We start from the raw sequence: 115,343 nt of genomic DNA, 5'->3' as shown, positions 1-115,343 counted from the left end.
CAATCGTTAATACAGCTCCGATAACCATTAGCGCAATCAAAAAGGTTTTTAGTTTTTGCGTAAATTCAAATGACTTATACATGATTATCGTTTATGATTTAACTTCGTGTAATTGAACTCCTAATGCTCCAACCGACTGTAAAGATTCCTGCAAAGAATCTACTTGTCCGTCTTTGGCTTCCAGTAATATCTGAAAACGATCGTTGGTTACCTCCTCATCAAAAATATGATTATCAGCTCCCGGCCCCAGATGACTTCTTAATAAGAACCCAAATACCAAGGCAAAAGCGGCAAACAGAACCGTTAGCTCAAAGGTTACGGGAACAAAAGAAGGTACCGACAAATAGGGCTTACCACCAAAATTGAGTGGCCATGCCTCTGTAAAAACCCAAGCCTGAAAACCAAAGCCGATAACAGCACCTATTGTACCTGCAATAAAGCCGGCACGTGGCAGCCTCGATCTACGCATCTTTAATACTTTATCTAATCCATGCACAGGAAATGGGGTGCGCACATCAGTGATATCCACATTTTTTTCCTGTAGCTCTTTAATGGCAATAATCAGATCCTTATCATCCGGAAAATATCCTGAAACGTATGTCTTATTCTTCATAGCTCTTTATTTTCCTTTTTTAATAAATTTCTCTGCAGAAGTCTTCAATACACTCTTAACCTCAGCAATAGCAATTACCGGGAAGAAACGAATGAACAAGAAGAAGAGAGTAAAGAACAAACCAAATGTTCCTAAATAGATTCCTACTTCAACCCAGGTTGGTGAGTACATACTCCAACTCGATGGAAGAAAGTCGCGATGCAGAGAGGTAACAATAATTACGAAGCGCTCGAACCACATACCAATATTCACAAAAATGGAAATGATAAAAGTGGCTGTAAAACTTCGACGTATACTTTTTATCCAGAATAGCTGAGGAGTTATCACATTACAAGTCATCATAATCCAATAGGCCCACCAATATGGACCAAAGGCGCGGTTGATAAAAGCATATTGCTCATAAATAACTCCTGAATACCAGGCGATAAACAACTCAGTTATATAGGCTATTCCCACAATCGACCCGGTTGCAATGATGATTTTATTCATCGACTCCAAGTGCGATTTGGTGATATAATCTTCGAGATTAATGGCTTTACGGGTAATTATCATTAGCGTTAATACCATTGCAAAACCCGAGAATACAGCACCTGAAACAAAGTAAGGTGGAAAGATTGTAGTGTGCCAACCAGGTATTACCGAAGTTGCAAAGTCGAAACTTACAATAGTGTGCACTGATAAAACTAATGGAGCAGCCAAACCAGCCAATATTAAACTCATTGACTCATGACGCATCCAGTGACGAGCCGAACCTGTCCATCCAAAACTTAAGAAGGCATAGATCTTTTTCTTGATACCATTTTTCAGTCTGTCACGAATAGTACCGATATCAGGAATCAATCCCATATACCAGAAAAGCAGTGAAACTGTCAAATATGTTGAGATAGCGAAAACGTCCCATAGAAGAGGGGAGTTAAAGTTTACCCAAACATCTCTGGTATTAGGATATGGGAAGATGAAAAATCCTAATGGTAAACGCCCCATGTGAATCAACGGAAATAACCCGGCACACATTACGGCAAATATGGTCATTGCTTCAGCACTTCGGTTGATAGAAGTACGCCATTTCTGACGAAACAACAATAAGATGGCTGAGATAAAGGTTCCTGCGTGACCAATACCTACCCACCACACAAAGTTGGTAATTCCCCAACCCCATCCAATGGTTCTGTTAAGACCCCAGGTTCCAATACCATCCCAAACGGTAACAAAAATGGAAAACAAGCCAAACATTAAGGCTATGAGTGCCAACGTTAAACCGGCATACCAGGTTTTTCCCGGTCGCCCGGTCATTGGCGCATATATCTCCTCAGTGACTTTACTATAGCTTTTTTCTCCGCTAATGAGCGGTTCTCTTACTGGCGATACGTACATTAGCTTAGCGTTTTATTTTGATCTTTATTTCTAACTTTAGACAGATAAACAACAGATGGCAAAGTATGCAGCTCTTCCAATAATCCATATTGACGTGCATCCTTCAACAATTTTGAAATATTGCTGTTCTCATCATTCATATCTCCGAATGTGATGGCATTAGCCGGACATGTTTGCTGACAAGCCGTTTTAATTTCACCATCTTCCAACATTCGGCCTTCACGCTTAGCTGTCAGCTTTTTCTCCTGAATACGCTGAATACACATCGAGCATTTTTCAATTACTCCTTTAGCCCGAACGGTTACATCAGGATTCAAAACCATTCGTTTTAAATCCAGTGTCATACCGGCAGGATCCACTCTGTTATTTGGAATCGTATCAGCTCCTGTGTAATCATACCAGTTGAAACGACGCACCTTGTAAGGACAGTTATTATTACAATATCTTGTTCCGATACAACGATTATAAGCCATTTGGTTGATACCTTCAGAGCTATGGTTGGTGGCAGCTACCGGACACACATTTTCACATGGTGCATTATCGCAATGCTGACACATCACAGGCTGACGAACCACCTCTGGATTATCTGAATCACCCGCATAATATCTATCCAAACGAATCCAATGCATCTCATGTGATCGACGCACCTCATTTCGTCCAACCACCGGCACATTATTTTCAGCTGAACAAGCTACCACACAAGCATTACAACCAATACAAGAATGTAAGTCAATCGCCATTCCCCAGTGATGCCCCTTATAATCATGTTCATGATAAAGGGAAGTATGTAGCTTCTCAACTTTTTCATGCATCTCATTTCCGGAAGCCGGATTCTTCAAATATTCTGCAATGGTTGTTTCTCTTACCAAAGCTCTACCTTCCATGGAATGATGCGATTGCGTTGCGGCTAACTCATAAGTAGAACCTGTTGCTACCGCTTCTACCTTAGGTACCAAATACTGGCGATATCCATCCTTCATTTCAACCAGAGGATAAACATCTTTTCCTAAATCAGTTGCAACACGCCCAGCATTCTTTCGCCCATAGCCAAGTGCTACAGCCAATGTATTTCGTGCCTGACCAGGTTGAATCAACACCGGCAAATCAATGCCACTAACTGTTACCACATCTCCCTGAGACCATCCTCGTAATGCAGCAAAAGCAGGAGAAACAGCCACATAATTGTCCCAACACACACGACTCACCGGATCAGGTAACTCCTGTAACCAAGGATTATTTGCCAGAGTTCCGTCTCCAATGGGAACATTCTGATATAATACTAATTCTAAATCATTACCTGATTTTGTACTGTTGTATTGAGAAGCAATATTGGTATCAACACCTGAAAAAGCAGGTGCTGTCTGCATTCTTTCTTCATCAAATACTAAACCGTCACGCAAGGAAGTCTTCCAGAATGTTTCAAACTGTTTTCCTTTTGCCAAGTTGATATTATAAATATTTTCTTTCCAGTTAAGCTTTATGTAATCATAGAACTTTCCTTCCATTCCGGCCCAGGCCATTATACTTTCCTGCGCATGCCGCGTTTTAAATATTGGTCTGATGGCAGGTTGGGTTAAAGTAAATAAACCGGGTGTCAGTTCTGCATCATCCCAACTTTCAAGGAAATGTGGAGTTGGTAACACATACTTACAATCTACAGTTGATTCGGTTTGTTGCGACTGAGCAGCTATTTTTAATTCTACTTTATCAAAAGCCGCTTGCATTCTTCCTGATAATGGAGCATGATATAATGGATTAGCACCCCACATCATTAAAGCCCTAACTTTACCAAGTTCTATTCTATTAAGCAGGGCATCTAACTTTGTATCATCACCCTGAAATAAATTTATTGGAGTATCTAATCGAAGTGTTTGACCTTCATTTTCTAATATATGATTTATACCACAAATTAGGGACTGAACATCTACATTGTTACTTCCTGAAAGCACTAGTGATTTTCCTTTTGCCTGCCAGAGTTCTTCTGCAATTTTTTCTATCTGAACCGGAGCCTTTATTGAAGGTACGTTCACTCCCGCCTTCTTGGCTAAAACAGAAAATAATGCCGCTACATAATGAGCCTCATCCAAAGCAGGCATTGGAACCCGCTCATCGGCGTTAGATCCGGTAAGAGTCATGGTTGACTCAAACTGAACATGGCGCATCATCTCACGCTTTCCGCCAGTTAACTTTCGAGCCTCAGCATATTGACGTCCGAAAACTACTGGTTGTAACCATGTGCCTAAAAAATCAGCATTAAACCCAACTACCAGCTTTGCTTCATCCAATCGATATGATGGTATAATAGCCTTACCATAATTAAGTTCAAAAGCCTTACGTAATGCCGAATACGAATAAGCATCAAATGTTTCGTGAACAACAAAAGGAAATTTATCCTTGAAATCGTTTATAAGTTTTTGTGTCGATGGACTTATCAAGGTTGGAGTAAGAATAACAAATTCGTTATTTGCATCCCATTCTTCCAGAATCTTTATCATATCAGCATCTACCTGTTCCCATGAGGCAGGTTTACCGTCAATCATTGGTTGAGCGGGTCTTGACTCATCATATAAATTCAGTAAAGATGCCTGAATACGTGCAGAAGCTGCACCACCTGTTAATTTGCACAGGTCATTTCCTTCAATTTTTATGGGTCTTCCATCACGTACCTTAACTAGTATAGGCACCATTTCCGAACCATCGTAGAAGGTAGAAGCGTAATAATTGGCTGTGCCAGGTTTAACTTCTTCGGGTTGTATTAATAATGGGATTGCTTTTTTCACAGGACGTTCACATCCGGCCAAAACAGCAGCCGAAGCGATTCCAAATCCAAAATATTTCAGAAAATCGCGACGTGAATTTTTTGAAGAGTCATTCCCGTCAGAAAGAAGAAACGAAGATTTCTTCTCCTGCACCACCTCCTCTTCGGGTACTAATTCCTCAATGCTTTTCCAGTATTGCTTCATAGTAATAACTGATTATATTTTAAAGGGATATACCTCTGTTGATTAATAATTAATGGTGACAATTCATACAGTCGTTAGCTCCTACATCAGCAGCCTTAATTGAATCAAGAGCACCCTCCTGAATATCTTTATGCAAGGCTTCAAAGGTCTTGTAGTAATCATTATCACGGAAATTCACATTGGTTTTTTTATGACAGTCGAGACACCATCCCATTGATAGATCATTCTCTTGTTTCAGTATATGCATTTCTTCAACAGTACCATGACATTCGGCACAATCTAACTGACCGGCATTTACATGTTGAGAGTGATTAAAATACACATGATCAGGAAGATTATGAATTCGTATCCATTCAATGTCATTATTGTTTTCGTAGGCATCAACTATCTTTGCTATTTCAAATTGCCCGGAGTTCGTACCGTTTCGAACAACCATATGACAATTCATACATAAACCCGCACTTGGAATACCTGCTGACTTTCCATGCTGTGCATTATAATGACAATAGTTACAGTCAATTTGATTATCCTGAGCATGAACTTTATGCGAGAACTTGATGGGTTGATCCGGCATATAATCCGGACTTCTTCCGAAATCGATTAATGTATGTGCAATAACTTTACCCTGATAAGCCAAGCCAGCCATGATGATAAGAATATGTATAAGCTTAAATTTAATCTTTTTAGTAAAGAAAATATCCACCAAAGCAACAGCCATTAAAACTCCCAACAATAGAAAAATCAAAATGGTATTAATAGACATTTTCTTTTGAGGAACACCAGAATCGGCAAGTTCCGTTAGGTATCCATGCAGATTGAATAACTGCTCATCCGTTAGTTCGTAATTTATATGCACCTTTTCGCGCATTGCACCCGACGGGGTTAATAAATGACTCTTGAAAGTTGCCAAATCCATATCTGCAGCTACTTGTGCCATTTCTAAAGCAGATGGATTCCAATTGATTGTATCAGAAGTGTAATAGGTGTGGCAAGAGGCACATGCCTTAGCATCTTCACCCGTTGAAATCAGTCCGTAATACAGCCTTTCACCAACTTTTAAGTCAGGTTCCGGAGCTCCCTTTTGACTATGTTTTTCTTGTGCCCCAACATTTGTAGTTGAGGAAACTATTAAAAAAATTAAGAAAAACTTTAAGAAAATCTTCCCGGAAGAACGGGACTTAGATAAAGTTTTAACCATATTGACTTATTATTTTTCATCAAATTAGACCAACCTATTTTCATAAGTATCATCTAATCAACAGATTTTGAATTATTAGCTATTAATCTTTTTTAACATTTCAACTTTTAACCATTCATAACGATTTAAGTTGAAGATTGTTTACACAAACAAATATAGTTTTTAAGATTTTTTACTCCTTTATTCTTTTAGATTTTCTGTAAGCTTTTTCACCAATTTATAATTAAAGAAGAACTCCTTGGCTACAACTCTAATAATAGTATAAACAGGAATAGCTAAAAACATACCTGGTATTCCAGCCATATAGCCAGACATTAGAATTATTAGAAAAATCTCTAACGGATGAGCTCTTACACTGGATGAAAAAATAAATGGCTGAAAGATGAGATTATCCATCAACTGTACAATCAAGTAAACGAAAAAGATACCTAATACAAAATTGAAAAAATCAGGTGGCACTGCTAACTGTACATATACTATTAAGCCAACCAAGTATCCGAAAAAGGCACCAATTAATGGTCCTAAATAAGGTATCACATTAATCAATCCTGAGAAAAGGCCAATAATAACAGCATGTTGAAATTCAATACCAACAATTAAAAATCCAATGGTCACAAAAAGAGAAATTAATGTGACCTGTATGATAACTCCAATAAAATATCTGCGAAGTAGGGTTTTAATGGACGCCAGCATGTGCTTTAAAGCACTCTCGTAATGGGAAGGAACAAATAGTAACAACCCTTCAATTATTAACCACTCTTCTTTTAGAAAAAAGAAAGTGATAAAAGATACACTGAAAATAAATATGAACAAGCCTCCTAAAAAACCAAGAACTCCGGTAAATAAACTCCTTAACTGCGTAAAATCAAAAAAGGTAATAGCAGTTTCCTTAATTTGATCTTCAAGAACCTCTAAGCCGGCTTTTCCGAACTCGGAATGATTAAGTGGCTCTAACAAATTATCAACTAATCTTTCGGCCTTTAGAAAAACAACGTCAATATCAACACTACTTAGAAAATGAATTTCTTTAATTACAAAAGGTACTGTCAGTCTAAAAAAACTGAAAACGAATACCCACAAGATTAGCACTGTTAGTAATGCAGATAATGAGTTTGAGATTTGCCAATCTCTGATTTTGATCTTCTTTATTAAATCAAAAATTGGGCGAATAACCAATGATATAACAACAGAAACCAAAACAAAGGAAACAACCGCTCTGAAATACCACAAAAGAACAACGGTACAACATGCTAAAACAAACCATAGAATATACTTTAGCCTTTCTGTCATTAAACAAAATATTTGAAGAATTTGATCCTTTTAACAAGTTATCTTAAAATATTGAGAAAAACATATTTTCTTTTTAAATATATAAGTCTAAAAGTCGACAAAACACACTATTTAAGCCATCTAAATACTAAAATTATAACATTATTAAACGTCTATCTATATTTTTTCACTACTTTCATACCGAAGAAAAAAATGCACCAGAGAGTTAACAAAATCACCTTAATGTAAATGCCCATTACCCATACACATCATGAGAGGATCAATAATCGGAGACATTATCGGGTCGGCTTTTATTGAGTCGCCCCAAAGCACTACTGAATTTCAATTATTAAAGCCCTTTTCGGCTTATACTACAGACACTGTCCTAACCATCGCCATTGCTGATGCAATCATAAAAAAAGTTCCGTTTGACGTTAGCTTACGTCAATGGGCACGAAAATTCCCCAAAGCAGGCTATCGACAAAAATTCCTTGACTGGGCCCTGACTGACAAACCTAATCAACAATACAATAGTTCAGGTGATGGAGCTGCACGTAGAGTAGCACCTATTGGTTTTGCATCACAGTCATTAGATGAAGCATTGGAACTTGCTGAAAAAGCAACTGTGATAACTCATGCACTCGAACCAAAAGTGAAAGCCGCTCAAGCAATGACCGGTGCTATATTTATCTCAAAAAAAGGAGGTAGTAAAGAAGAAATAAGAGAATTTTTAAAAACAAAAATCGGTTATGATCTTCCAGCTACCATTGATAAGGATGAAGTAAATGAATTAATGAAGAAATATAATTCACCTGCTCCTGCAGCTTTACTTGCTTTTATTGACTCATCTAATTTTGAAGACGCTATTAGAAAAGCCATATGGCTTGATGGACCTTCGAATACTATTGCCTCAATAACAGGAGGATTATCTCAGGCCTACTATAAGCATATTCCCAAAGCTCTATTAAGAAAAACTCTTTCCAGAATTGATCCAGAGATGGAAAGTGTAATGGAGAATTTTGAAGACCTATTCTGCGCAGAAGTATTACACAGCAACCAGGATATAAAATTTAATTTTCACTAAATAAAAAAAGGTCAGCTTTCGCTGACCTTTTTTATTATATATCAATTGGTTTACTTACTTTTTCATCGAGAAGCGCAAATTCGAGTACTTCCGATATTTCCTTCACAAAATGGAAAGTTAATCCATCCAGGTACATATCCTTAATGTCATCAATATCTTTCTTGTTTTCCTGCGAAAGAATAATGTCTGAAATACCAGCCCGTTTGGCAGCTAATATTTTTTCTTTAATTCCACCAACAGGTAAAACCTTTCCTCTCAGTGTTATCTCACCGGTCATAGCCAATCGGGCTCTCACTTTACGTTGAGTAAAGATGGATGCCAATGAAGTGACCATAGTAACACCAGCTGAAGGACCATCTTTAGGAATAGCCCCCTCAGGAACATGAACATGTACATTCCAATCGTCAAAGGTTTCAGTTTTCAGCCCCAGCATTTCAGCATTAGCCCTAAGATACTCCAACGCTAACACAGCAGATTCTTTCATCACATCACCTAAGTTACCGGTAAGCGTCAACTTGCCTTTACCTTTACTTATACTGCTTTCTACAAAAAGAATCTCCCCACCAACAGCTGTCCATGCCAAACCAGTTACTACACCGGCTGTTGAATTATCCTGCCATTTGTCTTTAGAGAAACGAGGTGTTCCTAGATATTCGGCAACATCTTTAATGACAAGATTTTTCTTGACTTCCTCTTCTTTGGCAATTTTCAAGGCTACTTTACGACAAAGCTTTGCCAAAACCTTATTTAGTTCACGAACACCCGACTCTCGCGTGTACGACTCTACAATGTAACCTAGTACGTTTTTATTGATAGATAACTTACCTTTTTCGATGCCATGGTTCTCCATTTGATGAGGAAGTAAATGACGACGAGCGATTTCCACTTTCTCTTCTAAAATATATCCACTTACATCGATTAATTCCATGCGATCAAGCAATGGCTGAGCAATATTACCGATAGTGTTGGCAGTAGCGATAAACATCACATTTGACAAATCGAAATCTACTTCCAGAAAGTTATCATGAAAATGTTCGTTTTGCTCAGGATCCAGAACCTCTAATAAAGCTGAAGCCGGATCACCATGGAAACTACTGCTAATTTTATCTATCTCATCCAAAATAAATACAGGGTTTGCAGAACCTGCTTTCTTAATATTCTGAATGATACGACCTGGCATAGCGCCAATATATGTTTTTCGATGTCCTCTAATCTCAGCCTCATCATGTACGCCACCCAACGACATTCGAACATACTTCCGTCCAACTGCATCAGCAACCGATTTACCTAATGAAGTTTTTCCAACTCCCGGAGGTCCATATAAACAGATAATAGGCGATTTTAATTCACCTTTTAATTTAAGAACGGCCAGATGTTCAAGAATACGTTCCTTTACCTTATCCAAACCATAATGATCTCTATTCAGAAATCTCTCAGCCCTCTTTAAGTCGTAGTTATCCTTGGTATATTCATTCCATGGGATATCAAGCAATGTTTGAAGATAATTATATTGAACAGAGTATTCTCCAGCTGCAGGATTTAAACGCTGCAACTTGTCCAATTCTTTCTCAAACAATTCCTTAACTTCTTTACCCCATTTTTTCTTTTCAGCTCTTTCTTTTAGAACTCTTACCTCTTGCTCAATTGGGCTAGAGCCTAACTCATCCTGAATGGTTTTAATTTGTTGCTGAAGCAGATATTCGCGCTGTTGTTGATCTATATCTTGCTTAACTTTGCTTTGAATATCGTTTTTCAACTCTTGCATCTGTACTTCGCGTGCCAAATGTTCCAAAAGAGCCATTCCTCGGTCTAGTAACCCTTCCAGTTCAAGCACTTTTTGCTTTTCCTCAACAGACATTTCTGAGTTAGAACCAACAAAGTTGATAAGGAAACCATCATTCTCAATATTCTTTATGGCAAATGATGCCTCTGGTGGAATATGCGAAGATGCTTTAATTACTCTCAACGACAAATCTTTGATTGAGCTAACAACAGCTTCAAATTCACCTTTCGTTTTATCTGTGGGTTCAATATCTTCTAACCCTGTCACTTTGGCCATATGATATGGCTCATCGGTAACTATTTCATCTAAACGAAAGCGTTTTTTTCCTTGAATGATAACTGAAGTAGAATCATCGGGCATTTCAAGGATTTTAATCACCTTGGCCATAGTTCCCACTTCATATAGATCTTCTTTCTGAGGATCATCTACTTTAACATCTCGCTGAGCAACAGCACCAAAGTAACCTTTATTGCGCTGCACATCTTTAATCAACTGAAGTGATTTTGCTCTTCCTAAAGAAATAGGAATAATTACCCCCGGAAATAACACTGTATTTCTTAAAGGTAATATTGGCAATGTGTCAGGCACTTCCAGTTCATTCACACTTTTTTCATCACCCTCTGCAACAATCGGAATAAACTCAGCATCAGACTCAAATACATCTGAAAAGTAGAGATTATTTTGCTTTGTTTTATTTTTATTCATATTAACTATCTCAAATAGGCAGACAAACTGTCAATATGTCTGCAAAGCTCATTAAAATTCAACGAATTCTATAGTGTCAATAGACGTGCCAAAAACTTTTGAAGGGCACTTCTGCAATTTAAAGTATCGTTGAATACCTTCTCCAATATCCTACGGTCGGTATTAGTAAAAGATACATCTTCCCCGAAATTACCCCTAAGACAAAAATATACTTGATCAAATCTACATCTTTCAAGTATTTGTAGACTTAAAAATACAAAAAAAGCTCCGGATGTTCCGAAGCTTTCTCTATATCTTAATAAGTAGTTATTACTTACGTTTGTCGAAATGTTTTTGATAACGGCTCATAAACTTATCAACACGTCCTGCAGTATCTACTAATTTCATTTTACCAGTGTAAAATGGGTGTGATGTGTTAGAAATTTCCAACTTCACTTGAGGATATTCAGTCCCGTCGATTTCAACAGTATCTTTTGTTGCAACAGTAGAACGAGTAATGAATGTTTCCCCGTTTGACATATCGGTAAAAGCTACCAATCTGTAATTATCCGGATGAATTCCTTGTTTCATTGTTATATGCTTTAAATCCTTACTATTCTAATTCTTATTCGGGCTGCAAAGATAATTCATAAATTATTAATGACAAAAGATTTAAACACAGAATTTACAAAACTTTTTTATCATCTTCAGAATACTTTGTATCTACCGGTATCTGCGAAGCCCTTTCTTTGCTTATTTTCTGGCCATTAAAGAGGTATCGGTAAGTAATATGTTTCTTGCCAAAAGAAGCTCCCATTGACTCCTGCAATACCCTCATCTTAGGATTAAAATCACCTACCCATGAAAGCTCGAGTTCTTTCAAATAAGGCTTCTTCTCCACCGCACCTTTTAAATTCCAGAATAATCCGGATTCAATACCCGATCGTTGAAACTTTGGTACAACCCCCAAAATAACCACTCTGGCACGCGTCATTTTATTTGAATATTTCCCCCATAAGAATTTTAACTTGTTTAAAGCATTCATCTTTCCTTTAAACCCCTTAACAATTTGATTCACATCAGGAAATAGAACAATAAATCCAATTGGGTCATCATGGTGATAAGCAAACCAAATTAAATCTTCCATCATAAATGGCTTTGCCTTATTCATAGTTGTTTCCAACACTTTTCGATCGATAGGCTTAAAGTTTTCGTGATAACGCCAGGCATCGTTGTAAACAGTCTCAAAGTCATCTAAAAACTTACTTCCTTGATTCCAAGAGAAATGTTTGAAGTTAAATCCTTCTTTTTTAACAACCCATCCGGCAATTTTCCAAAAACGTTCAGGAAAGGGCACCGTTAAATCCAGGTGATTGGTTATTTGCTCGAAATAATTCGAGAAACCATATTCCTCAAAAAACTTTTTATAATACGGCGGATTGTATTGCATCCCAAATCCAGGTTGGGTAAAACCATCAACTAATAATCCCCAGAAATTGTCATTCTCGCCAAAGTTTATCGGACCATCCATGGCCTCCATACCTCTTTCCTTAAGCCATTCTTTTGCTGTATCAAATAATTTAAAAGCAGCTTCTTTATTATCTATACATTCAAAGAACCCCAAACCTCCGGTAGGCTGTTCAAAACCAAAAGCTTTCTTTTCGTTTATAAAGGCGGCAACCCTACCAACAACACGATTCTCAATTTTTAATATAAACCTTGTAGCTGAGCCATGTGTAAAAAAGATATTCTGCGAAGGATCAAAAATTTCTTCTATCATGCCATCCAAAGGGCGCACATAAGCATCATCATTTTGGTAGATATCCTCAACAACCTCTAAGAACTGCTTTCTCGAAACTTTATCTTTTACTTCTAATATCTTCATAAATCACAAAAAAAATGGTGAAACCACTGGTCTCACCACAAAAATATACGAATATTTTAATTTTCCTAGAACCAAAACCAGTTCTCGTAATCTTCCGGTTGTTTTGCAGGAAAATCTTTATGATAGAATTCATTTCTGGCTGGATTGTACTCGTAATCGGACTCCCATATTTGCCAGTTTGTGGCAATTTCTTTTACCGCATCAATAACATAATCCAGCTCTTTATCAGTCATTGTTGGATGGATTGACATTCGAATCCAACCCGGTTTTTCCGATAAATCTCCATGATTGATTTTACTGGTAATCTTATTGGATGTATAATAATCTACGTGTAATAAATAATGACCATAAGTACCAGCACACGAACATCCTCCACGCACCTGAATTCCATATCGGTCATTCAAGAGCCGAACCGCCAGATTAAAATGCAGATTATCAATATAAAATGAAATAGCACCTAATCGTTGTTCTACATTATCAGCCAAAATATTCATACCTGGTATAGAACGAAATTCCCGAAATATCTTTTCAATCATCTCATTTTCCCGGGCATGGATTTTATCCGTCCCCATCTCTTCTTTTAGCTTAACTACTAAAGCGGCCTTAATGGATTGTAAAAATCCAGGCGTGCCTCCATCTTCGCGTGCCTCAATATCGTCGATATACCTGTATTTGCCCCAACGATTTGTCCAGTCAACGGTACCTCCTCCTGAATTGTCAGGCGCCATGTTGTGATACAAGGCTCGATTAAATACCATCACCCCTGAACTTCCAGGGCCACCTAAAAACTTATGAGGCGAAAAAAAGATAGCGTCTAAACTTTCCTGCGGATCTTCAGGATGCATATTTATAGTATCGTAGGGTGCTGAGGCTGCAAAATCAACAAAACAGAATCCGCCGTTCTGATGCATAATCTTTGCTAGTTCATAATACGGAGTTCTCACTCCCGTTACATTAGAACATGCTGAAAAAGATCCTATCTTTAGAGTTCTGTTTTCATACTTCTTTATTTCACGTCGTAACGATTCCGGATCAACCAATAACTGATCATCAGGCTCCAAAACAACCACATCGGCATTGGTTTCTAACCATGAAGTATGATTGGAGTGATGTTCCATATGAGTTACAAATACTACAGGACGCTGTTCGGCTGGCATACTGCAAAAACGCTTAGCCTGTTCAGGCACGCGCATTCCCAATATACGCTGTAACTTATTTATAACATTAGTCATACCAAACCCGGCGGTAATAATAATATCATCATTGCCAGCATTGACATGTTTTTTTATAATTCGATGAGATAACTTGTAAATATTGGTCATAATCATTCCTGTATCACTCGATTCGGAATGTGTGTTAGCCACCATCGGACCAATTTTTTCCTTCATAATATTTTCGATAGGCTCATATAGCCTTCCACTGGCTATCCAGTCAGCATAAATCAATGGTTTTTCACCATAGGGGGTTTGAATCATAGCCTTGTTTCCAATAGTATTATTGCGAAACTTTTCGAAATGAGATTCCAGATTACTCATCTTTTGAACGATTTAATTAGTCTGTACATTGAAGATATCAGCATATCTAAATTTGTGCAAAAATAACCCTTATTAAACTAATGAAATATGATTTTTTCCACATTGCAAAATGCAGAAACTCTTTTATTATTTATCTTCTACAAACTCAATTTCACCAATTACATCCTGAACAATAAGCTGAAGCCCCTTATTCTCAATACAATTTACTTCTTCAATCCATCCCTTTAGCTTTACCGTACTTTTACCCAATACACGTAACATTTTTTTGATTGCAAAAGCTACAGACTTAAGATAACCATAATCGGCTTCAGTCAAATCTTCCGAAATTAGCTCATCAATCATTAGCTCGGTACACTTGTTTGTATATTGAACAGACCACCCTTTTGTATAATTTGCCAAAAGTTTTAGCCATTGATTCTCGCTACACTTCCACTCATTCACTAATTCTTCAGCTATAGGCAAATGCCCCCACAACACCATGGATGTTCTTTCAACCAAGTCAATATTTGTAATTAATTGACTCCATTCTCTACATCTTTCTATGGTCATTTCGCTTTGAGGAACCAACATTGCCCCTAGAAGCATTGTCTCTCTGATTTCTTTCAACCATAGTCTTTCGGCCAAATTATAATCAGAATTATGAGAAGAAGCTATCTCTTTTAGATGCGGAAATCCAACACCGTAATTAACCCGGTATTTTATTCCGCGACCTTCCATTTGACCAACAGTCGTCCCATTCATCCGAAGCTTAATCTGATTCAAAATCATCTCAAGTTCTTTATCCAGCTCCTTATTTTCGATAAAAAATTTCATCTCTAAAGTAATTTACATTCATTAACGATTTTATATCACAGATTTTACTTTGTTGAATTCCAAATAATTGAATTGCACTAATTGCAATAAAACCGTATTGAATAATCGATGACAAAGAAAAAGATTTAATTTTTTTCGCCCAACTATTGCAAGATTCAATTCGATAATATTATCTTTGCATCGCTTTAGAAAAAATGGTGATTGTAGCTCAGTTGGTTAGAGCGCTGGATTGTGGTTCCAGAGGTCGCCGGTTCGAGACCGGTCTTTCACCCATAAAAAAAGGACAGCAAATTGCTGTCCTTTTTTTGTTTCTATACTTTTCTTCTATACTAACTCATTCTGGTATAAATACAATATCAGAACCAAATTCCGGATCTGCACATAAATCTTTGCAAACAAAAACTATATTCAAACAATTAGTCCTTCGAATAGTTAGTAATTAATGTAAAATTTTCAGCTGTTTAATTTGATTTATTGTACATATGACAAAACTTAAAGAACTTACATCTTTGAATTATTATTTTTGAGATAATTTAAATGAAATTAATGAGGCAAACTCTACCCATACTATTCATATTAGCTCTTTTAACTTTCAGTTTTAATGCTAAAACACAAAGCCTGGTACAGATAATTGAAAAAAGTGAAAAGACAGTATTTGAAGCAATAAGTTTCGACAAACAAGGCAGGCAAATTGGTTCTTCGGCCGGATTCTTTATTTCACCCAATGGTTTAGCTATTACAACGAGTTCAATTTTTGAGAAAGCAGACTCTGCCATTGTAGAGCTGCGAAGTGGCCGTGACTACAATATTGAACGAGTAATATCTGTACATCCTTATACCAACCTGGCATTAATTAAGGTTGAGTCCTCCAACAGAACCAGGCTTTTTAATTATTTATTGCCATCGAAAGTATCCTTTAAAGAAAATGAAGAAGTACTTACAATGATATTGCCTCAAAACGACGAGGACGAAGAAGAGGATGGCACCTATCTGGCTCCGGTATCACAAATTGCTTATTTCCCATTTGTGAGTCGATCTGGTGTTATCAGCGAATCTATATCATCTTCTACCAATGGGGCACCGGCAATTAACTACAAAGGCGAATTGGTGGGCATAATCAAAAGCCTACCACAAAAACAAAAAAAGATAGTATATAATTCTTACCTGCTTAATGATTCAAACTGGGTAGATATCAACCTGCAAATTGAGAATATTAAGATGAATCCAGAACTGAGCATGCTATTTAGTCCTGAGATAAGCTTAGGAATATTCAATATTCTGATTGAAGATTATATTAATGCAGCCCGCCAACTGAGTAAACACATTAATCAAACCATTGATGATGTGGAGGCACGAAGCCTAAGAGCCTATGCCCGATACAAATACAACAACAAAGTAGGAAGTCGTGAAGATTTTAAGGATTGTAACCGGATAAATCCCAATTTCTATCTTCAGTATTACCTACAAGGATTGATTGATTTGGAAGAGAAAAAGAAAAATGAAGCTCAGATTAACTTTACCTTATGCCTAGATCATCAACCAAACTTTGCGGCAGCCATCGTTCAGCAAGCAATGATAGATCTCGAACGAAGAGAAAATATTCAGGAAGCGTATAACCGATGCACGGAAGCTATTTTACACGATTCATTAGAAGCTACAGCCTATTACGAACGTAGTCGTTTACGTTTTAAATATTCCGACAACAAAGAAGGCACCCTTGAAGATATAAGTAAAACTATCTATCTCAATCCTAACTTATCAGGCATTTACACCCTGAGAGGAATAATGCGTGCTGATAACAAAGATTTATTAGGTGCCATTGAAGACTATGACAAGGCTATTGAAAAAAATGCCGAAGACGTACATGCGTTTATTAACAGGGGAATTGCTAAATATAATATTGGCTTAAAAGAAGAAGCTTGTGGTGATTGGAATAAAGCCGGAAACCTGGGAAACTACGAGGCTTATAAATACCTTTCGAGATATTGCAAAGAAGTTGATAAAAGCATTTATCCAGATTAACTAAATACATCAACAAAAAGTCCTACCTCAAATATCCTTTCAAAACATCTTTTGAACCAAAATATCCTGTTGGTTTGTTACCTTTGTATCAAATAAAAAAATCAATGATTACACAAGAAACACTAAAAGACTTAAGTGGACGCGAATTGGCGTTAAGGAGGTATCTTTGACATCGATCGCAAGGTTATTGAAATAGATGAAGAAGAGATGCGATCGCAGGCTCCTGACTTCTGGGACGATGCCAAGAAGGCAGAAGTACAGATGAAGAAACTTCGCGAATTGAAAAGTTGGGTTAATGAATATAACGAAGTAAAAGCATCCATTGAAGATTTGCAGGTATTATTTGATTTTCATAAAGCAGGTGAAGCTGAAGCTGCGGATGTTGATGAACAATACCAGGCCACACTTGAATTGATTGAAAAGCTGGAGCTGAAAAATATGCTTCGCCGCGATGAAGACAAAATGGGTGCGGTTCTTAAAATTAATGCCGGCGCCGGTGGTACAGAAAGTCAGGACTGGGCACAAATGTTGATGCGCATGTACATACGCTGGGGCGAGGCTCATAACTACAAAGTAAAAGAAGTAAACTATCAAGAAGGCGACGAAGCAGGTATTAAAACTGTTACTTTGCAGTTTGAAGGTGATTTTGCTTATGGCTATTTAAAAAGCGAAAATGGTGTACATCGCTTGGTACGCCTTTCACCATTTAACTCAGCCAATAAACGAATGACCTCATTTACTTCGGTTTTTGTAATTCCACTAATTGATGATAGCATTGAGATTGATGTTAATCCAAGTGATATTGAGTGGGACACCTTCCGATCAGGAGGTGCCGGCGGGCAAAATGTGAATAAGGTAGAAACCGGTGTTAGATTGCGACATATACCATCGGGTATCATCATTGAAAATACCGAATCACGATCGCAGCTTGCCAACAAAGAAAACGCCATGCGCTTGTTAAAGTCGCAGCTTTATGAGATTGAATTACGCAAACAATTAGAAGAGCAAAATAAGATTGAATCGCAGAAAAAGAAGATTGAATGGGGTTCACAAATTCGCTCATACGTGCTTCAACCTTATAAAATGGTTAAAGATGTCAGAACCAATCACGAAACATCCAATGTGCAAGGTGTTTTAGATGGAGAAATTGATGACTTTATAAAAGCCTATTTAATGGAATACGGTGCACAGGAAGTTTATGACAACTAATTAAAATCCAATAGCATGATACAAATATTTCATAATCCCCGATGTGGCAAAAGTCGGGCCGGAGTTAAATATCTAGAAGACAAAGGCGTTGAATTTGAAATATTCAAATACCTTGATGAACCCATAACACCAGATGAGCTGCAAGAAGTATTGCGAAAATTAGGAAAACGTCCTTTAGAGATCATTCGCACTAAAGAAGATATCTTTAAAGAAGAGTTTGAAGATAAGGAGTTATCTGATGAAGAATGGATACTGGCCATGGTAGAATATCCAAAATTAATTGAAAGACCAATCATTATTAATGGCGACAAGGCCGTTTTAGGACGACCCGCAGAAAACATTGATTCTATCTTATAATACGAAAGATAAAGAGGGTGTCCAAAAAGTAATTCCGCAAATACGCAATCTTTCAATTTGTAACTCTACTTTCATTTTACCCCACCAAACCCTGCCTGCAGCAGGCAGGCTCCCCTAAAAGGGAGGCTTAAGTCCCCTTCAGGGGATTTAGGTGTAACATAAAGTGATATTTATTACAAATTGAAACTAACGTTGTTACGATGTTTAGTTTTTGGACACCCTCTTTCTTAATTTACAGTTTAATAAATTTAAGGTATACATCTCCCACATTCAAAACATACATACCAACAGGCAAGTCTCCTATATTAATTTCCTCTGTTTCATAAACCATTGACTTGACCAATTCTCCATTAATATTATAAACATTAATAAGACTTCCTTTGTCAACATTACTTATACGAATCGATTCACTTGCTGGATTAGGATAAACAATAATCTTTTCAACTTTAACATTATTTGTTGATGAAGGCACACCTTGCCAATCAACCTCAACAAAAAGCCTATCGTACTGGTAATATGTAGTTACATCTCCGGAAGATGAAGTACTTACATTATCTGATGAAAAGCCCATAGCATTCACACCATCATTTAGCATGGCATAATTAGGTATGGGAACAAATGATTTTCCAATAAACAGATCGGATGCCTGAGTATTATCAAAAGTTAACGGATCTAATTCTGTCAATGTCAAACCATCATATTCAAATATCTTTGGAAGTTTATCCTTAAGAAAAACAAGCACACGTGCCGATCCATCATCTAATGGAAATAGATTTGCTTTTATTGTAACATCACCCGTTTCAAATGGCACGAAAGAAGTATTCAGGTTTATTCCATTTTTACTTAGCCAAATGGTTGGCCCTTCAGGTTCATTGTTTTCTATATACATAAAGTAATAGTTACCATCATTAGCCATATCTAAATCATAATAATGATAATTCCCTTTGGTAGTAGTTCTTAATCTTGTAGGTTGCTGCCAAACCCCGCCGGATTTTAATGCATAATCGATATAATAAGTGCCTGATGCTGGTGCCTGCTTATAATAAACCAAATGTTGCTCATCATTCTTAATTACCTGCCGACCTACCCAGGATGTACCTCTGTCAATTGTCCCTTCAGAGTACACATGAATCTGCGTCATTTCACCCCAATTTGCCTGATTGTTACTATAATCCACAATAACCTCATACAACGCGCCTCCATAATTATACCATCCTCTTCTGTGCAAAATTAAATGTACTGTCCCATCAACATCTGAATTAATGGCAAAGGGTATCAATCCATAATTATATGACCACGAGTCTTGAGGTTGAGTAAAGTATACTTTTTCCACCCAACCCTCACTTGTTTCTATTAAAATAACGGTTGTGCACCAAAACTCATATCCATAAGGAGTAGCCGCCCCATAATTAAAGTACGGATTATAACTATAAGCTATTACCCTTTGGTTATTTCCCGTTAAGCCTATAAATGCGATATAAATATCTCCATCATGACCAGTTGGGATTAATTCTTTCTGCCATTCCTCAGAGTCGTTTTGCTTTGTAAAGCAATGTAATTCATAGTTATCCACAACTAGGGAATACAAGGTTCCATTAGCATCAATAATAGTGGAATACTGAAAATAATTGGCTGGAGAGGTATAGTACTGCCTCTGAAATTGAAGCGATTGAGCATAGGTGTAATACGAGAGATGACCAGACTCGTTTTGAGCCAAAGAGGATATAGATACTGTTATTGAAATAACAAAAAACGCAAGGAGTAAACTTTTTGCTTTCATGATTCTTAATTTTAGATGAGTAATAAAGAACACAATAAAAGTTACTCAAATTCACATTAATAATCAAGCGACAAAACCACCATATACACTTATTATCAATATATTAATACTTCCCAAAGAATTCATTAGCAAAAAAATTCTTTAATTGTAAAACAACTTTTTTAATGAATGTAAATAATTTGATACGCAACCCTTTTCACATATCTTCATCATAAGGGTAAATGAATCTAAACCCTTTACCGATGAAAAAGAACCTACTTCTAATAGTTCTTCTTTGCAGTACATTAAGTGTATTTGCTCAAAAGCACAAAAGCACCGTTTACCTTAAGAATGGCACTGTTATTAAGTGCGAAATACTGGAAATTATACCTGATGAGGGTTTAAAAATACAAACAGGCTCACATGAACTTATGCTGAGCAACCAAGAAATTGAAAAGATTGAAGTAAATGGGAAGGCAGAAAGAATAAACAACAGCCAACCTATTACTAACAAAGGATTCTTTAACAAAACAACCGTTGGAATACTGGCCGGTAGTTCTTCAAACAACGAGCAAGCACCTTTTGTGCTCACCTCATCTATGGGATACTACATTCTTCCCAAAATATCTGCTGGCCTTGGTACCGGAATAGAACTATACCAGGAAGCCATTTTACCGGTTTATGCAGAACTCCAATATTTCTTCAATAATAATCCGAAAGCTCCATACCTTTTCACTCATGGCGGATGGGCTTTCTCTATTGATGACAGAAAAAACACTTCATCTTACGAATACAATTCAATGGGAGGCATAAGGTACGGCGGTGGCGCAGGACTACGAATATGGACCCATTCAGGCTTTGGATTGGTAGCTGAAGTTGGTTATCAATATCAGGAAATAAAAACTGAGAAAACTGAGGTTTATATGAATTATAAATCAACTTTGTATGATCAATACAACCGACTGGCAATCAAACTTGGCTTTTACTTTAACTAATAAAAACAGATGAAAATCAAACTAATTCTATTTGTAACTACTCTATTCATTTTGAGTTCCTGCAAAGAGGAATGCGATCCATGCATGACACCTCCTTCGCCTTTTTATTTTGAAATCAGAGATGCCGAAACTGATGTAAATATTTTCACATCCGGTCTGGCCAATCCTGATAACCTTCGACTGATCAATGAATCTACCAACGAGGATGTTGAGTTTGACTTTCTTGATGAAAACGATTACAATGTTATAATGATTGGTAGTATTGGATGGCAAACAGAAATTATTGCAGCCAAATTGTTTCTTGCGGATGAAGAAGTGTTTACCCTAACTGTTGACGCAAGCCGTAAATCAGATGATTGCTGCAGCTGGACGGAATACAACGACATTGAAATTGAAGGTGCTGATTTTACGCAGGACAATAATTCCAATTCATATGTCGTTTATTATTAATAGTTAACCGTCTACTTTATTTAGAACCTCATTTTACCCCTATAAAAATGAAGTCCCTGCTGGAAGCAATTCCAACAGGGACTTTCTATTTATCACTTATCACCAAAACTTACCTGTAATTCTGACTTCCAGAACTTGTATTACCCACAACCTTAATAGGACCGCGATCAATAACCAATTTCTTTCTGCCAGTGTTACCTTTTGCGTTTAAGCCACCTGATGAAGCAGACAAGGCAAAACTCAATTCTTCCATATCATTCAATAAATCCATACTTACACTACCCGACGACGCTTTAAAATAAGATGCACCGGTTAATTTAATATTAGTACCACGCTGGCTGCCACTTGAACTTGAAAGATTAACAGCTCCTGTGACTCTATCTAACTTTATACTTCCGGATGAAGTGCTGGCTTTTACATCACCTGTTACATCATCAATATTTAAGCTTCCTGATGTAGCCGAAGTCCAAAGATTACCATCAACCATGCGAATAGACTGACCTCCGGATGAAGTATTCAAATCAACATCACCGCCCACATTCTCAACTTTTAAGCTACCTGAAGATGCTTTTGTTTTCAGATTTCCTTTAACGCCATTAATACGTTGTGAACCAGATGATGTTCCTGCTCGCACATCACCACCTATTCCTTCAATAGATAAGCTTCCGGATGATGCTGTTGCACTTAAATCGGAATTGATATCTCGTGCTCGAATGCTTCCACTAGAGGCTTTTAGTCTTACATTGCTCTGACCAATACCTTCAACGCTTACGCTTCCACTTGAATTATCCACCATAATATTGGTGTTCTCAGGAACCCTAAACTCCAGTTTACCTTTAATATTTCCACTGATTGACCTTGGACGATCTATCCAAACACGCAAAGTTCCTCCACTCATATTATGGCGAATCTTCATTTCATAATCGCGCGATGACAGAATCTCTCCGGAAAAGTCTACATCATTAGAAGATCCTCCAACGATTTTAACAGAACAAAAAGAACCTTCAACTTCCACCGAAGTGACATTACTATAAGTTTCATCAACTTTGTCGATTAAATTTTGTGCCTCTACGCACGAAACAGAAAGGACTAAAACGATTGTTGATAACAAAAACAAACCGCTTCTGAATACATTTCTCATATCAAGGGGTATTTTAATTAATATTCAATTTTACAGCAACTTAATGCTACGATAAATAGGACGCCTTGATATTACAATAAGTTACAAGCTTTTTTTATTTTTTTATTGAATTCCAGATTCGTTTCACAACCATATAGGTATCAAGCGAACCATCAAACACCTCAACAGTCTTAGATCAGTTCAGCAGCCAGCTTTTTCAAATCAACACCCGAGAAGTTACCTGATGTCATAATTAGTAAATTTGAATTCGTTAAATCTTGCTCTTTTAACCAACTTACTAACTCATCTGATTGCGTCATCACCAACAAGCCATCCTGATCGAAGGCTTCACTAACTTCCTGTTTCGAAAGATCGGGCAATTGCTTATGTTTTAACACTTCCGGATTATAAAAAACAACAGCTTGATCAGCCATTTCCATTGTATGTTTATACTGAGGTAAGAATTTTTTGTTCAAACTACTAAATGTATGCAACTCCATCACAGCAATTAATTTGCGATCAGAAAATTGTTGCTTCATAGCGTTGGTAGTTGCTTTTAATTTAGATGGTGAATGAGCAAAATCAAGATAAATATGAGTTGTTTCATTCTTCTCTAGCAACTGAAGACGCTTAGCTGCTCCTTCAAAATTACTTATGGCTGATAGGAATTCTTCATCCGAAATGCCAATTTGATTACAAACCAACCGTGCACCATTCATATTTTGCAGATTATGATCGCCAAAGATTGCCATAGGGTATTCGTTACCTTCCCATAAAACTACTACTTTTCCGTTTTTCTTTTTGTAAGGCAAGGTCGAGTATTCCTGAACATTCAACCTACTTTTTTGATGCTCTCCCAACTTAACCAACTCTTCATCCTCGTTAAAAAAAACCAAAGTGGCATCATCAGGCATGCTGTCGGCAAAAATGGTAAACTGACTGATATAATTCTCCCAGGTTGGAAATACGTTCATATGGTCCCAGGCAATACCTGTTAACATAGCTACCTGAGGCTTGTACCAATGGAATTTTGGGGTTAAATCAATGGGCGATGATAAATATTCGTCTCCTTCAAAAACAGCTATCGGTGCATCTTTGGTTAAGCGAACCATGGTATCAAAACCTTCGAGTTGAGCTCCAACCATATAATCGAAGTCCTTACCCAAAGCTTTTAACACATGCATAACCATTGCGGTTGTGGTTGTTTTACCATGACTTCCGCCAATAACCACACGCGTTTTATCTTTGGTTTGTTCGTATAAATATTCGGGATACGAATAGATTTTCAATCCCAATTGTTGCGCTTTTACCAACTCAGGATTGTCTTTTCGGGCATGCATACCCAAAATAATTGCATCCAGTTCATCGCTGATATTCATCTCATCCCAGCCTTCTTTTTTGGGCAATAAACCATGAGCTGCCAAACGGGACTTTGAAGGTTCAAACACCTCATCGTCGGAACCGGTTACGGTAAATCCTTTCAGATGTAAGGCAATAGCCAGATTATGCATAGCACTTCCCCCGATTGCAATAAAATGAACCCTCATAGTTGAATTGTATTTTAGTTTTTGAAGACTTAAAAGTAGTAATAGTTGGTTAGTAATTAGTCTGTGGTCAGTAGTATTTTGAAGTATTAAGACCTTTTTTAATGAAGACAGAAGACCGGAGATAGAAGACATAGGAGGCTAATTGTACTTATTGGAATAAAGGCTAAGCTGTCACACCCAGTGGCGGACTTCGGACTGACGGCTTCGGTTAATCACAAAAAATAAGAATAACACCTATTGATCTATTATAGAATCCTTACTTTTGCAAAAAACTCAATAACGATGATTGACAAGCACGAGTGTAAACAAGTTGGATTAATTGTGAAAACACATGGTATTAAAGGTGAATTAGTGGTTCGTTTGTTTGACGAATTTACGATTGACCACATAGATACCGAGTTCTTGTTTATTGAGTTAGACGGCGGATTAGTTCCTTTTTTCATGGAAGAAGCGCGCGAAAAAAATAAAACTGACGTGCTGGTTAAACTGGAACTGGCCAAAGAAGAAACAGAAATGGAGCGACTGATGGATGCCCGCGTTTTTGTTAAAAAAGAAAATATTGATGAGGACTCAGAAGGCGATGCTTTTTCGGCCTATCAGTTGGTTGGGTATTCAGTTCAAGTAGTAGGATTTGGCCCCTTAGGTAAAATTGTTGCCATTAAAGACATCTCGAATAATCCGCTTTTTGAAATCGAATTTGAAGGCCGTGAAATATTAATCCCCATCGTTGAAGATTTTATTGTGAATATCGACGACGAAAACGAAGTTATAATTTTTGAATTACCAGAAGGATTGATTGACCTTGAATAGTTTAGTTGTTGAACTGTTTATTTGTTTAATTGCCAGTTCAACAAATTCACAAATCAACAATTAAACATCTAAAACCATTTCTCCATCTCAGCAATCTTCTCGCGCCATTCTTGCAACATCTCAATGGACTGATGCATTTTAGTGTCGAAAGCCACCATTACCGATTTACATATCACCTTTGTACTGTTATCTTTCGTATCAATAATATGCTGTTCCATTTCAAGGCTTTTGTTACCCAACTTTACAATGGCTGTTTTTACCTCAATCCGATCCTTTAGGAACACGGGTAAAACAAAATCGGTATGAATAGAAGCTATGATTAAGGCCTGAGTTCTTTTAAAAAAGTTATCACCAAACACATCATGAATATAATGCATGCGCCCCAGGTCGAAATACTCCTGAAGGGTTGCATTATTCACATGTCCGAATGAATCAATATCGTTAAAACGTATCTGCACCGAAGTGCTGTGGTGGAATATAATTTCTTGCATAATTTTTAAGCTAATAGCTAGTAGCTGATGGCTAACGGCTTATTCCCGTATAATCTTTATCTCTCCTCCCTTACCAATTTTAATAATACTTGATGGAGCAGGGTTTTTTGTTTCTTCCTGACGAAATTCAACAATATAATCAACACCCTCTTTAATAACCTCACTAATCTGATCAAATTGCTGTGGAGAATCTTCACCGCTTACATTAGCTGAAGTACTTACTAAAGGCTTTTTAAAACGGGCACATAATTGATTTGAAAACTCCTCTTCAGTAATCCTAATACCAATACTACCATCCTGGGCAATCAGATTTTTAGCCAGATTTTTAGCATCATCATAAATAATAGTCAGCGGTTTATTGGTTAGCTCAGCCATATCATAAGCCACCTCCGGAATATCATTTACATACGAAGCCAGCTTAGCCGTATTATCGAGCAATACCAACATACTTTTTGAATCGGTACGTTGTTTAAGTTCATATATTCGCTTTACGGCCTCTTCGTTGGTGGCATCACAGCCAATTCCCCAAATAGTATCCGTTGGATATAAAATAATGCCCCCGTTACGTAATACCTCCAGGGCTTTCTTCAAATCGTCGTGCATAATGGATGACTTACAATTGAGCCTGCAAGATATGATTAGTTAGTTAGATTTTCAGGCAATAGGCAGCTGTTTATTTACAATTAACTAAATCATACAATAAGCCAACAGCTATTATCTAACAGCCATTGGCTTTATTTTTTCAACTATAGATGCACTTCGGTTTCACTTTCTGTTTTTACAATTTGTACATAGTCGGGAGTAAGTTCATCCGATAAAGTACCATCGGAATAAACTAATGTTTGATTGTAATACACCTCATGGATAGTAACACAATATTGGGCACCTATACACTCGGCAGAATAGCTGGTAACGGTTGTAATGCTATCAGTATCAAAATTATTAAACCCTATAAATGATTTTGCTTCAGTTTTAGGAACCATTCCATAAATAACAGTGCTCCACATGTTTTTATCCAGGTCTGCATTATACCAAACCTCATTGGCATTTCCGTTATAATAAAACTTGTTTTGATACTCTAAAACCTCTTGCCTGTCAATTTCTGATGGATCAATCGAAAAGATAGCAGGAAAAGTTTCGGATTGATCCAAATCAATCAGACTATTACCGTTCTCCGTAATAAATACATAATCAACAGGACACGCGGTAGCAAACGGAGTTTCTTCAATAACGGGTTTTTCGTTTTCTTTACTGCAAGCCATCAGGCTTAATAAGGCAAATAACGTAATGGTTAGATTTTTCATCATGTGCAATTTGTGGTTTGTTTTGATGAAAGATGCATTTATAAACAATGGGTTGCGTTGACTTAGTAAAAAAGCCTGCACTTTTTTATTCATCACCAGCCAATAACAGAGAGCTGAGCCAATACTTAGGGCTATTAAATCGGGGATATCTATGTTATGAGGGGGTACTAACACATCAGCTAATTCAAAAATGTAACCAGCCCAAATGGTGGCCCACAAAAGTTTTTTTACCGTAATCTTTTTATACCAAATTTGATATCCGAAAAAAAAGACCCCTGTCGGATATAAAACACTGGGAAATGAACCTGCCATATAATAATCGTTGATGCCATTTGAAAAAATATAGGGTCGGTAGACTTTAATCATCAAAAATACTACCAACCATATGCATGCACTTATTGTTAATGCTCTGTACTTCATTTATAATCTATTTATTTAACAATCTAAAGCTAACTTAGCAACCAGTACTTAATAAGTAACGATGACGTGTTTGCCACAAAATGCAAAACAATTGTCAATCCTATACTTTTGGTTTTATAAAAAGCAAAGCCAAACAATGCACTAAATATAATAGCCGATGGCAACTGAGCCAATGTAGGATGCATCAATGCAAAAAGTAAGGTAGAAAGGGCAATGGCCCACATAGGACTATACTTTCACAAAACCCTTTATTTTACTATCCCCCGGAAGTTTTTACCAGCTCACGGGGACTTTTTATAGTTCTCGTTTAATATTTTCATTCTCTCTGATAATTTTGACCACTTCTCGTTTAATGGTAAGGTATTCTCGCAATCTTTTTCTGATCTCTCGTAAGAATTAAACCACTTCTCTTGTAATTTCTCAATCTCAATCGGTAAAATATTAATCTCCACAAGTAGAAATCACCAATCAATTACCTGTTAGCACCACCTTTTTGGTCGTTTTTTTTGAAATAATGAGCGATTTTATGCGTCCCATTAGTAATTTCTCAATCTCCCTGAGTAAAATATTAAATTTACCGAGCAATATCTCACGCTCAACAAGCAATATGGCCACTCCCCTGAGCAATATTATTTGAAATAATGAGCATGGTTCACTCTCCCTTTAGTAATTTTTTGCATATCCTGAGCAGAATGAGGGTGTATTCAATAATCTGTGTCATTCGTTATTTTTCTTTTTTTAAAAAGTAAGCAATACCTGTAAACCTAAATTAGATGTATTATTTACAGGTTTTGAATAGGGACTTAAATGAATAGTTAGTTCGTCACTCACCGAGAATTGTGAAAAATGGGCATCAACACTTGCCTCTACAATCTGTAGAACGTACCAGGTCGCCATTCCTATATAACTAAAATCGCGATAGCGTTTATAATGATCAACCTTATTTTTTAAAGCACTCTCGAACTCTTTTTCGTGGCTGCCATAAATATCAACATTCTGCCAACCATTCTTTACGTATTTTAGGTAGGATGTATTATTAGGATCACGTATTTCAAAGTCGCGATACGCATTGCGGTATTCGTGATAAAACTTGTTATTAAACCAAATAAAATATCCAAACATACCGATACCGGCATACACAACAGGCACTTTCCAATAGGCTTTGTTGTAAACCTGACCGGCACCGGGAATGATAGCTGAATAAAGAGCAGCTTTGGAAGGAGATTGATAGGATTCTTCTTTTACATTCTTTTTTTCTTGAGAATAAGACGTTAAACATGACAAGACAAAAGCACAAAGCACTAAAAATGCCTTTTTTAGTTTCATAGTAGTTAGGTTTAATGCGTGTTAGGTACTATTCTATTTAAAACAGTATACCTATGACATCTCAGGCTAGGGCCTGCACGTACTGCCTGCTGAAAAGAAACGAAAGACTGAAGTAGTAATAAAGTACACCGCTTTTAAATTTAAACAGTCCGAAGGTCAGAGTCCGAAGTCCGAAACAAGTGCATAGTGATTAAAAACCATTAGCGATTTACAAATACATAATCATTTTAATATTTATGTCTTGATACTCTTTACTGACTACTGACCATATAATTTCAAGAAATAAAAAGTGCAATGCTTTTGAAATTTGACTTTTAACTTTTGAAATAAAAAAAGTGCGAAGAGCAAAGTCCACAGTCCGATACAATATGTTACAGTGCATAGTAAGAAGTGCATAGTGCCTTTATCATTCACTTAAATATTCTTCTGCCTATATAATATGTAAGAAGACCGGAGACGGAAGACCGAAGCAATTAGAAAGTGCGTAGCGATAAGTGTTTAACTTTTACTTTTGACTTGATACACCCCATAGTGTTCTATTTTGTTTCTAGTCCAAAAGAGTTTTCCCGGCAGAACAAATCTTATTTTCCATCAATTTTACTGGCTGCTACATATACCAGTAAAGCACCCGCTATACCATATATATTAGCATCTAACCCTAATGGCAATGTAACTCCGGAAAGTATTAAAGTTAAAGTTGTAAAACCACCGGTTACCATAGAAGCAAGAGCTGCAACCGAGCTGGTTTGTTTGGTAAACAAGGCTGCCAACACAGGTACAATCATTCCTGAAACCATAAACGAATAGGAATGTAGCATCATATCGAGTACACTAGTCTTTATTAAAGCCAGCGAAAGAGCGACCACTCCTATTAATAAGGTAAGTAATTGCGAATATCGCAGACTTTTCTTTGCCTTATGTTTCTTCAACACATCGGTTAAGATATTACCAGAAGCTGCCATCAAACAGCTATCTGCTGTTGACATAATTGCCGAGAAATAGGCTGATAAAACAATCCCCAAAAAACCCACTGGTAAGATGGTTTTTAGCAATACTGGTAATCCCATCTCCGCATCGAGATTGGTAAAAGTATATCCGGGTAATTGATTATTTTCAAGAGCTACACGAGCAAACATACCCAGTAGTACACCAATAAAAGCCATAATTGGATATTCGAACAAACCGGCAATAAACCAGCCTCGTTGAGCTGTTTTGGTATCTTTGGCAGCATAAATGCGCTGATATAATGTCATTCCGATAAACCAAATAGGAATAATAGTAAACATCCAGTTTACTATCTTTTGCCAGCTAACGGCTTTCAGACTTAAAAAAGAAGGGGCTAAAGTATTTTGTATGGCTTCCATCCCTCCTATTTCAGTATAAGCAAAAGGAAGTCCAACCAATATCAAACCACCCATTAGTACAATCCACTGAATAGTATCGGTATAGATAACAGCTTTTAGTCCACCCAAAACGGTATAAACTACCGCTACGGTACCCATCACTAATAATGCCTGATCGATGCTGAGAGCTGGAAAAGTAGACGATGCCAGTTTAGCTCCAGCCAATATCTGAGAACTGGTAAAACCAATATATCCAATAGCTGAAATTAATCCTGCCAGCAAAGCCACCCGCTTATCAAATACGTGCTCAAGATATTGAGGAAAGGAAAGAAATCCTTTCTCACGTGCCAGGTCCGATACTTTTGGAATAAGCAGAACTCCACTTAACCAAGCACCTAACAAGCCCGTAAAAAGCAACCAGCTTCCGGATAATCCCATAGTAAAACCAAGGCCACCCAAACCAATGGAAAAGCCACCTCCAACATCAGTTGCCACCACCGACAAGCCAATATGAAGACTACTTAGTTTTCTTCCTCCAACATAATAGTCATCGGTAGAATTATTCTTCTTCATGAAATAAAAACCTACCCCAAGCATAGCAATGAGGTAGGTACAAAAAATCAGTATATCTACAATATGCATTTATCCAATAATTTTAAGCCAATGATCGAGTCCATCCATAATCAATTCAATGGATACAGTACCGATCAAAAGAGCAATAACACGTCCGGCAATATCGATGTATTGCTCTATCAGCTCTTCTTTTTGTTGATGTATTTTATCGTGCAGGTATTTAAGAAAAAGGATGATGGTGCTACACAAAGCCACTGCCAACACAATAGCAATAACTGCGTGTAATTTATTTAATCGTTCTCCTATAAAAACGCTATAACTAATAGTTCCGGGACCAATAAATATGGGCATTGCAATGGCACCGGCCACATATTTCGATTCTCCTCGTAATGATTCGATGGAAGCACTTCCTTTAAATACAAATTGTATACCTGTAAGCAGAAAAATAACGCCACCAAAAATCTGAAACGAAGCAAAGCTGGCATTAAATACCGACTTAAAAATGGTATCGCCCAATAAGGCGAATAAACAAAATACCACAGAGCTAATTAAAGAAGCTCTGAACATGATTTGTCGAAAAATATCCTTTGGCTTTTTCTTTACAATATCAATAAGATAAACAATGATCAGAAAAGGATTGAGTAACACCAAAAGCATGGTTACAGATCTAAGTATTTGTTCCATCCCTTAAATTTTTATTTTCTCAATTCTGCAACTCTACATCCAATTGATAATGTGAAGTTTTACCCACATTTTTAATATACCCTTTGTAAGTCAATGACAAAATGATTTCGGAACCTTTAGTTGGAGGGATCTTTAATTCCTTAAAAATATTTCCATACATACAGCTTCCGTTTTCATGTAAAAACTTTAAAACTCTTTTCTCTCTCTCTGGAATCGTCGATAATTTTAGAAGTTTTTTTTCTGCCATTAATTAATCTGTTTTTGAGTTATTATTATAAGTACTACAGTTAGTCCATCCACCCATGCCTCTGTAACAAAACACATTTCGATAAATGTTTAACGGTACTTTTCCCGTATCCTCTTTTCCCTTGAATACAGGACAATCTTTTGCGTAAGGGCATAGTGTTTTAGACATGATTTTATATGTGTTTAAAATATACGTTCATACTTTCAATAGTACCTGCAATATTGGTATTCTTCACCAGCGTACCAGAATAGGTATAACCGGCTCTGATAAAGGTTTTGTTCATCGGAACTGAGTTAAGTCTGGCGATGGTATACAAGGTGAATATTCCCTGCTTCTTCATTTCCTTTTCCATTGCCGATAACAGCATTGTTGATAAACCATTACCTCTATGAATACCTCCTGTGGCAAAGTCTGTCATTTCAGCATTCTTACCTTTAAAATCAATTTCTGATGACGCCAAGGCCCCTATTACCCCATCTTTAACAGCTCCATAATACTGTACATTCTCTGTCATGGTTTGACGAATGTATTCCGGATCATGAATAGGAAAAGGATAAGTCTTAAATACCTCCTTGTAAATACCTACAATCTCATCAACATCATCTTCGGTCAGTCTTCTAACTTCATATTCCGAAGCTCTGGAATCGAAGTTTAGTTTCGAACCCGGATTTTCCTGAAGCAAAGAACTTAATTCACTCAATTGATCTTTTTCGATATGAAGGATACGATCTGAACTAAGAAACTTAGCCATAAAGCAAACATCGTTTTCACCTTCATAAAAATGTGGTATTTGTCCCTCCATCAGGTAACCATCTGCTATAAACAAAGGAGCAACCTGCTTAGGTACTTTGCAAAATATTTTGGTATATCCATATTGACGAGCAAGATCGGAGAGCTGATCAATTACCTGCTCTGCCTCCTGCAAGTCTAATTTCATTAAATATATTCTATTATTGTGTTTTCCATGTTGAATTAAGGACTTTTGTCCCATTACTTCAATGGTATCACTCATTATCATCCCTCCTTTGAAAACGTTCATTATTCTCCGGAACTAACGAAATTGTATCATCGTTATCAGCCAGTAGCTTTTCAATACCAACAGCTTCCAATTCTTCATCCTTCTCAGATATTTTTAGTTCCAAATCGCATTCCTCGCAATTTCTATCACACATCTTTGGCTCGTAGCTATCCGGCTCTTTATAGGTTGTAATCACCCCTTCATAATTTCTAAGCACCACCTTATTAGTCGACCACGAAATAATATAATTAGGCATAACCGGAATTTTACCTCCTCCACCAGGAGCATCAATCACATAGGTTGGACGAGCAAATCCACTGGTATGCCCCACAAGACTTTCCATAATTTCAATTCCTTTTCCGATTGGAGTACGGAAATGAGATAGTCCTTCTGATAAATCACATTGGTATAGATAGTACGGACGTACACGGTTTTTAACCAACTTATGCAATAAGGTTTTCATAATACGCGGACAATCATTAACATCAGCCAACAATACCGACTGATTACCTAATGGGAAACCTCCGTCAGCTAATTTTCTTATAGCCTCTTTTGCAGAGGCAGTGATTTCATTTGGATGGTTAAAATGCGTGTTAATCCAAACAGGCTGGTATTTTTTCAATATCGAAATCAACTCATCCGTGATTCTATAAGGTAATACAACAGGCATTCTAGTTCCTATACGAACTAATTCTACATGTGGTATTTTTGTTATTTCAGATAGCAACCAATCAATCTTATCGTCGGGTAACATAAAAGGGTCGCCACCCGATAATAATACGTCGCGCACCTGAGGTGTTCTTTTAATGTACTCAATTCCCTCCTTCAATTCATCGTATGATGGAACAAAGTCCACATCACCCACTTTACGCTTACGAGTACAGTGACGGCAATACATTGAACAAACATTACTTACATGAAATAAAACACGATCGGGATAGCGATGAGTAATGCCTCTTACCGGACTGTCTTTATCTTCCGACAATGGATCTTCCAATTCTGATTGCAAAGTAGTTAGCTCATCAACACTCCCAAAAGACTGCTTAAAAACGGGGTCGTGTCGAAAGTTACTTTTATCAATTAACGACAAATAATAAGGAGTGATGGATAAGGGGAATTTCTCAAATGTTTTCTCTAACTCCTTTCTTTCAGTATCATCAAACTTAATTCCGGTTAAGAATTCAAATTTCTCCAGTGATCTTATTGAATGTTTCAATTGCCATCTCCAATCCTTCCAATTAGAAAGCTTTGATGATGTAGCAATCTTATTTGCAATCTCTTTTTGTGCGCTGTTGTAAATCATAGAATATTCTTCTTGTCTTTTTGTATACAACACTTTTCAGGCAAAAATATACAAAAGGTTAATAAAATGATTTTTTGAAAAGTCGGATTTTCTGGGTTTTACCGACTGTAATTATTAATGAATAATACTAAATTTGATAGCCTGAAGTGTATTTAGTTTCTATGCGAACAAAATTAGGAAAAGAAAATAACAATTCTAAAACAAAATGAAGATATTCAGATTATTTTAAAAGATTCTTAATTAAAATTTATGATTATTCAAGCACTTCATCCTCGTTATTCTCGAGGCTGATATCCATTGTGAATAAAGGAGATGCTTCAATTTTTTCAATATCAAGAAGTGTTACTAAGGTATCTAAACTATCCTCCACTTTTTTAAATTCGGATGGTTCCAAATTTTGAAGCTTTTCGGATAATTGCTCGTGCAGTAGTGCCGGAATCCTATCCAACAAAGTATCACCTGCCGAAGTTAAAGCAATATTTACAACCCTTTTATCACCAGTTTTGGGCAAACGAGCCAAATAGCCTTTCTTTTCCAGTCTGTTTATGATACCGCTAACTGTTGAGGAGTTTAAATTTAAGAACTTACGAATCTCACCTTGTGTAGCCTGGTAATTAGGAGAATCGTGCAGAAAGTTAAGACAAAGTACCTGTGGAATACTTACACCATATTCTTTTTGAATCTTTTTTGATTCAATGTCAACAGACCGAACGATCTTTCTAATCTTAATTAAAATATCATTAGTATCCATAATCAGGTATTTGATGCAAAAATAATGTTTTTCCTTTAAAAATATCACACAAAAAAACCGCCAAGCGTAAGCCCAACGGTTTTATATTTCTTGATTAAGCCAGTTATTGGCCCAATATAAATCTATTAATCGAAAATTAAACAGCTACATTATTTTCGCGTAATGCATCGTTTAACGAAGTTTTCTTATCCGTTGATTCTTTACGCTTACCAATAATTAAGGCAGCCGGAACCTGAAAATCTCCGGCAGGGAATTTCTTAGTATATGAACCTGGGATAACTACAGAACGAGGAGGAACATATCCTTTATATTCAATCGGCTCATCACCTGTAACATCAATTATCTTAGTTGATCCTGTCAATACAACATTGGCACCCAACACAGCTTCTTTACCCACACGACAACCTTCTACCACAATACAACGCGATCCGATAAAAGCATCATCTTCAATAATTACCGGTGCAGCCTGAACAGGCTCCAAAACACCTCCAATACCAACACCACCACTTAAGTGAACATTCTTACCAATCTGAGCACAACTACCAACCGTTGCCCAGGTATCCACCATTGTTCCAGTTTCTACATGCGCACCAATATTTACATATGAAGGCATCATAACAACTCCACTTTCAATAAATGCTCCATAACGTGCTACGGCATGAGGAACTACGCGTACACCTAATTTCTGATAATCCTTCTTCAAGGCAATTTTATCATGAAATTCAAAGGGTCCCACTTCAATAGTTTCCATTTTTTGAGTTGGGAAATATAAGATTACAGCTTTTTTCACCCACTCATTTACAATCCACTCGTCGCCATTTGGCTCAGCGGTGCGCAACTCACCTTTATCTAGTTTTTCAACTACTGTTTTAATTGCTTCAACAGTTTCAGCATTATTTAATAAGCTTCGGTCTTCCCAAGCTTGTTCAATCATATTTTTCAAATCGCTCATATTTGATGACTTTAAAATTTTGCTGCAAAAATAAAGCTTATAAATAAGTAATCAACCCTAAAAGGACTACTTCGTCTGATTTTAACCAATTCATCCATTGATGTTAATATTTTAAAACTTATTGCTTAGCGTTCAAAAACAATTAATTCAATTATCAGGCAACCCTACAAAAACAATTTGCATTATCTTGTATAGGTAATTACCCCAACCAATGAGAATAAATTTACTATTTACGCTTATCTATATTCTATTATTTTTAAGCATACAAATAAATGCTCAGCATAAATACGAGAATTGGATTCACGGGAGGGTAGTTGACGCCAAAAGCAACGAACCTATTCCCAATACACAAGTTGGAAGTTACAAACGCAGCTTAATGTTTGCGTGCGATTCACTGGGCACATTTAAAGTTAACTTTCCTGCCGGAGATAGCATTAAGGTATTAGCACTTGGTTATATCTCTAAAATAATTTATTTAGACTCATTGCTAAATCAGGATTCAGAAATTAAAATAATCAAACTTCAGCCTATTCACTATGAATTAGATGAAGTGAATGTCTCCGCATTTAAAGAATACCATCAATTTACAGATAAATTAGTTGAGATACGTGAAAAACAAAAGGAGTTGGATCCGTCATTTCGCAACACTAAGCCCTTCGACTCTTTAGCTCACGCCAGACCAATATATAATGAAAAGCCTCCCATTATTGCAGCCATATTTCAACCAGTCAACTTTATCTATTACTATGCGAGCCCAAAAGAACGACAAAGAGTAAAATCGCTAAAGCAAGTGCAGGAAGATAAGATAAGAAGTCGTCTAACCAGAGAACTGGTTCAGAAAATAACCTCTTTTGAAGGTCAGGAGCTGGACAATTTTTTAATATATTGCAACCTAAATATCTCTCTTAATGAAGGAGATAACGAAACATCCATTACCAATAAAGTAATGTATTTATATAAGCAATATCAGAACGAATCGAACCAATAATGAAGGGAAAAAGAATCTATATTATACTGGCGGTTTGCTTAGTAGTTATTAGCAATGGCATTGCTCAAACCCAAACCAACAAAAGCATATTGGCTAAAGTTCTGGAGGAAAACAGTAATACACCAGTTCCTTTTGCCTTTATTGCTAACAGTAAAACTGGCCTGGGTAAAGAAACCAATAATGATGGAGTTTTTAGAATGGATGTATCCACTACAGACACTCTTTTGTTTCGATGTATGGGGTACGATTTGAACAGTTGGTCATTAACTGATTACAATCTGAATACGGATACACTTATTCTGAGAGTAAGCCCAAGAACTTACGCACTGGATGAAGTAAATGTTGTGCACTTTAGATCATATGCTGCCTTTAGAAGTAGAGTTGCAAATATGCCTTTATTAGAAACAGGCGAATACAAACTTCCATTTACAATAGATGTTAGAGGAGCCCTTGCTGAGCAAAAAGCAGAAAGCGGAACTTTTGGCACTTCACTTGGTTCAATTGTGAGCCTGGTAAGTAAAATTAAAAACAATGATCAAAAGCAGTATGCCAATACTTTAGCCAAAGAAAAGCAATGCGCTCTTTACAATAAAATTACGTCAAGAGATAACTTACAGTACTTCACAAAACTTGAAGGACCAAAACTGGATTCATTCATTGTATTCTTAAGAACTAAGCATAAAATTGATCCCAAGCTATCGGAATATGATATGTTAGTTGAGGTTGGGGCAGCTTTTGATGATTTTTTAGCTTTGAGTACGGATACAATTTCGATCAAACATTAAAAAATATTGTTGAACATTCTGAACTTACAGTTTTTTACTAAAATCAACCACTATCAAAAAACCGACCAAGCATTCTAAATATCTGTCTGTCTGCTATTATAAATAACACCTCAAAGTCCTTTTATATACATAGCTTTTTCGAACCACACAATATCACAAATAAATACATAAAATTAATAAGCTAATATTACTCCTAGCTTTCAGATGGTAATTTTTTTTCTATTTTTTTTGATTATTTCTTTGGAGTTACCAAAATCAATTCTACATTTGCTAACGTAAAAAGCACAAGCAAAGATGAAATTCAACTTGACACTCGTTCTCGATATTATTATTATTCTCTTAGTCATTATTAGCTGAGGGTCGTGAGAATGGTGTATAGTTAATTGAATATAAAATATCATTAAGCCTTTCTCACAGCATAGAGAAAGGCTTTTTTTTTAGCAAAACAACCATAAAAATCAAATGAAACGAATATTAAGAAGCGCAACAACAACCCAAGGAAGACGAATGGCCGGAGCCCGCAGTCTTTGGCGAGCCAATGGCATGAAGGAAGATCATTTTGGTAAGCCGGTTATTGCCGTTGTAAATTCATTTACCCAGTTTGTTCCGGGGCATGTGCATTTGCACGACATAGGTCAAATGGTAAAGAAAAGAATTGAAGCTAATGGCTGTTTTGCTGCCGAATTCAACACCATTGCAATTGATGATGGAATAGCTATGGGACATGACGGAATGTTATATTCTTTGCCATCGCGAGACATTATCGCCGACAGTGTTGAATACATGGCCAATGCTCATAAAGTAGATGCCATGGTTTGTATCAGCAACTGCGATAAAATTACTCCGGGAATGTTAATGGCTTCTATGCGATTAAATATTCCAACCATTTTCGTATCAGGCGGACCAATGGAAGCAGGTAAAGTGGGTGATAAAGCCTTAGATTTAGTGGATGCTATGGTTATGGCGGCCGACGATACCGTTTCGGATGAGGAAGTAAGTGCCGTAGAGCGTAACGCATGTCCTACATGTGGCTCTTGTTCCGGAATGTTTACAGCTAACTCTATGAACTGCTTAAATGAAGCATTAGGTTTAGCATTACCGGGTAACGGAACTATTGTTGCAACACACCAGAACAGAAAACGCTTGTTTGAAAAAGCTGCTGACTTAATTGTTGATATTACATATAAACATTACCGCGATGGTGATGATTCAGTTTTACCACGCTCCATTGCCACTTATAAAGCTTTTGAGAATGCAATGACCCTGGATATTGCTATGGGCGGATCAACCAATACAGTACTGCATATATTAGCTATAGCGCACGAAGCAGGTGTTGATTTCACCATGGATGATATCGATCGCTTATCGCGTAAATCACCCGTATTGTCAAAGGTGGCTCCAAACTCACATTATCATATTGAAGATGTAAACCGTGCTGGTGGTATTTTAGGAATCTTGGCTGAGTTGAATCGAGGCGGTTTATTGCATACCGATGTTAGTCGTGTTGATTATCCTACTTTAGGTGATGCCTTAAAAGATTACGACGTTGCTGCAGGCACTGCCATTGAAGAAGCTTATGAAGTGTATTCAAGTGCACCAGCCGGCATGTTTAACCTTACCATGGGATCGCAAAAAACCAAATATGCTGAATTGGATTTAGACCGTGCCAAGGGGTGTATTCGCGATATAGAAAACGCCTATTTTCAGGATGGTGGATTAGCCGTGTTGTTTGGTAATATTGCCGAGAAAGGATGTATTGTTAAAACAGCAGGTGTGGATGAATCCATCTTTACTTTTAATGGAACGGCACGTGTATATGAATCACAGGATGATGCCATTGATGGTATCTTATCTGATGAAGTAAAATCAGGGGACGTAGTTATAATCCGTTACGAAGGACCTAAAGGAGGACCGGGTATGCAGGAGATGCTTTATCCAACATCATACCTTAAATCAAAACACTTAGGTAAAGAGTGTGCTTTATTAACCGATGGTCGTTTCTCTGGAGGTACTTCCGGTTTATCTATCGGACATGCATCTCCCGAAGCAGCAGCAGGCGGAGCTATTGCTCTTGTTAAAGACGGTGACCCAATTACCATTGACATTCCAAATCGCAAAATAGAACTCAATATCTCAGACGAAGAACTGACTCAACGCCGCAAGGAAGAAGAAGCAAAAGGAAGTAAGGCATTTCAGCCTGGTGACCGAGTCAGGAACATATCAAAAGCATTAAAAGCTTATTCCAGCCTGGTAAGCTCGGCTGATAAAGGCGCAGTGAGATTAATTGATTAAAAAAACACAGGTGCACATATTAAAATGCACTTGAAACACCCATAAAACTTCAAGTGATATGGAAACAAAAACGCAACCAAAAACACAGGAAGCAAATCCAATGAAAAAGCAAAGAATGAATGGTTCAGAGGCCGTAATTCAATCATTATTGCATGAAGGCGTTGACCTACTGTTTGGATATCCAGGAGGAGCCATCATGCCCGTTTATGATGCTCTATATCATTACAACGACAAATTACATCATGTCTTAGTTCGTCATGAACAAGGAGCAATTCATGCAGCTCAGGGATATGCGAGAGTAACTGGTAAAGTAGGAGTAAGCTTTGTTACAAGTGGACCAGGGGCAACCAATGCCGTAACAGGTATTGCTGATGCAATGGTTGATTCTACCCCATTAGTGGTGATAAGCGGACAGGTTGCTGCGCCATTGTTAGGCACCGATGCTTTTCAGGAGACTGATGTGGTAGGTATTACACAACCTATTACCAAATGGAACTATCAAGTTAAAAGAGCTGAAGAAATTCCGGAAGCAATTGCCAAGGCTTTTTATATTGCCCGCACTGGTCGTCCAGGGCCTGTTGTACTGGACATAACAAAAGATGCGCAATTTGGCATGCTTGATTTTACATACAGTAAAGATGTAAAAATCAGAAGTTACAAACCATCCAAACCAGTTAAAAAAGATTCTGTTGCCGAAGCTGTTCGCTTGATTAACTTATCTAAAAAACCTTTAGCCTTAATTGGGCAAGGAGTTATATTAGGAGGTGCTGAAAACGAATTAAAAACATTTCTTGAAAAAACAGGTATTCCGGCTGCCTGGACATTATTAGGTTTGTCTGCTCTACCATCCGATCATCCTTTAAATGTAGGTATGTTAGGTATGCATGGTAATTATGGCCCTAATGTTAAAACCAACGAAAGCGATTTAATTATTGCCATTGGTATGCGTTTCGACGACCGTGTTACAGGTAATGTTCAAAAATATGCCACCAATGCAAAGGTTATTCACCTTGAAATTGATCCGGCAGAAATCAATAAAATAATTTTTGCAGATGTACCGGTTGTTGGTAATGTAAAAGAATCGTTACCGATGATAACCGAAATGGCTGCCGAAAAAAATCACGATGAATGGGTGAAGGAATTCAGAGCCTGTGATAAAATTGAAGATCAGAAAATTATTCAACCTGAATTGTATCCTGCAAAAGAAGGATTAACAATGGGAGAGGTCGTTCGTCGTGTGACCGAAGTATATAATGATGATGCCATTTTAGTTACCGATGTTGGTCAACAACAAATGATGGCTTCAAGATATTTCAAATTCAAAAACACCAGAAGTGTGGTTACATCAGGTGGATTAGGAACCATGGGATTTGGTTTACCTGCGGCTTTGGGCGCTCAACTAGGCCAGCCTGAAAGACCCGTTTGCTGCTTTGTAGGTGACGGTGGTATTCAAATGACCATACAGGAGTTAGGTACTATTTGGCAAACTAAAGCCCCTGTAAAAATAATTCTATTGAATAATAACTATCTTGGGATGGTTCGTCAATGGCAAGAATTGTTCTTCGACAGAAGATATGCTTCCACGCTTTTAGAGAACCCTGATTTTCAGACTATATCTAAAGGATACCACATAGAAAGTTCAATCGTTGATGATCGCAGTGAGTTGGATGCAGCTATTAAGAAAATGGTTGAACATGATGGTCCTTACTTACTTGAAGTAAAAGTTGAAAAAGAAGGTAACGTATTCCCAATGGTACCAACCGGTGCTTCTGTTTCGGATATTCGCCTTGAGTAAATTATAAACAAGGGTTTAATATTAGAATAAAGCATACTTGATACTTAAATCTTGATACTTTAATAAAATGAAACAAGAATTCACTATATCAATATACTCAGAGAATCACGTTGGTCTGTTAAACCAGGTTACAACCATCTTTACTCGTCGACACATTAACATCGAAAGTTTAACTACTTCTGAATCTGCAATACCAGGTGTTCATAAATTTACCATTGTGGTATTTACATCTCGCGATACAATTAATAAATTGCTAGGTCAAATCGAGCGCAGAATTGATGTATTAAAAGCCTTTGTATTTACTGCAGAAGAAATTATTCATCAGGAAGTAGCATTATACAAGGTTAAGACTGAAGCTTTGCTTAACAGCAACGAGATTGAAAAGTTGGTTCGCCAGTATGGCGCTCGTATTTTGGAGGTTACCAACGAATATACGGTAATTGAAAAAACAGGTCATAAAGAAGAAACACAAGAACTATTTGATAAACTCGATCGTTTTGGAGTAACACAATTTGTACGCTCCGGACGAATAGCAGTTACCAAACTTAACCAAGAGTTACTATCTAACTATTTGGTTAAATTAGATAACGACAAATCAATACTAGATTAAAAAAGCTATCAGCCATCTGCTAATAGCTAACAGCTTTAAAACATAAACATTAATCAATATTTTATCATGGCAAAAATTAATTTCGGAGGAACTGAAGAAAACGTTGTAATGAGGGAAGAGTTCCCATTGGAAAAAGCACGTGAAGTATTAAAAGACGAAACCATTGCGGTTATCGGTTATGGTGTGCAAGGTCCTGGACAATCTCTTAACCTCAAAGACAACGGTTTCAACGTAATCGTCGGTCAGCGCAAAGAATCAAAAACTTGGGATAAAGCAATTGCTGACGGTTGGGTTCCCGGAGAAACACTTTTTGAAATTGAAGAAGCATTAGATCGCGCAACAATTATTCAATATTTACTTTCTGACGCTGGTCAGATTCAAATGTGGGATACAGTAAAAAAACACCTGACTCCAGGTAAAGCTCTTTACTTCTCTCACGGTTTCGGTATCACTTATAAAGAGCGTACTGGTATTGTACCTCCTGCTGATGTTGATGTAATTTTGGTAGCCCCTAAAGGATCAGGTACCAGCTTACGTCGCATGTTCCTTGAGGGACGTGGTTTGAACTCAAGCTTCGCTATCTTTCAGGATGCTACAGGAAGAGCTTACGAGCGTGTTATTTCTTTAGGTATTGGTGTTGGATCAGGTTACCTTTTCGAAACTGATTTCAAACGTGAGGTTTACTCTGACTTAACAGGTGAGCGCGGAACATTAATGGGATGTATTCAGGGTATTTTTGCTGCTCAGTACGAAGTATTGCGTGCTAATGGCCACTCTCCATCTGAAGCATTCAACGAAACAGTTGAGGAATTAACACAAAGTTTGATGCCATTGGTTGCTGAAAACGGAATGGACTGGATGTATGCTAACACATCTACTACTGCACAACGTGGTGCTCTTGATTGGTGGAAACCATTCCGCGATGCTACTAAGCCTGTATTTGAAAAACTATACAGTGAAGTGGCTGCCGGTAACGAAGCACAGCGTTCAATCGACTCAAACAGTCAAGAAGATTACAGGGTTAAACTGGAAGAGGAACTCAAAGAACTCCGCGAATCGGAGATGTGGCAAGCAGGTGCTGCTGTCCGTAAATTGAGACCAGAAAACCAGTAATAACATTCAATCATACTCACATCGGGCAAAACCAAAATGCTTTGCCCGGTGTTTACAGGTTGAAGCTCCCGATAATCCCAGGGGGAAAGGGACGGGAGTAATCATTTAAACCCGATTATCATGAGTAATAAAGTACATATATTCGATACAACTTTAAGAGACGGCGAGCAAGTGCCGGGATGTCAGTTAAACACTATTGAGAAGATAGAGGTAGCCCGTCAGCTCGAAAAGCTGGGTGTGGATGTGATCGAAGCAGGATTCCCCGTTTCAAGCCCGGGTGATTTTAACTCAGTGGTTGAAATATCCAAAGCTGTTGAAAATCCAACAATTTGCGCGTTAACACGCGCCGTAAAAAATGACATTGAAGTAGCGGCCGACGCACTTAAATATGCAAAAAAAGGCCGTATTCATACAGGTATCGGAACATCACCTTATCATATTAAGTACAAATTGAATTCTAACGAAGATGAGATTATTGAAAGAGCCATTGATGCTGTTAAATATGCTCGTCGCTTTGTTGAAGATGTAGAATTCTATGCTGAAGATGCTGGGCGTTCGGATAACGAATATCTGGCACGTGTGGTAGAAGCGGTGATTAAAGCCGGAGCTACGGTAATTAATATACCGGACACCACCGGTTATTGCCTGCCATCTGAATACGGTGCTAAAATTGCCTATTTGATGAACAATGTACCTAACGTTGATAAGGCTATTTTGTCAACACACTGTCACAACGACTTGGGTATGGCAACTGCCAATACGTTATCAGGCGTTATAAATGGTGCTCGTCAGGTAGAGGTAACCATTAACGGATTAGGTGAACGTGCCGGTAATACTTCGCTAGAAGAAGTGGTAATGGCAATGAAAAGCCATCACGATTTGAACTACGAAACCGGTATTGACAGCAAACAGATTATGAAAACCAGTAAGTTGGTTTCTACTCTTATGCGTATGCCTGTTCAAGCAAACAAAGCAATTGTTGGTAGAAATGCATTTGCACACTCTTCCGGTATTCACCAGGATGGAGTATTGAAAAATCGTGAGAACTACGAAATTATCGATCCTGCTGAGGTAGGCGTTAAAGAATCGAGCATTGTACTAACAGCTCGTAGTGGACGCGCTGCTTTAAAACACCGCTTAAGTGTTTTAGGTTATAATTTTGATGGTGAGGATTTGAACGATATCTACCAACGCTTTTTAGATTTGGCTGATAGGAAAAAGGATGTTGCCGATGAAGATCTGGAAGCATTAGCCGGGACTGAGCGAGTTAAAGAAGATCGCTCCATCAAGCTGGAAACACTTCAGGTTGTATCAGGAAGTTCTACTATTCCAACGGCAACAGTATCGGTCAATTTCAACGGCGATGTCTTTACCGAAACAGCATCGGGCAATGGTCCAATTGACGCGGCTTTTACAGCTGTTAAAAAACTTGTGAAACGCAAGGTTCATTTGGAAGAGTTTCTTATTCAAGCAATTACTCGCGGGAGCGATGACATTGGTAAAGTTCATGTACAAGTTGATCATAAAGGGCAATCATATTACGGATTTGCTGCCAATGTTGACATTGTAACCGCCTCAGTAGAAGCATTCTTAGATGCTATTTCAAAAATAGGATAATTTATTTAGACATAAGATTAAAGTATCAAAACGTGAGACATTAATTATTTACAGTTTGTAAATAATCTTGATACTTGATACTTAAATCTTGATACTTTAAAAAAATGAGTAAAACATTATTTGATAAAATATGGGACAGCCACGTCGTCAAAACTATTGATGACGGGCCAAATGTCTTGTATATAGATCGTCACTTTATACATGAGGTGACAAGTCCACAGGCTTTTGCAGGGATAAAAGAACGTGGAATTAGCGTTGCACGCCCCAATCAGGTTGTAGCGACTCCGGATCATAATATTCCAACAATAGACCAACACCTTACCATTCAGGATGAACTATCTCGCGTACAGGTGGAGAAATTAAAAACCAACTGCGAAGAGAATGGTATCACCATGTTTGGATTAAATCATCCATATAATGGCATCGTGCACGTTGTGGGTCCTGAATTAGGTATCACTCAACCAGGTATGACCATCGTTTGTGGTGATAGTCACACTTCAACACACGGTGCTTTTGGTAGTATTGCCTTCGGTATCGGAACCAGTGAAGTAGAAATGACTTTGGCTACGCAGTGTATTATGCAGCCTAAGCCTAAAAAGATGCGTATTAACATTGAAGGCACTTTGGCCAACGGAGTAACTTCAAAAGATATTATTCTTTACATTATCTCTAAAATTTCTACAGGTGGTGGTACCGGATATTTTGTTGAATTTGCCGGATCAGCTATCCGCAACCTTTCAATGGAAGCTCGTATGACTATCTGTAATATGAGTATTGAAATGGGTGCTCGTGGAGGTATGATTGCTCCTGATGAAACTACATTTGAGTATATCAAAGGTCGTGAGCAGGCTCCTAAAGGAGAACAATGGGATAAAGCCGTTGCTTACTGGAAAACATTGGTGACTGACGAAGATGCAGTATTTGACAAAGAGTTGAATTACAAAGCTGCCGACATTGAGCCAATGATTACTTATGGTACTAATCCTGGTATGGGTGCTAAAATTGTTGCAAATATTCCAACACTCGACAGCATTGATGACAGCTCAAAAGTGACATTCCAGAAATCAATGGAATATATGGGTTTCTCAGCCGGTGATAAACTGGAAGGCAAGCCAATAGATTATGTATTCTTAGGAAGTTGTACGAACGGTAGAATCGAAGATTTACGTGCATTTACGGCAGCCGTTAAAGGCCACAAAAAAGCCGACAATGTTACAGCATGGATTGTTCCAGGAAGTAAGCAAGTTGAAAAACAAGCCATTGAAGAAGGTATTAAAGATGCCTTGGAAGCTGCAGGTTTTGAATTACGTCAGCCAGGTTGTTCAGCTTGTTTGGCAATGAACGATGATAAAATTCCGGAAGGCAAATACGCTGTTTCTACATCCAACAGAAACTTTGAAGGTCGTCAGGGACCAGGTTCACGCACTTTGCTGGCCAGTCCGTTATCAGCAGCAGCAGCAGCTGTAACAGGTACCATTGCCGATCCACGAACCACTTTTAATTTGTAAAACGGAGGAATACATTATGCCAATAGATAAATTTGTAACAGTACAAACTACGGTAGTTCCATTACCCATTGAAAATGTGGACACCGACCAGATTATTCCGGCCCGTTTCTTAAAAGCAACTACTAAAGAAGGATTCGGAGATAATTTATTTTTCGACTGGCGCTACGACAAGCAAGGTCAGCCAAAACCAGATTTCGTTTTGAATAATTCTACTTATTCAGGAACAGTATTGGTAGCGGGTAAAAACTTTGGTAGCGGATCAAGTCGCGAGCATGCTGCATGGGCCATTGCAGGATATGGTTTCAAAGCAGTTGTATCAAGCTTCTTTGCTGACATTTTCCGTAATAACTCATTAAACAACGGTGTTTTACCCGTTCAGGTTACGGATGAGTTTTTAGCAGGATTATTCAAGTCTATCGATGCAGATCCAAAGGCTGAAGTGAAGATTGATCTGGAAAACCAAACAATCACTAATGTAAGCACCGGAGCAACAGAATCATTCGAAATCAATTCGTACAAGAAGAACTGTCTTCTTAACGGCTATGATGATATTGATTACTTGTTAAGCTTGAAAGATGAAGTGAAAGCTTTTGAACAACAAGCTGTAAAATTTTAATCTTTCAAACCTACCGATTCATTGCCATGATCGGTAGGTTTTTTATAACCACAAATAGTAAAACAATAGTAACCAAAAACCAACATAGGGGATGACTATAGAGCTAATGGATACAACCCTCAGGGATGGTGAGCAAACCACCGGCGTATCGTTTAACGATGCCGAAAAGCTGACCATGGCGCATATTCTGCTTCAGGAGCTCAAAGTTGACAGGATTGAGGTAGCATCTGCCAGAGTAAGTGAAGGGGAGTTTCGCGCTGTAAAGAAAATTAGTGAGTGGGCAACAAAAAATAATCTTTTAGATAAAATTGAGGTACTTGGTTTTGTTGATAATGGAGTATCACTTGAATGGATAAAAGATGCAGGAGCAAGAGTCTGTAATCTTTTAACCAAAGGATCATTGAAACATGTTACCAGTCAACTAAGTAAAACACCTGAGCAGCACGTTGAAGATATCAAAGGGATATTAAAAAAAGCAAGGGAAATGGATATTGATGTTAATATCTACCTTGAAGACTGGTCAAATGGCATGATCGGATCTCCTGAATATGTTTTTTTCCTTTTAGATAACTTACAAGACGAATCCATTAAACGATTCATGCTACCCGATACATTGGGAATCTTAAATCCAGATCAGGTTACAGAATTCTGTTCTGCTATCATAACCAGATACCCAAACCTTCATTTCGATTTCCATTCGCATAATGATTACGACTTAGCAGTTGCCAACGTTTTTGCTGCTGTTAAATCGGGGTTTAAAGGAATTCATACAACCATTAATGGTTTAGGCGAAAGAGCTGGGAATGCACCTTTGGCAAGTGTGGTTGGTGTATTAACAGATCAGTTAAAAGCCTCTACAAACATTGATGAATCAAAATTAACCAGAATTAGTCAGGTTGTGGAAGGTTTTAGCGGCATTCGCATTCCTACGAATAAGCCATTGACCGGTGAATACGTATTCACTCAATGTGCAGGTATTCATGCCGATGGTGATTCAAAAGACAATCTTTATTTCAATAACCTGATGCCGGAACGATTCGGCAGGGTGCGCAAATATGCCTTAGGGAAAACATCAGGAAAAGCCAACATCCTAAAAAATCTTGAGGAATTAGGTATCAGTCTTTCTCCTGAAGACATGAGCCGTGTAACAAAAGAAGTTATTGCACTGGGTGATAAAAAGGAGACTGTTACAACAGAAGATTTGCCATATATCATTTCTGATGTCTTAAAAAGTGCATCGATAAATGAATATATTAAAGTAAATAATTACAGCTTATCTTTGACTCGTGGTATGAAACCAACAGCATCGTTAAGTATTAAAATTAACGAAAAAGATTATCAGGCTTCTTCTGCTGGTGACGGTCAGTACGATGCTTTTATGAAGGCCTTATGGAAGATATATGATGAGTTGAAAAAACCTCATCCATTATTGGTTGATTATTGGGTAACCATTCCTCCCGGAGGTAAAACAGATGCATTAGTTGAAACAGTTATTTCATGGGAGTACAACGATAAATTGTTTAAAACACGGGGATTGGATGCCGACCAAACAGAAGCAGCCATCAAAGCAACCGTTAAAATGCTTAACCTGATTGAAAACGAAAACATTAATTTATAAAACTAGCAACTAGAGGCTAGCTTCTGGCAGCTAGCAACGTAAAATCATTAACATGAAACTAAATATTGCAGTATTAGCCGGAGACGGCATTGGACCCGAAATTGTTGCACAGGCGCAAAAAGTAATTGATGCTGTATCTGTTAAATTCGGTCATGAAGTTGAGTATACAAATGCATTGGTTGGAGCTACCGCTATCGACCAGGTAGGCGATCCTTATCCGGAAGAAACACATGACATATGTATGAAAGCCGATGCCGTATTATTTGGTGCTATTGGCGATCCTAAATTCGATAACGATCCTAAAGCCAAGGTTCGTCCTGAACAAGGCCTATTGGCTATGCGTAAAAAATTGGGCTTGTACGCTAACATTCGCCCGGTTACCACTTTCCCTTCTTTGCTAGATAAAAGTCCATTGAGACTGGATATTGTTGAAGGATCAGATTTTGTGGTTGTTCGTGAGCTAACAGGTGGTATCTATTTTGGAGAAAAAGGACGTTCAGAAGATTTGAAAAAGGCTTTTGATACCTGTACTTATACCACCGAAGAAATTGAGCGCATCTTAAAACTTGCTTTCTCTTATGCTGAAAAACGTAATAAGCGATTGACTGTTGTTGATAAAGCCAATGTATTGGCAACATCTCGTCTATGGAGAGAAACAGCACAGGCTATGGAAGGCGATCACAAAGACATTGAAGTTGATTATATGTTTGTTGATAACGCAGCAATGCAATTGATTCAGTGGCCAAAGAAATTTGATGTGATGGTAACTGAAAACATGTTTGGTGACATCATCAGTGATGAAGCTTCGGTTATTACAGGTTCTCTTGGATTATTACCTTCAGCTTCTGTTGGTATTCACACTTCGGTTTTTGAACCAATTCACGGGTCTTATCCTCAGGCCGCTGGAAAAGACATTGCCAATCCAATTGCAACCGTTCTTTCAGCTGCTATGTTATTAGAGTCTCTTGATTTATTAGATGAGGCACAAGCAGTGCGTGATGCCGTAAATAAATCATTGGAAGAAGGAGTAGTAACAGAGGATATTGCCCGAGACGGCAAGCCTTGCAAAACCTCCGAAGTCGGTGACTGGTTAGCAGATTTCATAAAAAAATAAACACATTGCACCGGTCAAGAAATTGACCGGTGTTTTTTTTACCCTCCAACATAATGAAGACGAATAAAGAAAAACAATCCCCGCCCAATTCATACTTCCCAAAGATTGAGGATATCTTAGCTGCTAAGCTAACTCTCAACAATGTTGTTGAAACAACTCCCATCACCCGAAATCGTAATTTATCTACCAAATACGAAGCTAATATCCTTCTTAAGAGAGAAGATCTGCAAAGCGTTCGATCATATAAAATAAGGGGCGCTTACAATAAGATAAAGAGCCTTACGGATGAGCAAGTACAAGCAGGTATTGTTTGTGCCAGTGCAGGCAACCATGCCCAGGGAGTTGCCTATTCTTGTCAGATGTTAGGCATCGATGGCATAATCTATATGCCAAGCACAACACCCAAGCAAAAGGTAAATCAGGTAAAGATGTTTGGTCAGGATAAAGTTAAAGTAATACTTACAGGCGATACTTTTGACGACTCTTACAATGCTGCCATGGATGAGTGTATAAAAGGAGGCAGAACTTTTATTCATCCATTTGATGATCCGAAAATTATTGAAGGACAAGCAACCGTTGGCTTGGAGATTCTGGAGCAAACAAAGGATAAAATAGACTATATATTCGTGCCCATTGGTGGCGGAGGACTGGTCTCTGGTTTAGGTAGCTATATTAAACATATGAGCCCCGAAACCAAAATTATTGGTGTGGAGCCAAAAGGAGCTCCTTCGATGGACCAATCTTTGAAACAAGGAAAAGTAATTGAATTAAAGGAAATTGATAAGTTTGTTGATGGCGCTGCTGTTCAGAAAGTTGGTGATTATACTTTTTCGATCTGTCAAAAAGTGATTGATGATATTATATTGGTACCTGAAGGAAAAATTTGCACGAAAATTCTGGAGCTTTATAATTATGATGCCATTGTGGTTGAACCAGCCGGAGCATTAAGTGTAGCGGCTTTAGAGTTTTATGCTGATAAAATAAAAGGCAAAAATGTGGTTTGTATTATTAGTGGCAGTAACAACGACATTACCCGAACGGAAGAGATAAAAGAAAGATCATTACTCTACGAAGGATTAAAGCATTATTTCATCGTCCGCTTTCCACAACGTACCGGTGCATTACGCGATTTTGTTGATAAAGTATTAGGCCCGGGTGATGACATTACCCATTTCGAATATCGTAAGAAAACAAGTCGCGAAAAGGGTCCTGCCTTAGTTGGTATTGAACTTCAGAAGAAAGAGGATTTTAATGGCTTAATAGAGCGAATGGAAGCCAATGGCTTTGTGGTGGAATACTTAAACGACAGCCCGGATTTATTTCAGTATATGATCTAAAACAATAAAATATTATCTCTTTTTGTACTGCAGATTTCTTAAATATATTCTCAAAAAAACAAAGCCGGACTCAATACTGAATCCGGCTTTTATATTTTAGTTTAATTCTTTTATAATTCAATACCAATCAACAGTACATCATCCACTTGTTTCATCTCACCCATCCAATCGTAGAATGCTTCCGCAAATTGTCGCTCAAAATGCGCCATGGTTTGATTAGGAACTTCTGTAAGTGTTTCTCGTATTCTCTTAGATTGGAATTTTCGGCCTTTTGGTCCTCCAACCTGATCAGGTAAACCGTCAGAGAAAATAAAGAACTGATCACCCTTTTTATACTTGATAACATGGTTTTCAAAGTCCTTCTCCACCTTTTTAAGTAGTGGTTTACCTCCAATACCTTTGCGTGTTCCCTTGTATTCCTGTAATTCACCTTCCGAAAGCAGGTAAAGTGGATTATGAGCTCCTGAGAATTGCAACTCATCCGATTCCAGATCAATCTTCACCAAAGCTAAATCCATACCATCTCTTCCATTGGCTCCTTCCTGATCCTGCCTTAATGTACGTCGAACATCCAGGTGAAGCATATCCAACAGTTCAGCAGCCGTAACATCATCACTGGCATTGACAATATTATTCATCAAGAAATATCCAATGAACGAAAGCAACGCTCCTGGTACCCCATGACCGGTACAATCGACAGCAGCAACATAAAAGTGGTTATCCTTCTTAAACATCCATGGGAAATCACCACTTACCACATCCTTAGGTCGATAGAAGATAAAGGAACGAGGGAAGAATTGCTGCAGCAGATCAGTATCTGGCAAAATAGCAGTTTGAATTCGCTGCGCATAATTAATACTGTCTGAGATCTTTTTATTCTTCTCTTTAATTTCTTGCTCAATCTTCTTAAAGTCAGTCATATCATGAGCAACGAAAAGAATAGACTCTAAATCGCGTTCTTCATTAAACTCAGGAATGGCTTTAATTTCCATTATGTGAGTTCCATCAACACCTTCAATCTCAACCTCATTTATAGATTGCTTCAAAGAACTTCTGATCTCTTTTAACGAATCCTTCATATAATCAATGAAGCGACCATCAACATCTAAGTCATTAATTCTTTGCTTTGTAAGATCTACAGCAGATTTGCCAATAAATTCAGACACTTTAGGGTTGACATATACCAACTTACCTCCTGTATTAATCCGGATGATCATATCTGGTGAATTCTCAGATAGTGATTGCATCCTACTCTTCATGCGCTCCTCTTTTTCGGCTCTTTTTCGCTCAGTAATATCCTGAGTATTAAAAATAATTCCTTTGATTGCCGGATCATGCAGAAGGTTCTTCCCTTTAGTTTCGAGAAATAACTTACGCCCGTCTTTTCGCAAGTAGGTATATTGAGCCGACTGTTCTCCGCCAGGAGTTTCCAGTAGGTACTGAAACAGATTATTAATAGTTTTATATCCTCTTGGAGTCAATAATTCAGGATCCATTCCTGTTATTTCATCTTCTTGTGAATAACCTAAAATCTGCTTTACAGAAGGACTTTCAAATAAGAGCTGCTGTTCTTCATTATAAATGGAAATAAACTCCGATGCATTGGTTAGTAATGCCTCTAATCTTTTTTGTGCATGCTCCACTTCCTGAATCTGCCCCTCCAGCATCTGGTTTGACTTCTCCAGCTCTTCTTTTGCTTCCAACATTTCAGCAGCATTCTCCTGAAGTTGTTTCTCATTGCGCTGAAGTGTTTCTGTCATTTGCTGCGATTCTTCCAGCAGATTAGCTGTTTTTTGATTAATCTTAAGATTATAAATAGTACGCCCGATTATACCACTCAACTCTTCAGCTAATTCAAGCACATGTTTAGGTAAATTATTGGCAAAAAAAGCTACTTCAACAACTCCTTGCAATTCTTCTTCCTGCAGAAGAGGTACAATAATTAAGCTTCTGGGTTTTTTATCACCTAATAGGCCAGATGTAATATGAAAATAATCATCCGGAATTTCGGTGCGATATATCATCTGCTTCTCAAAGGCCACTTCACCGATTAGTCCTTTACCTATACTAATGGTTTGTCTTTCGTATCTTTTGCGGTTATATGCATAAGTGGCGGAGTTTTCTAATTTTCCTTGCTCTAGCAAGTACAAGGTACCTTGCACTCCTCCACAATAATCTATAATCCCACGTATCACCTCATCAGTAAGTTCATCCACCTTATTGTGTGAACGCAGAATATCTGATATTTTTTCTTTTCCTCGTGCAATCCAGTTATATACTTCTTCTTGCTCTTTATTTCGCTTTAAATTCTCACCCAGATCAACCAGAGTCTTCGACAATCGATTATCATCATGTCGGATACCATCCAATTCACCATTACTAATTTTCTCGGCAAGTTTAATACTTAAATCAATTCGCTGACTTAATTCTTCAACCTCTTCAGATAGTTTTTGATTTTTTACCTTGCTGAAATTAATAACGTATAATACAATTAAAGGAATTGAAACCACTAATAAATCAATAAACCACACCAATATCGAACGGTGAATAGCTACTATGTTTTCAAATGAAAAATAAGAGTTGGTAAATGATAAGAAACCAGACCAAACCAAAAACAACAACATGATTAGTGCAATCACCAGAAAATACCATTCACGCTCACTTATTGCGTTGTGGCTTAACATCTGTTTCAATCTCTTTTTAAGCTTTGTCATGTCGTGTTACTTTTAGTTTTCTTCAATATCTAGATTATCCAAAAACTCATTCCAAATGATATCTAATCCAAGCTTCTTAAAAGATGCTACTTCAATTAATAGACCTTTTTCCTCTTCTTTAATAAATGGTAATAAATAAATATAAGCCGGTTGAGCAGCTCCTGATCCGGAAGACGCTTCCAGATAGTCCTCAGGAATATCTGTAATTTCAATGGCTCTTTTTTCAACAACTGCTTGTCCGTGAATTCCTTCCCCAATAATCAGTTTCTCAACGTTCCACTCTTCATCTAAACCATACGATTGCACTGGCTTATAACACCCCTCCTCCTCACATTGTAAATACGAGATTCCGGCCACCAGTTCAACATGTTTCTTTATAAGTTCGAAGAAACCAGAAGCTACATCATTGTTATCGTTATGCACTTTACGCAAATCAATCAACATTTTTTCTTTAGCAGAGTAAAAGGCTTTTTTATTATTTTTCTCTTGTTCCAGTACATGCACCTGCTCCTTTAGCCTACTATTCTCATTTTGCAATTCGTCAACCAACATTTGTAATTGATCACCTTTACAGTTTTTCTTAAGCATAAATTGCTTACTCACAAAAAAGATAAGTCCTACGAATACAATTAGAGAAACCAGCTCTATAGAATAGTAAACCGGCGAAAAAACAGATGGAACAAACAAGTACTTTATCAATACAAGACAAAGAAAAATAGCTCCTAACCAATATATATATTTATCTCTACTCATAGTTAATTCACTAGTTGGTTCAAATAAAGAACGATCTCGTCAGGAGACATTATTTTGGATGGAGACATCAATCTTAAAGCCATTTTTGGCATAGTATCCACATCACAAGTTGCAGGATCCTGAACAATAGTAAAGCCTCTTTTATCAGCTATATCCTTCATGCCCTTAGCTCCATCTTTATTGGCTCCAGTTAATAATATGCCTATTAACTTATCTCTGAAGAAATATGCCGATGATGATAATGTATGGTCAATTGATGGCCGACTATGATTCAATGGTTCTTCGGTAGATAAACTAATTGATCCATCGTACTCAATAAATAAATGATAGTTAGAAGGTGCCAGATAAACTTTACCGGGAATAATTTTATCCTTATCATGAGGTTCAAGTACTTCCAGCTTAGATTTTAAATTGATGCTTTCCAATAAACCAGAACGTACATGCTTTAATCGATGCAAACACAATATAATAGGCAAGGGAAAATCATGATTAATCTGTGATAAAATCTTACTTACCACTGAAAAACTTCCAGCTGAACCTCCTATTACTACCGCTTTGTATTTTAAAAGCATAACAATTACTGAGTTAACGCATTAAACTTTAGAAACACTTTTTCTTTTTGATCAATACATTCAAATCGATCGGAATAAGGAGTAGGAAATTGCTCCCTTACACCAATACATAGCCATCCTCCAGGTTTTAATGAACTATCGATTGCCTCCTTTAAAACTGAATGATAATCTTTTTTATAATAGAGCATCACATTACGAAATAAAACCAAATCAACTTTCTCATCGGGTTTACTGATAGTGACACAACCTTTCTTAAAATTGATTTTTGACCAGAAAGATGATTTTAATTTCAATACTCCCTCATCATCCTCCATATAACCTTCCAGACTTTGCTTCCCTTCGTATCTTTTATAATTATACAGGTTAGTATCCATCTTTTTACTAAAGATAACGCCTTGTTCTACTAGCTCCTTAGTAACAGACGCACAATAACCTGCTGTAACTTCTATTTTATCTAAAACACCCGTTTCTTGTGCTACAATTAACAGTGTATATAATTCTTCTCCTGAAGCAATTTGTGGTATCCAAACTTTTATTACTGATTGATCTGATAAGGATAAGAAATACTCACGGATTTTTCGCCACAGACCGGGATCACGAAATAGTTCGGTAACAGGTACTACTATATTATTTATTAAATCATCCTTAAAAGCCTCATCTTTTAGTCCGGCTAAAAGTTGCTCATTCTTTTTAACCCCTTTTTTTTCTCCAAAAAGATACAACCTACGCTTAAGAAATGATTGGCTCATTTGATTAAAAGGCATCTGCGTTTCTTGCGTCAAAACCTCTGATAATTCCCTTATTTCACGTATGCTATAATTAAGTGCCATTTAATTAATATTTAAAATGAAAGGAATTATTTTTTACGAATAAAGGACCATTCTTACTAAATTTTGTTTTATAAAACCCCGACATGTTTTCATGATTACCCAGTAATAAAAAAGCACCCGGATACATTTGATCGTGGAAACGTTTAAAGAGTTTTGATTGCAAGCTTGCATTGAAATAAATCAACACATTTCGACAAAACACTATATCAAACTTATTATAAAATGGTATTTCTTCCTGCACCAAATCGTGTTTAACAAACCACGGCACCTTACGCAAAAAGTCTTTGACAATCAGTACATCTTCTTCTTCATGAAACTCAAAGTACTTGGTAAAATCAATTTCTGATATGCCTTGAATAGGCTTTTTCTTTAATGATTTATTAAACGCTTGTAACTGTTCTAAATTAAACTTTAATGCATATTTACCCGATTTTGCTTGTCTTACCATACGAGCATTTATATCGGTACCATACACCTTAATCCTGTCAAGCAAACCCAATTCACTCATGATAATAAGGTTTGAATAAACCTCCATACCCGAGCTACATCCTGCATGCCAAATGTTAATTGTTTTTTTACTTTTTACCCCGGCAAATATCTTATCGTAGATATTTGTCCATATCTCTGGATCTCTGAATAATTCTGTGGTATTAACAGTTATCTCTTCTACAACCTTCTCTACAAAATCCTCATCGGTTTTTGTACGTTCCAACAATTGCTGCATAGTGAGATCATAATCCTTTAATATCTTCCGGATTCGTCTATGAATTGAATTATCAGAATACTCACTAAAATCATACGGAGTATGTTTCTTCAATTCATTTAGATATTCTCTAAATGCAGTCTCCCCTACCATATCAATCACTTAAAATAACTCTACCTCAACGTTTTGGATAAACGCAGTATACGAATGATCTTCACCTACTTTTGCTTCAGATAATAAGAACAATACGGGTTCTTCACTGCCCACTTTATTTTTTATAGGAGCTTCACGCCTTTCTCCAATTATCTTTTCTTTCTCGTTTGAAACAAATGCTGAAATAAACTCATCGTTTTTAGCTGTTTCCTCAGAGAATAGCATGGAAACATGCTCGCCAAGTACTTCATTTCTATCGTATCCCCAAAGCTTTTCAGCTGCCAGGTTAAAGAACTCAACAATTCCATCTTTATTGGTGGTTATGATTGCATCTAAAGCACCTTCAAGCGTTTTCTCGTTTCGTATTTTAACAGCTTCAATTTCTTTAAACTGTTCTGTTACTTCTTTTTTAGCCTCTTCAAGCATAATGCCCAATTCGTCTTTACTGCGCTTCAACTCTTCTTCCATATCTACTTGCTCAGTAATATCATTTTCGAGGCTTAAAATCTTAATAATTTCTCCTTCATGATCAATTACAGGAGTATAGGTAGTTAACAGGTAGATTTCATCTCCCATCTTGGTTCTTCTTTTCACACGTCCTTTAAAGTTATGGCCGTTTCTTAAATCAGTTAAGATCTGATCCAGCTCGGCAACGTCTTCTTTAAAGAAGAAAATCTTGATATTTTGTCCTTCTATCTCCTCAGGGTTATATCTGAAAGTTCTCAAGAAGTTCTGATTCACATTGATTAATGTACCGTCCACTTCAAATTCAGAACTAATCGCAGCATGATCAATTGCTTCTAAAATACCTTTCATTTCAACTTCACGACGATCGCTCTCTTCCTGAGTAGCTTGCATCTCTTCCAGATTCTGACGCAGCTCCTCTTCTTGTTGCGACATTCGCTCAGCCTGATTTTGGGTCTCTTTTAAAAGCTTGGTAGTTCGAATTGTATTTTGAACCGATTGTATTGTTAAGGCAATACTTTCAGCTGTTTTCTCTACAAACTCAATTTCATAATCATCAAAAGGTTTAAAAGAAGCCATTTCTAACACACCATAAACCTCATCATTGGTTTTAAGTGGTACAATTAAAATCGATCTTGGATTTGCTTCTCCTAATCCTGAAGTAATATTCAAATAGTCATTCGGAACGTCTGTCAGATAAATGGTTTGTTTTTCCAACGCACAACGACCAATTAATCCTTCCTCCCAGTTTATTCTTTTATCTGTAAATTTTTTACGATCAAAGGCAACACAAGCAGTTAATTCAAAATACTTTTCATTTTTACTTAAGGTATTTAATAAATAAAAACCTGCTTGATTAATCTTCATATAATCCACCAAATAGCGGATGATATTATAACTTAAATCTTCAAGATTATCACTTTCCTTACGAAGCAGTTCTCCAAAATGAGCTAATCCTCGCGTAACCCAGTTACGTTGCTCTTCTTCAATTCTTCTTTGCTCAACATCTTTTTTACTTTGGATTAAGTAATCGCGCAAACGTAAAAGTGAAGTCGCTAATATATCATTCTTAAGATTCAGATGTAAAGCACTATCAAAATTATCCTTGCGTAGGTTATCCACAAACTGAAGCACTTCTTTACTTCTGTTTGCCTCATATTTCAAATGCTTCTTTTGCTTTTTAATGATTTTGGCAAAGTTACCGGCAATTAGGTAACCAATTAAACCAGAAACAAAGGGCACTGCTGTAACCAACCATAACATGGGGAACACAGTGTATGCATTTAATACATTAAATCGTAATTCGGTATATTCTAATACACTAAAACTCCCAACCAAAACAAAAAGGTACAGGAGTAGTCCAAAAACAAAGCCTCTTAAAGTGTAACGGCTTCTAATATTTTTAATATTTTCTTTACCCATAAGAAATGGCGTTAAATTAAACGGCTACCAGGTTAAAGTTATTTATTTTACTTTCGACAGTATATATGGTGCAATTTTGTCCAAAGATAAGATTTCATCGGCAGCTCCAAGCTTTATTGCCTCTTTTGGCATACCAAAAACTACCGAAGAAGCTTCATCCTGCGCTATGGTATGAGCTCCTGACTCTTTTAACTCAAGTAGTCCCTTTGCTCCATCATTACCCATTCCGGTTAGCAAAATTCCGGTTGCATTATTACCAGCGTACCTTGCGGCTGAACGAAATAGTACATCCACCGAAGGTCGGTGACGGTTTACCAAAGGTCCTTCTTTTACATCAACAGAATACTCTTTTCCTACCCTTTTTAGCAACATATGCTTATTGCCCGGCGCAATTAAAACTCTACCTTGATAAAGTCTGTCACCTTGCTCGGCTTCTTTCACTTCAAGGCCACAAATGTTATTCAAACTATTGGCAAATGATTTTGTAAAACCTTCGGGCATATGTTGAACAATCGCAATACCCGGCATTTTATCTGGCATGGCTTTCAAGAAGGTTCTAATTGCTTCTGTACCACCGGTTGAGGCACCCAATACAATTACCTTATCGGTACTGATAATTCTTTTATAGGTCGAAGCCTTATCAATAATTACATCTGCCGAAAGTTTTGGTTGGACCTTAGGTGCTACAGGCTCTGCAATTTTACGGCGCTTCAACTTGACATGTGAAGCAGCTTTAACCGCATCGCATAACATTATTTTTGACTCATTGATAAACTGTGCTGCATTCATTGCAGGTTTACCAATTATTTCACTGGCACCATATTCCAAAGCCTTCATGGCTACCTCTGTACCCTCAGTAGTAAGACTGGAAATAACAACTACCGGAATAGGATGTTGCGACATTATTTTTCGGAGAAATGTTAAACCATCCATCCGAGGCATCTCGATGTCGAGGGTAATCACATCGGGAATCTCCTTCATTATTTTCTTAACAGCAATAATGGGATCGGCTGCCGTACCCATTACTTCAATGTCAGGATCTGATTCAAGAATTGATGACAAACTTTGTCTTACCACAGCTGAGTCATCTACTACCAATACCCGAATCTTTTTTTCCATGAGTCAATGTTATTTACACCACAACAATCTGTGACAATTGTTGTTTTTGCTTCCAACTAATTAGTTTGAAAACCTTCATGCTCCTTCATCTCCATTCACTGCCGTTCGAAGGCTTTCAGGCATTAATATACCTTTTTTTCGAGAAATTTATGCCTAACTTCTCCGGTATCGCTAAAAAATAAAATCTTTCTACCTCTTTTTCCACCTGTACTGGAGGCAACAATTGGAATGTTACGCTCCTCCAACATTAATCTGGCAACTCTTATGTTTCGTTCCCCAATAAGCATTGAGTTTCCTGTTCTGGCTTCAAGCAGTTCTCCACCGCCAAATATTTTTGCAACTAAATCTTTTCGGTTGCTACCATAATAGAACATTCTCTCAATCAGTTTATCAATAGCTATGTTACCATATTTAGGAGAAGCTAATTCATTACCGTTCCAGTTTGGCAGCATATAATGGTTCATGCCTCCAAACTTTAGCTTCTTATCCCAGATACATATAGCAACACAACTACCTAATATGGTTTTGATCACATAAGGTTCTTTGCTGACATACAAGGAAGAGGGGTATAGAAAATGTTGTAAATATCTATTCTCCATCTAACTTCGCCTTAAAAAATCTCATCACCGTCATCAAAGAACACATCGTTACCATCACCACTGAAGCCATCTATAATGTTTTTCGCTTCAGGTAAAGTAATTGAGAACGTTGACCCTTCACCTTTTTTACTATCAATCTCAATATTTCCTCCCAGAACATCAAGCAATGCTTTGGTAATAGATAATCCCAATCCGTGTCCTCGGTTAATGGAATTGATACCTGAATCCAATCGCTTAAAACGCTCGAAAATGATTTTTTGATTTTTCTCTGAAATACCCGTTCCAAAATCCTGAACAGATACATTCAATTCATCATCATCAACCCAGATTTTAATAATAACCTTACTATCCTTGTAGCTATATTTTAAAGCGTTATTAATAAGGTTACTCAATATTAATTTGAGTTTCTCTGAGTCCGTTTTGAAATAAAAATTCTTACCAAAGCCATATTCTACATTAAACTGCAGATCAATATCAATTCCCATTTTTCTCGAGATGATATTAAAGGAATCTATCACAGTTTGAGTGAGACTTCTCACATTTACTTTGGTGATATTTGGAGCAATTTCTCCGGCTTCAATCTTAGCTGCAACAAAGATATTTCTCAGCTGAAAATCAAGATTAAAGGCTTCACTATGGATAAGAGCTACCATTGAAACCACTTTCTTCCAATCGTTTTTCTCAACCGACAAAATGGCTTTTGACAAACCAAGAATTGAGGTAAACGGGTTTACTATTTCGTTGGAAATATTAGAGATAAAGTGACTCTTTAAAGCCTCCGATTCTTTCAACTTTTTTGTTACAGACTGAAAATCTTTCGAAAGCTCTTTCATTTCTGTATCGAGCTTTTTTCTTTCCTCAAGCCTTATTTTCAATTCGCGCAATAGTTGCCTATCCGATAAGTTGCTCATAATTCTTGTTTTATTTTTTATTCCGGACTTACTTTTATTCTTTTAAAAATATGGTAGGTTTTATGTGCTTTAATGGCACATTCATCCCCGATAACGATTCTGAGTGACCGATAAAGAAAATTCCTCCAGGCTTTAAATACTGACAAAGCTTATTGATCACTTTCTCTTGTGTGGCTCTGTCAAAATAAATTAAAACATTTCTACAAAATATTACATCAAACTTATCCCCTACATTGTATGAATTATCCATTAAATTCACATATTTCAATGCAATATTTTTTTGTAATTCTGGCTTAACCCTAACCGATGGGTTTTCTCTATCTTTACTCTTTAAAAAATATTTCTTTTTCATCTCAAGAGGCAACAAAGCAACTTTATGCTCATTGTAAATTCCCTTGGAAGCCGTTGTAAGTACTTTGTTGGATATATCAGATCCTAAGATACTAAAACTAAACAACGGATTATTGTTTTTAAATTCATTCAGCACAATGGAGATTGTATAAGGTTCTTCACCGCTTGAACAACCTGCACTCCATATTTTCAAACTTCTGTTATTATCAGCAAAATGAGGTAAAATTTCATCCCTCAAATAATCAAAATGTACAGGTTCTCTAAAAAAATCGGTTTTGTTTGTTGTAACAACATTCAAAAAATTAAAGATCTCTTTTTCCTGCCCATCTTTACTAAAAAAGTACTCTTTATATTCAGTGTAAGACTGCATATTTAGCTCACGGATACGCTTCAATAATCGTCCCTGAAGCATGATGCGTTTAATGGGGGGCATTTTTATACCGAATTCGTTGTATATGAATTCACTAAAAGCCTTAAAATCTGATTCTGTCAATTCTGCCTTGAAACAATCCAGATCTTTTTGAACGTTATTCTCCTTACCCTTAAACATTATTCCGCTTCTATACTACTTTTTAGCTCGTCAAGTGCAATTATATCTTTGTCATTAAATACCTGCTCGGCATTTAATATCATCACTAAATTTTCATCCGTTTTATATGTAGCCGAGATATATCCCGGTTTAAAATCGTTTTCTATTGTTTTGATTTTTTCGTTATCTGATTCAAATACATCAGACACCGCATCCACCATTGCTCCAATGATTAATTTTCCTGAATTATCGGGTTTATCTATTTCAAGAACAACAATACATGTTTGAGGGGTAACATCAATAGTACCCACATTAAACTTCAAACCTGTATCAATCACTGGCACTATATTTTCGCGATGGTCAATTACCCCCGTGATATAAGGTAAGCTTTCTGGCACCGATTTTGGTTTTACATACTCTAAAATCTCAACCACTTTACCTACATGTACTCCAAAGGTATTAGAACCTACAGAGAAAGTCAGATATGCATTGATTAGCTCACTCATTAATTCACTTTTTATTTTTCAATTTCAAGAACTGTTTCATCCAAATCAATTATGTGCACAAACTCTTCATTTTTATGAATGGTGCCCAGAAATGAATTTACAATGCCGGAGTTACCATGATAAACCGACTCTTTAATTTCTAATCCATCAATATCGAACACTTCTTTAACGCCGTCAACAACAATTCCTATTAAAGAATCAGTTTTTCCATCGTTTGATACAACAATAATTGAAGTATCAGCAGTGTTTTCAACTTTACTTGTCTCCATCATCACTCTTAAATCGGCCACAGGAAAAATGTTTCCGTGCAGATTCATCACCCCAAGCACATAATCTTTTGTATTAGGCACCCAGGTCATCTTTCCATATTCAAGAATATTCCGAACCTTAAGAGTATCAAATGCGAAGACTTCCTTGTCCACATAAAATGAAATCAGTGATGTAATTTGATCTTTCATTGTAATTATTTCTTAGTTCGGTATTTCTTAGATGCATTATTGTGAATCATACGATTAGTATCCATCACTAATGCAATACTTCCATCTCCCATAATGGTTGCTCCTGAAATATTTTCCTGTTTCTTTAAGTAACGTCCTAAAGGTTTAACAACAGTTTGATATTCTCCAATCACCTGATCAACCAATAATCCCACTTTCCTATCTTCAAACTTAACAAGAATCAACTGCTTTCCACCCGAATCTTCATTTTTGGTTTCGAACACCTCTCTCACGTCAATGTATGGAAATTGTTCTTCACCTATAGAAACGATATGGTTTATTGTATTCCCAAAACTTACATCTTCAATTGCATGAATCTTTTCGATGTTAGCAATTGGAATTACATATTGATTGTCAGACACTTTAACCAGTAAGCCATCAATAATAGAAAGTGTCATTGGTAATTCAAGCGTAAGTGTTGTTCCCTTTCCAACTTCAGAATCGAGAGACACTTCACCACGAATTTCACCAATCTTTTTCTTAACTACGTCCATTCCAACGCCACGTCCCGAGACATCAGAAACCGTTTCTTTGGTAGAAAATCCGCTTAGAAAAACTAAATCAAATATTTCTTTTCGGCTTAACTCTACATTTTCATCAATCAAACCTTTGCTAATTGCTTTTGATTTGATGAATTCAGGGTCTATACCTTTACCGTCATCAATTACCTGAACAATTACACTAGCTCCTGAATAAAAAGCCTTGAAAACAATTGTTCCTTTTGGCGATTTGCCATTCTTAATTCGCTCGTCAGCCATTTCAATTCCATGGTCAACAGAGTTACGAATGATATGTAATAAAGGATCTGTAAGATGCTCAATAATATTTTTATCAAGCTCAATATCTCCACCTTCTATTATAAAATCTATTTCCTTATCAAGTTCTTTTGATAAATCACGCACCAATCGCTGGAAACGCATTAATTCGCTTTGTAGCGGAATCAAACTTATTTCAAAAGCATTATCGCGAAGCTGACGGCTTAGTTTTTGAATATTCTCAGCCAAGCCAACAATATCACTATTTCCGTCTTTTTCGGCATATAAGTTAAGCTGTGCCTGAATAGTTACTAACTCACTTACCAGATTAACCAAATCATCAATTTTATTTGAGTTAACCCTGATACTTGATATTTTATGTTCTTTTAACTGAACTTTGCGTTTGCCATCCTTCTTATCATCTTCCTTACCACTACCTGCTTCACCAATTGCTTCAATCTGTTCTTTTGTTAACAGAACACGATCAGCAACAGCTTTATCAATTAGTGCAACAAGAGCATCTGAATTAATAACATTATTAACCTTTAACTCTTGTAAATCAATTTCACATTCATCTTCCACAAAAATAAATACATCCTTAATTTCATTAATTGATTCTGATGTATTTAAAACAACCTGCCACTGACTATAGTTAGTAACCGGTTTGAATTGTGTCAATTCAGGGATATCTTTTGCAAAAGCAACTACCTTTGCATCCCCCATTGCATGAAGGTCATCGAGTAAATAAAACGGATTGGTACCGTTTCGAAGAATATCTTCATTTGGTTTAATACTGATCAAAAAGGTTTTTGATCCATCACTTTCAGCAATTTGCTCCACATTTGAACCCCCAACACTAGCTGTAGAAGTGCTACCTTCTTGATTCGATACTTCCTGAATGCGCTTAATAAAAGCTTGTTGATTGGCAATATCTCCGGCATCCGTTAAATCTCCAATCTGAAGTAAATGTTTGATTTGATCGATGGCTTCAAATGTCATTGATATAATATCATTTGACACTTTCAGCTTATCATTTCTAATCAAATCAAAAACGGTTTCAAGATGATGTGTAAATTCACTTAAGTGGTTAAATCCAAACATTGCTCCCCCTCCTTTAAGAGAGTGCATAGCCCGGAAAATTCGCTCAATGATTTCACTGTTGTGCATATCCTTTTCTAAAAGGAACAATGCTTCTTCCAGGTCATTGATATTATCAAGCGATTCCTCAACGAATTTTTCTCTAAACTTATCAATCATTTGTTCGAACGTTTAACCTGTCGATGTTGGTAAAGAAATCAATTAAAGTTTTTTTCTTCTCTTCCACTGAAGGAAGACATTCATCCTTCTTATTCAACACCTCCTGAATTAGTGATACAACATCCTTCGTCTTATCAATAATAGTACTATTCAGTACAATTTTGCCATTATATAAATCTCTATAAACAGATTCAACTGGCATGGCAATCTCAGTTAATTGGGTAAAACCAAACATAGGTGCGGAACCTTTAATGGTATGCATTGCCCTGAATATTTTTTCAACTGCTTCACCAGTGGGTTTCACTGGTTCTACTAATTGAAGTTCTTTTTTCAGTTGCATTAAATCATTATTGGTCTCCTCAATAAAAATATGCTTGATCTTATCAATCATCGTAACACGCGGGAAATTGCACTTAATAATTTAGCTGGCACAAAGGGCTTGATAATCCAGCCTGTAGCACCTGCCTGCTTTGCTTCCATCTTCTTTGAGGCTTGTGATTCTGTTGTTAGGAACAAAATTGGAATATGCTTGTATGCATCCATCTCTCTTACCTTACGAATTAATCCAAGGCCATCAAGGTTAGGCATGTGTAAGTCGGTAATTACAATATCAATGGTACGGCCATCTAAATATTTTAGAGCGTCTTCACCATCAACACCAACTAATACATCATAGCCTTCGTTTTGAAGAGTAAAGTTGACAACTTCACGTATACTTTCTGAATCATCAACAATAAGAACTGTTTTAGCCATAATATAATGTTCTATTTATTTTAGGTTAATTAAGCACATAGCTGAAACCGGAATTTCCGATTAAGGTTTTTAACTCATCTTTAAGCTCCGAAGTAACTGAAACGTTTTTATCGTTTGCTTCAAAGGTTTTAATTATCGACAATAGTAGTTGAATAAAGGTAACATCAATACTATCAGGATTATCAATCTGAACATCCAGATCTTTTGATACTGATACTTTATTCTTAACCGCTTCGGTAATATTCTCAATATAGTTTATTATAAGTTGGCCTGAAAAGCGTAATATCTCTTTTTCGGGCAACTCTTCATAGATTACGTTATACGGTAGATTATCCATGGTCGTTATCTTAAAACTTTTCGTAATTATCTAAATCAAAATCCTTATCGAAATTTGAGAAAGGATTATCCTTTTTTGTGGTCTCCTTTTTCACTTCTGTATCCGCAGTTTTCGGAGCAGCCTGATTAACTTCTTTCTTTGGTTCTTTCAATACAGTCTTTTCCTCTGAAGTAAAATTAGGTTTCACCTCTTTTTCATCACCAATCTTAAAGAAGTTGACAACTTCATGTAAGCTATCAGCCAGATTTGCCAATTGATCAGAACTTTGCGTTAATTCATCAGATGATGAAGCATTTTCCTGAGTAATCATATTCAGTTGCTGCATTGCAAGGTTGATCTGCTCAGCCCCCGTCTTTTGTTCCATACTAGCGGCTGAAATTTCTTTAATCAACTGGGTTGTCTTTTCAATATCAGGTACTAATGCCTTTGATTTGGCACCTGCTTCCTGAGAGACTTTTAATCCGGTTTTAACAAGAGATACAATTTCATCTGCGGCTAACTTACTTCTTTCAGCCAATTTTCGAACTTCTGCGGCTACTACAGAGAAACCTCTTCCATGCTCACCGGCACGAGCTGCCTCCACTGCTGCATTCAAAGCTAATATATTGGTCTGAAATGCAATATCGCTAATGATTGTGATCTTTTCAGAAACATCTTTCATCACTTTTGCAGCTTGTGATGACAATTTATCTGCAACACCTACATCCTGAGCCGTTTCAACAGTAATTTTTTCCGTCTCTACTGCATTCTCTGTATTTTGATCGATATTAGCCACCATTTCTTCAATTGAGGTAGATACTTCCTCAGCAGATGCAGCCTGGTCAGCCGATCCTTTCGAAAGTTGCATTGAACTGGACTTCAGTTGAGTACTTGAAGTAACCAAATCATTTGCATTTTCTTTTATTGAAACAACTGTTCTTTTAAGTTGCTCAGCCATTGCAACCAATGCTTTTGCCAAGTCTCCGATCTCATCATTCTGATGCACTTCAACCGTAGCTGTTAAATCACCATCTCCGATAGCCTTAGCAAAATTAACTCCTTTATTTAAAGGACTAACAATGGCGTTATACAGTAGGTAAGCGGTAAGCGAGGCTCCAAAAATAACCAACAAACTCATGATAAGGATAACCCATTGAAGAACAGTAAAACTGCTATTTGTTGCTTCAAGTGCTTCGTCACTAGCTGTAACATATTTAGTAGCTAACTCATCAATTCTTTCAGTAATATTATCGCTGAGAACGATTATTTCTCCTCCATCCTGAACTTGAGGCTCCACTTCAAATAAAACCATTACATCTTCATAGGAGGCAAAAGAATTAAGGCTAGTCATAACATATTGCTGCATCTGAAATAATGATTCGATGTCATTAAATATGCTATCAGCCTCTGCAACATCAGCAGACTCCCATTCTGCATAATATTGTTTTATTTCCTTTTGTAATTCAGGAAAGTCTTTCTCGTGTAAATCTTTTAACCTGATTTTATCGGGTGTATCCGACTGCTTGTCGATAAACACCCAACTACGAACTAACATTTTAGAGTTCGTAACCATCATTGATAAATGATTTAAACTTTCCGACGAAGGAGAGTAAGTGCCTGTTAACTTATTATTTAGATTCTTACTGGATGTTAAGGTCGAAAACGTCCATACTCCATTTATAATAATCAGTAACAGAATGACACCAAAACCCCACAATAATTTTTGGGCAATATTTAGTTTGATATTCTTCATTCGAGTTTAGTTTTCGTATCTATTGACTTCCAATTTTTGTTGAATTGGTGTCGCTAGGCAAAAATAAGATCCTATCCTTATTAATCAAACAGAATAGTCTTATATTTCAATTCAACTTAAATATGGTAAATTAATTTCACAAATTAATTAAAAATACAATTCGTCAATAAATATATTAAAGAAACGCAGCTTACAATGATATTGCTGCTTGCATACCTTCCAATTTCGAACTTATTTGCAAACCAAATTTAGCAGCATTGGCTTTATGAATCTCAAACTTCAATCTTTCTTCGCGAACAACGAAGTTAAACATAGCCCCATTATCCGTTGCTCCTTCCGATTCACAAACTATTAAAGTATTCTTACCTCCTACTTTGCTAACAATTTCTGAAGCATGACGGTTAAAATTAATAGATGAAGACACAAACAACACCTGGCAGTTTTGCACTTCTTCAATGGATTTAAACTCTTTAATCACTACTTCCTGAAATCCGAATTTCTTCCCTTCAGATAATTTCTCAAGCCAACTTACAATTTCTTTATCTTTCACAACTCCAATTACAAAGTCGCCTTCTTTAGCAGCCTCAGGCCACCCGATATGACGAATAAAATTCAGTGTAAAAACTGATTTAAACTTAGCAATTTGTGCGTTGGCAGCTAAAGGCAATAGCATTAAGCTCACAAAGAACAAAATCTTTTTCATAACAATACATCCTTTCAAATTCAACTTCTTAATGCGCCATGGTACGCAAATGAAATAGATTAGTTTCCTTAAATTCAATAATTTTTGATTTTTTAAGAGAAAGATTGCCTTCAATATAACTTTGCTTTATATTGATTCTGTTACATTTGCAAGTGCCTAGCAACCAAAAACAAGGGAAAACCCTATTTTTTAAAGGATTACAAAATTATCAATAATGAAGCTATCATTTCAAAGCATAATCATAGATACCCAACAAGTATTAATCGGAAAAACAGACTCTCTGAGCAAAACCATTTCAACCTTTTTGAAGGACAACACAATAGATACTAAACAAATTGCGAAAGTTGATTTATTCGTTGACATAAACAATAAGGAGGATTTTTTAAATACCGATAGTAACCTTCAGGAAGTATTGTCAAAAGTATTTGGCAAACAACTTCCAGCATACAACATAACTACTTGCAAAAACTTAACTTCTTCCGGAACCATCTTATTATTTACTATCTGTAATGATAAGAGCTGCGAAATTGAACACAAAGAATTTCAAAAATTTCCATATACCCTTTGTAGTAAAGAACAAAGCAAAACATTACTTTCCGGAGGAATTCACTTTGATGAGGATAATGATCTCTTAAGATCTACTCAAATGGCCTTTGATTTTGCAGAGCAATTGTTAGATCATGAGGAAATGCATTTTGGTCATGTTGATTTCTTAAATGCTCAGATTGAAAAAAGTTTCGTAACTCAAACATCCAATGATAGCAACTCATGGAGAACAGTAGAACAAATAAAAGAACTATATCTCGACCCTGAATTATTTAATCAAAACCTACCACCATTGAATTTAAGCACTGTCAATAATGGTGGAATTACTCTTTCATTCAGTGCTGCAGTAAAGGATACATTCCCCATTCATCAGGTTAAAACAAATCCGGGTATTTCTTCTTCAATTGCTAAGGAATGGCAACAGGCTAAATTCAGCACTAACAAAATGGTTAATGAGAATAGTAATATTATTTCGCAAATAAAAGAAATTCTTAATCTTATTAAGGAAACTTTAAGTAGAGACACTGGTTTAGGTATTTCGCAATTGAAATTTGATCTACTTAGAATTTACCTTCCGAACGAGGTTGATTTTGCAGATGCTGAAATGATTATTAAGCAACAATGTGGTGCCAACCAATATATTTTTCTTCAATCGGAGTTGCAGCAGTCAGAGGCTTTAATTGCCATTGACGGACAGGTATCGTTTTAAAACAGAAAATGAAGAATTGATTGGCCATCCAACGTTTTTACCTATTTTCGCAAGATTAAATTAGACTGAAGATTGAACTGAGATGTGGATTAGAATTGCACGTTTTATATTACGCAACAGAATAGCAATATTAATAGGATTATTTCTGTTGACTTTATTTATGGGGTTTCAATCCCGTAAAATTGAAATGTCGTACCAGTATGCACCTTTGCTACCAGAAGATGACTCAACTTATTTAGCATACGAATCGTTTATAGAGACCTTTGGATCAGAAGGAAATCTGGTTGTTATAGGGGTTAAGAACAAAGACTTTTTTGAAGTAGATGAATTCAACCAGTGGAATGAACTGGCAAATGAGATTAAAAACATCAACGGTGTTACTTCGGTATTTTCTATTGGTCAAACGTACAATCTGAAAAAGAACACAGAAGAGAAAAGGTTTGAGATACAACCTATTTTCCCTGAACACATTCAGTTTCAGACCGAATTAGACTCATTAAAAGAAGCATTTTATCAATTACCTTTTTACGATGAGCTAGTTTACAATAAAGCAAAAGATGCGTATCTGATGGCCATAACATTAGATGACGACATACTGCACAGTAAAGATCGGGTAAGACTGGTTGAGGATATTAAAAAAGCAGGTAATAACTACTTTGAGCAAAACGAGCAGGAACTTCATTACTCAGGATTACCTTTTATAAGAGTAATTACTGCTGAAATGATCAAAAAAGAGCTGAATATGTTTATCTTCCTGGCTCTTGGGATAACAGCAATCATTATTTTGTTATTCTTTCGCTCCTTCAAAGTGGTTATCTTTTCAATGCTGGTTGTTGGCATAGCTGTTATCTGGGCACTGGGGATACAAGGTATATTTGGTTATAAAATAACCATTCTCACCGGAATGATTCCACCCCTTATTATAGTTATTGGTATTCCCAACTCGGTGTTTCTCCTTAATAAATACCATCAGGAGTACAGAATTCACCAAAATAAAATAAAAGCGCTTCAAAGAGTAATCCGTAAAATTGGAAATGCAACATTCTTAACCAATTTAACAACAGCATCAGGATTTGGGACTTTTATTTTTACAAGTAGTAAGATCTTAGTAGAGTTTGGAGTGATTGCCGCCATCAATATTTTGGTTGTGTTTTTCTTATCCATCTTACTCATACCTATCATTTTTAGCTTTTTAGATGGCCCCAAAGAACGACACATTAAACACCTCGATAATCAGGTAATTAGTGGCGTAGTTAACTATCTTGTTCGTATATCTCTTAATCACCGCTCTTTAATTTACTGGTGTACTTCCATCATGTTAGTTTTAGGTATCTTCGGAATTAGCCGTATTAAAACAACCGGATATATGCTGGATGACATTCCTCATGACGATCCTCTTTATGTTGACCTTCAATTTTTTGAAAACAATTTCAATGGTCTTATGCCATTAGAAATAATGGTGGACACGAAGAAACCAAATGGTGTTATACAACGAAAAAACTTAAAGAAGATTGATGAACTTCAGGATGAATTATCCAAATTAGATGAAATTTCAAAACCCATTTCATTAGCTGAGGTAGTCAAATTTTCACGTCAGGCCTTCTTTAACGGCAAAGAAAGTTTTTACAAAATACCTAGTAATCAGGAACGAAACTTTATCCTTTCCTATGTGAGCAAAAGTAACGAGGGAATGGAGACAGGCATTGTGAATAATTTTGTGGATTCAACAAAGCAAAGAGCCAGATTAAGCTACCGAATGAAAGACATTGGCACATCTGAGATGGCTTCGTTAAATATAGAAATACAAAAAGTTATTGACGAGGTATTTCCTTCTGAAAACTATTTTACCTCATTAACAGGCGCCAGCGTAGTATTTTTTAAAGGTACAGATTACCTCATACGCAATCTATTCACCAGCTTACTTTTAGCAGTCATTCTTATTGCATCATTTATGGCCTGGATGTTTTCATCCAAAAGAATGGTTTTGGTTTCATTAATTCCCAACCTGTTTCCTTTAATAATGACGGCTGCCTTGATGGGATATTTTGGCATTCCTATTAAACCTTCAACCATATTGGTGTTTAGTATTGCTTTTGGTATTTCGGTTGACGACACTATTCATTATTTGGCCAAGTACCGTCAGGAACTTACTGAAACAAATTGGAGTATACGAGCTGCTGTTGTTCTCGCGCTTAAAGAAACGGGTGTAAGCATGATTTACACTTCCATTATTTTATTCTTTGGTTTTGGTATCTTTAGCGTATCGCAATTTGGAGGAACGGTAGCTCTAGGAGTGCTTGTAGCAATAACTCTTTTAATTGCACTTTTTTCAAATCTTATCCTCCTACCATCATTATTATTAACTTTGGAAAAAGCTATAACCAACAAATCCTTTAAAGAACCTTTACTTCATATCTACAACGAGGACGAAGATATTGAGTTGGAAGATTTAGTGATTAAAAAGAGGAAAGAGAAAAAGCCCATATTGAAGAATAAAGACATTGACCAATAAATATGACTACAATAGCCGAACTTCAAAAAGTTGTTGAAATTGCTTTAAACAAGGAAAACTTCGTTACTGAACCTGAAGCCCTTTATCAACCTATTGAATACGTAATGTCGTTGGGAGGCAAGCGCATTCGTCCTACCATGTGCCTGGCCGGGTGCTATTTATTTGACGACAACTTTGAGAATGCATTATCTGCCGGACTAGCAGTAGAAGTGTTTCATAACTTCACCCTTCTTCACGATGATGTGATGGACAATGCTGAAGTTCGACGTAATCAACCCACAGTACACATAAAGTGGGATGAGAACACTGCTATCTTATCTGGCGATGCCATGCTAATTAAAGCCTACCAATACCTCAGCAAGGTAGATGAATCAGTTCTTAAATCAGTTCTTGATCTTTTCAGTCAAACAGCCATTGAAGTTTGTGAAGGTCAACAATACGACATGGAATTCGAAAGTCGCACAAATGTTACTGTTGATGAATATCTTAATATGATAAGATTAAAAACAGCAGTACTATTAGCTGGTAGTTTAAAGGCAGGCGCAATCATTGGTAAAGCCAACGAAAAAGATGCTACTCATCTATATGAATTTGGGGAGAACATTGGTTTGGCATTTCAGCTACAGGATGATTTCTTAGATGTATATGGAGACGAAAAGACTTTTGGAAAAGCAATTGGTGGAGATATTGTTGCAAATAAGAAAACATTTTTGCTAATTAATGCGTTAGAAAGGGCGTCAGGATCTTTAATGGAAGAATTGCAAGAATGGGTTAATATCAAATCATTCAATCGGGATGAAAAAATAGAGGCAGTTAGAAACATTTACAATCAAATTGGTGTAGATGAAATAGCCCGGAAAAAGATGAATGATTACTTCGAAAAGGCTCTTACATCGCTTGAGAAAGTTAATGGCAAAGAAAGTATGAAGGAAGAATTAAGAGAATTTGCTGTAAAACTGATTAAAAGATCACGATAGTATAAGGAATAAGTATTAATTTTAGAGATAAATACTCGCTTTTTATGGAAAATCTTGTTGGAACCATCATTCAAATTGTTGGACCAGTTGTAGACGTTAGCTTTGACCTGAAAGATCAGGAACTACCTAATATTTTAGATGCACTGGAGATCAAACGTACTGACGCCCAATCAACCGTGATTGAATGTCAGCAACACATTGGAGAAAATACTATTCGCTGTATTGCAATGGATTCAACCGATGGTTTAACAAGGGGAATGGAAGTTACTCATTTGGGTAATCCAATTACAATGCCTGCCGGTGAAAAAGTAAAAGGTCGATTATTAAATGTTGTAGGTGATGCCATTGATGGTATTGGATCGGTTACCAAAGAAGGAGGTAATCCAATTCACCGCAATCCTCCGGCTTTTGCTGATCTGTCTACCGAAGCCGAGATTCTGTTTACAGGAATTAAAGTAGTCGATCTGATTGAGCCATATGCCAAAGGAGGTAAAATTGGACTATTTGGTGGTGCAGGCGTTGGTAAAACGGTATTAATACAAGAGTTAATAAATAATATTGCCAAGGGTCATGATGGCCTTTCTGTTTTTGCAGGCGTTGGTGAACGTACGCGAGAAGGGAATGACCTTTTACGTGAGATGATTGAAGCCGGAATTGTTAACTACGGCGAAGAATTTAAAAAATCGATGGAAGAAGGTGGCTGGGACTTGTCAAAGGTTGATGAAAAAGCCTTGGATTCATCACAGGTGACAATGGTCTTTGGCCAGATGAATGAACCCCCCGGAGCGCGTGCCCGTGTTGCCTTATCCGGACTGACCATTGCAGAAAGCTTCCGTGATGGAGACGGTACAGGTAAAGGTCGTGATGTACTATTGTTTGTTGATAATATTTTCCGTTTCACACAGGCCGGATCAGAAGTATCAGCCTTATTAGGACGTATGCCTTCAGCAGTGGGTTATCAGCCTACTTTATCATCAGAGATGGGTGCTCTTCAGGAACGTATTGCTTCTACCAAGCATGGATCTATTACATCAGTTCAGGCTGTATACGTACCCGCCGATGACTTGACAGACCCTGCTCCTGCAACAACTTTTGCCCACCTCGATGCAAAAACGGTGTTAAGTCGTAAAATCGCTGAGTTGGGTATCTATCCAGCTGTTGATCCGTTGGATTCGACATCCCGGATGTTAACACCTGAGATAGTTGGAGACGATCATTATAAAACGGCTCAAAGAGTAATTGAGATTTTACAACGATATAAAGAATTGCAGGATATTATTGCTATTCTGGGTATGGAAGAATTATCAGAAGAAGATAAGTTGGTTGTACACAGGGCACGTCGAGTGCAGCGCTTCTTATCACAACCCTTCCATGTAGCTGAACAATTCACGGGTCTGAAAGGGGTATTTGTATCCATTGAAGATACCATTAAAGGTTTTAATATGATTTTGGATGGCGAAGTTGACAAATATCCTGAAGCTGCTTTTAACCTGGTAGGTACCATTGAAGATGCCATTGCTAAAGGAGAAGAATTGTTGAAACAAGCTAAAAGTGCATAATGGACGATTTACATTGCGAAATAATAACCCCTTTGCAGGTAGTATATGATGCTCCTGTTGGTTTGGTTCAGGTTCCAGGTGAAAAAGGTTTGTTTACTGTACTTAAAAACCATGCTCCCATTATATCTGTATTAACAGAAGGAAGCATTAGAGTAATTGGTAAAAATGGTCATGAAAAGCACTTCGATTGTAAAAGTGGAGTTGTTGAGTGCAAGAACAATAAAATGGTCATTTTAATACATGAATAGTATTTAATTAAACAACATTATACGAATTAAAATCCCGGAGTTCATCCGGGATTTTCTATTTTTGATGAAAATTCAATAATGGACAAAATACTTATCATACGTTTAAGCTCAATCGGCGACATTATTCAATGTATGTCTGTTGTAACAGGTATCAGAAATAAATATCCAAACGCAGAAATACATTGGGTTGTACGATCTGATATGGCATCGTTGGTGAAGATTGATCCAAGAATTGATAAACTTTGGGAGTTTGACCGTAAAGAAGGATTTAGCGGAGTATTTAAGTTAGGAGCAAAATTAAAGAAGGAAAAATACGACCTCATATACGATGCTCACAGCAACATTCGTTCTAATATTCTTAAACTGGTTCTTTGTCCTTTTGGAATCTGCAACCTTCTAAAAAAGAATAAGCTGGTTACCCGACATAAAGACAGACTCAAACGCTTGCTTCTTTTTAAGTTTGGTATTAACCTTCTTCCCAATCCTTTTAAGGCATTAGATTCTTTTAGAAAACCCATTCAAAGCAAATGGGATATAAACGATATTAATACTCCTTTCAGCAATTGGAAGTTTCCAGATAATGTTCAAAGTAAAATTGAGCAGTTGGTTTTGAACCAAATCCCAGGCAACCAAAAATGGATAACACTGGTTCCTTCTGCAGCTTGGGAACTTAAACGCTGGCCGGTTAATTATTGGCAAAAACTTATCGAATTAAAGCCAGATCTACATTTTGTTATCTTAGGTGGTCCCACCGATACTTTTTGCGAAGAAATAAGATCTGTAGCTCCCGATCGGGTTATTAATTTGGCCGGAAAAACTTCACTAATGGAGAGTTTCTGTACCATTTGGCATTCTCCATTTGTTATTAGTGGCGATACAGGTTTCTTACATGCTGCCGATCTTTTTCAAAAACCCGGCTTGGCCATTATTGGTCCAACTGCATTTGGCTATCCTTCAGGAGATAAAATTAAAGTAATGGAAGTTGATTTACCTTGCAGACCATGCACTAAAGATGGCAGTACTAAGTGCAAACTAAAAGAGATAAAAAAATGTTTAACAGATCTAACTCCTGAAATATTAGCCAGTAACATTCCAAACCTTTAGCACTCCGTTTTCATTGACCAATTATTTATAACTTTATAGATAAATCAGCGTATAGGAGGGGATTAAAATTCAAAACCCTCATACATGAACAAAAATTTTCTAATTCTGATGTTCCTGCTTCTAATTGGATCATCAGGAAAAGCCTTTGGACAAATGACAAAGTTCAAGGCTCTTTTTCTTTACAATTTCACGCAAAATGTTGAATGGCCACCCAATACTATCTCATCTAAAGAGTTTGTAATAACGGTAATTGGAGACAATGATATGGCCAATGAGCTTAAGAAGTTGGCTCAGGTCAAAAAGGTAGGCTCAAAAACAATGGTAATTAAACAAACTAGTCAAGTTAAAGATGTTACCAATTCGCATGTTGTTTTTTTAAGTTCAAACAAATCTGATTTAATGTCGCGTTTGGCGATTCAGCAAGATGGTCAACCCGTTTTGCTGATTAGTAGTAAAGAAGATTTATGCAAAGATGGAGCTGCCATTTGCTTTACCACAATTGATGGCAAGCTACGTTATCAAATCAATGAAGACAATATCATTGCCAGAAGTTTGAAGGTAAATAACAAACTAATTTCATTGGGAATATCCACTAACTAATCAATGAATCTAAGAAGAAATGAATTTAAGACACTTATTAATAATATTACTGGCTGCTACATTTTTCAGCCACAGTTTTGCCCAGGAACCAACTCAATCAAAAACGCGGGAAGAAGTTTTAAATATGACGATGGAAGAAATGTCGTCATTACCACTTGAAGAGTTAATGGAACTAATGGATATTGTTGGGGTATCCTCAATAGAAGAGTTATACGATCTTCTGCTAAATAAAAATGTTGTCTCAGCCTCTAAAAAAGAAGAGAGTGTTTTTGACTCTCCTCTTTCAACTACCGTTTTATCACACGATCAAATTATAGCCTCAGGTGCAACCTGCATCGAGGAAGCACTTCGCCTGGTACCGGGTGTAATTGTTCGCGAGAAAACAAACGGAAACTATGACGTTCATATACGTGGAAACGACAATTTACCTTCCAAGAATTTACTCTTGTATTCCGAAAATATGAATACACTGGTAATGATTAACGGAAGACCCGTATTTAATTACTCGCATGGTGGTATTCTTTGGGAAACATTACCTGTAAGCTTTGAAGACATTGATCGTATAGAAGTTGTTAGAGGTCCTTCCAGTGCTTTATATGGCCCCAACGCCGTTTCAGGTGCTATTAACATCATCACCCAAACCATTGATTATAACACTCCTCTACTTTCAGGTAATTTTAATGGAGGAAGTCAAAATACATACATTGGTGATTTAGCACTACGTAAACAGGTCAGCGATAAAATTAGTCTGGGTGTTACCGGTAATTTTGAAACACGCGATAGAAAGACAGACGAGATCTTTATCTACAGTCGCGATGGAGCTCAGCTATCTGTTGATGGAGAAAATGTAGATGATGGATATTTTACTTTAGATGAAATTAACCGTATGAGGAGTGGAGAACAGGAAATATGGCCTCCATACATGGTTGGTGATGAAGTATATGACATCTATAAATCATTCCCTAATCCCGAGCGATCAAAATACCGATATGGGGTAAACGGTTATTTAAATATTGACCCAACAAGTCAAACATCCATTAATTTGATGGGAGGTTATCAAAATTCAGAAGTAATGACCTCTACAATGGGAGATGTGCCCACTCCTTATTCAACCAAGATCGCATCTACAGGATATCTTGATTTAAGGGCTAAAATCCATGATTTTTCTCTTCAAGCTAACTACAATGGAGGTACTATTGATTATATGTCGGGTAATGAAGGTTTTGAGTTAGACAATGAACAATACTCATTTTTAGCCGAGTACAATAAAACATTTAGTAACCTATCGGTACGCCCTGGTGTTAGCTACCAGAGTATATCATACGACGATAGTAAGCACATATCGGAGATAGGTAAAGGTTATTTAAATCAAAAACAAACCATTAATATCTTTGCAGGTAGTCTTCGTTTAGATTATATGCCAACCGAAAGATTAAGATTAGTGGCCGCTCTAAGAGCTGAGAAGTATAACAATATGGACGATGTATATGCTTCATGGCAGTTTGTTAGCTCTTACAAATTAAATGATAAAAACCTCATCAGAGCTGTTTATTCAAGAGCTAACCAATCGGCTTTCTTAGTGAATACCTATTCCAATTACACCTGGAATATTGTTAATATGGAATTCCCAAGAATCATGCAATTTGATGGTCATACTGACAATAAGTTAAAAACCATGGATATGGTTGAGTTAGGGTTTCGTTCAAGACCTGACAAAAGCATTCTAATTGATGTGGAAGCATTTTACAATCGTTCAAAAGACTTTGTTGCTCTGGCACCCGATATGACTTCTTTGGCAGTATTTAATCCATTGGAAGTTATTGCCGAAACTCAAGCACCGGACATCAATGCCATTGTCAACTTATCTTTTCAAAATATGGATTTGATATCAAATCAATTGGGAGCTTCTGTCTCTGTTGATTGGGTATTATCTGAAAAGCTAATGGCTACAGGACACTTCACTTATCAGAAAACAACCGTTGATAACTATGTACCTTATTCACGAAACGAAATATTAGGGTATCAAGCTACTATTGCTCAATCAGATCCTGATTTAATGGCTAAAATTGGTCAGGCATTAGTTGATTATGGCACTGGTGTTGCAACAGGCGAAATTGATCCAACCCAACAAACCTATGCAGTTATTAATTCGGTAAGTGAAACACCGGAAGGAGAAGAAGATGATTTCGAACACAAAGCAACTCCTTCATATTGGGGAAGTTTATCTTTTTCGTATCGACCATGGAAGAAATTTGAATTCTTCCCACAGGCTTATTTTTATGGTGACCAAAGCTTTACCAACCAATACGGCATCATTGATATTGAGAAATCAATAAATATTAATGCAAAAGCTTCGTACAAAGCAACAGACAACCTTACGTTTTTTGTAAATTGTAGAAATCTGCTTAACACAGAGAAAACTCAATTTGCTTATATGGATAAAATTGGAGGTTTATATCTTGCCGGCCTGAGCTTTAAATGGTAGATAATAAAAAATTTTTATTTAAAGAGGGATTGTTTTTGCAATCCCTTTTTTTGTTTTACTCAGAATCCGGTTTAAAACTTTACATCTCTCATCTGTTACTATTTGTTAGTTTTTTATAACAACCTATAACAAATTCAATTGCGCTGCGTATATTTGGATGTCTTAATTAATTTTAAACCTAGTCCAGATGAAACAAAAACTAATCTTTTTGTTGCTTGTACTTTTTATTACAACAACAGAAGAGTCCTATAGCCAGATGGCTAAATTTAAAGCACTTTTTCTTTACAATTTCACGCAAAATGTTGAGTGGCCCTCCAATGCCAATCAAAACGAATTTGTAATTACGGTTATTGGTGACAAGGAAATGGCGGCAGAGTTACAAAAGTTAGCTCAAGTAAAAAAAGTGGGGACTAAAACAATTGTTATTAAAGAATCCTCTCAAATTAAAAGCCTTACCGATTCACATGTAATTTTCTTAAGCTCTGGCAAATCAAGCTTAATGTCCATGCTATCGGCCGAACAGCAAGAAAATCCCACATTACTGATAAGCAGTAAGGAAGGTCTTTGCAATGATGGAGCAGCTATCTCATTTACCACAGTTGATGGCAAATTACGTTATGAAATCTGCTCTTCAAATATTGAAAAGCATGGACTTAAAGTCAATACCAAATTACTGTCGCTGGGCATACCAGTAAACTAACCAAACAAAATCTGACAAAAATGAAACTAAGGTATATATTTGCCATGGTTGTGGCTATTGCTATAACTATGCCTTCTATCTCGCAAGAAAAGAAAAAAACACGTAAAGAGGTGCTTAGTATGACAATGGAAGAAATGTCATCATTACCTCTTGAAGAACTAATGGACTTAATGGATATTGTAGGTGTTTCTTCCATGGAAGAATTGTACGACTTACTACTAAACAAAGACGTTACTTCGGCATCGAAAAAAAAAGAGAGTTTATTTGATTCTCCATTATCAACTACTGTTTTAAGCCACGAGGAAATACAATCATCAGGAGCAACTAGTATAGAGGAAGCGTTACGACTGGTTCCGGGAGTAATAGTACGAGAAAAAACCAACGGTAACTATGATGTTCATATCAGAGGTTTAGATAACCTTCCACCCAAAAACATGATGCTTCAATCAGAGAATACCAGCACTTTGGTAATGATAAATGGACGTCCGGTATTTAACTATGCTATGGGTGGTATTATTTGGGAATCGTTACCCGTTAGCCTGGGCGATATTGATCGTATTGAGGTTGTTCGTGGCCCATCCAGTGCTCTTTATGGTCCCAACGCTGTTTCGGGAGCTATCAACATCATCACTCAAACAATTGATTCATCCACACCGCTTCTGTCAGCTAATATTCAGGGAGGAAACCTTAATACTTATATGGGTGATATAGGCATTCGCAAACAGCTGTCATCAAAAGTAAGTATCGGAGTAACCGGTAATTATGAAGTACGCAACAGAAATAGTGATGAACTATTTATATTTAAAGAAGGTGCTAAATTCACAAAAGATGAATTCGAGACCTTAACTGATGGCAACGGTTACACCTATATTGACCCTAACGATAATATTGATGAGTTATTTCCCGATCCTGAATTATCGAAAGAAAAAGCAGGAGTAAACGGATATCTCTCGTATCAGATTAATTCAGATGCCATCATTAATTTATCTGGTGGTTATCAGTATTCTTTTGCCAACACTACTACATTAGGAGACAATGCAACTTCAATAGCCGGAAGAGAATCAAAGACTTCGTATGTTGATTTGAATGCTAATATTTATGGATTTGATGTACAAGGAAGTTATATGTTCGGCTTTCAGGATTTTGGAGTTGGTAACCTGGGCTTTCAAACAGATATGGGACAGTTAAATTCTAATATTGAATATAACTGGCAATTGAAAAACTTAAGTGTTCGACCAGGTTTAAATTACATGTCGGTATTTTATGATGATACCAAACATATCCCGGAATTGGGTGCTGGTTTCTTTAATGGCAAGAAAGACATGAACATCTTTGCCACCAGTTTACGACTTGATTATCTGGCTACCGAAAAGTTACGCTTAGTGGCAGCCTTACGCGCCGAAAAATACTCTCATTCTGACCAATGGACTCCTTCATGGCAATTTATTTCGTCCTACAAGATTAATGATAAAAACAATATCCGTGCCGTGTATTCACGTGCCAACCGATCACCTTTTATTATTGATATGCATTCGAACTTTCTTTGGGACAGAGAAGGTCGTCCGTCTCCTGACTATATTTATTTCGGAGGTAATGAAAATATGGACGTAATGGTATCTGACCTGATTGAAGTTGGTTTTAGAACACGACCTGTGAAAAATATATTATTGGATATCGAGGCATTCTACTCAAAATCAAAAAATTTTACTGTTTTGGCGCCAGACAGTACCAATTTTACTTTGCCGATTGCCATGGTTGGAGCTGACCCAACCATATTGGCTATGCCTACAGTAACAGCATACATGAGATATCAGAATATTGAATTGGAGGCAGAACAAAAAGGTATTACTGTCAGCCTCGATTGGGTAATCTCAGAAAAACTGGTTGCCAAATCTCACCTGACAGTTCAGCAAACTAAATTAGATAATTATAAACCGGTAACCCGTGATGAGATTATAGGATTACAAGCAAATGCTATCTACCCAAGTGATGGATCCAATGGTTTATTGGCTCAGAAAATCTATGAAAGTGCTATTTCCGGTCAGATTCCACAGTATCCGGATATGACAAGTCTATCCGTATCCACCGATCTGAAACCTACAGATTATGAGAATGATTTCAAACATGAAGCAACGCCGTCGTTTTGGGGAAGCGTTGGAGTTGATTACAGACCTATTGACAAACTGAATATTTTTACCAACGCCTATTTCTATGGTAAACAAACCTTTTTAAATCAATACGACACCTATAATGTAGATTCGAAGGTACTGTTAAACCTGAAGGCTAACTATCAAATGAGCAAGTCTTTATCTCTATTTGTAAATATGCGTAATTTACTCAATGATGATAAAAATGAATTTGCCGCAATGGATAATATAGGCGGTCTATATTTAACTGGTATAAATTTTAAATTATAAGACAAAGTAAAAGGCCATCCATAATCGGGTGGCCTTTTTATCATTACTGCTTCTCTAAATATTCTACCACCTTTTGATGACCTTTGGTTCTTGCAAAATATAGTGCCGATTCTCCATCAATATCCACCATAGTTTTATCGGCTCCATTTGCTATTAATGTTTTAACTACTTCCAACTGCCCTTCCCCTGCTGCAAACATCAATGGTGTCCAATTTTCATGGCTATCCGTTGCATTCACTTCTGAACCGGCATTAATTAGTTCAACTACCGTTTCATTAAAAGGACCCGTTGAAGCAAACATTAATGCAGTTCTGTTTACATCATCAACCATTTTTATATCAGCTCCATTATCAAGCAATAGTCTAACCACATTTGTATGACCATTAAATGATGCCAACATCAAGGCTGTTCTCTTATTTTCATCCGTACTATTCACATCCACACCTTCATTTAAGTACTGTCTTATAAGATTAATATTGCCTTCGAGTGCTGCCTGATAGAAAACCGCCATTTCTTCAGGACTTTTTGCAGGAGTAACTATTTCCTTTTTGGCAGTTTCCGCTGATTTGGTTTTATTCTTGCTGTTACAAGAAGCAAGCAGAACAGCTAAAAGTAGAACCGTCAATATTAATTTGTATGATTTCATGCTTGATTATTTTATTTCTATGTCTGTTTTTACGAATGTAATCATATCATTCCACTTCTGTTTAAATGATTGCGACTTCACTTACCCCATTTTGCTTTTTCTGTACCTGAATTTGAGTCGATATTCTTTCTTTCAGGTTTTCCACGTGAGAGATAATACCAATCATTTTACCTTTGGATTGTAAGGTTGAAAGAGTTGCAATAACTGTTTCGAGTGTGGTGCTGTCGAGGGTACCAAATCCTTCGTCGATGAACAATGAACCGATACTAACATTTTTACTGGCCAGATCCGATAGTCCTAAAGCAAGAGAAAGGCTGATGATAAATTTTTCACCACCGCTGGAAGTATCAACTAAGCGTGTTTCATCGGTTTGATAATGATCAACCAAAACAAAATTAAGTTCTTCATTAGTTTTATAAGATTCAGGTAATTTTAACGAATAACGTTTATTCAGATCGTACAAATGAAGATTAGCCAGGTGAATCAGATTCTGTAAGGTTAAGCGCTGTACGTAGGTATTAAAAGCATGTTTCGACCCACCTAAAAGCTGATTCAGATCGCGGTATTTCTTAACTACCTTTTCCTGTTCTTTAATTCGCTCAACAACCTGCTGATTGCGATCTGTGATTTGCTTATCCAACTCAAATTGCTGTTTTATCTCGCCCAATCTTCCCAGACTTTTATCCTTTTCATCAGTCAGGTTAGTTTTAGCTTTAACAATCTCGTCTTTGCTTTCTTCAAAATCTTTGTCTTGCTTTAAGCGGGCGTCTTCCTCTTCAGTCTTGGCAGCTAAAGTCTGAATCTGAATTCTTTCATTCTCAATTGATTTTTGAAGATTCAATAATTCAGCTTTCCGTTCATTGCTTAACAAATATTTTTGAACTGCTTCTCGACTATCAAAACCAGTATTTTTCAATGCCAGATCAAGCTTCTCGATCCATTCTTTTAGCAGTTGTTTCTCACGTAATAAATCCTCGGATGCTTTCTTTAATAAATTCTCCTCCGAACTAATTTGCTTCGAAATCTTATCAACCCTGAGCTTTGATTTTTCATGTTTCTCCTTAATCTGCTCTAACAACAATGACAATTCGTTCCGTTTAGCTTCTGTTGAAATGATTCGGGGTAAAATAGCTTCTCGTTCATGAAGAGTCGTTTCTATTGTTTTCAAAAGAGTCTCCAATTCAGCATTCAACTTTTCAACATCTTTACCGAGTTGATTTTTTTGCTCTTGTAAGTATTTTATATCAGTTGCCAGTTTATCTTTCTTCTGTTTTGAGTCACGCAATAAGTCTTCTTTATCGCGAAACTCTTTTACTTGATTTTTTAACTGATCAACAAAAGCATTTGTCTCTTCTACCTTTGGGAGTTGAATGGCATTTTCAGCTAGCTGCTCTGTTAACTTGCTTTCTTGTTCGCCAATTTTAACCTGTAAATCTTCAGTCTCCTTACTGTTAGCATTAATTTGATTTGAAACTGCTTGAAGCTGTTCTTCAACCTTAATCAACTGCTCCCTGTCTTTTGCTAATTGATCATTAACAGCTTTCAGTTGATTGGCTTTTTCTTCTTTTTGGTCTTGCTTTTTCTGATTGAGCTTAATTTCACCGTCGAGCTTCTCAACCTCTGCATTGATTGTTTTTCCTCGGTCAACAATTACTGACAAATTGTTGATATCGTATGCGTGATTCGATTCTGTGAACTGTTCCAGTAAGGATTTAACCAAAGCAATTGACTCTTTCAGACTCTTTTCTGTTTGTTCTTTTTGAGCCTGTACAGATGCTTTTTGAGTAGAAAGTTCCTTTTCTTCCAGCAAAAGCTTCTTTTCTTGTTGCTTTCGGGTAGCTAGTTGGTTTTGCGATTCGCTTAGCTTAACCTCGGAATAGCTTTGTACGAAAGGATGTTCGGTTGATCCACAAAGCGGGCAAGCCTCACCTTCCACTAGTTTTTTGCGATCTTCTTCGTAATTCTTGATGGTTCGTTCCAGTTCCACAATCTTCTCAGCATCTACAATCGATTGTTGTACTGTTTTCAGTTCCTCGCCATTAAATTTTAATTGCTTTTCTAAATGCTCAAAGCTTTTATTAACAGTTAGCAGTTGCTCTTCCAACTCTTTCTGGCGGACTGTTTCCTTCTTGTGATTCGAGGCTATATCATGCAGTGCTCTTAATTCGTCTCTCTCCTTAATAAAAGCATCCCTCTTTGTCATTAAAGCATCTAATGAATGCTCTTTTAACTCAGAAGTTATTCGATTTAGATCCTTTTCTATAAGCTCAGCACCTTTTAGCTTTTCTTGGATCGAAGGTTTTAGTTTGCCTTCGGATTGATTCAACACTTTCTGTTTCTCAATCAACATCTTTGCTTCTGATAGCAATTTGCGAAGTTGCTCATCAAAACTTTGTCGTTTCTGCAGTGAAGCCGACCACGATGATAAATTCTGATCGATCTGTTTTACATGTTGGTTTTTGTCGAAGAACAATTGTAAACTGGCCAATTGTTTTTCTACTTTTTTGCTGAGTGCGATAGCTTTCTCAAGTTTGCTGCTATTGGTTTTGGTCTCAGTATTTAATTCTTCCTGAGTTTTTAATTTTTGCTGTTGTTGATCATGCAGACTTTTAAGATTAGAATCTAAACCAGCTACTTTTTCCAACTTTGGTTGCCATACAGTTGCCTCATCTTCCTGTCTTTTCAGTTCTTCCTGATTCTTTTTATTCTCTTCTTCGGCAAGCTTAATATCTTCGGTAAGCTTAGTAATGGATTGACTCAGTTGTTTCTGATCATTTTCAATTCTAATTGATGACGTCTCATGCAACTCAATATGTTGCAAATATTCCTTCAGCGGTTCTGCTTTCAGATGATTTTCGAGCAATTGAATATTAACAGCATTCGCTTCTTCTTTATTAGTAAGCTCAGCTTTTCTCTGTTGAATAAGGCTTCGGTTTTTTTCAAGATCATCAAAACGCTTAAACCAATCTATCTTTTTATCTAATCCTTCAAGTTCTTGATTGTATTGAAGTAATTGTTTCTGCAAAAAGGCTTGTTCCTCGTTTAACTCAGCCTTTTTATCCTCGCTTAGTAAATCATCATTATTAATCTGCGAAGTAATTTCTTTTAGCTTTCGGTCTTCTTCACTAATCCTGCCAATAAGAACCTCTCCAATTCGTTTGTAGATTTCTTCGCCAGTAATTTGTTCCAAAAGAGCCCCTTTGTCTTTGGCGGGAGCAGAAAGAAAAGCCGCAAACTCCCCCTGAGCCAATAACACAGATCGCAGAAACTGTTGGTAATTCAACTGGGTGATTTCCTCCATCTCCTTCTCAAAACCTCTTTTCTTATCAAAGATGATTTCACCATTGTCAAGGTTTTTCAACCGGACTGTTTCCTGAGGATTCGCTAAAGCTTTTCCATTGGTTTGCCTCACACGGATACCCCAAAAGCTTTCGTAGCGTGTATTTTGGGCAATAAATGTAACGCGGCTCATGGCTTCGGGGGCACCATAACTAATTACATCAACCAAGCTGCCTTTGCTATGCGACTGATTAAAACGAGGCACACTATGATATAAGGCTATGGTGATGGCATCCAGTATGGTTGTTTTTCCGGCACCTGTTGGACCTGTTATGGCAAACAAACCCACATCGCGAAATTCGGGGCTTTCAAAATCAATGATAACAGGTGTTTCGCAGCGTAGCGAATTTATATTTTGGAGTTCTATTTTAAGTATGCGCATTATTGTTTCTTTGCTAGCTGTAATACTTCATGAAAGGCATCTTCTACTTCGGGATGTGCTGTAATGTCAAAGTTTTGTTCCTCGCATTTGAGCTTAAATACTTCCAATGGCGAAATATCTTTTATGTCTTTTGAGTGCGTTTTCTCCAACAACTGATTCCATCGTTCATGCTCGCGGTTTAACGACACCTTTAGTACTTTCAGCTTTAATCCTTCAACAGCCTGATTAATATCGGTGAAAGAAACCGAGCTACTGCTATCTGCATCCAATACCACTTCTACCCATGGCTCTAATTGCTCGTTGTGACTGGCAATTTGCTTTAATTGAAAGATGCATTCCTCAAGCGTTCCCTTTACTCTTTTTACCTGGCGGAATGGAGGTACTTCATAATTATCAATCGAAGAAATTGCTTTGTTTTTTACTTCAATGCATATTACTTTTTTCAGATGATTAACCTCCGAAAAACTCAAAATATATGGCGTACCCGAGTAGATAATCTTGTCGCTTATTTTCTGATGACGATGCAAGTGCCCCAAAGCGATATAATCGAAGAGTGCCGGAAAATCTTCTGCACCAATATCACCTGCATTACCCACATAGATGGTCTGTTCACTATCGGTAGTGGTTCCACCAATGGCAAACAAGTGCCCCATGGCAATTACCGGATCGTTATTGGTATTGATAGATTCACAAACTTCGGCTACTTCGGTATAATGCTTTATCAAAGCTGATTTATAGCGATCGCTTATTTCAGCAAAACTTTCACCTGCAACGGCTCTTCTTATATCCTGATCACGCAGGTAGGGAACAGCAGCTACTATCACTTTTTCATCATCAACACTAATTTCAAAAACTTCATCCGAAATATTTTCCGAGGCTTTACCAATCACCTGTATGTTGAGTGCTTTTAGTATTTCTTTGGGAGCATTTAAGGTGCCTGGCGCATCATGATTGCCTCCGGTTATCACCACATGTTTGCAATGGGTAGAACGAAGGTCGACCAAAAAATTATAGTATAACGAAAGGCTTTGCGAGGAAGGTGTTCCCGTGTCAAAAATGTCACCTGATATAAGTAAGACATCAATCAATTGATCGTTAACAAACTGAATCAACCAGTTTAAAAACAATTGTTGCTCATCAGATTGCGATTGCTCGTGCAAGCGGTGCCCTAAATGCCAATCGGAAGTATGGAGTATCTTCATTTGCGAATGTACGTATTGAGGTTGTACCGTAAAAATACACACATTCCATCACAAAACTATACACTCGGAAATATTAATATTTTATCAGTTTGAAAACAAGCCTTCAAGAATTTCAATGGAAGAAGCAATACATTTCGAACAGATATTCTCTTTCATCTGTTCTCTGTCAAACTGCTCTTTTCCCTCTTTGTTTTTTAGGTCAACCGTAATTAAATTCGAACACTGATCAGAACCATTTAAGCGAACAAAACGTTTCTGAAATTCTTGCACCATCATGATAGTTGCCTTCTTCTGCTCCTCGTCCTTATCAAAAAGTACCGAATTCCTTAAACCAATTAACATATAAGCTCCGGTAACTGCACCGCAAGTTTGTTGTAATTTTCCCATTCCTCCAACAAAAGAACTAGCCACTCGCAATAACTGCCCGGTATCCATATCAAATTCGTTGGCATAGGCTGTAATCACCGATTGGGCACAATTGTTACCATTAAAAAACCCTTGTAGTGCAAACTTCTGTTTCTCTTTCATAGGATAAATTTTAGTATCATCAATTTATCATTTTACACTGAAACCACCAATCTCATTTGTGCTTTTTCTTAGCTATAAACTTAATTATATTTGTAAACTATTACATTTATGACTTAATATCTCAATGAAAAACTATCTGATTACTCTCTTCCTTATTTTCTTTTCTGTAGTAAGTATTAATGCACAAGAGCAATTCTTTCGACCCAATGGAGGTTTATCCTTTTTCTACGGTAGTTCATTATCATCTGAAGAATCCTCAAATACTCTTGGGCTTGGATTTGCATTCAAACCTGGTATCACCTGTTCAATTGCCACAGCTCAACTTGATGATGAAACGAATCCAATGATAAGCCTGGGATATATCTCAAAACACAAAGAGGAAAACAGCTATAGCAGGGTAGGAATTTCTGCGTCGTATGCAAGTTCAAGCCGGCTAAAGGTCTGGGGATTCCATGGACAAATATCCCAACTATTGCATGCTCAAAAGAATTTTCCAACTTCTGTTGATTTGAGTTTATCTATTCTGAACTTCTCATTTAATGAACAAGACAATCATTTGTATAAACAACCAAACCAAATGGTTCAAATAATAAATTTCGGCGTCAATCAGGCAATTTTAGCCAAAGGTAATGTCACTCCCATACTTGGGGTAGGATTAAATCATGAATTTAATAATAGTACTACCCTATTCATGATTTCTTTAGGGATTAATTTGAACTTTGATGGGAAACAATTGTAAGATTTATATGTAACTTGTTTCCATACTAAATTCTATATATGCAAACACTAACATTTCCCAATAACGACCAAATGCCAATACTGGGTTTAGGAACCTGGAAATCGGCTAAAGGAGAAGTAACCATTGCCGTTAAGCAAGCCATCCAATTAGGTTACCGCCATATCGATTGTGCCGCCATTTACATGAATGAAAAAGAGATAGGTAAGGCTATTAAAGAATGTATTGATGAAGGCATTGTGAAACGTGAAGAATTATGGATTACATCGAAGCTATGGAATAATAAACATGCTAAGGAGGACGTAATTCCTGCTTTGCAAAAAACACTGAGTGATCTGCAACTCGATTATTTAGATTTATACCTTATTCACTGGCCCGTTGCCTTTAAGCCACAGGTTTTTTCTGCAATGCGCGCCGAACATTACCTCTCGTTAGAAGAACAACCCATTGCCGATACCTGGCTGGGAATGGAGAAGGCGGTTGATCAAGGGCTGGCTCGAAACATTGGCGTATGTAACTTCAGTACCAAAAAATTAAAGGATCTGATGGAGCATTCGCGCATCAAACCCACCGTAAACCAGGTGGAAGTGAATCCATACTTTCAGCAGGATAAGATGTTGGAATTCTGCAACGCAAACAATATTTATATAACGGCTTATTCTCCTTTGGGATCGTTTGACAGACCAGCAGGAATGAAAGCAAAAGATGAACCGGTTTTATTCGAAGATCCGGTTTTACTAAAACTGGCAAAGAACAAAGGCTTATCGGTAGCACAACTAATACTGGCATGGATCAGACAACGAGGCATATCAGTTATACCCAAATCAGTTAATCCGGAAAGACAAAAACAAAATCTCGATTCGGTTAATATTGAATTATCAGAGGAAGAGATGAATGTTGTTAAAAGCATCAATAAAAATCGTCGTTTTGTGGATGGTTCGTTTTGGGAAGTACCCGGAGGTCCCTATACGGTTGCTAACTTATGGGATGAGGAATAAAAAAATATTTTATAATAGTTCGTTAGTTTTTTAGGCAGTAGGCAGTAGTTTATTTGCATATCGCATAATATCCATTTAATTATTAGAACTTAACGAAGTATTGTTCAATACTCATAAATTAAAGAAAAACACAATAGTATGAAGATACTTTCAGTCATTGCCATCGTTCTATTCATTCTTTCTTCGTGTAAACCTACACCCAAAGGTGAAGGAATTCTACTGGAAAGCATCTCACAATCCGATAAGCAATGGACAGGCATTGCTATAAGCAAAGAAGGCAGAATCTTTGTTAATTATCCCAACTGGTCGTCGAATGTACCTGTTAGTGTTGCCGAAATAATAAACGGCATTCCGCGCTCTTATCCAAATATGACGTGGAATCAACGCAGAGACACTCTGTCGTTTCATTCTATACAATCGGTTTTTATAGATAAATTGGACAGACTTTGGATATTAGACACAAATAATCCTCAGTTTAGTGGAGTTATTAAACAAGGGCCTATGCTTTATCAATTTAATCTTGAAGCCGATACTTTGGTAGATGCTTTTTCATTTGATCAAAGCTTTTACCAAACTCAATCGTATTTTAATGATGTTAGAATTGATACCGATAAAAACGTTGCTTACCTCACCGATTCAGGTGACGGAGCCATTATTGTGTTGGACTTAAATACCAGGGAATCGCGCCGTTTGCTGGATAATCATTCATCAACACAAAGCGAGGAAGATCACCTATTTTGTGATGGAATTAAGTGGAAAAACACGGTACATTCCGATGGAATTGCCTTATCGCCAGATAACACCTATTTGTATTACACTGCTTTAACCGGTCATACTTTATATCGTATTAAAACAGAGCACCTGCTAAATAAGACCCTAAACAAAAAGGAGCTGGAACAGAAGGTGGAAAAGGTGATGAAGATTCCGGCTACCGACGGAATGCTTTTCGACCATGAAGGCAATTTATACCTGGGAGGCTTAGAGGATAATTCTATCAACCGGATAAATAAAGACGGAGTATTGGAGAAGTTCATTCAAAATCCTCAGATTCGTTGGCCCGATTCGTTTGCTAAAGATGTTGACGCGAATATTTATTTCACCACATCGCAAATTCATCTGCCTCAAAATAAACGAGAGCAATATGAGGTGATTCGATTTAACCCTGAGCCAACCAATAATTAGCTCTTCTTCTTACGAACCAATTGCAATCCACCAAAGCCGGCAATAATGGCCATGTAAAAACCAAAATCGTACCACCAACCAGTATTAAACGATTCATAAATGGTGATAGATGAATTAAACAAACCCAGTATCAACGAGAAAGGAGCAATCCAACCGTGCCATATTCCGGTGAAAAAACCGGCCGGACGATCAGGAGAATAGTTTCCGCCACCCGGCAAGCAAGAAGTTAAAATAAGTGCGATTGCTATTAAAGTCAGTAACATCCAATATTGCTTTTTCATAGTTTGAGTTTTTATGTTATCAGGCAGCAGGTAAAATAACCACGGCCAATTAGTTACTAAAATTCAGAATTTTAATAGTATTTTGCAACCACCAAAACTAATTCCTATGAAACTGAATGCATTTGTTTTATTTGTGTCTGACATCACCCAATCAAAGAAATTCTATACCGATGTAATTGGATTGGATATCATTTACGACTTTGGAAACAATATCACCCTGTCGCAAAATATTGCTTTATGGAAAGCCTCGGAACAGCATCCGATACAACAAAAATTAGATACAAAATCAAATGTCAATAAAGTTGAGCTGTATTTCGAAGAGGATAATATTGAGGATTGTTACCAAAATTTGATTTCAGCTGAAGTTGAAATATTCCAGCACCTGCATGAAGAACCCTGGGGCCAACGCACCTTCCGTTTTTTCGATCCCGATCATCATTTAATTGAGGTGGGCGAGCCATTAAAGGTATTTGTTACAAATATGTTGATGAAAGGTATGGATCATCAACAGATACATCAAAAAAGCGGAATACCATTGGAGGATATTAAAGAGATTTTAAAGAAGGAGTAAATAGACTTTCCTTATGGCTCTGTATGGTTTATAGTGGGTAATCATAAAAAATGGGACTTTGCCCCAAACCCCACTTCATTTTCTTGCCTTAATGCAAGAAAACAGAAGCAAAAGAAAATCAAGGCTGTGCCTGCTTCACTCATAAAGCTACGGTTCATTGCCTAAAATCGCTGAACTCGCTACGCTCAAACAGCACCGATTTATAACGGCAGTTTCACCTTGCTTTATGGCTCACCAGACAAGGCCAATCCTATAATGCTAACTTTTTCTTACAAATTTACACCCACTCAACTTCTTATTAACCCTCACTTTTCCATACACATACACTCACATAAGCTTGCAACTTAGTTGGATAATAAAAGAGTGTTGTAGTTGTAGACTACATTATTTATTAAACAAAGTTACAAACTTCGCTTAGCGCGAATTTGGTAAAATGATGATAAACGAGTTAACTGACTACATGATATATAAGTTAAATGTACAAAAGAATGGAACAATATATATAGGAAATATAACCCTCTTACAATGACGGTTACAGAGTAGTTGGGTACAAGGCAAACATTTACAGCTCCATTATTAAAAACAAGATTGAATTCTTATATTTGGACAAAAGAAAAGCAATGTATTTGGACAAATATATAAACGAAATACACAATCTATGTAGAGAGCATAAAGTGAAAACTTTATATGCTTTTGGTTCTGTATTGACAGACAAATTTGGTCCTAATAGTGACATTGATTTAGTAATCGAAATTAACTCCAATGACCCGATTGATTACGCGGAAAACTACTTCGACTTTAAATTTAAATTACAAGAGTTAATTAATAAACCTATTGATCTAATTGAAGAAAAAGGAATCAAAAATTCTCACCTAAAAAGTAATATTGAGAGCTCTAAATTTAAAATTTATGAAGCCTGAAATATATACCTGGTTAGAAGATATTCAACGCTCAATTGAAGAGATTTTTCTTTTCCTACCTAAAAAAAGAGACTTTTTCGAATTCCAAAAAGATCTAAAGACAAAAAAGGCAGTTGAACGTAATCTTGAGATTATAGGAGAAGCATTAAATAGAATCTTAAAATTAGAGCCAGAATTTCCAATTACTGATTCACGAAAAATTGTTGATACACGAAATCGTATTATTCATGGTTACGACAGTGTTTCTGAAGATATTATTTGGATGATCGTGAATCGCTCTCTTCCAAAATTACAAACAGAAGTTAATGAGCTGCTAAAATAAATGTCCAGTACCCAACACGCTGGAAATAAAGCATGGCGCGCTTTGCTCGTCCTGACACTTTAGTCTACCGTCTTAGTCCCCCTATCGGGTGACACGCTATCGACTAATGAGCTATTATTTCATCTAGCGACCGTTAACTCAAATACAGGTGTAAAGATTGTTTGGTTTATATTCAAGAAATAGAAAATAGAACTAATTAAGTGTAACATTATAATAAATCTAATGATTAATCTATTAATAAAATTTTTAAGAGTCTGTTGTTGGTTAATATTCTGTTGTTGGTTACCTCTTGCAACAAAGAAGAACTGAAATATCCAAGAAAGTATGTAAGCAACAGTATTATAGATGTTAAATATAGAGCCTTTCAAAATAATCTTGAAGTAACAGACACTTCAAGAATATCAGGATTATTTGACCTTTTAGGTTATGGTATGATGAATTTGGATACTTTCGATATCCAAAAACAAATATTTATTACAAAAGTAAATTCAGATCAGGCTGAGATAGAAAATAAATTAAATGGTCAATACAAGCAATATAATATTATACTAAAGAACAATACAACATATTTTGAAGAAATTAATGATTCTGTAAGTCACAACACATTCCTTTATAGATCCAATTTGGGCACATATAATCCTTTAAATATATTGTATGAAACACTTCCTATTCCTCCAAATATGTACGGATCTCAAATTACTTATAAACCCTGTTACTATATAAATGACCATAAAGATTACTTACTAATGCCAATGTTAGATTACTATTTTAGTGTAGATTATCCAATAAATAACACATCTAACTATAACGAATACATGATAAATAACTCTTTTAATGAAGATTTTTTATCAAAAGAAAATGGATTTTATACACTATTAGTAAGAGAGTACTTTATCAGATTTGAACTTATTTAGCATTGTAAGCTATATTTTAAAAGACTAGCCTTGCTAGTTATAGTTACTAACGAAACTACTCGCCTTAGTTTATCAAACAACGGAAGAGAGATAATTGTGTCTACATTATTATCAGCACAAAATATTATCAGTTTAATAAAAACCCTTATAAGTGCATTGCTTTTACTGGCAAACAAGCCTTTTTTCTTGATATGGACATTTTTATTTATCATTATCTATCATATTGCGAAACATTAACAAAACAGTGGATTCCAATTTCTTACCTTCAATCTATCTGTAGAACCTCGAAAATTCTATTATTTTGATAACTAAATATTATTATTATCTTGCTATTGGTTTAAAAAAACAGCAGAGTATTACCAATGCTACACTCACTATCGTTGTTTGTACATATGCAGTTTAAAACATCATTAAAGATGATGCCAACCAGAATATACAGCAATAAAATAAAAACTTAAACACAAAACCTATTAACCACTATAATACTTTTATAAATTAGTAAACCATTTACAACTAGTAAAAACAAACTGGCAAGCACTCAAATAGTATAAAAGACAAATGAAATAATTATGATTGAATGTAGAATAACCATTGATCACAATCAAATAATACAATCTAATGGTTAAACAATTAGTGTTCACACTGAAATAATATACCATACATTCAAATAATACGCATTTACATAGAAATAATGTCAGGTTACAATCAAATAATAGAGGTTAACACCGCCATAATGTCAGGTTGCAATGAAATAATATACCGCACATTCAAATAATACACATTTATATGTAAATAATGTCAGGTCACAATCAAATAACAGAGGTTAACACTGCCATAATGTCTGATTGCAGTGAAATAATGGACTGTTACATCGAAAAAATATCTTTTTTATTGAGGAGTAAAAGGGATGATAATTAAAAAGGGATAAGACTAACTGAGAAAGGTATAACGATGCCTGCAACTTATTTAATTTTTAATTATTCGATTATGGATAAACGCCAGAACCAACACTTTAAAATGTACAAAGTGGTGTTAGAATGGGTAAAAACCATTCTTGAGAAATTTAGTGCCATACCCGGCTTTGCCGATACCTTGGCTGAATATGAAAATTTGTTAACTGAGATTAGCAAACAGAATGAGGCAACCGAACTAAAGTCGACCAGCCAAACCCAAAGCAAAAAAGAAGCCCGGGAGCTACTGGTTAAACTTACCCTCGACCTTATTAGCATTTTAAAACTACATGCCTCATTTAATAATGATGTTGTGCTGCTAAACGATGTTGACTTTACCGTAACACAGTTAAAACAGGTAACTGAGCAAACCACCATTGCACGTGCACAGAAGGTAATTGGCCATGCGCAAGAAACCTTAGCCAGAGGTGAAGTATATAATTTATCAGACGAAAAACTGGCAGAAATACAAAGCGCGTTAGATGTTTTTGCATCTAAACAAACCAATGTGCGCAGTGCCATTGTAGAACGCAAAGGTGCCGGCGAACAATTAGAAGCCTTAATGGACCAAGCCGACGATCTACTAAAAGGCAAACTCGATTTAATAATGGAAATGATTGGTATTACCCATCCCGAATTTTTAAACCAGTATAAAAGCCTGCGCATTATTGTTGACAGGTAAAAATACCAGGCATCGGGTGCTATTATACCTTTGGCTAATAGTACTCGGTGCCCATATATGAATAATAATACGTCATTATTTTTTTTCATCACTGATTATGATGGTATAAGTAACGCGCATTAGCCAAACTTATGCCCCATGGTCTATAATTCAAAACAACCTAGTCTATTTCAAATATAATTATGAAAAAAATTTTCCCTTCCGAAATCATCAATCATTCGGCAGAGATGCATTTCTATAAGCATAGCAAACCTTTTCAACTGATATACCTGTCCATTGTAATTTTATTAATAATTCTGATTGGGATATTACCTTTAATTACAGTAGAAATAACAACACAAAGCCGTGGAATTATTCGTACACCCATTGAAAGCAGTCAAATTCAAAGCTCTATTGCAGGGCTCGTCGCCTATAGCAATTTAGGCGATGGCAAACTGGTACATATGGGTGATACCTTGTTAAAGCTGGTAGATGAACCTTTGCTTGAGCAAATAATCCTGGCAAAAAAGCAACTCAGCGAAAATGATGTCTTTATCAATGATTTAAGCTCTTTAATTATTGGAAAACAAACAGTACGAAGCAACAGGTACAATTTAGAACTGACACAATATTCAGCCAACATTAATGAAATGAAGATTGCTATTGATATTCTGAAAAAGGAATACGATATGGCTGATCAACTATACAATGAACTGGTAATTGCCGAAATGGAATATTTGCAAACAAAGAATAAATACGAATCTGCTGTTTCAAAACTAGATGTTTATAAAAAGCAAATACAAAATAGTTGGCAAACTGAAAAAACAAGACTTGAGCTTGAAAACATACAACTTCAATCTTCGGTTAAAAGATTGCAAAAAGAAAGTACGCAATATGTAATTACAGCCCCAATTACCGGTTCTATTGGCCAGTTAGCAGGCATACAAGAGGGTAGCTTTATAACTCCGGGGCAGCAATTGGCAGTAATATCGCCTGAAGACGCGCTAATTGCCGAGTGCTATGTTAGCCCTGTAGATATAGGATTTATCCGAAATAAACAGGAAGTACGTATTCAGTTAGATGCATTTAATTATAATCAATGGGGATTAATTCATGGAAAAGTAATGTCTGTTTCTGATGACATTATCGTCATTAACAACAGCCCTGTTTTTAAAGTGAGATGCCAACTCCCCGTTAACTATTTGCAACTTAAAACAGGTCAGAAAGGACATTTGAAAAAAGGGATGTCATTAACCGGTCGTTTTATACTTACTGAACGAACCCTTTATCAACTTTTATTTGATAAGGTAGACGATTGGCTAAATCCGAATTTGGTCAGTAATAACAAGCTGATGGCTAATAATTAACTACCAAAAGCAAAAAAAGATAGTTGACAGTTCCTATTTAAACTTAAGAAGAAATTATTTAATGAAAATAAAACAACGAGATATTACCGATTGTGGAGCTGTTTGCTTGGCATCCATTGCAGCACATTATAAACTAAAGTTACCCGTTTCACGCATCAGGCAAATGGCCGGAACCGATAAAAAAGGAACCAATATACTGGGACTAATTAAGGCTGCAGAAAAAATGGGCTTTACCGCCAAAGGAGTAAAAGGAGGCACTGATGCTTTACCTAAAATACCCATACCGGCAATTGCTCATGTAATTGTGAAAGAAGTACTACAGCATTATGTAGTTATATACAAGGTAAAAGACAATTGGATTGAATATATGGATCCGGGAGACGGACAGTATCATAGAGAAGCTTTAAGTGAATTCGAAAAAAAATGGACAGGCGTATTGGTATTGTTTGCACCCAATGATGATTTTATCTCACGTAACGAAAAGGTTTCCAATTTAAGTCGCTTTGTTTTTTTACTGAAACCACACAAAAGCATGGTAATTCAGGCTCTTACAGGTGCCATTCTATATACCGTAATGGGTTTATCCACTTCCATCTATATTCAAAAGATAACAGATTATGTGTTAGTTGATGGAAATACCAATCTGCTTAATTTATTAAGTGTTGGCATGATAGTTATACTGCTCTTTCAAATGTTTATAGGCGCTTCTAAAACAGTATTAATGTTGCGAACAGGTCAAAAAATTGATGCGCAACTCATACTTGGATATTATAAACATTTACTGCGACTTCCGCAGCGATTTTTCGATACCATGCGAGTTGGAGAAATCATATCACGAATTAACGATGCTGTAAAAATAAGAGCCTTTATTAACGATACAGCAGTTACTTTGGTTGTAAATATTTTTATTGTACTGTTTTCATTTGCACTAATGTTTATATACAGTTGGAAGCTGGCTCTGATTATGGCTATTGTTGTTCCATTATATGCCCTTACCTATTTTATTGCTAATAAACTGAATAAAAAACAGGAACGTAAAGTAATGGAAAGCGCAGCAGATTTAGAAAGTCAGCTGGTGGAATCGCTTAACTCGGTACGCACCATAAAACAGTTCGGGCTTGAAGACTATACCAATATTAAAACCGAAACACGCTTTATATCCTTATTAAAAACAGTTTATAAATCGGGGTTAAATTCCATTTTCTCAGGTAATTCTTCTGAATTTTTGAGCAGGTTATTTACCATCATCTTATTATGGATTGGTTCTTACTTTGTCATTGATCAGTCGATTACCCCGGGCGAATTGTTGTCGTTTTATGCAATAATCGGATATTTTACTTCGCCTGCAGCTGGTTTGATTGGAATGAATAAAACAGTGCAAAATGCACTAATTGCTGCAGATCGTTTGTTTGAAATAATGGACCTGGAAAGAGAATCGGATGAGAATAAGATTGAATTAAAGATAAATTTGTTGAGTAATATCCATTTTAACAAAGTAAGCTTTAGTTATGGTACGCGTGTTGATGTATTTGAAGATTTTTCACTTACTATTCCCAAATCCCAATTAACCGCTATAATAGGCGAAAGCGGATCGGGTAAAACTACATTAGCTGCCTTAATTCAAAAGCTTTATCCTTTAAACGCAGGTAGTATCACTATTGGCGAACACAATATTAACTACTATAACAATGAGAGTTTGCGGCAATTAATTGCCAGCGTTCCTCAAAAACTCGATTTATTCGCCGGCAATGTGGTTGAAAACATTGCAGTGGGAGAATTTCAGCCTGATATGAAAAGGATATTGGAGGTATGCAATCAATTGGGCATACTTAAGTTTATTGAAAATTTGCCCAATGGCTTTAATACCTATGTGGGAGAGAACGGAGCCAGTTTAAGTGGTGGGCAAAAACAACGTTTGGCAATTGCCAGGGCCTTGTATCGTAATCCTGAAGTACTAATATTGGATGAAGCTACTTCTTCGCTTGATTCTGAATCGGAAAGCTATGTGCAGGCTACCATCGAGTCTTTAAAAAAGCAAGGTAAAACCATTGTGGTTATCGCACACCGTTTAAGCACTGTAATGAATGCAGATAATATTGTGGTACTCGAAAATGGTAAATTAATTGAAGAAGGTACCCACTTCAATTTATTCGATAAAAAAGGGAAATACTATAAGATGTGGCAAAAACAAATGCCCCAATTGATAAATGAAGAAAGTAAATAATAATATTTAACCTAACGTATTATGTCGAAACTAACCAAAACCATTCAACTAATGGAGCGCATTGATTGCTTAATTAAACGCAAAGCAACCGGTACTCCCAACGAGTTGGCAGAACGACTGCAAATATCAAAAGCATCTTTACACAGGGTGTTGGATGTAATGAAAGAGTTTGGAGCACCCATCGAATACAGTGTACTTAGTCAGAGCTATATCTACACCAGTCAAGTATCGTTTTACTGTGGCTTTTATACCAAGGAATTACAGGAGAATGATTTGCTAAAAGTAAGCGGAGGTTACACCTTACTCACAAACTTATCTGAAATTAATCTGGTCAGTCTCAAAAAATGAGACTGACAGACTATAATATTGCAGATGTAACGTTACAAAATACCCCGATGGACAACCTTGCAAGTACATTCCACCGGGGCGCCGGCCACAGCCGGCACAAAATTAACTTTTTTAACAACTTAAAATTTTGTGAAATGAAAAATTTAAATGATTTAGGCGTTCAGGAGATGGATGCCCTGGAATTGAAGATGATAGAGGGAGGTATTATATGGTGGGTATTAGGTGGTTTGGCATGGGATTTTTTAAATGATCCGGAAGGTTGTGCGGAGGATTTTATGTATGGATGGGATAAAGCCAGAAGTTGATTATATTAAAATTTAAATTCAAGAATAAAATGGAAAAGTTTAATTTAGAATTAGAAAATACACATTTGATAGAGTTATCAAACTCTGATCTTGTTAATATTGATGGAGGGAGAAGAAAAATTTGGGTCGCACTTGGTTATGCACTGTCATGGATTACTGATATGAGCCCAGAAGCTGCAGAAGCATGGCAAAACTCTATGCCATAGTATTTTATAAAAGGAGAAGCATCGTTTGTTTCTCCTTTAAAGTAATTAATTCGAATTAATATGAAGGAATTAAAAGAAGTAACTAAAACGAAATTTATTACTCATGTAGGTTATTTTATTGCGGCTATAATTTTATTTCTTGCCGGCATAGTTTTGAATTATACTTATCGAAAATTTATATATAGCAACCATTTAAATGATTTTCATATAGCTGACACTCTTGGTAGCATAATAGGGATACCTACCTATACATGTTATCGTCTTGGAATAGAAAAAAAGCAAGTAGGTCTATCCAAAATAATTATTCAAGGAGTTGTGTTTTTTATACTATATGAATTTCTAGGCTATTTCGGGTTCCATGGAGTTTTTGACCCTTTGGATATGGTCTCTGCCATAGTAAGTGGGGTTATAACTTATTTGATCTTTAGATATGTTATTCAATATAGAGTTGTGCACAAGCCTTAGGTTCCATCCAAATGATAAATTTAATATAATTAATGATAAAAAAAGTATTGATTCTTACTAGCGTTGTAATTTTATTAACCTTTGTAGGAGCTGCCTATTTTTTATATAGTATATCAAGGTCTTTTAAAAAATTAAATCAGGGAGTGTTAAGTTCTGAATTTGTTACGGATACTATCCCTTTTAGATATAGTTGCTCAGGGCATATTCTTATAGATGTAAAGGTTAATGAGGGTAAATCCTTTAGTTCATTTATACTTGATAGTGGTGCATCTAATATAGTTTTCAAGAGATTTTCAGAAGAAATGAGTTTTGAAAATAATGGGTTTACTCTTTCTCAAGGAGCCGCCGAGAACTGGTTCTTAGGTCATATAAAAAATATAAAAAGTATTCAATTTGGGAAAATAGCTTTTGATAATTTAAATGCTAAAGAAATTGTATTTGATGGCGAATGTCAAGAGAATATTTGTGGTATTATAGGAATCGGCGTCATGCACCATTTTGTTTGGCAGATAGATTTTGAAAGACAACAAATTATTGTCGCTAAGAGGCCAGATGATTTGGAGTTTGGGAGTAATTATTTTGAGATTCCACTAAATGAAAATAAAAAAAGTCATCATTTAAGAACTAAAGTTAGGTTCGGTGAAAATAGGCCATTAAAGAGTGTCTTGGTTGACTTGGGAAGTAACAGTACTCTGTTTTTGAGTGAAAGGGATGTGTTAAACGATTCTATTAAATACCTAAGTAAAGGGATACTTGGGCAGGCAAGTAAAGGTTTGGGCGAAGAAGACTCGGTAATTACATATCGATATTATAAGACTGATAGTTTATTCTTTAATAACTCGGATTTTGCTGTAAGTGATGTGACAGTCTGTACAGCTTCCAAAAGTTTAAATCTTTTAGGGTTGGGCTTTTTTGAAAACTACAAAACAACCATCAATTGGCCTGACAAAAAACTCATTTTGGAGCCAGTTCACCCTAATTCTGGTTTTATAGGGAAAACTAAAGGATTTTCCCTTATTTATAATAAAGACAAAAGTGTCGCAGAGATAGGTGCTCTTGTTGAGAATACTGCTGCTTCTAAAGCCAATTTTAAACTTAAAACACAGGTTATAGCAATTAATGAAATCTCTCTTTTGAATTATGAGTCTTATTGTAGATATCGAAATACTGATTTATCTAATGATACAATTGAAGTCACTTTCAAAGGTGAAGATGGTTCTAAGCGTATTGTTCGATTGTTGGAGGAACCAATCTTTGACTAATTGAAGGACAAAACATGTGGTATTGCAAAAGATAGTTCATAGAATAAAGACTGGAATCAAAACTAGTAATGGTAGTAAAAGACTTCTTTAATCGAACAAAGTCAAAGACTTTGCTTAACTAGAGATTATAGAGGCGTGGGACTATTTATTTGGTTAAAATTATAATAATGAGAATATTTAAAAATAAAAAAGAATTTATATTAAAATATTCCATCCCAGCAATAGGAATACCTACTGGTTTCATAACAGGTAATGTAATCTACATAATCAATAAAGAAGGCCTTGTTGATTATTTTATCACAATAGAATACCTTATTCAAATCCTCTTCTTTATAGTATTTATGGGGTTTGGCTTTGGCTTCTTATGGGGGAATGCAATGTGGAAGAAATTTAATAAATAAACTTCTTTAAAAACCCTTGTTAAGGCTCTCATGGTCGGAAGAATTTCTTCTGACCATGAGTATATATAAGCTCCTCTTTTAAAATATTTTAATAAATTCGATATTTTACTACTCTCAATATTACCTATCTAATAATGCGAAAATTAATCTAAAGATGAAGTCATTACTTAATAAAGAACTATACGGCATTAAAATTAAATACCTTTTAGTTGCACTACCAGTGTTTATTATTGCATCAGCAATATTTAATGATTGGGATAATTTTAAAAGAGGCTTAGCTGGCGAATCAGAGATTACAGAATCTGTTATTAGCGTTAAAGAATGATCTTTCGCAATTTTAATAGCAAAGCGATCACTCTATATCAAAATATAATGACAGAAGTACCGCTTGGCAAAGTTTTTAATTTTGCCGAATATACAATTACTGTAGTATACTTCTCAAAACAGACAAAGGTGGTTTCAGACTACATTTAATATTAAATGAACTACTTGCCAGGCGAAGTGTACAACTTTGCCATATTGCAAAAGATAGCTCATAGAACAAAGATTGGAACCAAAACTAGTAATGGTAATCAAAAACTAAAACTTTAATCAGACGAAGTCTCATAATTCGCTTAGCGACGATTGAATTACTAAAAAAAGAACCGCAAAGTAATGAAATCAAAAAGGTCGTTCAGAAATATCATCTGATTCGGGGTTGACCTAGGGGGAGTATCAATTCCATTATTTGCGGTCTGTTCTATAATTTACTTAAATTTCTCTGCCAAAACCTCCCACAAGTCTCGTGGTTGTTCGTTAAATGCATCACTAAACAAATAAACAGAGGCAACTATATAGGCAATAAAAGCGATAACAATCAATACTTGTTTAAAAGATGATTTTTGAATTTCATGACGATCTTTAACCTCGCACACTTCACCCGGACAATACTGAGCCTTTTCTTTGTAAACGAATTTATAAAACAAACAGCCCAGGCAAATCCCAAAAGCCGATTCAAAAAACAAAAAGATCAGACAGATCAAGCAAATTAAACCTGTAATAATGCTATACGAATTTAACACCACAATTAAACCTAGCATGATAATCGCCAATACAAAACCAATGGTCCAGGCAAACTTCTTTTGCTTGGCACCCACATATTCAGGAACCTGATTGCTCACTATCCAACGCCCTATAATTAATGTTGGTGCATATTTAGGATTGATAAACAGACGAATAATAAATTCAACAAAAAAGCCAAGAATAAAGTATTTCAACAATACCATATCGTGTTTTAAGATGGCTGTCATAATTGATATAAAAGCAAACAAGAAGAGTATTCCTGCCGAGGCCCTTATTTCACGCTCGTTTAATACCGGGATAGTATACCCTTCTACTTTTTCTCCAAACTGGCTCATTTGATATCTTATTAATTGATTTGGGCTAAAAATAGAATATTACCCTGTCTATTTCAAACCTTCAACTCTTAAATTGTTGTTAAATATTTAAGCGACGCCTATATAAATGAGAAACGGCCGGGAAAATCCGGCCGTTTTTAGATATTTTTTAATGCAATTTTTTCTTAGTTAGGAGTAGCCCAGGCAGTTGCCCAATCTGGCATGTCTTTACCATTACCAGCACCTGTAGCATCGGCTTTTTCAGTAAAAGTAATACCTGCAAAAGCTTTATCAGTATTACCATCACCCATATCAACAAAAGCAACATCGGTAATTGTAATTCTTGAAGCATCAAAATCAGTATCTTCATCTGAAACGTAGAAATAAGCCTGACCTTTATTAGCCTCTAAGCCACCAATTACACAGTTTGTGATAGTTTGTGTACCAGCTCCTTCTTTCAAAAACCATGGCTTTTCGCCCATATCATAAACAGTAACATTGTTTATAGTAGCAGTAGTCATAGGAGTAGCTGAACCATCAGTACCGTTGTTTGAACCCTCAATACCTGATTTAGCTGAATCATAAGCATACCAGTAATTTCCAGTACCTGACCATCCATCAGCAAAATCAATACCATCATCGTTAGAACCGATAGATACCAGGTGATCGGCATTCACTGTTCCTCCGAAGAATTCAATACCATCATCGTTACCCTCGTATGAAGATACATAGCTAACCTTTGTTCCTGAACCTACACCAAAGAATGAAACACCATTAAATTGCTTCTCGTTGGTAAATACATAACCAGTATATTCAACGCGAAGATATTCGATAGAACCTGAGTTGTCATCAGACACATCACCACCATAAGGCAGGTTCCCAACTTCTGATAAACCACCATTACCAGTATTTACAGGTGCTTTACCACAAATTACTAAACCTCCCCATTTTCCAGCAACTTCTTCTTCACAGGTCATTACAACAGGAGCACTTTCTGTACCTTCTACAAAAATCTGAGCACCTTGAGCAATTGCAATATAAGTTGTTGAACTAGCTGCTGCTATAATAGTTGCACCTTCTTCAATAGTTAATGATGCACCTGCATTAATAATCATTGCTCCGTCAAGAGTATAAGTTTTACCAGCTGCTAACACCTGATCATCGGTATATTCACCGGCAATGTTAGTAGATGGATCAATAGGCTCAACCGCGCCAGGAGCAGCCCATGAAGAAGCCCAATCAGGCATGTCAACACCATTACCGGCACCTGTAGCAGTTTCGCTTTCAGTAAGCGATACGCCATCAACAGCCTTAACAGTGTTACCAATACCCATATCTACAAATTTAGCATTGGTAATAGTAATACGACTTGCATCAAAATCAGAATCGTCGCTTGAAGTATAAAAATAAGCCTGACCTTTACCTGCAACCAAACCTCCAATAACAATATTATCGATTGTTTGAGCACCTGCACCTTCTTTTAGGAACCATGGTTTTTCTCCCATACCATAAACAGTAATATTGTTTATAGTAGCGTTAGTCATTGGAGTAGCAGATCCATCAGTACCATTGTTTGATCCTTCGATACCTGATTTAGCAGAGTTTAATGAATACCAGTAGTTACCAGTTCCATTCCATCCATCTGCAAAATCAATACCGTCGTCGTTAGAACCAATTGATACAAGGTGAGAAGCATTTACAGTTCCACCAAAGAACTCAATACCATCATCATTACCCATGTATGAAGATACATAGTCAACAGTGGTACCAGCACCAACACCAAAGAACGACACACCGTTAAATTGTTTTTCGTTGGTAAATACATATCCTGTATACTCAACGCGTAAATATTTTAAAGAACCTGAGCTATCGTTAGCATCATCACCACCGTAAGGCAGGTTACCAACTTCTGAGATACCTCCTTCACCTGTGTTTACAGGAGCCTTACCACATAAAACTAAACCTCCCCAGCTTCCGGCTTCTTTTACTGTAGAAGTCATGATAACAGGGTCTGTAGCTGTACCTTCAACAAAAATTTCACCACCTTGAGCAACGGCAATGTATGAAGTACTTCCTCCTTCAGCTATAATTTTAGTACCTGCAGGAATAGTTAAAGAACCACCTTCGGCAATTATTAATGCTCCGCTCAGGTTGTAAGTTTCTGAAGCGTCCATTGTAACATCAGATGTAATTGTACCTGCAATGTTATCAGGATCAATAGGATTAACCGGATCATCTTCATCGTTACAACTTGCAAAAGCAAGTACCATCAATGAAACGAATAAAAACTGCAATTTTTTCATTTTTCTCAATTGTTAAGTTTATTAGAAATTGTATTTTAAAGACACACTAAATGTTGATCCTCGCTTAAATTGACGAACAACATAATCGGCGTCTGAATTCTCTTGAACTCTTTTAATTTCAGGATTCAATACATTTTTAGCAGATACATCAATTCCAAATCGATTGAACTTAGTTTTAACAACCAGATCAAGAGTATTAACAGCCTGGTCAATTTGGTTACCCATATTAGAATGACCAATGGAATAAAGTCTGTCTGAAGTATAGTTATAAACAGTGGCAGCACTGATAGTCTTATTGTTTTCATCCCATTTTTGACTGTAGCCTAAAGTTAGGTTAGCCAACATAGGTGCTGCACCTTGTAACTCACTTGTTTCTTCGTTAAAATTGGCATTGAAATTATAATTGGTCTCTGTTCTAATCTTCTCTGCATCTATATCTGTTTCAGAAGACATTAGAGTAAGGTTACCACTTACAAACACTTTTCTTATTTTAGTATCTGTGCTAAAGTTGAATAAATCCTTCTTAGCATCCAGCTCTAACCCGTAAACATGAGCTGCATCTCCGGTATTGGCATTTACAAACTCATTAAATGTACCGGCAATGGTGAATTTATTGATTGGTTCCTGAATATATTTTCCAAAAACAGTTGCACTAAACATCTCACCATTTTTTGGAAAGAACTCCCATTTTAAGTCAGCATTATAAACTGTTGATGGCTTTAACCAAGGGTTACCCCAAATCACATCCGTTAGACCTAAGAAGGCTATAAATGGCATTTCCTGTAACTGTGGCAGGGTATAAGTTTGTGAAGCAGCTAAACGTAGGTTTGTTTTTGCACTGGTCGCATATTTCATCGAAAGGCTAGGCAACACTTTAAACTCTTTAAATTCGGTTGTTTCAGTTCTACCTGTAATATTCTGACGTGAGCGGGTTTTCATTTCCTGAAATATATTATCACCGCGTACACCTGCCAGAATTAAGAATTTTGGCGATACATTGTACTCATACATTAAAAAGCCCGCGTTAATCTGCACCTTACCTTCGTAACTCTCACCGTACTTCTGTTCACCATTGATGTCACCAGCTGTTGGTGTATCAATTCTAAACAATCCGTTTACAAAATTCTCTTCATTAAAATAATCATCCACATTATCGATATCAACCATAGTACCAATATCCAATACCTGGTGGTTAAACTGATAATTTTCGAAATTTCGTAGTTTGAATTTACCCGAATAGCCTAATGTTAATTTGCTTCTGTACTCGCTATCATCGTTAATTCCTTCTCCAAATGTTTTGTTGAAAGCGAAGTTGGCGGCCAGCTCATTATCCTTAAAATCCTGAGAATATCTGTAGTTACGACCTACAGCTTCAGTATCTAATTCTCCTTGATTTGAATCTTCATAATAAAAAAGATAAGTATTTTCTATTCTATCAGGAACACTATTCCATACGTGGTTATAAGAAACACCCCAGTCTAAACTTAATGATTCATTTATTTTGTGTTCCCCTAATAATTGATTTACCAATACAAAATTACGTAGGAAATCACCACGTCTTTTTAATCCGGGTATCTCCGGATCATCATTCACGTCGCGAATATGTCCTTCCATAGTTGTCAGAGTCTGCTCCGAAGAGTTCATCATCAAACTATTAAAATAGATTTCTGTATTTGGTCGCGAATAGTTTAGATTTAATAAACCACTACTCTGAGTTTCATAGCTATATTCATCACCTTCAAGATCGTCCCAGGCATTACCACCAGCATTAACAACACGCTCAATTCTTTCGGTGTACACTCTGTCATTATCAAAAGAAAGAGTAAAAAAGGTATTCAACTTAGCTACTTCAGATAACTCAAACGATTTACCTCCTGATAAGCCTAAACCAATGGCTGGCACAGTATTTCCTTTAACAGGATTCCATGAGTTTTGAAAACCATAGGCTTCATTATTATCGATAGCCTCAATATTAGGTAAATCAAGTGAGTAAAAACCAGATTTATTAGGACCATCGGTATAATAGAAGTTATCCAATCCGAATAAACTGGAATTTTGCTGACCTTTAACACTTAAAGTCAAGAATGATTCCCCATTTAATCGTTTTGATACGATATTAATATTAGCACCGCCAAAGTCTCCGTATAAAGGAGCTGAGTATGTTTTCTCAATATTTATATGTGATATAATATCAGTTGAAAACAGACCAAGATCAATATTTTTTAATTCTGCATTATTTGAAGGCAATGGTAACCCATTATAGGTAGTTGTGTTATATCTATCACCCAGACCTCTAACATTTAAAGACTGTCCACCTTCTTGCTTGGCAATACCCGAAACTTTGGTAACAGCACCTGCAGCATCACTAACTCCTTGTGATGATAACTGTGCTGCACCCACACTTTCAACGGCAACAGCAGCATTCTTCTGCTCCAGCATCAAAAAGTTCTCTGATTCGCGGTTGGCTTTAGCAACTACCTTTACTTCATCTAAGTCCATTTCGGCTGTACCTAACTGAAAGTCTAAAACGGTTTCTCCATCAGCAGTAATTACGACTCCTTCTTTTACTATAGGTTCGTATGAGATGTACTGAACTCTTATGTTATAAGTACCAGCTTCCAATGGAGGCATCTGATAATCACCCATAAAATTAGTAATGGTTCCAGTGGTGGTTCCGTCAACAACAATGGCAGCTCCTACCAACTCTTCTCCTGTAGTTTTGTCCGTGATTTTTCCTCTTAAAATTCCTGTTTGGGCTATTCCCTGTGTAAAAACAGCCGCTAACATTACAAAGGTTGCAACGATTTGCTTTTTCATTTTTCCTCTCAATTCAATAAAAATTACAGCAGCAAAAGTATGGCACCAAAGTATGAGAGGCGATAAGAGATAATTAATTCAAGTTTAAGTATTCGTTAAGTAGGTATTTATACTAATACACTGTATTGATGAACATTAAAGAGGTTTCGTAAACAATGCATTACAACGCAATAAACCGCTCTTAAACTTCATCTAACATTGAATTAACAAAAGGTATAGAAATTTGATTTTAAGTTAAGAAATAAGCCTTGACTATCTGATTATTCCAACAGTATTGGACAATAAACCTATACAATTTAAATAAAAAGAAGGATAGCTCCTTCAAGATAATGATAGATAACAAACCTTCATTAATAAAGATTTATACACAACTATCTGGAAGCTCCAATAAAATCGCGATGTGACTTTATCAGGTTGATAGAATACAAAAGTATATTCTTTGTTTCGGCCAACATATCAAGGTAAAGAATACTTATTCGGGTACGACCGGAACCGGTTTGAATACGTTTAATCTGATTTTTTCTAAGTTCTTCCAGAAAACCAAGCAGAAAATTCTGCTTAATCAACATATCATTGATTAAACCAAATTTTTGTTCTTTCTCCACATGTACTAAGTGATTAAAGAAGGCTGATACCTCATCCAGTAATTCTTGTACATCGCTTTGCTGTTCAGTTGTGAGCCCCTTGTGATGATTCTCGAAGTGAATATATAAAGGCTTGGTAATACCCATCAGGCAATTTACCAATTCGGTAAGATAATCGAACGCCTGTATAAAATACTGCCCAGAGTCTATGCCATCTTCATTCATTTTAGAATAGGCATAAAACATTTGAGACTTCCCATTTCGGGCATATTTGCGCAATTTATCAGCTTTGTTATTAGCCTCACCCAACTGCCGCATATCAGAGTCCATAAAGCCTTGAATAGCTAATGTATAAATCTTGGATGCTTCCAAAAGGTTACGCTTTATTTGATCTCCACCTAACTCAATAAGAAAATCCATATTAGCAATACTTTCTTCAGTATACTCCTCTTTCAGAATTTTCTTTTCCTCCAGCTTCTGATTATAATATCTTCTTGTTCGATACAATATGTATATAACCAAAGCCGTAGCTATGATAGTTGCCGGCCAGCTGCCATACCATATAATATAGGCAAATACGAAGGCTCCAATAAAAGCGAGGCAAGCAGTAAAGAACCACCCTCCGATAATAGACAACACTCCCGAAACCCTGTAAACAGCACTTTCACGTCCCCAGGCCTGATCAGCCAATGAAGATCCCATGGCAACCATAAACACCACAAAAGTAGTAGACAACGGTACACGCATATAAGTACCTATGGAAATTAAAATACTTGCAACCACCAGGTTCACAGAAGCCCTTAAAGTATCGAAATACATTACACCATCTTCCCCCCGACTCGATTCTACAGATTCTACTCTCTTATACCTCGAATCTAAAAAACGAACCGCTTTTTTGGGTAAAACAGTCATTAATGCATTATGTACTTGCAGGAAATTACGAACAATCACCTTTGATAGATAAGATGGTTCAAAACGTTCATATCCCTCCGACTGACGCCCCAGATAAACCTCCGTTTCGGTAACACCTTTGGCTTTACGCGAGTAAAACATGGTAATAATCATTACCACTGCAGCAAAAGCAAGAATGAGCATGTAAGTAAAATCCTTCAGCACATCCTTTTCAATCACATTCGAACTCAGGAAGTCCATTCTAAAAGTATCCGGATCAACAGTCCCTGATGCCAGGAAAACCTTTAAACTCTCAATACTCGCCAATGGCAACCCAATAAAATTCACCAAATCATTAGCTGCAAAAGACATGGCCAATGCAAAGGTTCCAAAAAGCACCACAATACGTGGTATATCAATATTAAAAGACAATCCTAAAAACAGAAAGATAAAAGTGCTTAGAGCAAAAACACCAAATAGAATTTCGGGTAAATACTGCTGGGCAAGAATAAACCACTGATCATCGCCAAAAACACTGCCACCCAAAGCTTTTTTTGCTATCAGAAAAACAATAGCGGTGATCGACACTCCTCCAACCAATGCAAACAGCACTTTAAAGCGTTGTTTATAATTAAAGGTAAAAATCATTCGGGTTATAAACTGAACAACCATACCTACAATAAATGCCAGGAATATAGATAGCACAATACCAGCTAAAATAACAAAAGCTCTGTCGGTATTTATCAGATTCTGAACTTCGGCACCAGCGATTTGGGTCTCTCCTTTTTTAATAAAAGTCAGAGCCAAAGCTCCACCTAACAATTCAAAAACAACAGCTATAGTGGTGGAAGTAGGAAAGCCAAGCGTGTTAAATCCATCAATCAAAATAATGTCAGTAAGCATTACCGCAATAAACACTACCATTAAATCGGTAAACACAAAGCTTGATGGATAAATCACCCCTTTACGGGCCACTTCCATCATACCAACAGACAGAAAAACACCCATTATAATACCTGTTGCTGCAATCCAATACACCACACGTCGTTGAGCAACTCTGGAACCAATGGCAGCATTTAAGAAGTTAACCGCATCGTTGGAAACACCCACGATCAAATCGGCTACTGCCATTAAACCAAGAAGAATTACAGCAATCCAAATAAATGTCATTTTACTACTTTTTGCGGCGTAAAGATAGATTCAATAATAACAGCTAAGATAAAACCAAATGTTAAGATATTGTTACCATCTGGTGAATACCTTTCTGATTTTTCGGAATTATTACTTCTAAAGCCCTTTTGTTAACTTTTGATTAACCTAAAACTTGGTATTTCTTAATAAATGAACTTGGCATTTTTAATTTACCTTTGCTCTAAAATTAATTACACATGAAATCGTTGGAACCCCAGAAAATTACAGGATTTATATCGTTGGGTTTTCTATTTTTGGCTACCATATTCTTTTTGGCAAATTACTATAGTCCGAATTTGTTCTATTCATTAGCCATCTCCATCCCTCTTTTCTTTGCCTTATCATTTGCCTTGGTTAGTTATTTCGTTAATAACTTTATCTATTCTCGAATCAAACCTATTTATAAATCTATTCACGGGTTTAAGCAAAACGATGTTATTTCGGAAGAAGACTCAGATAACAAAGATATCCTTTCAAATATCAATAAGGAAGTGGCAGACTGGATGAAAAACCGCAACCAGGAGATTCTGGAGTTAAAACAAATGGAGAAATACCGTAAAGAATTTCTGGGTAATGTATCTCACGAGTTGAAGACCCCCATCTTTAATATCCAAGGTTACATTCTTACATTATTAGATGGTGGTTTAGAAGATCCTAACATTAACATGCTTTATCTCAACCGCACCGAGAAAAGTATTAACCGTATGATTAGCATTGTTGATGATCTGGAAGCAATTTCAAAATTAGAAGCCGGAGAATTGGAGCTCAACATTGCTTCATTCAACATAAAGGCCATGTTTGATGATGTATTTGACATGCAGGAAATAAGAGCCAATGAGAAAAACATCAAATTAAAATATGGCAAAGGACTGGAGAATATAATAAAAGTAAATGCCGATAAAGAACGATTGTTTCAGGTGGTAATTAACCTGATCGTTAACTCGATTAATTATGGTAAAAAAGGCGGACAAACCACCGTTAATTTTTATGATATGGATAATCGTGTTTTAGTGGAGATTAAAGATAATGGTATCGGCATTGCTGAAGAGCATCTGCCCCGTATTTTCGAACGCTTCTTCCGTGCCGATAAAAGCCGAAGTCGCGAACAGGGAGGTACCGGTTTGGGCCTGGCTATTGTTAAGCATATCATTGAAGCTCACAACCAGCGAATCAATGTAAGTAGTAAGTTAGGGAAAGGAACTTCCTTTACTTTCACTTTGGAAAAAGCTCCTTAATATTAACTTTACGTATTAATAATATTAAAAACACGATTTTTTAATAGGTATAGATACTTTCGCAGTACAATAAAATTAAGACATGGATACATCAAATTACAAAATATTATTGGTTGATGATGAGCCTGATATTATCGAGTTCATAGGTTATAACCTTAGAAAAGAAGGATTCAATGTATTTACTGCTAATAACGGTGAAGAAGCTTTAAAAGTGGCGCAAGCCGAATTACCTGAGTTAATTATTCTGGACGTGATGATGCCAGAAATGGACGGCATTGAGACATGTGAAGAAATAAAAAGAATACCCACATTGAAACACTCTATTGTGGCTTTTTTAACAGCCCGTGGTGAAGACTATTCACAAATAGCCGGTTTTGATGCGGGGGCCGACGATTACATCACCAAGCCTATCAAACCCAAAGTACTTATTTCAAGGGTTAAGGCACTCTTAAAAAGATATCATCCTGCTGCTGATGATAAACCAACAGAGAAATCTTCTGAAACCATTAGTATTGGTGATTTAACCATTGATCGAGAACGTTACATCGTAATCAATTCGGGAGAAGAGATGGTACTGCCTAAAAAAGAATTTGAATTACTTCTTTTACTGGTATCAAAGCCCGAAAAAGTGTTCACCCGCGACGAAATTTACACCTCTGTATGGGGCGATAACATTATTGTTGGCGACAGAACAATAGACGTACATATCAGGAAGTTACGCGAAAAAATAGGTCAGGACCATATCCGAACTATCAAAGGTGTGGGATATAAGTTTGTTGATTAAGCAAACTTCTTCTAAATGACAATTCTTCTAACTTTCGATTAGAATAAATTGGTCATGCACATCATAATTATTACTTTTATCAAGAATAAGTTATGATTGTAGCTAACCAGTTAAAGTGAAAACAAACTGTCGTTTATGAAAAATATAGTTTACGCCTTGTTTATTTTAGGTATCATTACCTCAATGGGCGCTTGTAAAGAAAAGCCTCAAAAGCAGACGCAAAAACCTCAGACAAAAGTGGTTGAAAAACCTGTAAAGGATACCATGACACCTGACACATTGAATAAAGTTGCGGAAGAGAAGATTGCAATACCCGAGCCTCCAAAGCCCGAGGACAAGTACTTTTTGATTGCAGGAAGTTTTCAAAGCAGGGAAAATGCTGAAATTTTTAAATTGCGTTTGGAAGAACAAGGGTATAATTCAAATATTATTGAGCGCAGAAGAGGACCTAACAATGAATTTTTCAAGGTTTCTTACAAATCGTTCTACGACAGAACAGAAGCTTATGCTGAACTTAGAAACGCCAGAAATTCTGAAGGGCGTGATAATGTTTGGTTATTAGTAAAAAGATAAAACTAGATTGATAAATAGGAAAAGGAGGCCTCGAGCCTCCTTTTTTATTTAAATATTTCTACTAAAGAATGTTCTTTGGTTACCAATTGCGTTTTAAACCCTAAGCTCTCGGCTGCCTTCAGGTTCATTTCCGAATCGTCTAAAAACAACGTTGTTTCAGGTTGAATGCCAGCATCATTAATCACCTTTTCAAACGCACATTTTTCGGGTTTACTGCAACCTAACTGAAAAGAGTAATAAGCATCGGTAAAAAGATCCTCGATATGATTATACCCCTTTGCCATTTTACTAAACTTATCTAAATGAATTCCATTGGTGTTACTTAAAATGTAAGTGGAATAATGCTGATGTAATTCTTCCAGAATACGAATCCGCTCAACAGGAAAATCACCTAACATCATTTGCCAGGCATCTATTATCTGCTCTTCAGATATATCAGCTTCAACCTTTTTCTTTAGGGTTGCAATAAATTCCGAATTATCGATCTCTCCCCTTTCAAAGGCTTTAAACAAACCAAGTTGATGACTCTTGGATATTTCATTCTCAATGCCCTTGAATCCCAAATCCGCAAAGCCTTCAACAGAAC

General features: G+C 36.6%; 103 protein-coding genes and 1 tRNA gene (2 of these 104 running past the window's edge). 50 read left to right on the top strand and 54 right to left on the bottom strand.

Annotated features, from left to right (window positions below):
- The 6 genes from KEM10_RS01215 to KEM10_RS01190 all read right to left on the bottom strand — a co-directional run.
- Nucleotides 1-82 carry the 5' portion of a hypothetical protein gene (locus KEM10_RS01215; RefSeq protein WP_212212416.1) on the bottom strand. The gene continues 1,085 nt to the left of window position 1, outside the view, so the window shows 82 of its 1,167 coding nt (coding positions 1-82); the start codon lies at nt 80-82; its stop codon lies off the left edge, out of view.
- 9 nt (nt 83-91) lie between these two features.
- Nucleotides 92-613, bottom strand: coding sequence for a DUF3341 domain-containing protein (locus KEM10_RS01210; RefSeq protein WP_212212414.1), 522 nt, complete (start codon nt 611-613; stop codon nt 92-94).
- Nucleotides 614-619: 6 nt separating this feature from the next.
- Nucleotides 620-1,987: an NrfD/PsrC family molybdoenzyme membrane anchor subunit gene (gene nrfD / locus KEM10_RS01205; protein WP_212212411.1), complete on the bottom strand. Its 1,368-nt coding sequence runs from the start codon at nt 1,985-1,987 to the stop codon at nt 620-622.
- A complete protein-coding gene (locus KEM10_RS01200; protein ID WP_212212408.1) occupies nt 1,987-4,950 on the bottom strand; it encodes a TAT-variant-translocated molybdopterin oxidoreductase in 2,964 nt (987 codons plus the stop codon). Before KEM10_RS01200 ends, nrfD begins: the two co-directional genes overlap by 1 nt.
- A 49-nt stretch (nt 4,951-4,999) precedes the next feature.
- The gene (locus tag KEM10_RS01195) at nt 5,000-6,148 is read right to left on the bottom strand and encodes a cytochrome c3 family protein (protein ID WP_212212406.1); all 1,149 of its coding nucleotides are present in this window, start codon (nt 6,146-6,148) and stop codon (nt 5,000-5,002) included.
- Nucleotides 6,149-6,328: 180 nt separating this feature from the next.
- On the bottom strand, nt 6,329-7,438 hold the full coding sequence (locus tag KEM10_RS01190; protein WP_212212405.1) for an AI-2E family transporter: 1,110 nt from the start codon (nt 7,436-7,438) through the stop codon (nt 6,329-6,331).
- Between the two features lie 250 nt (nt 7,439-7,688).
- On the opposite strand from KEM10_RS01190, the gene KEM10_RS01185 reads away from it, so the two are divergent.
- Entirely contained in the window at nt 7,689-8,501 is an 813-nt protein-coding gene (locus KEM10_RS01185; protein ID WP_212212404.1) for an ADP-ribosylglycohydrolase family protein, read from the top strand.
- Nucleotides 8,502-8,535: 34 nt separating this feature from the next.
- On the opposite strand, the gene lon is transcribed toward KEM10_RS01185, so the two are convergent.
- The 5 genes from lon to KEM10_RS01160 form a co-directional block, all read right to left on the bottom strand.
- Complete coding sequence (gene lon, locus KEM10_RS01180; protein WP_212212403.1) at nt 8,536-10,989, bottom strand: endopeptidase La; 2,454 nt, start codon at nt 10,987-10,989, stop codon at nt 8,536-8,538.
- A gap of 309 nt (nt 10,990-11,298) precedes the next feature.
- A complete protein-coding gene (locus KEM10_RS01175) occupies nt 11,299-11,559 on the bottom strand; it encodes a type B 50S ribosomal protein L31 (protein WP_212212402.1) in 261 nt (86 codons plus the stop codon).
- A 94-nt stretch (nt 11,560-11,653) separates the two neighbouring features.
- Nucleotides 11,654-12,853, bottom strand: coding sequence for a GNAT family N-acetyltransferase (locus tag KEM10_RS01170; protein WP_212212401.1), 1,200 nt, complete (start codon nt 12,851-12,853; stop codon nt 11,654-11,656).
- 65 nt (nt 12,854-12,918) lie between these two features.
- Nucleotides 12,919-14,388 carry an aminotransferase class V-fold PLP-dependent enzyme gene (locus tag KEM10_RS01165; RefSeq protein ID WP_212212399.1) on the bottom strand — a complete coding sequence of 490 codons (1,470 nt, stop codon included), beginning with the start codon at nt 14,386-14,388 and terminating at the stop codon, nt 12,919-12,921.
- A gap of 126 nt (nt 14,389-14,514) precedes the next feature.
- Nucleotides 14,515-15,201 (bottom strand): DNA alkylation repair protein, encoded by a 687-nt coding sequence (locus KEM10_RS01160; protein ID WP_212212397.1) that lies wholly within the window; start codon nt 15,199-15,201, stop codon nt 14,515-14,517.
- Between the two features lie 196 nt (nt 15,202-15,397).
- Here KEM10_RS01160 and KEM10_RS01155 point away from each other — a divergent pair.
- The 4 genes from KEM10_RS01155 (at nt 15,398) to arsC (ending at nt 18,789) form a co-directional block, all read left to right on the top strand.
- Nucleotides 15,398-15,473: transfer RNA gene (locus tag KEM10_RS01155), tRNA-His, on the top strand.
- A gap of 274 nt (nt 15,474-15,747) precedes the next feature.
- Nucleotides 15,748-17,223, top strand: a complete 1,476-nt coding sequence (locus KEM10_RS01150; protein ID WP_212212394.1) for a S1 family peptidase — start codon at nt 15,748-15,750, stop codon at nt 17,221-17,223.
- A gap of 104 nt (nt 17,224-17,327) precedes the next feature.
- Nucleotides 17,328-18,432 (top strand): peptide chain release factor 2 gene (gene prfB / locus KEM10_RS01145; RefSeq protein ID WP_212212391.1). Its coding sequence is split into 2 segments (ribosomal slippage): nt 17,328-17,390 and nt 17,392-18,432, totalling 1,104 coding nucleotides; the frame shifts between segments, so codons are not numbered across the junction.
- A gap of 15 nt (nt 18,433-18,447) precedes the next feature.
- Entirely contained in the window at nt 18,448-18,789 is a 342-nt protein-coding gene (arsC, locus tag KEM10_RS01140) for an arsenate reductase (glutaredoxin) (RefSeq protein WP_212212388.1), read from the top strand.
- 232 nt (nt 18,790-19,021) lie between these two features.
- On the opposite strand, the gene KEM10_RS01135 is transcribed toward arsC, so the two are convergent.
- Nucleotides 19,022-20,569 carry a T9SS type A sorting domain-containing protein gene (locus KEM10_RS01135; RefSeq protein ID WP_212212385.1) on the bottom strand — a complete coding sequence of 516 codons (1,548 nt, stop codon included), beginning with the start codon at nt 20,567-20,569 and terminating at the stop codon, nt 19,022-19,024.
- A gap of 242 nt (nt 20,570-20,811) precedes the next feature.
- Between KEM10_RS01135 and KEM10_RS01130 the strand changes: the two genes are divergently transcribed.
- Nucleotides 20,812-21,543, top strand: coding sequence for a hypothetical protein (locus KEM10_RS01130; protein WP_212212382.1), 732 nt, complete (start codon nt 20,812-20,814; stop codon nt 21,541-21,543).
- A 9-nt stretch (nt 21,544-21,552) separates the two neighbouring features.
- Nucleotides 21,553-21,993, top strand: a complete 441-nt coding sequence (locus KEM10_RS01125; RefSeq protein ID WP_212212379.1) for a hypothetical protein — start codon at nt 21,553-21,555, stop codon at nt 21,991-21,993.
- A gap of 109 nt (nt 21,994-22,102) precedes the next feature.
- Here KEM10_RS01125 and KEM10_RS01120 read toward each other — a convergent pair whose 3' ends face one another.
- Together KEM10_RS01120 and KEM10_RS01115 are read right to left on the bottom strand one after the other, a co-directional pair.
- Nucleotides 22,103-23,134, bottom strand: a complete 1,032-nt coding sequence (locus KEM10_RS01120) for a DUF4097 family beta strand repeat-containing protein (RefSeq protein ID WP_212212376.1) — start codon at nt 23,132-23,134, stop codon at nt 22,103-22,105.
- A 170-nt stretch (nt 23,135-23,304) separates the two neighbouring features.
- Nucleotides 23,305-24,660 (bottom strand): UDP-N-acetylmuramate--L-alanine ligase, encoded by a 1,356-nt coding sequence (locus KEM10_RS01115; RefSeq protein WP_212212373.1) that lies wholly within the window; start codon nt 24,658-24,660, stop codon nt 23,305-23,307.
- A gap of 282 nt (nt 24,661-24,942) precedes the next feature.
- Here KEM10_RS01115 and rimM point away from each other — a divergent pair, with 282 nt between their 5' ends.
- Nucleotides 24,943-25,470, top strand: coding sequence for a ribosome maturation factor RimM (gene rimM / locus KEM10_RS01110; RefSeq protein WP_212212370.1), 528 nt, complete (start codon nt 24,943-24,945; stop codon nt 25,468-25,470).
- 68 nt (nt 25,471-25,538) lie between these two features.
- On the opposite strand, the gene KEM10_RS01105 is transcribed toward rimM, so the two are convergent.
- From KEM10_RS01105 to KEM10_RS01050, 12 genes are all read right to left on the bottom strand, one after another.
- On the bottom strand, nt 25,539-25,961 hold the full coding sequence (locus KEM10_RS01105; protein WP_212212368.1) for an acyl-CoA thioesterase: 423 nt from the start codon (nt 25,959-25,961) through the stop codon (nt 25,539-25,541).
- 39 nt (nt 25,962-26,000) lie between these two features.
- The gene (locus KEM10_RS01100; protein ID WP_212212366.1) at nt 26,001-26,564 is read right to left on the bottom strand and encodes an L-threonylcarbamoyladenylate synthase; all 564 of its coding nucleotides are present in this window, start codon (nt 26,562-26,564) and stop codon (nt 26,001-26,003) included.
- Nucleotides 26,565-26,707: 143 nt separating this feature from the next.
- Nucleotides 26,708-27,685, bottom strand: a complete 978-nt coding sequence (locus tag KEM10_RS01095; protein WP_212212364.1) for a hypothetical protein — start codon at nt 27,683-27,685, stop codon at nt 26,708-26,710.
- Nucleotides 27,686-27,714: 29 nt separating this feature from the next.
- A complete protein-coding gene (locus KEM10_RS01090; protein ID WP_212212363.1) occupies nt 27,715-27,909 on the bottom strand; it encodes a CPBP family intramembrane glutamic endopeptidase in 195 nt (64 codons plus the stop codon).
- A gap of 514 nt (nt 27,910-28,423) precedes the next feature.
- Complete coding sequence (locus tag KEM10_RS01085) at nt 28,424-29,011, bottom strand: DUF5683 domain-containing protein (protein WP_212212362.1); 588 nt, start codon at nt 29,009-29,011, stop codon at nt 28,424-28,426.
- A gap of 581 nt (nt 29,012-29,592) precedes the next feature.
- On the bottom strand, nt 29,593-30,996 hold the full coding sequence (locus tag KEM10_RS01080) for a sodium:solute symporter family protein (protein WP_212212361.1): 1,404 nt from the start codon (nt 30,994-30,996) through the stop codon (nt 29,593-29,595).
- On the bottom strand, nt 30,997-31,611 hold the full coding sequence (locus KEM10_RS01075; RefSeq protein ID WP_212212359.1) for a MarC family protein: 615 nt from the start codon (nt 31,609-31,611) through the stop codon (nt 30,997-30,999).
- A 19-nt stretch (nt 31,612-31,630) separates the two neighbouring features.
- The gene (locus tag KEM10_RS01070; protein ID WP_212212357.1) at nt 31,631-31,858 is read right to left on the bottom strand and encodes a hypothetical protein; all 228 of its coding nucleotides are present in this window, start codon (nt 31,856-31,858) and stop codon (nt 31,631-31,633) included.
- A 172-nt stretch (nt 31,859-32,030) separates the two neighbouring features.
- Complete coding sequence (ablB, locus tag KEM10_RS01065) at nt 32,031-32,870, bottom strand: putative beta-lysine N-acetyltransferase (protein ID WP_212212355.1); 840 nt, start codon at nt 32,868-32,870, stop codon at nt 32,031-32,033.
- Complete coding sequence (kamA, locus tag KEM10_RS01060; protein WP_212212353.1) at nt 32,863-34,179, bottom strand: lysine 2,3-aminomutase; 1,317 nt, start codon at nt 34,177-34,179, stop codon at nt 32,863-32,865. The genes ablB and kamA overlap by 8 nt, the downstream gene beginning before the upstream one ends.
- A 253-nt stretch (nt 34,180-34,432) precedes the next feature.
- Complete coding sequence (locus tag KEM10_RS01055) at nt 34,433-34,930, bottom strand: MarR family winged helix-turn-helix transcriptional regulator (RefSeq protein ID WP_212212351.1); 498 nt, start codon at nt 34,928-34,930, stop codon at nt 34,433-34,435.
- Nucleotides 34,931-35,066: 136 nt separating this feature from the next.
- The gene (locus tag KEM10_RS01050) at nt 35,067-35,882 is read right to left on the bottom strand and encodes a 2,3,4,5-tetrahydropyridine-2,6-dicarboxylate N-succinyltransferase (RefSeq protein ID WP_212212349.1); all 816 of its coding nucleotides are present in this window, start codon (nt 35,880-35,882) and stop codon (nt 35,067-35,069) included.
- A gap of 211 nt (nt 35,883-36,093) precedes the next feature.
- Between KEM10_RS01050 and KEM10_RS01045 the strand changes: the two genes are divergently transcribed.
- The 12 genes from KEM10_RS01045 (at nt 36,094) to ilvA (ending at nt 51,275) form a co-directional block, all read left to right on the top strand.
- Nucleotides 36,094-36,870 carry a peptidase associated/transthyretin-like domain-containing protein gene (locus KEM10_RS01045; RefSeq protein WP_212212347.1) on the top strand — a complete coding sequence of 259 codons (777 nt, stop codon included), beginning with the start codon at nt 36,094-36,096 and terminating at the stop codon, nt 36,868-36,870.
- On the top strand, nt 36,870-37,655 hold the full coding sequence (locus KEM10_RS01040) for a carboxypeptidase-like regulatory domain-containing protein (protein ID WP_212212345.1): 786 nt from the start codon (nt 36,870-36,872) through the stop codon (nt 37,653-37,655). Before KEM10_RS01045 ends, KEM10_RS01040 begins: the two co-directional genes overlap by 1 nt.
- Before the next feature lie 462 nt (nt 37,656-38,117).
- Nucleotides 38,118-39,947 carry a dihydroxy-acid dehydratase gene (ilvD, locus tag KEM10_RS01035; protein ID WP_212212343.1) on the top strand — a complete coding sequence of 610 codons (1,830 nt, stop codon included), beginning with the start codon at nt 38,118-38,120 and terminating at the stop codon, nt 39,945-39,947.
- Between the two features lie 58 nt (nt 39,948-40,005).
- Entirely contained in the window at nt 40,006-41,742 is a 1,737-nt protein-coding gene (ilvB, locus tag KEM10_RS01030) for a biosynthetic-type acetolactate synthase large subunit (RefSeq protein WP_212212340.1), read from the top strand.
- Nucleotides 41,743-41,809: 67 nt separating this feature from the next.
- On the top strand, nt 41,810-42,352 hold the full coding sequence (gene ilvN / locus KEM10_RS01025) for an acetolactate synthase small subunit (protein ID WP_212212336.1): 543 nt from the start codon (nt 41,810-41,812) through the stop codon (nt 42,350-42,352).
- A gap of 66 nt (nt 42,353-42,418) precedes the next feature.
- The gene (gene ilvC / locus KEM10_RS01020) at nt 42,419-43,465 is read left to right on the top strand and encodes a ketol-acid reductoisomerase (RefSeq protein WP_212212333.1); all 1,047 of its coding nucleotides are present in this window, start codon (nt 42,419-42,421) and stop codon (nt 43,463-43,465) included.
- Between the two features lie 120 nt (nt 43,466-43,585).
- The gene (locus KEM10_RS01015; RefSeq protein ID WP_212212330.1) at nt 43,586-45,082 is read left to right on the top strand and encodes a 2-isopropylmalate synthase; all 1,497 of its coding nucleotides are present in this window, start codon (nt 43,586-43,588) and stop codon (nt 45,080-45,082) included.
- A 104-nt stretch (nt 45,083-45,186) separates the two neighbouring features.
- Nucleotides 45,187-46,590 (top strand): 3-isopropylmalate dehydratase large subunit, encoded by a 1,404-nt coding sequence (gene leuC, locus KEM10_RS01010; protein ID WP_212212327.1) that lies wholly within the window; start codon nt 45,187-45,189, stop codon nt 46,588-46,590.
- 16 nt (nt 46,591-46,606) lie between these two features.
- The gene (gene leuD, locus KEM10_RS01005; RefSeq protein ID WP_212212324.1) at nt 46,607-47,206 is read left to right on the top strand and encodes a 3-isopropylmalate dehydratase small subunit; all 600 of its coding nucleotides are present in this window, start codon (nt 46,607-46,609) and stop codon (nt 47,204-47,206) included.
- Between the two features lie 91 nt (nt 47,207-47,297).
- Entirely contained in the window at nt 47,298-48,824 is a 1,527-nt protein-coding gene (locus tag KEM10_RS01000) for an alpha-isopropylmalate synthase regulatory domain-containing protein (protein WP_212212321.1), read from the top strand.
- A 52-nt stretch (nt 48,825-48,876) separates the two neighbouring features.
- Nucleotides 48,877-49,938 (top strand): 3-isopropylmalate dehydrogenase, encoded by a 1,062-nt coding sequence (leuB, locus tag KEM10_RS00995; protein ID WP_212212318.1) that lies wholly within the window; start codon nt 48,877-48,879, stop codon nt 49,936-49,938.
- A 53-nt stretch (nt 49,939-49,991) separates the two neighbouring features.
- Nucleotides 49,992-51,275 (top strand): threonine ammonia-lyase, encoded by a 1,284-nt coding sequence (gene ilvA / locus KEM10_RS00990; RefSeq protein WP_212212315.1) that lies wholly within the window; start codon nt 49,992-49,994, stop codon nt 51,273-51,275.
- Between the two features lie 110 nt (nt 51,276-51,385).
- Here ilvA and KEM10_RS00985 read toward each other — a convergent pair whose 3' ends face one another.
- The 18 genes from KEM10_RS00985 to KEM10_RS00900 form a co-directional block, all read right to left on the bottom strand.
- Nucleotides 51,386-53,989 carry a PAS domain S-box protein gene (locus tag KEM10_RS00985; RefSeq protein WP_212212312.1) on the bottom strand — a complete coding sequence of 868 codons (2,604 nt, stop codon included), beginning with the start codon at nt 53,987-53,989 and terminating at the stop codon, nt 51,386-51,388.
- 12 nt (nt 53,990-54,001) lie between these two features.
- Entirely contained in the window at nt 54,002-54,742 is a 741-nt protein-coding gene (locus KEM10_RS00980; RefSeq protein WP_212212309.1) for a bZIP transcription factor, read from the bottom strand.
- A 2-nt stretch (nt 54,743-54,744) separates the two neighbouring features.
- Nucleotides 54,745-55,314 carry a chemotaxis protein CheB gene (locus KEM10_RS00975; protein ID WP_212212306.1) on the bottom strand — a complete coding sequence of 190 codons (570 nt, stop codon included), beginning with the start codon at nt 55,312-55,314 and terminating at the stop codon, nt 54,745-54,747.
- Between the two features lie 5 nt (nt 55,315-55,319).
- Nucleotides 55,320-56,144, bottom strand: a complete 825-nt coding sequence (locus KEM10_RS00970) for a CheR family methyltransferase (protein WP_212212304.1) — start codon at nt 56,142-56,144, stop codon at nt 55,320-55,322.
- Nucleotides 56,145-56,148: 4 nt separating this feature from the next.
- Entirely contained in the window at nt 56,149-57,000 is an 852-nt protein-coding gene (locus tag KEM10_RS00965; protein ID WP_212212303.1) for a CheR family methyltransferase, read from the bottom strand.
- A 9-nt stretch (nt 57,001-57,009) separates the two neighbouring features.
- Nucleotides 57,010-58,887: a PAS domain S-box protein gene (locus KEM10_RS00960; protein WP_212212301.1), complete on the bottom strand. Its 1,878-nt coding sequence runs from the start codon at nt 58,885-58,887 to the stop codon at nt 57,010-57,012.
- Between the two features lie 42 nt (nt 58,888-58,929).
- A complete protein-coding gene (locus tag KEM10_RS00955) occupies nt 58,930-60,006 on the bottom strand; it encodes a protein-glutamate methylesterase/protein-glutamine glutaminase (protein ID WP_212212299.1) in 1,077 nt (358 codons plus the stop codon).
- A gap of 122 nt (nt 60,007-60,128) precedes the next feature.
- Nucleotides 60,129-60,605 carry a chemotaxis protein CheD gene (locus KEM10_RS00950; RefSeq protein ID WP_212212297.1) on the bottom strand — a complete coding sequence of 159 codons (477 nt, stop codon included), beginning with the start codon at nt 60,603-60,605 and terminating at the stop codon, nt 60,129-60,131.
- Between the two features lie 11 nt (nt 60,606-60,616).
- Nucleotides 60,617-61,516, bottom strand: a complete 900-nt coding sequence (locus KEM10_RS00945; protein WP_212212295.1) for a sensor histidine kinase — start codon at nt 61,514-61,516, stop codon at nt 60,617-60,619.
- Nucleotides 61,517-61,550: 34 nt separating this feature from the next.
- On the bottom strand, nt 61,551-62,417 hold the full coding sequence (locus KEM10_RS00940; RefSeq protein WP_212212293.1) for a CheR family methyltransferase: 867 nt from the start codon (nt 62,415-62,417) through the stop codon (nt 61,551-61,553).
- Nucleotides 62,417-62,902, bottom strand: a complete 486-nt coding sequence (locus tag KEM10_RS00935) for a chemotaxis protein CheW (protein WP_212212290.1) — start codon at nt 62,900-62,902, stop codon at nt 62,417-62,419. The genes KEM10_RS00940 and KEM10_RS00935 overlap by 1 nt, the downstream gene beginning before the upstream one ends.
- An 11-nt stretch (nt 62,903-62,913) precedes the next feature.
- Nucleotides 62,914-63,360, bottom strand: a complete 447-nt coding sequence (locus tag KEM10_RS00930) for a chemotaxis protein CheW (protein ID WP_212212287.1) — start codon at nt 63,358-63,360, stop codon at nt 62,914-62,916.
- Nucleotides 63,361-63,365: 5 nt separating this feature from the next.
- A complete protein-coding gene (locus KEM10_RS00925; protein WP_212212284.1) occupies nt 63,366-65,411 on the bottom strand; it encodes a chemotaxis protein CheA in 2,046 nt (681 codons plus the stop codon).
- A complete protein-coding gene (locus KEM10_RS00920; protein WP_212212281.1) occupies nt 65,404-65,802 on the bottom strand; it encodes an Hpt domain-containing protein in 399 nt (132 codons plus the stop codon). The genes KEM10_RS00925 and KEM10_RS00920 overlap by 8 nt, the downstream gene beginning before the upstream one ends.
- Nucleotides 65,799-66,164, bottom strand: coding sequence for a response regulator (locus KEM10_RS00915; RefSeq protein ID WP_212212279.1), 366 nt, complete (start codon nt 66,162-66,164; stop codon nt 65,799-65,801). The genes KEM10_RS00920 and KEM10_RS00915 overlap by 4 nt, the downstream gene beginning before the upstream one ends.
- A 25-nt stretch (nt 66,165-66,189) precedes the next feature.
- Nucleotides 66,190-66,501, bottom strand: coding sequence for a hypothetical protein (locus KEM10_RS00910; protein WP_212212277.1), 312 nt, complete (start codon nt 66,499-66,501; stop codon nt 66,190-66,192).
- Between the two features lie 10 nt (nt 66,502-66,511).
- On the bottom strand, nt 66,512-68,233 hold the full coding sequence (locus tag KEM10_RS00905) for a methyl-accepting chemotaxis protein (protein WP_212212275.1): 1,722 nt from the start codon (nt 68,231-68,233) through the stop codon (nt 66,512-66,514).
- A gap of 190 nt (nt 68,234-68,423) precedes the next feature.
- Nucleotides 68,424-68,936 carry a YfiR family protein gene (locus KEM10_RS00900; protein WP_212212272.1) on the bottom strand — a complete coding sequence of 171 codons (513 nt, stop codon included), beginning with the start codon at nt 68,934-68,936 and terminating at the stop codon, nt 68,424-68,426.
- Nucleotides 68,937-69,150: 214 nt separating this feature from the next.
- On the opposite strand from KEM10_RS00900, the gene KEM10_RS00895 reads away from it, so the two are divergent.
- The 10 genes from KEM10_RS00895 (at nt 69,151) to KEM10_RS00850 (ending at nt 82,793) form a co-directional block, all read left to right on the top strand.
- Complete coding sequence (locus KEM10_RS00895; protein WP_212212269.1) at nt 69,151-70,191, top strand: hypothetical protein; 1,041 nt, start codon at nt 69,151-69,153, stop codon at nt 70,189-70,191.
- Nucleotides 70,192-70,273: 82 nt separating this feature from the next.
- On the top strand, nt 70,274-72,703 hold the full coding sequence (locus KEM10_RS00890) for an efflux RND transporter permease subunit (RefSeq protein ID WP_212212266.1): 2,430 nt from the start codon (nt 70,274-70,276) through the stop codon (nt 72,701-72,703).
- A 2-nt stretch (nt 72,704-72,705) separates the two neighbouring features.
- Nucleotides 72,706-73,680, top strand: a complete 975-nt coding sequence (locus KEM10_RS00885; RefSeq protein ID WP_212212264.1) for a polyprenyl synthetase family protein — start codon at nt 72,706-72,708, stop codon at nt 73,678-73,680.
- 44 nt (nt 73,681-73,724) lie between these two features.
- Complete coding sequence (atpD, locus tag KEM10_RS00880) at nt 73,725-75,239, top strand: F0F1 ATP synthase subunit beta (RefSeq protein WP_212212262.1); 1,515 nt, start codon at nt 73,725-73,727, stop codon at nt 75,237-75,239.
- On the top strand, nt 75,239-75,487 hold the full coding sequence (locus KEM10_RS00875; protein WP_212212260.1) for a F0F1 ATP synthase subunit epsilon: 249 nt from the start codon (nt 75,239-75,241) through the stop codon (nt 75,485-75,487). Before atpD ends, KEM10_RS00875 begins: the two co-directional genes overlap by 1 nt.
- 78 nt (nt 75,488-75,565) lie before the next feature.
- A complete protein-coding gene (locus KEM10_RS00870; RefSeq protein ID WP_212212259.1) occupies nt 75,566-76,591 on the top strand; it encodes a glycosyltransferase family 9 protein in 1,026 nt (341 codons plus the stop codon).
- A gap of 84 nt (nt 76,592-76,675) precedes the next feature.
- The gene (locus tag KEM10_RS00865; RefSeq protein ID WP_212212258.1) at nt 76,676-77,191 is read left to right on the top strand and encodes a YfiR family protein; all 516 of its coding nucleotides are present in this window, start codon (nt 76,676-76,678) and stop codon (nt 77,189-77,191) included.
- 19 nt (nt 77,192-77,210) lie between these two features.
- Nucleotides 77,211-79,676, top strand: a complete 2,466-nt coding sequence (locus KEM10_RS00860) for a TonB-dependent receptor plug domain-containing protein (protein ID WP_212212256.1) — start codon at nt 77,211-77,213, stop codon at nt 79,674-79,676.
- Between the two features lie 187 nt (nt 79,677-79,863).
- Nucleotides 79,864-80,376, top strand: a complete 513-nt coding sequence (locus KEM10_RS00855; protein WP_212212254.1) for a YfiR family protein — start codon at nt 79,864-79,866, stop codon at nt 80,374-80,376.
- Nucleotides 80,377-80,396: 20 nt separating this feature from the next.
- The gene (locus KEM10_RS00850) at nt 80,397-82,793 is read left to right on the top strand and encodes a TonB-dependent receptor plug domain-containing protein (protein ID WP_212212252.1); all 2,397 of its coding nucleotides are present in this window, start codon (nt 80,397-80,399) and stop codon (nt 82,791-82,793) included.
- Between the two features lie 43 nt (nt 82,794-82,836).
- On the opposite strand, the gene KEM10_RS00845 is transcribed toward KEM10_RS00850, so the two are convergent.
- The 4 genes from KEM10_RS00845 to KEM10_RS00830 all read right to left on the bottom strand — a co-directional run bounded on the left by KEM10_RS00845 (nt 82,837) and on the right by KEM10_RS00830 (nt 88,890).
- Nucleotides 82,837-83,439: an ankyrin repeat domain-containing protein gene (locus KEM10_RS00845; RefSeq protein ID WP_212212250.1), complete on the bottom strand. Its 603-nt coding sequence runs from the start codon at nt 83,437-83,439 to the stop codon at nt 82,837-82,839.
- Nucleotides 83,440-83,500: 61 nt separating this feature from the next.
- Nucleotides 83,501-87,160, bottom strand: a complete 3,660-nt coding sequence (locus tag KEM10_RS00840) for an AAA family ATPase (protein ID WP_212212248.1) — start codon at nt 87,158-87,160, stop codon at nt 83,501-83,503.
- Nucleotides 87,160-88,362 carry an exonuclease SbcCD subunit D C-terminal domain-containing protein gene (locus tag KEM10_RS00835; RefSeq protein WP_212212246.1) on the bottom strand — a complete coding sequence of 401 codons (1,203 nt, stop codon included), beginning with the start codon at nt 88,360-88,362 and terminating at the stop codon, nt 87,160-87,162. Before KEM10_RS00835 ends, KEM10_RS00840 begins: the two co-directional genes overlap by 1 nt.
- 84 nt (nt 88,363-88,446) lie before the next feature.
- Nucleotides 88,447-88,890, bottom strand: coding sequence for a C-GCAxxG-C-C family protein (locus KEM10_RS00830; protein WP_212212243.1), 444 nt, complete (start codon nt 88,888-88,890; stop codon nt 88,447-88,449).
- A gap of 124 nt (nt 88,891-89,014) precedes the next feature.
- Here KEM10_RS00830 and KEM10_RS00825 point away from each other — a divergent pair, with 124 nt between their 5' ends.
- From KEM10_RS00825 to KEM10_RS00815, 3 genes are all read left to right on the top strand, one after another.
- Nucleotides 89,015-89,629 carry a hypothetical protein gene (locus KEM10_RS00825; protein WP_212212240.1) on the top strand — a complete coding sequence of 205 codons (615 nt, stop codon included), beginning with the start codon at nt 89,015-89,017 and terminating at the stop codon, nt 89,627-89,629.
- Nucleotides 89,630-89,667: 38 nt separating this feature from the next.
- Nucleotides 89,668-90,624, top strand: a complete 957-nt coding sequence (locus KEM10_RS00820) for an aldo/keto reductase (RefSeq protein WP_212212238.1) — start codon at nt 89,668-89,670, stop codon at nt 90,622-90,624.
- Nucleotides 90,625-90,762: 138 nt separating this feature from the next.
- A complete protein-coding gene (locus KEM10_RS00815) occupies nt 90,763-91,806 on the top strand; it encodes an SMP-30/gluconolactonase/LRE family protein (protein WP_212212235.1) in 1,044 nt (347 codons plus the stop codon).
- Here KEM10_RS00815 and KEM10_RS00810 read toward each other — a convergent pair.
- Nucleotides 91,803-92,087: a hypothetical protein gene (locus KEM10_RS00810; protein WP_212212232.1), complete on the bottom strand. Its 285-nt coding sequence runs from the start codon at nt 92,085-92,087 to the stop codon at nt 91,803-91,805. The two genes, KEM10_RS00815 and KEM10_RS00810, sit on opposite strands and share 4 nt — an antisense overlap.
- A gap of 106 nt (nt 92,088-92,193) precedes the next feature.
- Here KEM10_RS00810 and KEM10_RS00805 point away from each other — a divergent pair, with 106 nt between their 5' ends.
- The 14 genes from KEM10_RS00805 (at nt 92,194) to KEM10_RS00740 (ending at nt 103,328) form a co-directional block, all read left to right on the top strand.
- A complete protein-coding gene (locus tag KEM10_RS00805) occupies nt 92,194-92,658 on the top strand; it encodes a VOC family protein (RefSeq protein ID WP_212212229.1) in 465 nt (154 codons plus the stop codon).
- Nucleotides 92,659-93,260: 602 nt separating this feature from the next.
- A complete protein-coding gene (locus tag KEM10_RS00800) occupies nt 93,261-93,578 on the top strand; it encodes a nucleotidyltransferase family protein (protein ID WP_212212226.1) in 318 nt (105 codons plus the stop codon).
- Nucleotides 93,568-93,900 carry a HepT-like ribonuclease domain-containing protein gene (locus KEM10_RS00795; RefSeq protein ID WP_212212224.1) on the top strand — a complete coding sequence of 111 codons (333 nt, stop codon included), beginning with the start codon at nt 93,568-93,570 and terminating at the stop codon, nt 93,898-93,900. The genes KEM10_RS00800 and KEM10_RS00795 overlap by 11 nt, the downstream gene beginning before the upstream one ends.
- Nucleotides 93,901-94,178: 278 nt before the next feature.
- Nucleotides 94,179-94,814, top strand: a complete 636-nt coding sequence (locus tag KEM10_RS00790; protein ID WP_212212222.1) for a hypothetical protein — start codon at nt 94,179-94,181, stop codon at nt 94,812-94,814.
- 987 nt (nt 94,815-95,801) lie between these two features.
- Nucleotides 95,802-96,446 carry a hypothetical protein gene (locus KEM10_RS00785; RefSeq protein ID WP_212212220.1) on the top strand — a complete coding sequence of 215 codons (645 nt, stop codon included), beginning with the start codon at nt 95,802-95,804 and terminating at the stop codon, nt 96,444-96,446.
- A 182-nt stretch (nt 96,447-96,628) separates the two neighbouring features.
- Entirely contained in the window at nt 96,629-97,792 is a 1,164-nt protein-coding gene (locus tag KEM10_RS00780; protein WP_212212218.1) for an HlyD family secretion protein, read from the top strand.
- Between the two features lie 61 nt (nt 97,793-97,853).
- Nucleotides 97,854-100,016, top strand: a complete 2,163-nt coding sequence (locus KEM10_RS00775; protein ID WP_212212215.1) for a peptidase domain-containing ABC transporter — start codon at nt 97,854-97,856, stop codon at nt 100,014-100,016.
- A gap of 21 nt (nt 100,017-100,037) precedes the next feature.
- Nucleotides 100,038-100,364 (top strand): HTH domain-containing protein, encoded by a 327-nt coding sequence (locus KEM10_RS00770; protein WP_212212213.1) that lies wholly within the window; start codon nt 100,038-100,040, stop codon nt 100,362-100,364.
- A 134-nt stretch (nt 100,365-100,498) separates the two neighbouring features.
- Nucleotides 100,499-100,669, top strand: a complete 171-nt coding sequence (locus KEM10_RS00765; RefSeq protein ID WP_212212211.1) for a hypothetical protein — start codon at nt 100,499-100,501, stop codon at nt 100,667-100,669.
- Between the two features lie 29 nt (nt 100,670-100,698).
- Nucleotides 100,699-100,875, top strand: coding sequence for a hypothetical protein (locus tag KEM10_RS00760; RefSeq protein WP_212212208.1), 177 nt, complete (start codon nt 100,699-100,701; stop codon nt 100,873-100,875).
- Nucleotides 100,876-100,935: 60 nt separating this feature from the next.
- The gene (locus KEM10_RS00755) at nt 100,936-101,340 is read left to right on the top strand and encodes a hypothetical protein (protein WP_212212204.1); all 405 of its coding nucleotides are present in this window, start codon (nt 100,936-100,938) and stop codon (nt 101,338-101,340) included.
- A 32-nt stretch (nt 101,341-101,372) separates the two neighbouring features.
- A complete protein-coding gene (locus KEM10_RS00750) occupies nt 101,373-102,602 on the top strand; it encodes a pepsin/retropepsin-like aspartic protease family protein (protein WP_212212202.1) in 1,230 nt (409 codons plus the stop codon).
- A gap of 167 nt (nt 102,603-102,769) precedes the next feature.
- A complete protein-coding gene (locus KEM10_RS00745) occupies nt 102,770-103,003 on the top strand; it encodes a hypothetical protein (RefSeq protein WP_212212199.1) in 234 nt (77 codons plus the stop codon).
- A 154-nt stretch (nt 103,004-103,157) separates the two neighbouring features.
- Entirely contained in the window at nt 103,158-103,328 is a 171-nt protein-coding gene (locus tag KEM10_RS00740; RefSeq protein ID WP_212212196.1) for a hypothetical protein, read from the top strand.
- 421 nt (nt 103,329-103,749) lie between these two features.
- Here KEM10_RS00740 and KEM10_RS00735 read toward each other — a convergent pair whose 3' ends face one another.
- From KEM10_RS00735 to KEM10_RS00720, 4 genes are all read right to left on the bottom strand, one after another.
- Nucleotides 103,750-104,400 (bottom strand): DUF4395 domain-containing protein, encoded by a 651-nt coding sequence (locus tag KEM10_RS00735; RefSeq protein WP_212212193.1) that lies wholly within the window; start codon nt 104,398-104,400, stop codon nt 103,750-103,752.
- Nucleotides 104,401-104,564: 164 nt separating this feature from the next.
- Nucleotides 104,565-106,682 (bottom strand): hypothetical protein, encoded by a 2,118-nt coding sequence (locus tag KEM10_RS00730; RefSeq protein WP_212212190.1) that lies wholly within the window; start codon nt 106,680-106,682, stop codon nt 104,565-104,567.
- 21 nt (nt 106,683-106,703) lie between these two features.
- Entirely contained in the window at nt 106,704-109,499 is a 2,796-nt protein-coding gene (locus KEM10_RS00725) for a TonB-dependent receptor (protein ID WP_212212187.1), read from the bottom strand.
- Nucleotides 109,500-109,870: 371 nt separating this feature from the next.
- Nucleotides 109,871-112,144, bottom strand: a complete 2,274-nt coding sequence (locus KEM10_RS00720) for an inorganic phosphate transporter (RefSeq protein ID WP_212212184.1) — start codon at nt 112,142-112,144, stop codon at nt 109,871-109,873.
- Nucleotides 112,145-112,362: 218 nt separating this feature from the next.
- Between KEM10_RS00720 and KEM10_RS00715 the strand changes: the two genes are divergently transcribed.
- The 3 genes from KEM10_RS00715 to KEM10_RS00705 all read left to right on the top strand — a co-directional run bounded on the left by KEM10_RS00715 (nt 112,363) and on the right by KEM10_RS00705 (nt 114,757).
- Nucleotides 112,363-113,400, top strand: a complete 1,038-nt coding sequence (locus KEM10_RS00715; RefSeq protein WP_212212182.1) for a sensor histidine kinase — start codon at nt 112,363-112,365, stop codon at nt 113,398-113,400.
- 82 nt (nt 113,401-113,482) lie between these two features.
- Nucleotides 113,483-114,184, top strand: coding sequence for a response regulator transcription factor (locus KEM10_RS00710; RefSeq protein ID WP_212212180.1), 702 nt, complete (start codon nt 113,483-113,485; stop codon nt 114,182-114,184).
- Nucleotides 114,185-114,319: 135 nt separating this feature from the next.
- Entirely contained in the window at nt 114,320-114,757 is a 438-nt protein-coding gene (locus tag KEM10_RS00705) for an SPOR domain-containing protein (protein ID WP_212212177.1), read from the top strand.
- Nucleotides 114,758-114,801: 44 nt separating this feature from the next.
- On the opposite strand, the gene KEM10_RS00700 is transcribed toward KEM10_RS00705, so the two are convergent.
- A protein-coding gene (locus KEM10_RS00700; protein ID WP_212212174.1) for an HAD family hydrolase crosses the window boundary here: on the bottom strand, nt 114,802-115,343 show its 3' portion. It continues 79 nt past the right edge of the window; 542 of the gene's 621 nt are visible here — the last part of the coding sequence; its start codon lies beyond the right edge, outside the window — the gene reads right to left on this strand; the stop codon is at nt 114,802-114,804.

It is taken from the genome of Carboxylicivirga linearis, assembly GCF_018271995.1.
GTDB classification, from domain to species: Bacteria; Bacteroidota; Bacteroidia; order Bacteroidales; family Marinilabiliaceae; genus Carboxylicivirga; species Carboxylicivirga linearis.
This window is presented reverse-complemented; position numbering and strand designations above follow the sequence as displayed.

Coding starts and splice junctions, on each gene's coding strand:
- KEM10_RS00860 (WP_212212256.1), top strand. CDS start 77,211: ATGAATTTAAGACACTTATTAATAATATTACTGGCTGCTACATTTTTC.
- KEM10_RS00745 (WP_212212199.1), top strand. CDS start 102,770: ATGAGAATATTTAAAAATAAAAAAGAATTTATATTAAAATATTCCATC.
- ilvD (WP_212212343.1), top strand. CDS start 38,118: ATGAAACGAATATTAAGAAGCGCAACAACAACCCAAGGAAGACGAATG.
- KEM10_RS00810 (WP_212212232.1), bottom strand. CDS start 92,087: ATGAAAAAGCAATATTGGATGTTACTGACTTTAATAGCAATCGCACTT.
- KEM10_RS00850 (WP_212212252.1), top strand. CDS start 80,397: ATGAAACTAAGGTATATATTTGCCATGGTTGTGGCTATTGCTATAACT.
- KEM10_RS00760 (WP_212212208.1), top strand. CDS start 100,699: ATGGAAAAGTTTAATTTAGAATTAGAAAATACACATTTGATAGAGTTA.
- KEM10_RS00855 (WP_212212254.1), top strand. CDS start 79,864: ATGAAACAAAAACTAATCTTTTTGTTGCTTGTACTTTTTATTACAACA.
- KEM10_RS00830 (WP_212212243.1), bottom strand. CDS start 88,890: ATGAAAGAGAAACAGAAGTTTGCACTACAAGGGTTTTTTAATGGTAAC.
- KEM10_RS00930 (WP_212212287.1), bottom strand. CDS start 63,360: ATGAAAGATCAAATTACATCACTGATTTCATTTTATGTGGACAAGGAA.
- KEM10_RS00885 (WP_212212264.1), top strand. CDS start 72,706: ATGACTACAATAGCCGAACTTCAAAAAGTTGTTGAAATTGCTTTAAAC.
- KEM10_RS01160 (WP_212212397.1), bottom strand. CDS start 15,201: ATGAAATTTTTTATCGAAAATAAGGAGCTGGATAAAGAACTTGAGATG.
- KEM10_RS00955 (WP_212212299.1), bottom strand. CDS start 60,006: ATGGAAAAAAAGATTCGGGTATTGGTAGTAGATGACTCAGCTGTGGTA.
- KEM10_RS00950 (WP_212212297.1), bottom strand. CDS start 60,605: ATGGAGAATAGATATTTACAACATTTTCTATACCCCTCTTCCTTGTAT.
- KEM10_RS00710 (WP_212212180.1), top strand. CDS start 113,483: ATGGATACATCAAATTACAAAATATTATTGGTTGATGATGAGCCTGAT.
- KEM10_RS01165 (WP_212212399.1), bottom strand. CDS start 14,388: ATGAGTAATCTGGAATCTCATTTCGAAAAGTTTCGCAATAATACTATT.
- KEM10_RS00795 (WP_212212224.1), top strand. CDS start 93,568: ATGAAGCCTGAAATATATACCTGGTTAGAAGATATTCAACGCTCAATT.
- ablB (WP_212212355.1), bottom strand. CDS start 32,870: ATGAGTGATACCATTGAAGTAATGGGACAAAAGTCCTTAATTCAACAT.
- leuD (WP_212212324.1), top strand. CDS start 46,607: ATGCCAATAGATAAATTTGTAACAGTACAAACTACGGTAGTTCCATTA.
- KEM10_RS00730 (WP_212212190.1), bottom strand. CDS start 106,682: ATGAAAAAATTGCAGTTTTTATTCGTTTCATTGATGGTACTTGCTTTT.
- ilvN (WP_212212336.1), top strand. CDS start 41,810: ATGAAACAAGAATTCACTATATCAATATACTCAGAGAATCACGTTGGT.
- KEM10_RS01190 (WP_212212405.1), bottom strand. CDS start 7,438: ATGACAGAAAGGCTAAAGTATATTCTATGGTTTGTTTTAGCATGTTGT.
- KEM10_RS01015 (WP_212212330.1), top strand. CDS start 43,586: ATGAGTAATAAAGTACATATATTCGATACAACTTTAAGAGACGGCGAG.
- KEM10_RS00840 (WP_212212248.1), bottom strand. CDS start 87,160: ATGCGCATACTTAAAATAGAACTCCAAAATATAAATTCGCTACGCTGC.
- KEM10_RS01040 (WP_212212345.1), top strand. CDS start 36,870: ATGAAGGGAAAAAGAATCTATATTATACTGGCGGTTTGCTTAGTAGTT.
- KEM10_RS00825 (WP_212212240.1), top strand. CDS start 89,015: ATGAAAAACTATCTGATTACTCTCTTCCTTATTTTCTTTTCTGTAGTA.
- KEM10_RS00705 (WP_212212177.1), top strand. CDS start 114,320: ATGAAAAATATAGTTTACGCCTTGTTTATTTTAGGTATCATTACCTCA.
- KEM10_RS00750 (WP_212212202.1), top strand. CDS start 101,373: ATGATAAAAAAAGTATTGATTCTTACTAGCGTTGTAATTTTATTAACC.
- KEM10_RS01135 (WP_212212385.1), bottom strand. CDS start 20,569: ATGAAAGCAAAAAGTTTACTCCTTGCGTTTTTTGTTATTTCAATAACA.
- KEM10_RS00960 (WP_212212301.1), bottom strand. CDS start 58,887: ATGGGTAAAGAAAATATTAAAAATATTAGAAGCCGTTACACTTTAAGA.
- KEM10_RS01100 (WP_212212366.1), bottom strand. CDS start 26,564: ATGCACGACGATTTGAAGAAAGCCCTGGAGGTATTACGTAACGGGGGC.
- KEM10_RS00915 (WP_212212279.1), bottom strand. CDS start 66,164: ATGGCTAAAACAGTTCTTATTGTTGATGATTCAGAAAGTATACGTGAA.
- KEM10_RS01080 (WP_212212361.1), bottom strand. CDS start 30,996: ATGCATATTGTAGATATACTGATTTTTTGTACCTACCTCATTGCTATG.
- KEM10_RS01095 (WP_212212364.1), bottom strand. CDS start 27,685: ATGAAGTACAGAGCATTAACAATAAGTGCATGCATATGGTTGGTAGTA.
- KEM10_RS00765 (WP_212212211.1), top strand. CDS start 100,499: ATGAAAAATTTAAATGATTTAGGCGTTCAGGAGATGGATGCCCTGGAA.
- KEM10_RS01000 (WP_212212321.1), top strand. CDS start 47,298: ATGACTATAGAGCTAATGGATACAACCCTCAGGGATGGTGAGCAAACC.
- KEM10_RS01130 (WP_212212382.1), top strand. CDS start 20,812: ATGAAAAAGAACCTACTTCTAATAGTTCTTCTTTGCAGTACATTAAGT.
- KEM10_RS01125 (WP_212212379.1), top strand. CDS start 21,553: ATGAAAATCAAACTAATTCTATTTGTAACTACTCTATTCATTTTGAGT.
- atpD (WP_212212262.1), top strand. CDS start 73,725: ATGGAAAATCTTGTTGGAACCATCATTCAAATTGTTGGACCAGTTGTA.
- KEM10_RS01150 (WP_212212394.1), top strand. CDS start 15,748: ATGAGGCAAACTCTACCCATACTATTCATATTAGCTCTTTTAACTTTC.
- KEM10_RS01170 (WP_212212401.1), bottom strand. CDS start 12,853: ATGAAGATATTAGAAGTAAAAGATAAAGTTTCGAGAAAGCAGTTCTTA.
- KEM10_RS00965 (WP_212212303.1), bottom strand. CDS start 57,000: ATGGTAGGGGAGACTGCATTTAGAGAATATCTAAATGAATTGAAGAAA.
- KEM10_RS01090 (WP_212212363.1), bottom strand. CDS start 27,909: ATGTGGGCCATTGCCCTTTCTACCTTACTTTTTGCATTGATGCATCCT.
- KEM10_RS00910 (WP_212212277.1), bottom strand. CDS start 66,501: ATGGATAATCTACCGTATAACGTAATCTATGAAGAGTTGCCCGAAAAA.
- KEM10_RS01050 (WP_212212349.1), bottom strand. CDS start 35,882: ATGAGCGATTTGAAAAATATGATTGAACAAGCTTGGGAAGACCGAAGC.
- KEM10_RS01195 (WP_212212406.1), bottom strand. CDS start 6,148: ATGGTTAAAACTTTATCTAAGTCCCGTTCTTCCGGGAAGATTTTCTTA.
- KEM10_RS01070 (WP_212212357.1), bottom strand. CDS start 31,858: ATGGCAGAAAAAAAACTTCTAAAATTATCGACGATTCCAGAGAGAGAG.
- KEM10_RS00755 (WP_212212204.1), top strand. CDS start 100,936: ATGAAGGAATTAAAAGAAGTAACTAAAACGAAATTTATTACTCATGTA.
- KEM10_RS00980 (WP_212212309.1), bottom strand. CDS start 54,742: ATGAGTAGAGATAAATATATATATTGGTTAGGAGCTATTTTTCTTTGT.
- KEM10_RS01200 (WP_212212408.1), bottom strand. CDS start 4,950: ATGAAGCAATACTGGAAAAGCATTGAGGAATTAGTACCCGAAGAGGAG.
- KEM10_RS00935 (WP_212212290.1), bottom strand. CDS start 62,902: ATGAGTGAGCTAATCAATGCATATCTGACTTTCTCTGTAGGTTCTAAT.
- KEM10_RS00725 (WP_212212187.1), bottom strand. CDS start 109,499: ATGAAAAAGCAAATCGTTGCAACCTTTGTAATGTTAGCGGCTGTTTTT.
- KEM10_RS00905 (WP_212212275.1), bottom strand. CDS start 68,233: ATGAAGAATATCAAACTAAATATTGCCCAAAAATTATTGTGGGGTTTT.
- KEM10_RS00920 (WP_212212281.1), bottom strand. CDS start 65,802: ATGATTGATAAGATCAAGCATATTTTTATTGAGGAGACCAATAATGAT.
- leuC (WP_212212327.1), top strand. CDS start 45,187: ATGAGTAAAACATTATTTGATAAAATATGGGACAGCCACGTCGTCAAA.
- KEM10_RS01055 (WP_212212351.1), bottom strand. CDS start 34,930: ATGGATACTAATGATATTTTAATTAAGATTAGAAAGATCGTTCGGTCT.
- KEM10_RS00870 (WP_212212259.1), top strand. CDS start 75,566: ATGGACAAAATACTTATCATACGTTTAAGCTCAATCGGCGACATTATT.
- KEM10_RS00780 (WP_212212218.1), top strand. CDS start 96,629: ATGAAAAAAATTTTCCCTTCCGAAATCATCAATCATTCGGCAGAGATG.
- nrfD (WP_212212411.1), bottom strand. CDS start 1,987: ATGTACGTATCGCCAGTAAGAGAACCGCTCATTAGCGGAGAAAAAAGC.
- KEM10_RS01105 (WP_212212368.1), bottom strand. CDS start 25,961: ATGCAAGAAATTATATTCCACCACAGCACTTCGGTGCAGATACGTTTT.
- lon (WP_212212403.1), bottom strand. CDS start 10,989: ATGAATAAAAATAAAACAAAGCAAAATAATCTCTACTTTTCAGATGTA.
- KEM10_RS00975 (WP_212212306.1), bottom strand. CDS start 55,314: ATGCTTTTAAAATACAAAGCGGTAGTAATAGGAGGTTCAGCTGGAAGT.
- ilvA (WP_212212315.1), top strand. CDS start 49,992: ATGAAGACGAATAAAGAAAAACAATCCCCGCCCAATTCATACTTCCCA.
- KEM10_RS01175 (WP_212212402.1), bottom strand. CDS start 11,559: ATGAAACAAGGAATTCATCCGGATAATTACAGATTGGTAGCTTTTACC.
- KEM10_RS01210 (WP_212212414.1), bottom strand. CDS start 613: ATGAAGAATAAGACATACGTTTCAGGATATTTTCCGGATGATAAGGAT.
- KEM10_RS00775 (WP_212212215.1), top strand. CDS start 97,854: ATGAAAATAAAACAACGAGATATTACCGATTGTGGAGCTGTTTGCTTG.
- KEM10_RS00895 (WP_212212269.1), top strand. CDS start 69,151: ATGAAGCTATCATTTCAAAGCATAATCATAGATACCCAACAAGTATTA.
- KEM10_RS00740 (WP_212212196.1), top strand. CDS start 103,158: ATGAAGTCATTACTTAATAAAGAACTATACGGCATTAAAATTAAATAC.
- rimM (WP_212212370.1), top strand. CDS start 24,943: ATGATTGACAAGCACGAGTGTAAACAAGTTGGATTAATTGTGAAAACA.
- KEM10_RS00770 (WP_212212213.1), top strand. CDS start 100,038: ATGTCGAAACTAACCAAAACCATTCAACTAATGGAGCGCATTGATTGC.
- leuB (WP_212212318.1), top strand. CDS start 48,877: ATGAAACTAAATATTGCAGTATTAGCCGGAGACGGCATTGGACCCGAA.
- KEM10_RS00900 (WP_212212272.1), bottom strand. CDS start 68,936: ATGAAAAAGATTTTGTTCTTTGTGAGCTTAATGCTATTGCCTTTAGCT.
- ilvC (WP_212212333.1), top strand. CDS start 42,419: ATGGCAAAAATTAATTTCGGAGGAACTGAAGAAAACGTTGTAATGAGG.
- kamA (WP_212212353.1), bottom strand. CDS start 34,179: ATGATTTACAACAGCGCACAAAAAGAGATTGCAAATAAGATTGCTACA.
- KEM10_RS00875 (WP_212212260.1), top strand. CDS start 75,239: ATGGACGATTTACATTGCGAAATAATAACCCCTTTGCAGGTAGTATAT.
- KEM10_RS00805 (WP_212212229.1), top strand. CDS start 92,194: ATGAAACTGAATGCATTTGTTTTATTTGTGTCTGACATCACCCAATCA.
- KEM10_RS00815 (WP_212212235.1), top strand. CDS start 90,763: ATGAAGATACTTTCAGTCATTGCCATCGTTCTATTCATTCTTTCTTCG.
- KEM10_RS01120 (WP_212212376.1), bottom strand. CDS start 23,134: ATGAGAAATGTATTCAGAAGCGGTTTGTTTTTGTTATCAACAATCGTT.
- KEM10_RS00985 (WP_212212312.1), bottom strand. CDS start 53,989: ATGACAAAGCTTAAAAAGAGATTGAAACAGATGTTAAGCCACAACGCA.
- KEM10_RS00940 (WP_212212293.1), bottom strand. CDS start 62,417: ATGTTTAAGGGTAAGGAGAATAACGTTCAAAAAGATCTGGATTGTTTC.
- KEM10_RS01115 (WP_212212373.1), bottom strand. CDS start 24,660: ATGAGGGTTCATTTTATTGCAATCGGGGGAAGTGCTATGCATAATCTG.
- KEM10_RS00945 (WP_212212295.1), bottom strand. CDS start 61,516: ATGAGCAACTTATCGGATAGGCAACTATTGCGCGAATTGAAAATAAGG.
- KEM10_RS01075 (WP_212212359.1), bottom strand. CDS start 31,611: ATGGAACAAATACTTAGATCTGTAACCATGCTTTTGGTGTTACTCAAT.
- KEM10_RS00735 (WP_212212193.1), bottom strand. CDS start 104,400: ATGAGCCAGTTTGGAGAAAAAGTAGAAGGGTATACTATCCCGGTATTA.
- KEM10_RS01185 (WP_212212404.1), top strand. CDS start 7,689: ATGAGAGGATCAATAATCGGAGACATTATCGGGTCGGCTTTTATTGAG.
- KEM10_RS00970 (WP_212212304.1), bottom strand. CDS start 56,144: ATGGCACTTAATTATAGCATACGTGAAATAAGGGAATTATCAGAGGTT.
- KEM10_RS00785 (WP_212212220.1), top strand. CDS start 95,802: ATGGATAAACGCCAGAACCAACACTTTAAAATGTACAAAGTGGTGTTA.
- KEM10_RS01045 (WP_212212347.1), top strand. CDS start 36,094: ATGAGAATAAATTTACTATTTACGCTTATCTATATTCTATTATTTTTA.
- KEM10_RS00835 (WP_212212246.1), bottom strand. CDS start 88,362: ATGAAGATACTCCATACTTCCGATTGGCATTTAGGGCACCGCTTGCAC.
- KEM10_RS00845 (WP_212212250.1), bottom strand. CDS start 83,439: ATGAAATCATACAAATTAATATTGACGGTTCTACTTTTAGCTGTTCTG.
- KEM10_RS00890 (WP_212212266.1), top strand. CDS start 70,274: ATGTGGATTAGAATTGCACGTTTTATATTACGCAACAGAATAGCAATA.
- KEM10_RS00820 (WP_212212238.1), top strand. CDS start 89,668: ATGCAAACACTAACATTTCCCAATAACGACCAAATGCCAATACTGGGT.
- KEM10_RS01085 (WP_212212362.1), bottom strand. CDS start 29,011: ATGAAACTAAAAAAGGCATTTTTAGTGCTTTGTGCTTTTGTCTTGTCA.
- arsC (WP_212212388.1), top strand. CDS start 18,448: ATGATACAAATATTTCATAATCCCCGATGTGGCAAAAGTCGGGCCGGA.
- ilvB (WP_212212340.1), top strand. CDS start 40,006: ATGGAAACAAAAACGCAACCAAAAACACAGGAAGCAAATCCAATGAAA.
- KEM10_RS00715 (WP_212212182.1), top strand. CDS start 112,363: ATGAAATCGTTGGAACCCCAGAAAATTACAGGATTTATATCGTTGGGT.
- KEM10_RS00720 (WP_212212184.1), bottom strand. CDS start 112,144: ATGACATTTATTTGGATTGCTGTAATTCTTCTTGGTTTAATGGCAGTA.
- KEM10_RS00925 (WP_212212284.1), bottom strand. CDS start 65,411: ATGATTGATAAGTTTAGAGAAAAATTCGTTGAGGAATCGCTTGATAAT.
- KEM10_RS00865 (WP_212212258.1), top strand. CDS start 76,676: ATGAACAAAAATTTTCTAATTCTGATGTTCCTGCTTCTAATTGGATCA.